General features: G+C 42.9%; 93 protein-coding genes, 4 tRNA genes, 1 other RNA gene and 1 pseudogene (1 of these 99 running past the window's edge). 62 read left to right on the top strand and 37 right to left on the bottom strand.

What is annotated here, in order from left to right; genetic code table 11:
• The 6 genes from pheA to DVG78_RS08710 form a co-directional block, all read left to right on the top strand.
• Positions 1–786, top strand: partial view of a prephenate dehydratase gene (gene pheA, locus DVG78_RS08735; protein WP_114460718.1) — the 3' portion only. The gene continues 288 nt to the left of window position 1, outside the view; only the last 786 of its 1,074 coding nucleotides appear in the window; the start codon falls outside the window, past its left edge; it ends in the stop codon at positions 784–786.
• Between the two features lie 41 nt (positions 787–827).
• Entirely contained in the window at positions 828–1,163 is a 336-nt protein-coding gene (locus tag DVG78_RS08730; protein ID WP_114460717.1) for a tRNA-binding protein, read from the top strand.
• A gap of 51 nt (positions 1,164–1,214) precedes the next feature.
• On the top strand, positions 1,215–2,870 hold the full coding sequence (locus DVG78_RS08725) for a beta-N-acetylhexosaminidase (RefSeq protein ID WP_114460716.1): 1,656 nt from the start codon (positions 1,215–1,217) through the stop codon (positions 2,868–2,870).
• 261 nt (positions 2,871–3,131) lie between these two features.
• On the top strand, positions 3,132–4,439 hold the full coding sequence (locus tag DVG78_RS08720) for a DUF4403 family protein (protein WP_229598169.1): 1,308 nt from the start codon (positions 3,132–3,134) through the stop codon (positions 4,437–4,439).
• A gap of 98 nt (positions 4,440–4,537) precedes the next feature.
• Positions 4,538–4,942: RNase P RNA component class A (gene rnpB, locus DVG78_RS08715), an RNA gene on the top strand.
• A gap of 59 nt (positions 4,943–5,001) precedes the next feature.
• Entirely contained in the window at positions 5,002–6,567 is a 1,566-nt protein-coding gene (locus DVG78_RS08710; RefSeq protein ID WP_114460714.1) for an OmpA family protein, read from the top strand.
• A 127-nt stretch (positions 6,568–6,694) separates the two neighbouring features.
• Here DVG78_RS08710 and DVG78_RS08705 read toward each other — a convergent pair whose 3' ends face one another.
• Both DVG78_RS08705 and DVG78_RS08700 read right to left on the bottom strand, forming a co-directional pair.
• Positions 6,695–7,987, bottom strand: coding sequence for an alpha/beta hydrolase family protein (locus DVG78_RS08705; protein ID WP_114460713.1), 1,293 nt, complete (start codon positions 7,985–7,987; stop codon positions 6,695–6,697).
• Positions 7,988–8,121: 134 nt separating this feature from the next.
• Positions 8,122–8,844: a LytR/AlgR family response regulator transcription factor gene (locus DVG78_RS08700; RefSeq protein WP_114460712.1), complete on the bottom strand. Its 723-nt coding sequence runs from the start codon at positions 8,842–8,844 to the stop codon at positions 8,122–8,124.
• 891 nt (positions 8,845–9,735) lie between these two features.
• Here DVG78_RS08700 and DVG78_RS08695 point away from each other — a divergent pair.
• Positions 9,736–11,046 carry a sensor histidine kinase gene (locus DVG78_RS08695; RefSeq protein WP_114460711.1) on the top strand — a complete coding sequence of 437 codons (1,311 nt, stop codon included), beginning with the start codon at positions 9,736–9,738 and terminating at the stop codon, positions 11,044–11,046.
• Here DVG78_RS08695 and DVG78_RS08690 read toward each other — a convergent pair.
• A complete protein-coding gene (locus tag DVG78_RS08690) occupies positions 11,043–11,762 on the bottom strand; it encodes a LytR/AlgR family response regulator transcription factor (protein WP_114460828.1) in 720 nt (239 codons plus the stop codon). The two genes, DVG78_RS08695 and DVG78_RS08690, sit on opposite strands and share 4 nt — an antisense overlap.
• Positions 11,763–12,372: 610 nt before the next feature.
• Between DVG78_RS08690 and DVG78_RS08685 the strand changes: the two genes are divergently transcribed.
• The 3 genes from DVG78_RS08685 (at position 12,373) to DVG78_RS08675 (ending at position 16,807) form a co-directional block, all read left to right on the top strand.
• Positions 12,373–12,732 (top strand): BlaI/MecI/CopY family transcriptional regulator, encoded by a 360-nt coding sequence (locus DVG78_RS08685; protein WP_114460710.1) that lies wholly within the window; start codon positions 12,373–12,375, stop codon positions 12,730–12,732.
• 139 nt (positions 12,733–12,871) lie between these two features.
• A complete protein-coding gene (locus DVG78_RS08680; RefSeq protein ID WP_158549993.1) occupies positions 12,872–15,049 on the top strand; it encodes a M56 family metallopeptidase in 2,178 nt (725 codons plus the stop codon).
• 81 nt (positions 15,050–15,130) lie between these two features.
• A complete protein-coding gene (locus DVG78_RS08675; RefSeq protein ID WP_114460708.1) occupies positions 15,131–16,807 on the top strand; it encodes an amidohydrolase in 1,677 nt (558 codons plus the stop codon).
• A 51-nt stretch (positions 16,808–16,858) separates the two neighbouring features.
• Here DVG78_RS08675 and DVG78_RS08670 read toward each other — a convergent pair whose 3' ends face one another.
• Together DVG78_RS08670 and DVG78_RS08665 are read right to left on the bottom strand one after the other, a co-directional pair.
• Positions 16,859–17,668, bottom strand: coding sequence for a mechanosensitive ion channel family protein (locus tag DVG78_RS08670; RefSeq protein WP_114460707.1), 810 nt, complete (start codon positions 17,666–17,668; stop codon positions 16,859–16,861).
• A 119-nt stretch (positions 17,669–17,787) separates the two neighbouring features.
• Entirely contained in the window at positions 17,788–18,279 is a 492-nt protein-coding gene (locus tag DVG78_RS08665) for a RidA family protein (RefSeq protein WP_114460706.1), read from the bottom strand.
• Positions 18,280–18,457: 178 nt separating this feature from the next.
• Here DVG78_RS08665 and DVG78_RS08660 point away from each other — a divergent pair, with 178 nt between their 5' ends.
• Complete coding sequence (locus tag DVG78_RS08660) at positions 18,458–19,606, top strand: FAD-dependent oxidoreductase (RefSeq protein WP_114460705.1); 1,149 nt, start codon at positions 18,458–18,460, stop codon at positions 19,604–19,606.
• A gap of 183 nt (positions 19,607–19,789) precedes the next feature.
• Here the strand turns inward: DVG78_RS08660 and DVG78_RS08655 are convergent, their stop codons facing one another.
• The 4 genes from DVG78_RS08655 to DVG78_RS08640 form a co-directional block, all read right to left on the bottom strand.
• Positions 19,790–20,632, bottom strand: coding sequence for a CvfB family protein (locus DVG78_RS08655; RefSeq protein ID WP_114460704.1), 843 nt, complete (start codon positions 20,630–20,632; stop codon positions 19,790–19,792).
• Positions 20,633–20,741: 109 nt separating this feature from the next.
• Entirely contained in the window at positions 20,742–21,428 is a 687-nt protein-coding gene (locus DVG78_RS08650) for a peptidoglycan DD-metalloendopeptidase family protein (RefSeq protein WP_114460703.1), read from the bottom strand.
• A 19-nt stretch (positions 21,429–21,447) separates the two neighbouring features.
• Entirely contained in the window at positions 21,448–22,992 is a 1,545-nt protein-coding gene (locus DVG78_RS08645; RefSeq protein ID WP_114460702.1) for a serine/threonine-protein kinase, read from the bottom strand.
• A gap of 63 nt (positions 22,993–23,055) precedes the next feature.
• A complete protein-coding gene (locus tag DVG78_RS08640; protein ID WP_114460701.1) occupies positions 23,056–24,363 on the bottom strand; it encodes a formylglycine-generating enzyme family protein in 1,308 nt (435 codons plus the stop codon).
• Between the two features lie 155 nt (positions 24,364–24,518).
• On the opposite strand from DVG78_RS08640, the gene DVG78_RS08635 reads away from it, so the two are divergent.
• The 33 genes from DVG78_RS08635 (at position 24,519) to DVG78_RS08475 (ending at position 58,649) form a co-directional block, all read left to right on the top strand.
• On the top strand, positions 24,519–25,178 hold the full coding sequence (locus DVG78_RS08635; protein WP_114065164.1) for an FHA domain-containing protein: 660 nt from the start codon (positions 24,519–24,521) through the stop codon (positions 25,176–25,178).
• Positions 25,179–25,199: 21 nt separating this feature from the next.
• Complete coding sequence (locus DVG78_RS08630) at positions 25,200–26,573, top strand: hypothetical protein (RefSeq protein ID WP_114460700.1); 1,374 nt, start codon at positions 25,200–25,202, stop codon at positions 26,571–26,573.
• A 13-nt stretch (positions 26,574–26,586) separates the two neighbouring features.
• On the top strand, positions 26,587–27,333 hold the full coding sequence (locus tag DVG78_RS08625; RefSeq protein WP_114460699.1) for a hypothetical protein: 747 nt from the start codon (positions 26,587–26,589) through the stop codon (positions 27,331–27,333).
• A 151-nt stretch (positions 27,334–27,484) separates the two neighbouring features.
• Positions 27,485–28,117, top strand: a complete 633-nt coding sequence (locus tag DVG78_RS08620; protein WP_158549992.1) for an FHA domain-containing protein — start codon at positions 27,485–27,487, stop codon at positions 28,115–28,117.
• A gap of 48 nt (positions 28,118–28,165) precedes the next feature.
• On the top strand, positions 28,166–29,416 hold the full coding sequence (locus tag DVG78_RS08615) for a PP2C family protein-serine/threonine phosphatase (protein WP_114460697.1): 1,251 nt from the start codon (positions 28,166–28,168) through the stop codon (positions 29,414–29,416).
• 73 nt (positions 29,417–29,489) lie between these two features.
• A complete protein-coding gene (locus DVG78_RS08610) occupies positions 29,490–32,588 on the top strand; it encodes a T9SS type A sorting domain-containing protein (RefSeq protein ID WP_114460696.1) in 3,099 nt (1,032 codons plus the stop codon).
• A gap of 8 nt (positions 32,589–32,596) precedes the next feature.
• Positions 32,597–33,067 carry a hypothetical protein gene (locus DVG78_RS08605; protein ID WP_147277029.1) on the top strand — a complete coding sequence of 157 codons (471 nt, stop codon included), beginning with the start codon at positions 32,597–32,599 and terminating at the stop codon, positions 33,065–33,067.
• Between the two features lie 33 nt (positions 33,068–33,100).
• On the top strand, positions 33,101–34,450 hold the full coding sequence (locus tag DVG78_RS08600; RefSeq protein WP_147277028.1) for an OmpP1/FadL family transporter: 1,350 nt from the start codon (positions 33,101–33,103) through the stop codon (positions 34,448–34,450).
• 1 nt (position 34,451) lies between these two features.
• The gene (locus tag DVG78_RS08595; protein ID WP_114460693.1) at positions 34,452–36,860 is read left to right on the top strand and encodes a tetratricopeptide repeat protein; all 2,409 of its coding nucleotides are present in this window, start codon (positions 34,452–34,454) and stop codon (positions 36,858–36,860) included.
• A 6-nt stretch (positions 36,861–36,866) separates the two neighbouring features.
• The gene (locus DVG78_RS08590) at positions 36,867–37,526 is read left to right on the top strand and encodes a hypothetical protein (protein ID WP_147277027.1); all 660 of its coding nucleotides are present in this window, start codon (positions 36,867–36,869) and stop codon (positions 37,524–37,526) included.
• A gap of 64 nt (positions 37,527–37,590) precedes the next feature.
• Positions 37,591–38,403, top strand: a complete 813-nt coding sequence (locus tag DVG78_RS08585) for a hypothetical protein (protein ID WP_114460691.1) — start codon at positions 37,591–37,593, stop codon at positions 38,401–38,403.
• Between the two features lie 144 nt (positions 38,404–38,547).
• Positions 38,548–39,357 carry a hypothetical protein gene (locus DVG78_RS08580; RefSeq protein WP_147277026.1) on the top strand — a complete coding sequence of 270 codons (810 nt, stop codon included), beginning with the start codon at positions 38,548–38,550 and terminating at the stop codon, positions 39,355–39,357.
• Positions 39,358–39,464: 107 nt separating this feature from the next.
• A complete protein-coding gene (locus DVG78_RS08575) occupies positions 39,465–41,972 on the top strand; it encodes an ATP-dependent Clp protease ATP-binding subunit (protein ID WP_114460827.1) in 2,508 nt (835 codons plus the stop codon).
• A gap of 26 nt (positions 41,973–41,998) precedes the next feature.
• Positions 41,999–42,751, top strand: a complete 753-nt coding sequence (locus tag DVG78_RS08570) for a hypothetical protein (RefSeq protein ID WP_114460689.1) — start codon at positions 41,999–42,001, stop codon at positions 42,749–42,751.
• A gap of 96 nt (positions 42,752–42,847) precedes the next feature.
• Positions 42,848–43,333: a papain-like cysteine protease family protein gene (locus DVG78_RS08565; RefSeq protein ID WP_114460688.1), complete on the top strand. Its 486-nt coding sequence runs from the start codon at positions 42,848–42,850 to the stop codon at positions 43,331–43,333.
• A 152-nt stretch (positions 43,334–43,485) separates the two neighbouring features.
• The gene (locus tag DVG78_RS08560; protein WP_147277025.1) at positions 43,486–43,926 is read left to right on the top strand and encodes a hypothetical protein; all 441 of its coding nucleotides are present in this window, start codon (positions 43,486–43,488) and stop codon (positions 43,924–43,926) included.
• 122 nt (positions 43,927–44,048) lie between these two features.
• Entirely contained in the window at positions 44,049–44,504 is a 456-nt protein-coding gene (locus DVG78_RS08555) for a hypothetical protein (protein WP_114460686.1), read from the top strand.
• A gap of 82 nt (positions 44,505–44,586) precedes the next feature.
• Positions 44,587–45,945, top strand: a complete 1,359-nt coding sequence (locus tag DVG78_RS08550; protein WP_114460685.1) for a phage tail sheath C-terminal domain-containing protein — start codon at positions 44,587–44,589, stop codon at positions 45,943–45,945.
• Between the two features lie 55 nt (positions 45,946–46,000).
• Complete coding sequence (locus tag DVG78_RS30540; protein ID WP_114460684.1) at positions 46,001–46,762, top strand: PAAR domain-containing contractile injection system baseplate protein; 762 nt, start codon at positions 46,001–46,003, stop codon at positions 46,760–46,762.
• Positions 46,763–46,784: 22 nt separating this feature from the next.
• The gene (locus DVG78_RS08540; RefSeq protein WP_147277024.1) at positions 46,785–47,168 is read left to right on the top strand and encodes a YrhB domain-containing protein; all 384 of its coding nucleotides are present in this window, start codon (positions 46,785–46,787) and stop codon (positions 47,166–47,168) included.
• 88 nt (positions 47,169–47,256) lie between these two features.
• Positions 47,257–47,649: a type VI secretion system tube protein TssD gene (gene tssD, locus DVG78_RS08535; protein ID WP_114065184.1), complete on the top strand. Its 393-nt coding sequence runs from the start codon at positions 47,257–47,259 to the stop codon at positions 47,647–47,649.
• Between the two features lie 113 nt (positions 47,650–47,762).
• Complete coding sequence (locus DVG78_RS08530; RefSeq protein WP_114460682.1) at positions 47,763–49,604, top strand: type VI secretion system Vgr family protein; 1,842 nt, start codon at positions 47,763–47,765, stop codon at positions 49,602–49,604.
• A 2-nt stretch (positions 49,605–49,606) separates the two neighbouring features.
• Positions 49,607–50,029: a GPW/gp25 family protein gene (locus DVG78_RS08525; protein ID WP_114460681.1), complete on the top strand. Its 423-nt coding sequence runs from the start codon at positions 49,607–49,609 to the stop codon at positions 50,027–50,029.
• 29 nt (positions 50,030–50,058) lie between these two features.
• On the top strand, positions 50,059–51,894 hold the full coding sequence (locus DVG78_RS08520) for a type VI secretion system baseplate subunit TssF (protein ID WP_114460680.1): 1,836 nt from the start codon (positions 50,059–50,061) through the stop codon (positions 51,892–51,894).
• 81 nt (positions 51,895–51,975) lie between these two features.
• Positions 51,976–52,920, top strand: coding sequence for a type VI secretion system baseplate subunit TssG (locus DVG78_RS08515; protein WP_114460679.1), 945 nt, complete (start codon positions 51,976–51,978; stop codon positions 52,918–52,920).
• Positions 52,921–52,978: 58 nt separating this feature from the next.
• A complete protein-coding gene (locus tag DVG78_RS08510) occupies positions 52,979–53,821 on the top strand; it encodes a TssN family type VI secretion system protein (RefSeq protein WP_114460678.1) in 843 nt (280 codons plus the stop codon).
• An 8-nt stretch (positions 53,822–53,829) separates the two neighbouring features.
• On the top strand, positions 53,830–54,936 hold the full coding sequence (locus DVG78_RS08505) for a hypothetical protein (protein WP_147277023.1): 1,107 nt from the start codon (positions 53,830–53,832) through the stop codon (positions 54,934–54,936).
• A gap of 92 nt (positions 54,937–55,028) precedes the next feature.
• Positions 55,029–55,520 carry a hypothetical protein gene (locus DVG78_RS08500; protein WP_114460676.1) on the top strand — a complete coding sequence of 164 codons (492 nt, stop codon included), beginning with the start codon at positions 55,029–55,031 and terminating at the stop codon, positions 55,518–55,520.
• Positions 55,521–55,580: 60 nt separating this feature from the next.
• On the top strand, positions 55,581–56,051 hold the full coding sequence (locus tag DVG78_RS08495; RefSeq protein ID WP_114460675.1) for a hypothetical protein: 471 nt from the start codon (positions 55,581–55,583) through the stop codon (positions 56,049–56,051).
• 43 nt (positions 56,052–56,094) lie between these two features.
• Positions 56,095–57,066 (top strand): formylglycine-generating enzyme family protein, encoded by a 972-nt coding sequence (locus tag DVG78_RS08490; protein ID WP_114460674.1) that lies wholly within the window; start codon positions 56,095–56,097, stop codon positions 57,064–57,066.
• A 26-nt stretch (positions 57,067–57,092) separates the two neighbouring features.
• On the top strand, positions 57,093–57,488 hold the full coding sequence (locus DVG78_RS08485) for a thiol-disulfide oxidoreductase DCC family protein (protein ID WP_114460673.1): 396 nt from the start codon (positions 57,093–57,095) through the stop codon (positions 57,486–57,488).
• A 62-nt stretch (positions 57,489–57,550) separates the two neighbouring features.
• Positions 57,551–58,426: an ACP S-malonyltransferase gene (gene fabD, locus DVG78_RS08480; protein WP_114460672.1), complete on the top strand. Its 876-nt coding sequence runs from the start codon at positions 57,551–57,553 to the stop codon at positions 58,424–58,426.
• Positions 58,427–58,578: 152 nt separating this feature from the next.
• Positions 58,579–58,649: transfer RNA gene (locus DVG78_RS08475), tRNA-Gln, on the top strand.
• 84 nt (positions 58,650–58,733) lie between these two features.
• On the opposite strand, the gene DVG78_RS08470 is transcribed toward DVG78_RS08475, so the two are convergent.
• The 3 genes from DVG78_RS08470 to DVG78_RS08460 form a co-directional block, all read right to left on the bottom strand.
• Positions 58,734–60,050 (bottom strand): gluconate:H+ symporter, encoded by a 1,317-nt coding sequence (locus tag DVG78_RS08470; protein ID WP_114065196.1) that lies wholly within the window; start codon positions 60,048–60,050, stop codon positions 58,734–58,736.
• A gap of 111 nt (positions 60,051–60,161) precedes the next feature.
• The gene (locus DVG78_RS08465; RefSeq protein ID WP_114460671.1) at positions 60,162–60,950 is read right to left on the bottom strand and encodes an ABC transporter substrate-binding protein; all 789 of its coding nucleotides are present in this window, start codon (positions 60,948–60,950) and stop codon (positions 60,162–60,164) included.
• A gap of 12 nt (positions 60,951–60,962) precedes the next feature.
• On the bottom strand, positions 60,963–62,282 hold the full coding sequence (locus DVG78_RS08460; protein ID WP_158549990.1) for a capsule assembly Wzi family protein: 1,320 nt from the start codon (positions 62,280–62,282) through the stop codon (positions 60,963–60,965).
• Between the two features lie 312 nt (positions 62,283–62,594).
• Here DVG78_RS08460 and DVG78_RS08455 point away from each other — a divergent pair, with 312 nt between their 5' ends.
• A complete protein-coding gene (locus DVG78_RS08455; protein ID WP_114460669.1) occupies positions 62,595–63,737 on the top strand; it encodes a nucleotidyltransferase family protein in 1,143 nt (380 codons plus the stop codon).
• 31 nt (positions 63,738–63,768) lie between these two features.
• Here the strand turns inward: DVG78_RS08455 and DVG78_RS08450 are convergent, their stop codons facing one another.
• From DVG78_RS08450 to DVG78_RS08440, 3 genes are all read right to left on the bottom strand, one after another.
• Positions 63,769–65,145: a sugar transferase gene (locus tag DVG78_RS08450; RefSeq protein ID WP_114460668.1), complete on the bottom strand. Its 1,377-nt coding sequence runs from the start codon at positions 65,143–65,145 to the stop codon at positions 63,769–63,771.
• Between the two features lie 122 nt (positions 65,146–65,267).
• Entirely contained in the window at positions 65,268–66,353 is a 1,086-nt protein-coding gene (locus DVG78_RS08445) for a T9SS type A sorting domain-containing protein (RefSeq protein ID WP_114460667.1), read from the bottom strand.
• 190 nt (positions 66,354–66,543) lie between these two features.
• Entirely contained in the window at positions 66,544–67,950 is a 1,407-nt protein-coding gene (locus tag DVG78_RS08440) for a T9SS type B sorting domain-containing protein (protein WP_114460666.1), read from the bottom strand.
• 174 nt (positions 67,951–68,124) lie between these two features.
• On the opposite strand from DVG78_RS08440, the gene DVG78_RS08435 reads away from it, so the two are divergent.
• A complete protein-coding gene (locus DVG78_RS08435; RefSeq protein WP_114460665.1) occupies positions 68,125–69,477 on the top strand; it encodes a phage tail-like protein in 1,353 nt (450 codons plus the stop codon).
• Between the two features lie 47 nt (positions 69,478–69,524).
• Here the strand turns inward: DVG78_RS08435 and DVG78_RS08430 are convergent, their stop codons facing one another.
• From DVG78_RS08430 to DVG78_RS08390, 9 genes are all read right to left on the bottom strand, one after another.
• A complete protein-coding gene (locus DVG78_RS08430) occupies positions 69,525–70,613 on the bottom strand; it encodes a glycosyltransferase (RefSeq protein ID WP_114460664.1) in 1,089 nt (362 codons plus the stop codon).
• On the bottom strand, positions 70,579–71,904 hold the full coding sequence (locus tag DVG78_RS08425) for a hypothetical protein (RefSeq protein WP_114460663.1): 1,326 nt from the start codon (positions 71,902–71,904) through the stop codon (positions 70,579–70,581). Before DVG78_RS08425 ends, DVG78_RS08430 begins: the two co-directional genes overlap by 35 nt.
• A gap of 2 nt (positions 71,905–71,906) precedes the next feature.
• The gene (locus DVG78_RS08420; RefSeq protein WP_114460662.1) at positions 71,907–72,815 is read right to left on the bottom strand and encodes a class I SAM-dependent methyltransferase; all 909 of its coding nucleotides are present in this window, start codon (positions 72,813–72,815) and stop codon (positions 71,907–71,909) included.
• Positions 72,808–73,902 (bottom strand): glycosyltransferase family protein, encoded by a 1,095-nt coding sequence (locus tag DVG78_RS08415; protein ID WP_114460661.1) that lies wholly within the window; start codon positions 73,900–73,902, stop codon positions 72,808–72,810. Before DVG78_RS08415 ends, DVG78_RS08420 begins: the two co-directional genes overlap by 8 nt.
• Entirely contained in the window at positions 73,892–75,028 is a 1,137-nt protein-coding gene (gene wecB, locus DVG78_RS08410) for a non-hydrolyzing UDP-N-acetylglucosamine 2-epimerase (RefSeq protein ID WP_114460660.1), read from the bottom strand. The genes DVG78_RS08415 and wecB overlap by 11 nt, the downstream gene beginning before the upstream one ends.
• 16 nt (positions 75,029–75,044) lie before the next feature.
• A complete protein-coding gene (locus tag DVG78_RS08405) occupies positions 75,045–75,902 on the bottom strand; it encodes an FkbM family methyltransferase (protein WP_114460659.1) in 858 nt (285 codons plus the stop codon).
• A 1-nt stretch (position 75,903) separates the two neighbouring features.
• A complete protein-coding gene (locus DVG78_RS08400; protein ID WP_114460658.1) occupies positions 75,904–77,085 on the bottom strand; it encodes an MATE family efflux transporter in 1,182 nt (393 codons plus the stop codon).
• Positions 77,086–77,320: 235 nt separating this feature from the next.
• On the bottom strand, positions 77,321–78,418 hold the full coding sequence (locus DVG78_RS08395) for a GumC domain-containing protein (protein WP_229598168.1): 1,098 nt from the start codon (positions 78,416–78,418) through the stop codon (positions 77,321–77,323).
• Between the two features lie 50 nt (positions 78,419–78,468).
• Positions 78,469–80,748 (bottom strand): SLBB domain-containing protein, encoded by a 2,280-nt coding sequence (locus DVG78_RS08390; protein WP_229598167.1) that lies wholly within the window; start codon positions 80,746–80,748, stop codon positions 78,469–78,471.
• Between the two features lie 255 nt (positions 80,749–81,003).
• On the opposite strand from DVG78_RS08390, the gene DVG78_RS08385 reads away from it, so the two are divergent.
• The 3 genes from DVG78_RS08385 to DVG78_RS08375 all read left to right on the top strand — a co-directional run bounded on the left by DVG78_RS08385 (position 81,004) and on the right by DVG78_RS08375 (position 83,988).
• A complete protein-coding gene (locus DVG78_RS08385; protein ID WP_114460656.1) occupies positions 81,004–82,485 on the top strand; it encodes an APC family permease in 1,482 nt (493 codons plus the stop codon).
• 43 nt (positions 82,486–82,528) lie between these two features.
• On the top strand, positions 82,529–83,836 hold the full coding sequence (locus DVG78_RS08380; protein WP_114460655.1) for an MFS transporter: 1,308 nt from the start codon (positions 82,529–82,531) through the stop codon (positions 83,834–83,836).
• 77 nt (positions 83,837–83,913) lie between these two features.
• Positions 83,914–83,988: transfer RNA gene (locus tag DVG78_RS08375), tRNA-Val, on the top strand.
• Positions 83,989–84,140: 152 nt separating this feature from the next.
• On the opposite strand, the gene DVG78_RS08370 is transcribed toward DVG78_RS08375, so the two are convergent.
• The 11 genes from DVG78_RS08370 to DVG78_RS08320 form a co-directional block, all read right to left on the bottom strand.
• Entirely contained in the window at positions 84,141–85,139 is a 999-nt protein-coding gene (locus DVG78_RS08370; RefSeq protein ID WP_114460654.1) for an alginate O-acetyltransferase AlgX-related protein, read from the bottom strand.
• 30 nt (positions 85,140–85,169) lie between these two features.
• Positions 85,170–87,896, bottom strand: coding sequence for a hypothetical protein (locus tag DVG78_RS08365; RefSeq protein WP_114460653.1), 2,727 nt, complete (start codon positions 87,894–87,896; stop codon positions 85,170–85,172).
• Between the two features lie 71 nt (positions 87,897–87,967).
• Positions 87,968–88,714 (bottom strand): glycosyltransferase family 2 protein, encoded by a 747-nt coding sequence (locus DVG78_RS08360; protein ID WP_114065221.1) that lies wholly within the window; start codon positions 88,712–88,714, stop codon positions 87,968–87,970.
• A 141-nt stretch (positions 88,715–88,855) separates the two neighbouring features.
• Positions 88,856–89,980, bottom strand: a complete 1,125-nt coding sequence (locus tag DVG78_RS08355; RefSeq protein ID WP_114460652.1) for an acyltransferase family protein — start codon at positions 89,978–89,980, stop codon at positions 88,856–88,858.
• A gap of 58 nt (positions 89,981–90,038) precedes the next feature.
• Complete coding sequence (locus DVG78_RS08350; protein ID WP_114460651.1) at positions 90,039–91,655, bottom strand: DUF2029 domain-containing protein; 1,617 nt, start codon at positions 91,653–91,655, stop codon at positions 90,039–90,041.
• Positions 91,655–92,599 (bottom strand): transketolase family protein, encoded by a 945-nt coding sequence (locus DVG78_RS08345; protein ID WP_114460650.1) that lies wholly within the window; start codon positions 92,597–92,599, stop codon positions 91,655–91,657. The genes DVG78_RS08350 and DVG78_RS08345 overlap by 1 nt, the downstream gene beginning before the upstream one ends.
• Before the next feature lie 111 nt (positions 92,600–92,710).
• A complete protein-coding gene (locus DVG78_RS08340; protein WP_147277022.1) occupies positions 92,711–94,318 on the bottom strand; it encodes a hypothetical protein in 1,608 nt (535 codons plus the stop codon).
• A 400-nt stretch (positions 94,319–94,718) separates the two neighbouring features.
• Positions 94,719–96,698, bottom strand: coding sequence for an NAD-dependent epimerase/dehydratase family protein (locus DVG78_RS08335; RefSeq protein WP_229598166.1), 1,980 nt, complete (start codon positions 96,696–96,698; stop codon positions 94,719–94,721).
• 45 nt (positions 96,699–96,743) lie between these two features.
• Positions 96,744–97,181 (bottom strand): coiled-coil domain-containing protein, encoded by a 438-nt coding sequence (locus tag DVG78_RS08330; RefSeq protein ID WP_114460648.1) that lies wholly within the window; start codon positions 97,179–97,181, stop codon positions 96,744–96,746.
• Positions 97,182–97,219: 38 nt separating this feature from the next.
• The gene (locus tag DVG78_RS08325) at positions 97,220–98,035 is read right to left on the bottom strand and encodes a transketolase (RefSeq protein ID WP_114460647.1); all 816 of its coding nucleotides are present in this window, start codon (positions 98,033–98,035) and stop codon (positions 97,220–97,222) included.
• Entirely contained in the window at positions 98,035–99,801 is a 1,767-nt protein-coding gene (locus DVG78_RS08320; protein WP_114460646.1) for a glycosyltransferase family 39 protein, read from the bottom strand. Before DVG78_RS08320 ends, DVG78_RS08325 begins: the two co-directional genes overlap by 1 nt.
• A gap of 105 nt (positions 99,802–99,906) precedes the next feature.
• On the opposite strand from DVG78_RS08320, the gene DVG78_RS08315 reads away from it, so the two are divergent.
• From DVG78_RS08315 to DVG78_RS08300, 4 genes are all read left to right on the top strand, one after another.
• A complete protein-coding gene (locus tag DVG78_RS08315; protein ID WP_114460645.1) occupies positions 99,907–101,334 on the top strand; it encodes a DUF4153 domain-containing protein in 1,428 nt (475 codons plus the stop codon).
• Positions 101,335–101,439: 105 nt separating this feature from the next.
• Positions 101,440–103,179: a GMC family oxidoreductase gene (locus DVG78_RS08310; RefSeq protein ID WP_114460644.1), complete on the top strand. Its 1,740-nt coding sequence runs from the start codon at positions 101,440–101,442 to the stop codon at positions 103,177–103,179.
• 87 nt (positions 103,180–103,266) lie between these two features.
• Positions 103,267–103,893 (top strand): gluconate 2-dehydrogenase subunit 3 family protein, encoded by a 627-nt coding sequence (locus DVG78_RS08305; protein WP_114460643.1) that lies wholly within the window; start codon positions 103,267–103,269, stop codon positions 103,891–103,893.
• Between the two features lie 86 nt (positions 103,894–103,979).
• The gene (locus DVG78_RS08300; protein ID WP_114460642.1) at positions 103,980–105,452 is read left to right on the top strand and encodes a T9SS type B sorting domain-containing protein; all 1,473 of its coding nucleotides are present in this window, start codon (positions 103,980–103,982) and stop codon (positions 105,450–105,452) included.
• Here the strand turns inward: DVG78_RS08300 and lpxK are convergent.
• Positions 105,421–106,476: a tetraacyldisaccharide 4'-kinase gene (gene lpxK, locus DVG78_RS08295; protein WP_114460641.1), complete on the bottom strand. Its 1,056-nt coding sequence runs from the start codon at positions 106,474–106,476 to the stop codon at positions 105,421–105,423. The genes DVG78_RS08300 and lpxK overlap by 32 nt on opposite strands.
• Positions 106,477–106,554: 78 nt before the next feature.
• On the opposite strand from lpxK, the gene DVG78_RS08290 reads away from it, so the two are divergent.
• The 9 genes and pseudogenes from DVG78_RS08290 to DVG78_RS08250 all read left to right on the top strand — a co-directional run.
• A complete protein-coding gene (locus tag DVG78_RS08290) occupies positions 106,555–107,664 on the top strand; it encodes an o-succinylbenzoate synthase (protein ID WP_114460640.1) in 1,110 nt (369 codons plus the stop codon).
• A 105-nt stretch (positions 107,665–107,769) separates the two neighbouring features.
• Positions 107,770–108,462, top strand: coding sequence for a sulfite oxidase-like oxidoreductase (locus tag DVG78_RS08285; RefSeq protein ID WP_114460639.1), 693 nt, complete (start codon positions 107,770–107,772; stop codon positions 108,460–108,462).
• Between the two features lie 30 nt (positions 108,463–108,492).
• Positions 108,493–109,944, top strand: coding sequence for a leucyl aminopeptidase (locus DVG78_RS08280; protein ID WP_114460638.1), 1,452 nt, complete (start codon positions 108,493–108,495; stop codon positions 109,942–109,944).
• A gap of 112 nt (positions 109,945–110,056) precedes the next feature.
• Positions 110,057–111,874 (top strand): type IX secretion system protein PorG, encoded by a 1,818-nt coding sequence (porG, locus tag DVG78_RS08275; RefSeq protein WP_114460637.1) that lies wholly within the window; start codon positions 110,057–110,059, stop codon positions 111,872–111,874.
• A gap of 95 nt (positions 111,875–111,969) precedes the next feature.
• On the top strand, positions 111,970–112,719 hold the full coding sequence (gene porG, locus DVG78_RS08270) for a type IX secretion system protein PorG (RefSeq protein WP_114460636.1): 750 nt from the start codon (positions 111,970–111,972) through the stop codon (positions 112,717–112,719).
• 31 nt (positions 112,720–112,750) lie between these two features.
• The gene (locus DVG78_RS08265) at positions 112,751–113,599 is read left to right on the top strand and encodes a UbiA family prenyltransferase (RefSeq protein WP_114460635.1); all 849 of its coding nucleotides are present in this window, start codon (positions 112,751–112,753) and stop codon (positions 113,597–113,599) included.
• Positions 113,600–113,741: 142 nt separating this feature from the next.
• Positions 113,742–113,817, top strand: a tRNA-Gly gene (locus tag DVG78_RS08260).
• A gap of 49 nt (positions 113,818–113,866) precedes the next feature.
• Positions 113,867–113,952 (top strand) — tRNA-Leu (locus DVG78_RS08255).
• Between the two features lie 91 nt (positions 113,953–114,043).
• Positions 114,044–114,487 (top strand): annotated as a pseudogene (locus DVG78_RS08250) (transposase); the annotation flags it as partial.
• 272 nt (positions 114,488–114,759) lie between these two features.
• On the opposite strand, the gene DVG78_RS29885 reads toward DVG78_RS08250, so the two are convergent.
• A complete protein-coding gene (locus tag DVG78_RS29885; RefSeq protein ID WP_147277021.1) occupies positions 114,760–114,993 on the bottom strand; it encodes a hypothetical protein in 234 nt (77 codons plus the stop codon).
• Between the last annotated feature and the right edge of the window lie 350 nt (positions 114,994–115,343).

Genomic DNA, 115,343 nt, shown 5'->3' with positions numbered 1-115,343 from the left:
TTTACGCACCAAGCCGCCGAAAGCCGTTTTGGGGCCATGAGTGAATACATGACTCTACCAACCATCAAATCTGTGTTTGAAGCAGTAGATACCGGACGGGCAAAATTTGGCGTGATTCCGATTGAAAATAATCAAGAAGGCATTGTGTATGAGACCGTTGACTTACTCAACGAAACCAGTGTCAATATTGCGGCTGAGCTGAAAATCCCGGTCCATTTTGCGTTGGCAACGGAGTGCGAAAATCCCTCTAAAATCAAGCGTATTTACTCCAAAGACATTGCTTTTCGGCAATGCCGGGGATTCTTGAATAAATATTTTGAGCAAACCCAACCCGAAGAAATTCAGGTAGAGTCCACGTCTAAAGCGGCCAAATTAGCAGCTGAAGACCCCGAAAGTGCGGCTATTTGCTCGGTCATTGCCGCCCGTTTGTTTAGTTTGCCCGTCTTGTTTGATAACATTGAAGACAACGGTAACAACCGCACCAGGTTTTTTATTTTGGCCAAAGATTTTGTCAATCAACCCAGCGAAAACGATAAAACCACCATCATCGCTCGTTTGCCAGATACCGACAAGCCGGGGATATTGGCTGGTTTTTTGCAGGACTTCAAACGGTTGAATATCAACCTTACCAAAATCGAAAGCCGCCCGTACAAAGGCAGCGAAGATTTTAACTTCTGGTTTTTCATTGAGTTGGAGGGGTATTTTAAGGACGAAAATGTCCAGAAAGTATTCAAAAAACACCGCAATTATATCAAGTGGCTGGGTAGCTACGTCAAGAATGCGTAGCTACTCGGTGCTGTTTTATTCACTTTCTTTTTGAGTAGAAAATGAGCATCAATTGGCAGGATTTTGAAAAGGTAGAGTTGCGGGCAGGAACGATTGTTCAGGTAGAAGATTTTCCAAAAGCCCGAAAGCCTGCCTTTAAGTTGTGGGTGGATTTGGGCGACGAGATTGGTATAAAACGCAGTTCTGCCCAGCTAACCAAACTCTACTCTAAAGAGCAACTCATTCATCGTCAGGTGATTTGTGTTACTAATTTTCCCGTTAAACAAGTCGCTGATTTCCTATCTGAAGTGCTGGTTACGGGGTTTGTGTTGCCCGATGGTGAAGTGGTTTTGTCTGCTCCTGAGCGCAATGTGCCCAACGGAACCCGTCTAGCCTAAAATTTGATGGTAAATCACTACTTTATCGTGCCCCATAGTTATCCCATATTTATGAAAAAGAGCGTGTTGCTTTCCGTTTTGCTGTCATTTTGGGTACTATACCCCGTTTTGGCACAAACATCCTACCCAATTCTTCCGAAGCCGTTACAGTTAGTGCCGAAAGAAGGAACGTTTATTCTCCCTCAGAATCCTGTGATTGCCGTAGCAAGTACCGACCCCGTACTGCGCCGTTTGGCCGAAGCGCTGGCAAATAAGATTGGGAGTGTCACAGGGAAAGATACGAAGGTATTTGCGGGTAATTTTCGGGTCAAGGATGGTATCAATTTTGTCACCTCAAAAGATGATAAGCTCGGCGACGAAGGCTATTTTTTGGAAATAACGCCCAAGCGGATTATCATTACGGCCGAGCAACCCAAAGGTTTTTTTTACGGAATTCAGTCATTGTTGCAATTGATGCCTGCTGAAATTTATGGTGTGGAGAGGGCTGAGACTATAAAATGGAGTATTCCTTGCTGCCTGATTGAAGACCGACCACGCTACGCCTATCGAGGATTGATGCTTGATGCTGCGCGTTATTTTTATCCCGTCTCGTTCATCAAAAAATACATTGATTTGATTGCGTTGCACAAAATGAACACCTTTCATTGGCACCTGACGGATGACCAAGGCTGGCGGATTGAAATCAAAAAATATCCCAAATTGACCCAAATCGGTGCGCAACGCCGACAAACCATGTTGGGTCATTACAGCGACCAAAAATACGATGGTAAGCCCTATGGCGGTTTTTATACCCAAGATGAAATAAGGGAGGTAGTGAAGTACGCACAAGAGCGTTTTGTGACCGTTATTCCTGAAATTGAAATGCCCGGACACGCATTGGCGGCGCTGGCGGCCTATCCAGAATATGGCAATAACCCCGATAAAATTTACCAAGTAGGCACTAAATGGGGAGTGCATGAAGATGTTTTTGCCCCGAGAGAAGAGACATTTCGCTTTCTGGAAGGCATTCTGACCGAAGTGCTTGACTTGTTTCCCAGCCAGTACATTCACATTGGCGGGGATGAGTGCCCCAAAAAACAGTGGGCAGAAAGTCGCTTTTGTCAGGAGTTGATTAAAAAGGAAGGTTTGAAAGATGAACATGAGCTACAGAGTTATTTTATCCGCCGTATCGATAAATTCATTACCTCCAAAGGGCGTAAAATGATTGGCTGGGATGAGATTTTGGAGGGAGGAATTTCGCCAAATGCTACCGTAATGAGCTGGCAGGGAATTGAGGGAGGAGTGGCGGCGGCCAAACAGCGCCACGATGCCATTATGACGCCAGGGAATTTTTGCTATTTAGACCATTATCAGGCAGATGCCAAAACCCAGCCCATTGCCATCGGAGGGTTTACGCCCTTGGAAGAGTCGTATTTGTACGAACCTACCCCTTCCAACCTAACCCCCGATGAAGCTAAACACATTATTGGCGTTCAGGGAAATGTCTGGACCGAATATATGCCCACCTCTGAGTACGTCGAATATATGACTTTTCCGCGAGCGTGTGCATTGGCAGAAGTAGGTTGGACGGCAAAAAACGGCAAGAATATCGACGATTTTAAAAAACGCCTCGATGTTCATAAGAAGCGCCTTGACCATTTAAACGTTAATTATTTTGAAGCGCCAACCAATCATAAATTTACCTATCGGTGGCCGTTGAAAAAATAGAAATTGGGTATTTTAAAGATTGATAAGAGGACTTGTAAGGTTGTTTTGATAACTTTGTGAGTCCTTCATTTACTTTGATTTATTCCCATGTTTTTAGATAAAATTGGTGTTAAACCTTTAGTTTTGCGATACACTTTTTCCCGCCCCTTCTCTTCGTTAATTTACCTTTCGGTTTTTGTTCTTTCTGTATGGGTCATGGGCTGTAAACCGCCAACCACTACCCAGCCAAAAGCACCTGCGGAGGCATATCAACACACGAACATGGAAATTCAAAGCGAAAAACATAAATCGGTTGTTCATGTACCCATCGAGCTATCGATTGCTGAGGTAACAAAACACCTGAATGTACAGGTGCAGGGCTTGATTTATGAAGACAATAGCTTCAGCGACGATAATCAAGATAATTTTAAGATTAAAGTCTGGAAAAGAGCACCAATCGTTGCGGAGGCCAGAGATTCGTTGCTTTATTATACCGTACCACTAAAAATATGGGCTGAGAAGGCCTATAAAATAGCGCCATTGGGCATTGAAATTTCGGGTAGTCAAAGCACCGAATTTCAGTTAAATCTGAAATTTATGACCCGCGTCGGTATTGACCCCGACTGGAAAGTAAGTACCAATACCGTTTCGGCGGGCTTTGATTGGGTGACTAAACCAAGTATTAAAGTAGCGGGAATAGATATACCCATTACGGGATTGGTAAGTCGTAAGATTTCCGAAAATCTAGGCACGATTTCAAAATCCATCGATGATAACGTACGGAAAAATTTTATCATAAAACCTTACGTCATCCAAGCTTGGAATTTAATTCGTGAACCGCGACTGCTCTCCGAAGAGTACAGGTCGTGGCTTATAGTAACTCCGACCGACATTTTGGCTTCTCCTTTCGAAATTAAAAATGGAAAAATCAGTGCAACCATCGGAATTAGAGGGTTTACCCAAACCGTGATTGGGGCCAAACCAGTCATGAAGCCCGTCGTTGATGTACCCAATCTGATTATAACCAATGACATACCTCAAGGCTTTCAAATCGGATTGATTGGGGTGGTGCCTTATGAAGAGGCCTCTCGATTGGCGGCGGCTCAGTTTATCGGGAAAACATTTGATTTTAAAGACGGAAAATACAAAATTGAAGTGACGGAGATTGATATTTATGGTCAAAACGATAAACTTGTCATTAAAGCAGGATTGAAGGGAAGCATCAACGGAGTCATATACCTCAAAGGTGTTCCTTATTATGATGCCGCTACGCGCTTACTTTCTTTGAAGAATGTGGATTATGATTTGAGTACCCGAAACGTACTTGTTCAAACGGCAAATTGGCTGTTGCAGGGACGTTTTGCCAAACAAATAGAACAACAATTTGTGTTTCCAATAGGCATCCAAATTGACGAAGCCCAAAAAGCTATTCGTCAACAACTTACTAATCGTAAAGTAGCCAAAGGGGTAGATTTAGGAGGGCGTTTAGACACCTTGGTTCCTGATCAGGTATACCTAACCCCGACCTCTTTGGTAGCGTTAGTTGTTGCAAAAGGGCGCATCGAAGTTAAAATTGATGGGCTCCTATAAGTCAAAAAATTGAACGACTGTTTATGGTTATTACGATTTTTTTCTGTTTATTTGATTTTTAAAGAGCACAACTCTTCATAGATTTGTGCCCAATAGTGAATCAGGTCCGTCTTATCGTTCCAAATTAATTTTGGGAAGGAAAGTCCGGACAGCGCAGAGTACCGTACTTCCTAACAGGAAGGCAGGTCGTTGGTGACGGCGACTTGACAGCAAGTGCAACAGAAAGCAAACCGCCGAGTTTCGAACTCGTTCGAAATTGGGTAAGGGCGAAAGGGTGGGGTAAGAGCCCACCGCTCGGTTGGTGACAAGCGAGGCATGGTAAACCTTACGGGCTGAAAGACCAAATAAGTGCCGATTTTGGAGTTACTCGCTCCAATCCCCCTCAAAGGGGTATCGGCATGGGTAGGTTGATAGATTCGGACGGCAACGTCAGAACCAGATAAATGATAAGAGTCCCGACGAAAGTCGGGAAACAGAATCCGGCTTATAAGACTTGATACACTATTATTTAAGAAAATGTTAGTATTACCTTTTTGTAGTAAATAACAATCATTCATTGCCCATGAAAAAAGTCAACTTTCTGTCCACTCTATTAATTGTATCGTTTGCATTGACGAAAATTAATGCTCAGGCCCCCGCACCCAAACGCGCAGGCTATGAAGGTCCTAATAAATTGAATACATGGGCACTTACCATCACCCCCGCCCTGACTCAATTTTACGGTGATTTACGTCAGCACGACTTTAAACTGGGGCCAGAAGAACATCTAACGGGTGGTTTAGGCCTGGGATTGCACAAACAGCTATCTCCTATTTTCGGCGCAAGTCTTAACTTTTGGACTGGAAATCTGAATGGCTCCAAACAGCGACTCTACAATGCTCATTTTGAGTCAAAAGGGTTTCTGCAAACTTCAATCAACGCTCATGCCAACCTCAAGCCTATTTTGTTTGGGTATGATAAACTCAAACGTTGGAAATGGGATGTCTACGTAGGTTATGGGTACATGTGGTTCAATTCTAAAGTGTACCGTTTGGGCACCAACAATGGTACACTCTTGATTAGCAGTAATACAAATCGAAGCTCGAAAACAGCGGGTGAATGGGAAAGAGATGGATCTACCTACACACGCGAAATTGTTGTTCCTATTGGGTCGGCGATTCACTTTGAAGTTTCTCCACGTATTGATATTGGTTTAGACTTTACCTTAAACCACGTAAATTCCGAAAAATTGGATGTTACGTATGGTGGTGGTGGTGGTGAGCAATACCCAAGACAAGATATTTGGTTGTTTAGAAAAGGAGATTCAAAACAAGATAAGTGGGGGAGTGTCGGATTGGCAATTACCTACAAAATGGGCAAGAGTGCCGTAATGGCCAAGAAAGATGCCAAAGGAAATTGGGTGCATGATCCAGCCAAAGGCCGTTATCATTTGCGTTACACCAACCCTTTGTCATTGATTCCGCCACCGTATAATCCTACGATGAAAGAGGCTGACTCAATTGCCAAAGCCAATATGCCAAAGCCCGTTGATCCACGTTTGTTTACAGATTCAGATGGAGATGGCGTTGCAGACCTTTTCGACAAAGAACCAAGTACTCCGGCCAACAGCATTGTATCAGGTGGTGGGGTAGCAATGGACCTTGATAAGTACATCAAAGATATTATTGCCCGTAATTTGCCGAAGGAAGAGTGTGAAGCAATGTTTGGTAACATCGAGTTTGATACTGATAAAGCGATTGTAAAAGATCCTTCGCAGCAGATTCTTCGTCAGGTAATTGACCTACTCAATCTTCGTCCAAATTGTCGGGCGATTATCGTAGGCCATACCGACGCTCGTGCTTCTGATAACTATAACGTGCAACTTTCAAAACGCCGCGTTGAAGCCGCTAAACGTTATCTGATACGTAATGGCTTGCAGGATCCAAGCCGTATCACGCTTGAATATTACGGAGAGCTTCGTCCGCTTGCCGATAACAAATCAGTGGATGGAATGAGCCGTAACCGTCGCGTAGAAATCAGAATTTTACCGATGAATGACTTGCGGTCAACTTATCCTGCAGGTTTCCGCACGGGTAAAAAGAAAGAGCAAGAGGCAACAAAGCCAGCCCGCGAAAAGCGTCAGAGATAAAAACTCGAAATATACTTAACACAAAAAGGGTCATTTTGCTCAGCAAAATGACCCTTTTTGTGTCTTAATAACTTTGTTTCTGCCGTAAAGTGAAATAAAGCTTCGTATTTTTTAGCAGTCGAGTAGCTCAAGGCTTGGCGTGTCTCAATTCAAGCCCCACTGATGTACGAGGTTTAAATCCCGTCCATGTTGCTTCGTTAGAATTCTCTTTTAACTCTAAATACTTTTTATAGTCTAAGCCTTTGAGTTGTACGCCTAAAAATGCCGTCACAAAATGCTGATTGATATTATTTATACGACGTTCATTCCAAGCAGGTTCAGCATATCGTAGATATTCATCAAGGGGAAGCCCGGGTGTGATAGATTCGGTTGGGGGAGGGTTGGGAGCTACATTGTGACGAGCATTGATGTAGGTTAACATATAACGGTCGGTGTTGATTGCCCCATCGTATATGGCCTTGATTCCTTTTTCATATCCTGAAATATCATCTTGACTACCCGCTACAAAAAATGTAGGGACGGTAAGGCCTTTTAATCCTTCAACATCCCAAACGCCCCGCTCCATTCCCCAAGGAGCAAAAGCGACAACTGCCTTGATTCTCGGGTCAAGGGAAGCCGAAAAGGCGGCATTCCCTGCCATCCTTTTTTCTAAGGCCTTGCTGCCGCCTGTCATTTGGCCAAAAAACTTTACGGCTTGTGCACTGTAACCTGCACCAGCGGCATTGAGTGCCCCATAACCACCCATTGAGTAGCCTATCAAAGCCGTATTGTTAGCATTTACCAACCCTGACAAAAAGGTTTTACTTTCTTTATTACCCAATCGGGCCATTTCATTAAGAACAAACAAATCATCGAGCGAGCGGTTGAGTAATGTGCTGGCAAAATTTGCCGCATCGTTAAAGGTAGATTCAGTATGGTCAATGGCCACGACAATATAGCCTTTGGAAGCTAAATTTTCGGTCAGATAGGTGAGTAAATACCGAGAGCCTAAGTATCCGTGAGATACAATTAAGAGAGGGTAGGGGCCGTCGGTCTTGTCGGCTTGGGCGTTGCGTAAAGCCCGCCCCATGAATTTAAAAGGGATTAATGGCCTTTTGGGGTCATTGCTTGAGCCAAGTACTTGGTCGTATTCTACGAGTTGTTGCTTATCTGACGGAATGAGGGCAGGATACCAAATTTCTACGGTTAAAGGGCGATTGTAGAGAGTGTCCTTGCCGTTTTTTGAATGGAGTATATCCAACTGATTATTGTTGACCAACTTTAAGGTTTGAACCCCAATGTTATACTTTCCCCTCGCTGAGAGTTCGGGGGCATCAGGAAGCAAATCACCATTTATAAAGTTTGTTTGGGCGTTGGCGCTACCAATCAGAAAACACTGGGCAACGACCAATAGAGAGAGTAAAAAGGTGTTTTTTTTCATAAAAGGTGATTAGAATAAGGAAAATATAAATAAAGGGATAATCGGAACGAAGAACAGAATCCCGATGAATGACGGGGTTAATGGATAGTCAGAAACAAGGGTTAGTAGTGAAAATCAAACTAAATAGTGAGTTCTTATTCATTGAGTAATCCACTGCTTTTTAGTTTTTGCGTTACTTTATCTTTGTAAGACATTCCGATGGGAAGAAAGTAGGTGCTGACTCTCAGCTCATTGGAAGAAATACGATTAATATGATTCATGTTTACGATAAACGAGCGATGGATTCGTAAAAATGGCTCCTGAGGCAATACCTCTTCAATGTTTGACAACATCTGGTTTACCACTACCGTACCCTCCGGGGTGATAATTTTAACGTATACTCCATAGGCTTCAATGTACAGGATGTCGGTATGATTAAATCGAACCGTTGAACGGCCTGTTGGAAGGAAAACGTAGTTTTTAACGGGCGTTTTTTCCGCAATAACTTGTTGACTTGGTATTTTTTTTGTGGCGCGTTGGATAGATTTTAGGAGACGAGTGTACGAAAAAGGTTTTGTAAGAAAGTCAATCACATCAAAGTCAAAGCAATCCACTGCTAATTCTACGTGCGAAGAAGTAACGACAACTGGCGCATGGGCTGGAAATAGTTTCAATAACTCTAGTCCAGACAGATCAGGAAGTTCAATGTCTAAAAAAATTAGATCTGCCGTTTTTCTATTGAGATATTCAAATGCTTCAGTAACTGTTCCACACACAACAGCGTCTTCAAACATATTGGTTTTAGTGAGGAGATATACTAAGCTTTTTTGGGCAAGGGGATCATCTTCTACAATTAAAGGGATAAGTTTATGTTCCATATCGTTGAATAAATGTGTATATTATTGATAGTATGCTGGAAAAATAATCAGGGAATAATACGCCGCAAAAGATTGGATGCGTTAATATAGCAAAGCTTTTTAACTTTAAGTTGGCTTATTTTACTCATTTATATATTTAATTGTAGGTTTTATATAAAAAAAGGTCTCGTTCATTAATATTTTGTGAATTGTAAAAATACCCAATGTATTTTTGTACCAGCACTTTACCCTGCATATTCTTCCTCGTATTACTACTAGACTTCTCACCAAATTCATACCAAAATTTGTTTGGCAAATTTTGGTATTATTTAATGAATCTAAGATTTATTTTGGTTTTTTGAATAATTATCCTTAATTAGAGACTGAATTTTATTCAAAAAGACATACGAGCGTAGTATCCTATTCAGAAATTGCTGTTAAAAGGCATATTCAGAAATTGCTGTTAAAAGGCATATTCAGAAAAATTCTTAGATAGGATTAATAAATGGTTATTCTTAAAAAAAATTATAATATATCTTTAGTTACATTCATATAATGAAACTTTTTGAACAATTAGTTCGTGTTTTAGTGGGATGCCTGTTGGTGATTTGTTTAATCATCGTTTCTCCTCTTCTTTTTCCCTATTTGGTTGTTAATCAGCCTTTTTCTCTGCCAAAGTTTAATTAAATTCGTGAACTATACTTTGGGTATATCCATTTTCTAAAAATGAATATACCAATAACAGCCCAACACGAATCTTGGGATGGTTGTTTGTGTTTTTATTAATGTGTTTAAGTCTTCGATTCTTCTTCAATCGTTTTGAAGAAAGCATAAAGCCTCGACTAGAATATTTACGGACGTATACACCCCTGTGGGTTATATTTGACGTTGCAGGGGAAATAGAGTATAGTTATGGAAAATTTGTCTTGGGAAAAAATATTTACTACAGGAATACACCAAAATCTATCTCCATTAGATGAACAGCGTATTAGGCTATGTAATGTGCTGAATATCTGCTGTTTAGTGCTGCAGATGATTTTGTCTTTGATGGATTTTTTTTGGGGAGACGGTGCCATTATGGTTATTTTAATGGTTGTTCTTGCCATTATAAATTTACCACTTTATTTAATGCTTAAAGCCTACCAGTACAGAGTTGGTTTTATTTACATATTTGTGGTAACCCACTTCATTTTAATGGCAGTTGCCGTTTTTAATCAAGCTTTGGGCAAAATAGATGACTTGCAAATCGTTGTTGTGGGTCTATCTGCCATGGGCATGGTGCTTTTTGATAGGTATCTTCAAGCAGCGGCAATCGTATTTAATGTAGCGGTTTATTGGATTATTGTCTTGGTTATCAAAGATGTATCTCGGGATTGGACCTACGGTAATTACTATTCAGTAATTGTGAATTTTACGGTTTGTTATTTTTTTATATGTGTTTGCGTATATTTCAATAAGTCAATTTTAAGGCAATTTCAGGCGTTGTTAATCAAAAGAAATGAGCAACTGTCTCAGCAAACGCTTGATTTACAGGGAATAAATCAGTATAAAGACCAGTTATTTGCCGTAATCAGTCATGATCTTCGCTCTCCTCTGTATCATTTGCAGTCTACCATAAGACGGCTCAATGAAGGTAACCTCTCGTTGGACCAATCTAAGCAGATTATTAATGAAATAGATTTTAAAACAAAAGATGTAAGCCTGTTGCTGAGTAATTTATTGAATTGGGCTAATTTACAACTGAGCGGATATAAAAGTGTGATTGTTGAGATACCCATCCGGGAAGTAGTGGAAGAAGCAGTTCTTTTTCAAAAGGAAGAAATAAATGCAAAACAAATTCAGGTGCTAAATAATGTGCCTGTCCGAACCCTAGGATGGGGAGATGAAAGTCATTTGCAGTTAATTTTAAGAAATTTATTGAACAATGCAGTTAAGTTTTCCTTTCCTGAGGGCAGGATTATCATTGAAGCCGAAGAAAAGACCGATAAAACAGTCATTTCTATTCAGGATACAGGCATGGGAATTGGACCAGAAGAGTTAGAAATGGCCTTAACGGGCGCTTCACGTTTAAGTACACTCGGTACAAATGGCGAAAAAGGGAATGGAATGGGTCTTTGGATAAGCCGGGAGTTTATTCGTAAAAATGGGGGAGAATTGTGGGCAACTAGCTGCGTAGGAGAAGGTAGTAGGTTTTATTTTACGGTGCCTAACCGACAATTTTAATCAATTATCCCATTATTTTTTAGCGTTTGTCGTACCTTATCTTTGTGAGACAAACCAACCGGAATTTGAAAACTGCCAACCCATAAGTCATTGGGCTCTATCCGATTAAGATGTTCAAGGTTGATTAAGAAAGAGCGGTGAATTCTCAAAAAAGAAGTTGCGGGTAGATCTTTTTCTATACTTGACAACATTTGGTTAACGACCACCACCCCTGATTTCGTGATTACTTTTACATAAATGCCGTAGGCTTCGATGTATAAAATATCATTTAACTCAAACCGCTCCGAGGCACGCCCCGTTTGTAGAAAGATATGTTTTTTTGATGACATATCTTCCGCCGATGTTTGAATAGAAGGTAGTTTTTGGATTGCGCGATGAATACCCCGCAACAATCTGGTATAAGTGTAAGGTTTACTTAAGAAATCAGCTACGTCAAACTCAAAACAATCAATGGCTAGTTGGACATGAGAAGATGTAATGATAACGGGTGGGTGGTTTTCAAGGAGTCTTAACAGTTCTAAACCTGAAAAATCGCGTAGTTCAAGGTCTAAAAAAAGAATATCTACCGTTTGACCGATGAGATGGCTGTAGGATTCCATTACTGTGGTATAAACAGTAGGCTTTTCAAACATATTTGTTCTACCTAAAAAGAGGTCCAATTCTGCCGCTGCAACAGGGTCATCCTCAACGATAAGTGCAGCGAATTTATTCTTCATTAGATAGGTTAATTTTCTAAGTAAAAAAGGCATTCATCAAAAATAAACAGCTTTTGTTGATTTTCAGCATCCATTTAGATTTTCATAGCTTTCGTATAAAAAAAAACACGATTCATTATATACAAATAGATTAATATGAGTTTTAACATATATTTGTAAAAAAAGAACGGTTGATTAAAACAGATTCGTAAAATAATTGTTAATACATATATATTGGTATTTTTACTTTATTAGGAACACAATAATATAAGTAGTTATAGACGCCGAAATGGAGAGGTAAATGATATGTTGAAGCGATAATGGGTGTTACTTATTTATGAATAAATGACGATTCTTTCCGAAGTAGTACCGAACAAGATTCCTGATGCGTCCATAGCATAGAGTCATTTTCGGATATAAAAATTTTTCATAACGTTGAGTATAGTAGTACAGGCACAGTGAAATCCACTGTGCTTTGTCTTTTTATAGCCTTCTTCGTTTCTTCCCAAGCCCAACTCCTCATCAATCAATTTTTTTGGTAAATTCTTCATTTTAAAATTAAAACTGAAAAATAAGTTGTATAACTGAAAAATAAGTTGTATAACTGAAAAATACGTTATATGTTTGGTGTATGGAAGAACTAACACGCACCGAAGAGCGCATCATGCAAATCATTTGGGATTTGGGAAGATGCTTTGTTAAAGATGTCATTGACCGCATGGACGATGACCCCAAGCCTCCTTACAACACCATTTCGTCGGTGGTGCGGATTTTGGAGAAAAAAGGCTACGTAGGATTTAAAGCCTATGGAAAAACCTACGAGTATTTTCCGATAGTGGCAAAAGAAGATTATGGAAAGCAAACCTTTCGCAAGGTATTGGCCAATTATTTTGATAATTCGCCCGCGAGTTTGTTGTCATTTATGGTCAATGACAAGACGTTAGACGCTACTGAAATCGAACGACTTCGCCAACTTATCAACAATCAATGACATGCTGCTGATTGCGTATTTGCTCAAAGTATCGACCTGTTTGGGCTTGTTTTACGGGCTGTACTATTTTTTGTTCCGACAATTTACGTTTCACCGCCTCAACCGCATTTACCTGCTGTTGGCTTTGCTGTTGAGTTTTATGATTCCCTTTGTAGAATTAGAGCAAAAGCGAATCGTAGAGGTAGCACCCACCGTTGCAGAGCCAATAGTTATGCCGCAAAATGAGGTTTTTGAAGGGGAGATTAATGCAAAATCGACTGAAAATGAGGGTATTATCAATGGGTCAGGCCAAGAGGTTTTCGATTCTGAAATTAAGTCTTGGCTGTTGACTTTGACTTGGGACGAATGGAGTATAGTGATTTACGGTATGGGTCTTTTAGTAGCTCTGATAGTGCTTATACGAAGGCTTTGGGAAATAGTACTGTTGAGCAGACAACAGCAAAATGACGCCAACAAAGACTGGATAGAAATATCGGGTTCCTTTACGGCTGCTTCGTTTTTGGGATTCATTTTTCTGAATTCAAAGGCATTGACTGAAGAAGAGACTCAGCAGGTACTGTTGCATGAGCGCACGCACGCCCAACTGTTTCACTCAGCAGATGTGCTTTTTGTAGAGCTTTGCAAAGTGATTTTATGGTTTAATCCCATTGTGTATCTCTGTAAAAAATCGCTGGTCGAAATACATGAATATGAGGTTGATGAGCACTTGGCAACGCAGTTGGACGCCAAAACCTACGCCCATTTGATTTTGAAACTGGCAATACATTCTTCGCACTCCCTGATTCATCCATTTGGAAAGCATCCTGTTACGAATCGAATTCATTTCTTATTTCAGAAACCAACTACTGCCATGAAAAAATTATTGTATGCCTTTGTACTGCCGCTGATACTGGCGGGCGTTTTGGCCTTTGCGCCGCGTAAAGAAGTGATTGTTTATAAAGAGAGTGTTGCCAAAATGAGCGTTGCGAAAGTTGAAACTGCTAAAGATGTGCCAGTGAAGGTGTATCCTTTGAGAGTACATAACAAACATGTGTGGTGGTATTTTAAACAACAGAAAATGGAAGCACTAAATTATTTTAGTGAAAGTAATCTGACATTGAATGATCTTTGCATGTTAGAATCGGGAGGTGTATATTACCTTGTCAATCCTAATTCTCTGAATATCAAAGATATTGCCGAAGTTAATCGTTTGACTGCCAAGCGATGGAAAGTGGAAATCGCAATTATAGAACATTCTTTAGATGCAGAGGGAAAACTGGCTAAAATTAGTTTAGCAATTAAAAACCTCAAAACGAATCAACTCTCTGCTCCTGAAATCATTGATATGGCAGAAGCACGAGAATTAGGAAAACAGGGGGCGTATTTGTATTTGGAAATGAGAAATCCTTATTGGAAGCCACAAATTACATTAGAGTATGGCGATAAAAGTCTAACCGTCAGCAAATGTTCTAAAATGGGAAAAGAGCATCAAATGTCTGCAGGCTTAAAACTCAGTAAGGACCAGATTGAATACGCCGTTTATCCTGATAAAGCCAACCTGCCAACTTTTCAGAAAGTAAGCGCATACTTCAAGAAAGAAGGATTTAACTTGATGATTTCGAATGAAAAATACGATACTAATCAGCAACTTTCATCCTTCGATCTAGCGGTTACAAATGATAAAAATGAAATAGTGAACCGTAGGATTGTATTGAACAACTTACGATACTATGTTCATTTGGTCACAAGACCTGAGAGTAGGAACCGATATGATGAGCCGCTCATTATTCGGGCTAATAAATTCAGCAGAAAAATACAAATTGAAACAACGACCGAGCGGAGTGAATATTTCAAGAAAAAAGGCCTTTTAAAGCCTTTTATCCCTGAAAAAGCCGAAGTTAAGCCCCCAAAAACGGTCCAAAATGAAGCGATTACTGAGGAAAATTCGGAGGAATTCAGTAAGGTTGTGAAGGATATGTACTCAAAAGATATCTTCTTTAAACGGGTTCAGATAAAGGCTAAAATTGATGGAGTAAAAGATGTGCTAATTTTTGCCCGGAGTGGCGAAGGTGTAACAGCAACAGGCTTAGCGGTAGCCGCAGGGAAATTTCCGGTTTATTATTTGGATGGCGTGAAGGTGGAAGAGGAGATTGTCAAGTCATTACGTCCTTCTCACATAAAAAAAGTAGATATACTTGAACCAGCATACAATAGATACTCAGCGTTTGTAAAAGAACACAAGCTTGATGTGAAAAATGAAAAATTTGTGTGGATGGTGAGAAGGGCGTTTGATTTCAAAAAACTGCCTTCTCCAAATCTATCTTATTCAACAAGGTAAATTTACTTTTCGGGAGGTAAACCGACTTTTAGCGTTTTTTGCTATTTTTGGATTGATTCCTTTCACTTATCAACCTAAACTATGCAAAAAACATTCTACACCGCGCTACTAGCAGTGGCTATTAGTACAATGGGCTGGACTCAGTCTAAAAAAGCCCCCAAACTCTCCCCTGAGCAAGTCCGTCTCGAAAAACTTAAACAAGAAGCGGTCGCAGGCGTTGAAAAACGTGCTGTGATGGGACAGCAAATCAACGATATGTTGTTCAGTTTTTCAGAATTGGGCTTCCAAGAGGTTGAAACCCATCGGTATTTAACCGAATTGTTAGAAAAAAATGGATTTACCATTGAGCGTGGCATCTCCAATATGCCTACGGCTTGGTTGGCCAAATGGGGGAGTGGAAAGCCCGTCATCGCCATCGGCTCAGACGTTGATTGTATTCCGAAGGCTTCCCAAAAGCCAGGAGTAGCCTATCAGGACCCCATTGTAGTGGGAGCGCCAGGGCATGGTGAAGGCCATAACTCAGGGCAAGCGTTGAACATCATTTCGGCATTGGCGGTAAAAGAAATCATGGAACGTGAGAAAATCCCCGGTACATTGGTGCTTTGGCCGGGTGTAGCTGAGGAGTTGGTAGGGGCCAAGGCATTTTATGTTCGAGATGGCTATTTCAAAGATGTGGATGCTTGTATTTTTACGCACGTAGCCAACAATCTGGGCGTTTCGTACGGCGATGCGGGCAATAATGGCTTGGTGTCGGTACGATTTAATTTTGAAGGAGCCGCCGCCCACGCAGCAGGAGCACCGTGGCGGGGTCGGAGTGCATTGGATGCGGTAGAATTGATGAATGTAGGTTGGAACTTTCGCCGTGAGCATTTGGAACTGACACAACGCTCGCATTATGTGATTCCTGACGGTGGAGACCAGCCCAACGTCGTTCCTTCCAAAGCGGCCGTTTGGTATTATTTCCGCGAACGCTCCTATCCCAAAATCAAAAAGCTGTTTGACATTGGCGTCAAAATTGCCGAAGGTGCAGCTTTGATGACGGATACAAAGTTTAGCTACGAAATTTTGGGGTCTGCGTGGCCCGGACACTTCAGTAAGCCCATTGCCGAAGCGATGTACGAAAATATCAAAAAAGTAGGTTTACCGACGTGGTCAGAAGAGGACCAAATGCTTGCAATGGCTTCCCAAAAAGAACTTCAAGCACCTAAAATTACAGGTTTAGCCACAAAAGTAGATACAATAGGCCTACCCGCCGATTCTCCTACGCGTATGATGGGCGGGCAAGGAATGTCAATGGGTGGCGGCTCTGACGATATTGCCGATATTTCTTGGTCATTGCCCACCATCGTTTTACGCTATCCATCCAACATTCCTGGGTTGCCCGGACACCACTGGTCAAACGCGATTTCAATGGCGACCCCCATTGCGCACAAAGGCGTGGTTTATGGGGCAAAAGCGGAAGCCATGACCTTGATTGACATGCTGTTGAAACCCGAAATCATCAAAGAGGCTTGGGATTACTATAAAAACGAGCAGACGAAAGAGATGAAATACGAGCCTTTGATTTCGCCCAAAGAAGTTCCCGCCGTATATCTGAACCATACCATTATGGAGAAATTCAAGCCCGAACTTTCAAAATATTACTACGACCCCACGAAATACAAGACTTATTTGGAGCAGTTGGGAATCAAATATCCAACGCTTCGTGACGACCAGAAAGAAGACCTCAAGAAAATTAAAATAGAAGGAGGGAAGTAAACAATCATTAAACAAAGAGAGCCACCTTAATAGTGGCTCTCTTCGTTTAATTTAGGCTTGGTTAACGGTGTATTGTTGAATCGGAGCGGCTACTTTGTCGAGGCCAAACTGTTTACTGATATGTTCATGGACAAAATAATACGTTTCCCAATAGGTAGTGGCTTTTGTCCATACCCTTACGTCGAAAAAGATGGCATTTTCGGTGAGCTTAGTCACCAATACATCGTGGGTTGTCGCGTTGGCATACGGGCAGGCCGCAATTACTTTTTCAATGCTGGCGCGGATTTTATCAACTCCGTTTTGACTACCGGCGGCAAATACCATATCGACCCTGATGTCTCCCTTCGTGGAAATATTGGTAATCGGTCCCGTTGATAATGGGCCGTTGGGAAGCGTAACCGTTTTATTATCAACCGTTACTAGCACCGTATCAAAGATGCGAATCGCTTCTACATTACCCGTAAAGCCCTGTGCGTTTATCAAATCACCAACTCGAAATGGTTTAAAGAGTAGGAGCAAAACACCACCCGCAAAATTGGCCAGACTGCCTTGCAGGGCCAGACCAACGGCCAAACCTGCCGCTCCCAAAACCGCTACGAATGAAGTCGTTTGTACACCCAAAATTCCCGCACAGCTTATGAGGAGCATAACGGTTAGTGCCACTCCCACCAGTGATTTGAGAAATGGTTGTACATCGCGGTCAATGTGACTGCTATTCATCCGTTGACCGATGAAGCTCATGACACGCCCAATAATGAAGCGACCAATGATAAAAACTACAATCGCCAACAAAATTTTTCCACCGTACTGTGTAATGGCCAAAATGAGCTGGTCTTTGATTGAGTCGAGTTTAATATCCATCTTGAGGTTTAGGTTTTAATTGATTTAGCTATTTTTACATACCTTGATTGAAAATTAAGACTGAAATAAAATAGTTAGGTCACATTATGAAAGATGATGAATTGGTGGTCTGTAAGCACCTAATAGACCGCAACCAATTCAATCTCAATGAATTTGTCTGGCTGAACCAGCGTTGCAATACCAATGGTAGAGCGGCAGGGTTTTACTGGATTCTCCTTGGTTCCGAAGTACTGCGCGTAGGCATCAAACCAGCCTTGAAAATCAAATTTGTTGTTTTGAAACATATCGGGGGCAACGTACACTCGTAGGTACAATACGTCTTTAAAAGATAATTTTTGCTTCGCCAACGCCGCTTGTAATTTTTTCAAAATACTCAAAGCCTGGGTTTTGGTGTTGCCAAAACGTGCATACGTGCCCACTTGGGCACTGCTATCGGCTACATCTGCGACAATGCCGCTGGACCAAAACATTTTTTTTCCTTCTGGTATAACCGCCCCCGACGATATTGCCGAAGAAGGTGTACCAAAAAACTCAACGGCTTGGGCGTGGGTGAGTGTTGAGACAAAAAATGAAAAAACAACAAGCCCAATGAAAGTGAATAGTTTTTGCATAATTTAAAGGTTTTGTGTTGTTGAATAGTGAAATGTAAAAATATAGTATTTTGAAATGTAAAATAGCCAAAATTATATTTTGTTGTATGCCTTTTTAAAAGTAGATTTGATATAAGTTTTAATATTGCCGAAGGCCGCACGGCAATAACGATTTCATTCAACACTCTAATCCTTCTTTATGAATCGTCGTGGATTTATCCAACAGGCCGCTATTGCGGGCAGTTGGGCGGCTGTGGGTAGTACGGTTGCTTCTTGCGCTACTACCGCAAAAGGATATGCCGATAAGCATTTCCAAATCAACATGGGACAGTATCGTATCCCTAAATTGCGCCTTTCAATGGACCGTATCGTTCGGGAAACCGTGGGGCTTCGGCCTTTCCGAACCATTGGTCCAAGGCTCGAATCGGAGCAGTTAGGTAGCAAAACCCTCGTTCATAATTATGGTCATGGGGGGAGCGGTTGGTCGTTGTCGTGGGGTTCGGGCATGTTGGCGCGCGAAGAAGTTCTGAAAACGGGCGTTAAACAGGTCGCCGTGATTGGAGCGGGCACCATCGGTCTCACCACCGCGCGACTGTTGCAAGAAAAAGGCATTGAAGTAACCATCTACGCCAAAGACCTGGCCCCCAACGTCACCAGTAGCTTGGCTACCGGAACATGGTCGCCGTCGTCGAGGGTGTGCGACCCGCAAAAAGCAACTCCTGAATTTAAGGCGTGGTGGGAAAAAGCCACCCGTTTATCTTTCAGGGCGTTTCAGTTTCAGTTGGGCCTAAACGATATTATCTCGTGGGTGGATGAGTACAACGTATTCAACGAGCCACCCGCAGAGCGCCCCAACTCCGAAATATTTGCCGATTTGTCGGGATTGGTGCCTGAACGAATTATGTTGGGCAAAAAAGAACATCCGTTTAAGGCCGATTATGTATCAAGGCGCTCCAATGTCATGATTAATATTCCGACCTATCTGCACAAACACATGACCGACTTTTTGTTGTTTGGTGGAAAGGTTAAAATCCAAGAAATCAAGAAAATAGAAGATATTGACGCTCTCCCCGAAAAATGCGTGGTCAATTGTATGGGTTTAGGGGCCAAAGCGATTTTTAACGATGAGCATCTGACACCCGTTTCGGGGCAGCTTTCGTGCCTGATTCCGCAGCCCGAGGTGACTTATAAACTCAATACCAAAGGTGCGAGCATTATTTCCAGAAAAGACGGTATTTATTTAGGAGGTAACGGAATTGTTGGGAATTGGGACACGACACCGAGCCGCGAGCAGACCGAAAAAGTGGTGGCAGTTTTACAGAAATTGATGGAAGATATGCGGGCCTGAAAAATATTTTTTACAGGCTTTCCAACCTTTTTAGCTCCAAAGGAGTCTTTGTCTGTAGTACTGCCTATTAACAACAGACATTTCTCACCAGAATAAAGATATCTATTGGGGTAAACAATAGACCTTAGTGCAGAAAAAGCGCGATTTTTGATCGCGCTTTTTTTATGGAGTAAATTCAAGAAATCAAACTTTGTGAATACCGTCTTCTTCCAACTTGATTTTGCCTTCTTTTAACAGCCCCCCGATGGCTTTTTTGAAGTCTTTTTTGGACATACCAAACGTTTTATGAATCAGCGTTGGGTCAGACTTATCGGTAAATGGCAGAAAATGTCCTTCGGAGGCTTCCAATTTTTCGAAAAGAACGGTTTTACTGTCGGCAATGCGGTTGTAGGATTGCTCAACAAGCGCCACATCTATCTTTTGGTCTTCTCTGATTTTTTTGATGTAGCCTTTCGTGGGTTTTCCCAAGTCAATGTCTTTAAACACTTCGCCGTGGTACAAAACGCCCAAATGCCGCTGGTTGATAAGGGCTTTGATGCCCAAATCAGTGTATTCAAAAGGCAGAAGTTCTACTGCCATTCCTTCTTTCAGTTCTGAAATATCTTCATCCAAAAAACGGTCAATTTTGGCCGATGCTACAATGCGGTCGGTTTGGGTGTCTAAATGAATAAACACCAGAAACGACTTACCTACGAGCATGTTGTCGCGTTGTTGTTTGAACGGAATAAACAAATCTTTTGGCAACCCCCAGTCCATAAATACCCCCGCCGCCGTCACGGCATTGACCGTCAGGTAGGCAAATTCACCTACGGTTCCGTAGGGTTCAAGGGTAGTGGCAATGACGCGGTCTTCTGAATCGCGGTACACAAAAACGTCGAGATAGTCACCGATTTCAACGCCTTCGGGGACGTATCGGGTCGGAACCAAAATTTCGTCTTCGTATCCGTCCAAATAAATTCCAAATTCTAGGCGTTTCACGACTTGAAGTCGATTGTATTGACCCATTCGCAAACGGCGAGTTCCCATATTATACTTACTTTTTATTGATTATGCTGATTCGATACGGTAATTCAACAGCCCAAAGGTGTTGAATTACGGCAAAGGTAACTCTTTTGCTGGCAAGGGCTAAATGTTACTACTGAAAAAGGCCCGGTATGCCCAAAATCAGGTTGGGGTCAGGGCAAAGTTGTAGAAAATGCGCTCGTTCTCGTAAGGTGCACACGCCGGGAAAGTCCCCTTTTAGGCCAAGTAGGTCGGTCATGAGTTGAAAATGCAGGTGCGGCGGCCAGTCGCCGTTGATGGGGAATTGGCCAAATGTTGCAATGAGTTGCCCTTTTTCGATGGGCTTGCCTTCGTACAATCCTTCCAACGATTCTGCGCTTAAATGCCCGTAGAGGGAATAAAAAAGCTGATTTTCGAGTCTGTGTTCCAGAATAATGGTTGGGCCATAATCACCAAAATTGGCATTGTTGGCAAAACTGTGGACGCGTCCAGCCAACGGTGAAAAAACAGGCGTGCCAGCCCCCGCCCAAATATCAACGCCGAGGTGAATACAGCGCGGCTCTTCTGTTTGTTGAAAATGCGCACTGCGACGATAAATGGTTCGGTGTTCGTTGTAGCCGCCTACACCAACCGAAGCATGGGCGGCGAGTAGTTTTCCAAAAACATAGTCTGAAAAAAGCTGGCTATTTTGTAATTCAACCTGTTCTAATTCAGTATTTTGTTGGGTAAAATCTAGGTGCAAAAAGTCGTTTTTGGCCCAGTCGAACGGGACAACGGACGCAAACGAAGCTTGGTGTTTTTTGAGTAATTCAGTTATCAAAATTGAAACAAGAAAAGGGTTAATACTTAGCGATTTTTTCCAAACGGCTCAACGCTTTAGGCTCTTTGGGGTCAATGAGCAGGATTGCCTTGCAGACAGAACTCATATAGTCGCGGTCTTCGGCGTATTCCAACCCAAATTTGTCCGCTTCCAGTGCTTTGTTAAGCAACTTGGTAAGGGCGCGTTGCTTCAGAATGGAGTCTTGGAGTGAGATTTGCGCATATTTCTGATAATCAGGAATATTGAAGAGTGAATCCATCTGTAGGGCCAGCGCTGCCGTATCTACCACCGCTTTGGGCGCGGCGGTTGTCGTTGAATCCGTGGGTTGAAGTGCAACGTCATCTTTTTTATCCCCGCCAAAATAAATCACCGAAGCGGTAATGAGCACCAATGCGGCCACCCCGACTAAGATAATCAAGGGCGTATTGTTGGAAGTTTTCTTTGGTTTTGGGGTTGAACGAACGTACCCATCGCTTTCTTTTGAGTCCTTTTGTGGCGGGGTAGAGGTTTCTTTCAACGGTTGTACATCGGCCGACGAATCAAAAGAATCAGTGGCTTTTCCCAAGCCCGCAAATGGGCTGTCTTCAAAAATCTCGGTTTGGTCTGCCTTTTCTTGTGCTATTGGCGCAACGGATGGAATCGGGGGCAGTGGTGGGGAGACAGGTGGAGTCGGTGTCTGGCGAATTGCCAAGAGAATTTCTTCGGCGGCTCGGTAGCGTTGGTTGGGATTGACCATCAAACACTTTTTGATGATGGAGGCATAAGGTTCTCTGACGTTTTTAAACGACTCGGGCAACGATTGACTGTTCATGCGTTCGTACACTTGCCGAAGCGTACTTTCCGAACTGTCATCAATTTTATAGGGCACTTCGCCCGTCATGATTTCGTGCAGAATGACCCCAAATGACCATAAATCGGTATTTCGACGAATCTGCTCGCCTTTGATTTGCTCAGGTGAAGCATAATTGAGCGTTCCGCCTTTGAAGCTCTGCGAAATCACGCTGTTGGAAATCGAGTCTGAAAACTTACTCAGACCAAAATCGGTGATTTTGGGAACGTATTTGCCGCGCCATTTTTGAATCAAGACGTTTCGCGGTTTAAGGTCGCGGTGAACCACTCCTTGCGCCCCCGTTGTGTGTAGATGACGAAGCCCTTCCAAAATTCCGACGGCTAAATCGTGCTTTTCGGTATCGGTAAGGGAGTGGTTTTTGATGATTTTGTCCAAACTCCCTAATGGATAATATTCCAAAACGGCAAAATCATGTAAGCCCGCCCACTCCACCGAAAAACGATAACATTCATCATACATGGCAATATTGAGGTGCGGGTCTACCTTGCCGACGGTCTCAAACTCATGCTTGAGCGAATGACTTTCGTTCGACATATTGACGGGGGCCACTTTGATGGCCACGGTAGAGCCATTTTCGGTGTCTACGGCGCGAAAAACCTTGCCGAAAGCCCCCTCGCCAAGAATATCATTGGCGGGGTCGTAGCGATAACGTTGTTTAAATTGCTCGTAAGTCATAAGGCGCAAAACATCCGAATTTCGATTTTGAATAGCCAAAATACACCGATTTTGACTGAAAAGCCTAACTATTTTTATCCAACGGTGAGAAATAAGTTAGTCTCAGTTGCGTACTAACCGAAAACCCACGTAACCATTATCGCTTGCAGGTTTGTACCCGTCGCGGGTGGTGAGCGTGGTAGCATCGACCCCCGAATCTAGCGAGCCGCCCCGAATAACCTTGTATTTTTCTTCCGCCACGTTTACTGGATTATTGACGGGGCTTTTGGCGTAAAAATTGGGGTCGTACCAATCCTGACACCATTCCCAGACGTTTCCTTGCATATCGTAAAGCCCCAGTTCATTCGGCAATTTCTGCCCAACGGGGTGCGTTTTTTTTCCACTGTTTGAACGGTACCAGCCCGCATCTTTCAATTCCACTGTATTATTGCTTTTTTGCGCCCCGCCCCGCGCGGCGTATTCCCATTCGGCTTCGGTTGGCAGTCGGAAGTTTTGGCCAGTGCGTAGATTTAGTTTTTTGATGAATTCCTGCACATCATTCCAGGATACCTGTTCAATCGGACAATCATTGCAGCCGTTATTGGTCAATTTCTTGGGCAACGTTCCCATGATGTTGCGCCATTGTCGCTGGGTAACTTCGTATTTACTGATGTAAAAATCGTTCAGAACAACGGTATGGATTGGTTTTTCATCCTTGCTTCCCATTTGAAATGTCCCCCCTTTTACCGCGACCATCAAGCGACTCAATTCTTCCGAAAATGCATCGGTTTTGGGTGTTGGGGTATAGTTTTTAGGTGGATTTTCATCTTTTTTAGGCGTTGTATTTACGAGAGCGTTGGTGGGGGGCTGTAACACACTAGGCTTGGATTGTTTTTCGGCGGCTCGCCGTTCTTCTAATAAGTTGATTTTCAAAAGCTGATTCCCCGACTCCCGAACGGTGACGGTTTTTTCAAACCCATCGGAGCCACCATCGGTTGGTTTAATTACGACAAGATTGGCGCCAGCGTCCAAGGGTAGTTTTTTGGCAATATCGTTGGGCGAAACGAATTGGCGCGTACCGCCATTGATGTATACATGGACGGGTAAATCAGTTGTTACCAGCAAAAAAGCACGGATTGCGGGAGTTGCTGCCGTTGAGGGTTTCGGATTGTTAACAACTGGTTTTAGTGGTTTAGGTTTTGGTGGTTTGGGTTTTTTCAGGGCTTGGGTCGCTTTGGTCAATCCTTCAGTACAGTGGGCGTCATTTTCTCTGATTCGGAGTGCCCGTTCGTAGTTTTGTACGGCACAGGCATAGTCTTCCCGCTCAAGGCAGGCGTCGGCCCGGCGTCGGTATTCATCAAACGTAATTTGCTGAGCGGGTGCCAAAAAAGGAATAAGAAGGATAACCCATAGCCAAAAAATGGTCCTCATAAGTACAGATAGCTTTTTTTGTTAAAGATAACAGAGTAGGGCCAAAGAATCTTTTACCGTTCGATAAAAAGGATTAGGGCGCATATTCATTTGTTTCGTAAATTAGCCCTCAGTAAGCAAGATGCTGAAATCCAACGAATAACGAAACAACTCCAATGCAGGTAATCCTAATCGGACGAGGACAACAACCGCTGCCGGGGCAGGTGGTACTCAACTCAAGGGGAGTATCGGGCCAGCACGCCCGGGCCGTGATTAACCCTGCTCAAAATACGGTTGTTCTCGAAGATTTAGGCTCTACCAACGGTACGTTTGTCAACGGTTTCCGCATCAAACGTAAAAGTATCAACCACAATGACATTATTTTGGTGGCCGACCAGCGCCTGAGTCTTCAACAAATACTCGACGCTGCCCGCACCACCCGCGACGACCCCAATGATTACTCTCTGGAATTTGGCAAGTTGCAGGATGTCTGGGATAGGTACCAATTATTGCTTCAACAGGCCCGGGGCAATAACAACATGGATACATTTATTACGGCTTGTGTCATCATTGCGCCTGCTCTGTTGGGGACTCTTTTTGTGCCCGTACCCGGCGTGGGTACCGCAGTGGGCAGTGCAGTAGGCTTGGCCGCTCGGGAATTAATGTCTAAAAACAAATCGGCCAAAACGCAGAATTTAGTCACCGATATCGAAAATGACTTTAAGATTCAGTACGTGTGCCCCAAATGTAGCCGCTCGTTGTACGGCTTTCCTTACGAATATCACAAAAAGCAACGCCTGTGTGTACAGTGCAAAGCGATTTGGGTAAAATCTTGAACCTTTAAACGCTGAAAATAGATGAGCCTTAATGAACACACCCAGTTTTTTGGTGGGCCTAATGAGCCTGCCCAAAAAACGCCGCCGCTCTCGCCCCCTAATTTGCCTCCTCAAGCGTCTACACCGCCGCCTGCTGCAATGCCACCCGCCCCAGCGGCAAAGCCAAAAGTTCCCAAAGATTATTCTAAAGTGGCGGGAGCGTTGGCGATTGGTGCGGTAGCGGTAGGGAGTATAGGATTTATTTCATGGACCGTTTTTGAAGGAGACGATACGCCAGTGCCAGTGAAACCCACCGTGCAGCCTCCCATTGATTCGATTGTGCCCGAGTTACCCAAAGAAGAATTTATAGAACCTCCAGTTGCGGTGGTTGAGCCACCATCGCTTCCGCCTCCTCCTCCGCCCCCCGCTCCCAAACCATCGGGAGGCGCGCCCAAGCCTAAACCAGCTCCCCAACCAGAGCCTGAACCACAGCCTCTGCCAGTAGTGCCAGATGAGATTAAAATTGCCGAAATAAGTGATGATTCCGCATTTAAGGATGCATTTATTGAGGCGCGTGATCAGGTAGGACCGGGGGGGCTTTTTGAATACAAAGGCCAATGGTACAGCACGTACTCCATCGAAGAATGGAATGCCATGCCTCAAGAATTGCAGGCGGATTTTACAACGCGTATTGAGCCGATTATCAACCCTGTTGAGGTAGAAAACGAAGCGCCGGTGGTAGAATTGCAGCCAGATATTGTTAAATTGGATACCGACAACGACGGTATTGAGGAAACTACCATGGCGGATCATAACCACGACGGGCTGGCTGATGTTGTCATCAAAGACGAGCCGGGAGAAGGTATCTCGGGCTTTATGTACGTGGATAAAAACAACGATGGAAAACTCGAAACCGCCATCCCCGTATCTGACGAAGGACAGGTCTTGGAAGATAAAGCTGAAACCTTGGAAAATCCGTGGCAAGTGCCCATGCACCCAGCCGCTGGTACGCCCGCTTCGACCGTAGCCAACTCATTGTCAAGTCTTAATGAAGCGTCGGAAGTGGTAGATTTGGACACCGATGGGGATGGATACGCCGAAACCGCATTGGTCAATAAAGATACCGATATACAGGCAGAGATTGCCCTCGTTGATACTGATAAAAATGGAAAACCTGATTTGGCTTTGCTGGATACTGATGGCAATAATACGCTCGAAACCGCCGTACCGATTGGCCTAGACGGTCAGCCCATCATGGCCCAAAGTGAAGCCTACGAAAAGGCCCCGATTATTGATATTCCGGGCCATGAGGATGCGGTAGAAACACACCTAAATTATACATCAGGGTACGGTGCACACGACACGCCTGTGGTGCCAGATACCGATGTGTCAACGGACGATTTATTCACAGTTTAATAAAATTACAGTTATGTTGGATGAAACTGGAATGTTGGGTTTTCACAAGAAAGAAGAGGCCCAACCGCAACAACCCAAGCCGCAACCACAACCTCAGGCGGGGGCTTCGCCAGCACGTGAGTTACCCAGAATATTCAGCCCCGATAAAATGACACCGACCGAAATGGCGGGGGCGGGCATTGTCATGGTGGGCAATATTGCCTTTGTGTCATGGTGGGCAATGAATCAAGAACCTTCTGAAGTAGCCGAGGTGATGGATACATCGAGTGGAATTACGACGGAGATTATCAATGCAGCGGTAACTGAAAAAACATCTGAAACGGCGTATGTCGTGCCGCCTCTTACCCCACCTGCTGCGGAGCCGACGGGACAGGCTGCGCCCATACTGGAGGTAGCAGAAGTAAAGCAGGATGTGCCTTTTAAAGAAGCATTTGATACGGCCAGGGCTCAAGTGGGGCCAGGAGGGATTTTTGAATGGCATGGGCAGTGGTATAACACCTATACTGCGGAAGAATGGACGGGCATGACGCCCGAAAATAAAGAGGATTATGTATCTTTGGTAAAACCCTACGTAGAAAGTGAACTGCCCGAAGATACATTTTTGGGGCATGAAGGTCATGTGGAGGTGGCAAATCTGGAACATCCTCCATTGCCGCACCACGACCATTCTGCGGGGCATCTAGAACCCGCCGCTGGGTTGTTGAACCCTCCCGATAGTTATCACTTAGATTCGCTGGATGATTTATTTACGAACACCTAGAAGTGGGTCCCTCCTTTGGGAAAATTAGGTTTTATCTATTGATAGGTTCCTTATGTTTGAGTACGTTTTTCGTTGCAAGGAGTGTCAGCACACCAAAAAAGGACAATCGCCAGTCAAGCTCTTGCCCGGTAGCCCGGCCAAGCTTAACTGTGTGCAACAAAGACCCGAAAAGTGCATTTTTGTCGTGACGCAAGAAGCGGGAATGCCTCCCGCGCCACCAACCAACGAATTTATGCCGCCGCTGTCGCCTCCAACGGGTTTCCAGCACGTTACAAAGTCGGCGGGAGGGAGCAATCCTTTGTTTGCCCAACCCTCTGCCGACGACAACAAAGCGCAAAATGATATTTTTCAACAAACGGGTACCGTCGGATTTTTGGTGGTTCATGACGAAAACGCCGCTGCTCAAACGCATCCTTTACGCATTGGTCCCAACGTTGTTGGGCGCAAAAGCTCATTGCCAACGGCAGACATACTGATTGAAACAAACGACGTCATGATGAGTCGGCGGCACGCGGTCATTGAAGTGACCCGTGATAAATTCGGTCAGTTTCAGTACCTGATTGCCGAAGCAGGAAGTCGAAACGGAACGTTTGTGATGGGAGCCAAAGACCCGATGCGTAAGATAAAATTGGAACCCGAAGATTTGATTTATCTGGAAGACAACGATACCATTCAAATGGGAAGAACCAAAGTGGTTTTGCAGACGACCAAGGCGGCAAGCAATGCAAGAGATGCCGCCCGAAACGTGCAGGGAACGGACTATTCCCAAACCATCATTTGGTGATAATTAGGCGCTTAATCTATTGATTTTACTTATTTAGCCGGTTATACGATGCCGTATAGTATCTACCCGCCTTTGGGCTTTACATTTCAAGGACAGCGCGAAAACAACGAGGATTCGGTGTATCCTGAAGTTGGAATGGCCACGCCTCAAAACCGCTTTTTTATTGTTTGTGATGGGGTAGGAGGTGCCCAAAAGGGAGAATTGGCCAGTCACATTGCCGTGTCAGGTTTTTCAGATTATCTCAATGCCCATACGGCTTCCGATTTTTCGGAAGAGGTTATCGGTGAAGCACTTGGGCATGTTCAACAAAAGTTTGATGAGATGTTGGCCGTTCAGCACCTACTCAAAGGAATGGCGACGACCTTTACGCTGGTCGCTTTCGGGGAAGATGCTGTACACGTCGGACACATTGGCGACAGCCGTATTTATCAAATCAGAAACGGGACGATTATTTATAAAAGTGAGGACCATTCCAAAGTCAATTTCCTACTAAAATCAGGATTGATTTCTGCCGAGCAAGCCCAAAATCACCCCGAGCGGAATGTAATCATGCGGGCTATTCAGGGGTCACACCGAGACACCAAAATCGAAATCCATTCGTTGACCGATGTCCTGCCGGGAGATTACTTTTTTCAGTGTACTGACGGGGTACTAGAAAATGTAAACGATGACGCACTTTCTCAAATTTTGGGAAGTGAGGAAACCAATCCCCGCAAACTTCAACTGATTCTTAATCTTTGCGATGGCAACACGCGGGATAATTATTCTGGGTATTTAATTCAGGTAGCCAACAACGAACTTGCTGATGCCGCAAAAGAGTGGATTGAGCCCATGCAGGCAATGGCCCAGAATGCCGATAATACCATGAAATTCAAGCCAGTAGCGCCCGATACCGCTGCCCCAGTTTCGCCGCCCGAAACGCCCAAAAGCAACCGAGGACTTTGGTATTTAGGGGCCTTGGTTTTGATAAGTATTGTTTCATTCAGCATCTTTTTTCTTAATAAAAATAAACCAAAATTAACGGTCTCGGAAGCTGTTTTGCCCGTAGTTACACAAGAAATCGATACGCTTAGTTCCGTGGATACGTCTATTGCGAGTGAATCCCAATCGGCACCTTTGACCGCTTTTCCAGTGGTAAAAGTGCCACCCCATTTATCCGCCAAGATAAAAGCCCTTAAAAAGGCAGCGGCGTTAGATTCAGCGGCGGTGCCGTTTGGGGGTGTTACTCCGAACGAAACGGCCTTTGGGAAGAGTAAAAAAGATACGGCAGCCAGCGCAAAAAAAACACCAGGAAGATAATCTAGAAAGTAGAAAAAATCGTGATTTTGGGTTTTGAAAAAACAGAAGCAGATGAGTTATTGATGCAAAAAATATGATAAAGATAATCAGAGGATGGCTTTTGCTTTTTTTGATGGGAATCGCAATTAGTGGTTGGGCACAGTGGAATAGCAATCTGAGCCAAAACACCCGCGTAAGCGCGGGGGCCATGCACACATTTGCGTACGGTGCAGTGGTGGGAGATGATGGCAGTGTGTTAGTGACGTGGGCCGAAAGCATTGGCAATGCGTCCATCATGTTTGCGCAACGCTACCGGGCGGATGGCACCGTTGCGTTTGCCAAAAAAGAATTGTTTCGCTATACGTTTGCTGATTGTACGAAAGAAGGTTTTTCGGGGATGAAATTGCTGAAAGCCACTGGCTCAGACGACGTTTTTGCGATTTATAATCTCAATACTACCCTCGTAATTCAAGGAGGATTAACCACGTATTTGCAGTATCAAATCATTTCCTTTAACGACGGCACCACCAAAATCCCTAATAATAGCAATGAAAATCGGGGATTAAATCTAGGATATAATTATGGTACGACGGCGCCGGGTGTTTCGTTTGATGCCCATTTTATCCGAGATGGAGGAAGCAAAGTAGCGATAACATGGGCGCAAAAAAACAACCCCGCCGACCTAAATCGGGGCGGAGGGGGGAGTCTCGTTACCTTAACAGATTTGCGAATTGCCATTTTGGATGCCTCCAACCGAATCGCTCCCACGGCGTATTTTATTGAAGGCGACGGTGGTGACCAAAACAGCCCACGGGTTTATGCGCAGGGGGAACGTATTTTCGTATCGTTTATTGATAGAAATTCAACCGTGGCGGTAAGGAAATATAAGTACGCCCTAAATGGTACCACCATTTCTAAAGAATGGGGCGGAAATGCGCAGTACCTTGGCAGTTTGCCTGACCCCCAAAATATGGGTGTTCAGCCAAGTTTTGATGATAGCAACCCCATTTGTGTCTATTCAGTGTCTGGCTCAGGGGTGGGGAAAGTGATTAAAGCACACCGTTTTAACCCAGCGTCGGGCGCTGCATTAGGAACCACCGACATCGGTGTTGGTGATCAAATTGGAGGGTCGAAAATGGTCGGGAATAGCGGGCAATTTAGTTTAAACGTAGCGTTTATCAATACCCGAAATAATCGCCAAATCGTGCGTCGTTATATGGGAAACACCGCAACCAGCGCTGAAACCCCCATTACCTTACGAAATCACGGCGGCGACCCCACTTTTGAAGGAATTAAAATTGCCGACAGTCCTGAGAAATACTTATTTGTGGGCGAAAACCGAGATAACGGAGAACTTTACGGACAAGTAATCAGGTTTGATAACAACTCAAGTGAAGGCGTTCGGGAGTGGGGCGACAACGGCAAAATCGTAAGCAACGCCTCTGGAAACAAATCGGGTGGCCGTCTTTCGGTGCTGAACAGCAATGCGCTGTTTTTTTTATGGCGAGATGAACGAAACAGAAATAGTACTTGTACGGCTGATATTTACGCTCAGGTGTTGGACGCCAACGGCAATCCACCCCTGTCAGTAACCATTTCAAAACCGAGCTTAAATCGTGGCTCTTTGTGCGTAAAAGATACATTGCGGATAAGTTTTACCACAACGGGTACTTTTACCGCGGGCAATGTATTTACCGCCGATATTCTTAACGAGGCGGGTAACTCCGTGGTATTGACCAACTTTCCTGGAGTTACTGCCAGTCCCATTTCCATTGTTTTACCTACGGGGCTACCCAATGGGCGCTATCGAATTCGGGTAAAAAGCAGTATGCCAGTAGCCAACAGTCTAGAGAATAGTGATGTATTTACAGTCACTTCCACGCCAGTTATTACTGCTACCGCCAACGGCCTCAAATCTTTGTCTGTTTGCAGCGGCGCACCCGTAACCCTTACTTCGTCTAATGGATTTACGATGTACAGTTGGAAAGGCCCCGCTGGTTATACAAATTCCTCCCAGTCTCCGATGTTGACTTCCACGATTCCGGGGTATTACATCGTCACGGGTACGAGCTCCTGCGGAACCGCCAAAGACAGTATTCAACTCTCAATCAATCAAATCCCCAACGCTGTTGATGCGACCAATCGTACCAGCTACGTATCGGGGGAAACCATCCAATTGAAAGCGCCTTCCGGAACGGGATATACCTATGCGTGGACGGGCCCTAATGGATTTATGTCTACCCTGCAAAATCCAACCATCGCCAACGCGGCCGTCGGTATGAGCGGAAACTACGTTGTTACGGTAAAGGCCAATGGTTGTGAGGCAAAAAATGAGTTAATGATTACGGTTTCTAATCAACCCGTAACGGGCATAACAACTGTATCCGCAAACCCTGGAGTTGTGTGTCCCAGTGCAAACGTCAGCGTGAGTTTTGTAAAACAACCCAGTAATGGCGTAGCCACTTTCAACGTTTTTCTGACCAATAGCACTGGACAAAAAATCGGTGGCAGTTTAGGCAGCGGAGCCGCGAGTCCTTTGTCGGTACGAATACCTGATGCTACTCCTGCGGGGGCTGATTATCGATTACAGGTAGAAGTATCGGATGCCGTAAAGGCACAAAGTGGCGCGCTAACGGTGTTGCAACGGGCTTCTGCTCAGATGCTTAGTCCGCGTGGCGATACTTCGGTGGTGTTCAGAAAAGCGGGCGATAACCTTAACGTGCGGGTTCGGGTGCAGGGAAGTGGCCCTTTCACACTTAATTTCAGCGGCGGAAGCCGAACAGTCCGCAATGCTGGCGATACGACCCTGAGTTTTCGGATTGAAAATGAAACGACCTTCACTTTTCAGGGAGTAACGGGTGCTTGCGGGGTGGGTACGTTGAGCGGTGTGCGAAGCGCCCGCATAGCCCTCAAACGTGTAGTTGCCATAGAAGAAGACAGTCTTGGTCGCCCAGCAGTGACGGTTTTCCCCAACCCAGTGGCCCACAAACTGACGATTCAGCTTCGGGATAATTTGCCCACAAATGTGACAACGGAGGTGCGAATGTTTGACTTGAAAGGAAGTGTGGTAAAAAAGGTTACTTTCCGTAACTTACAACACGATTGGGATATAAGTAGCCTTCCTTCGGGATTTTATGTAGTGGAAGTGATTCGGACCGAAACTCGGCACACCTTTAAAATCAGGAAAGAATGATGCAAACCATGAAGATACAAGGATTGATTTTTGCGCTAATGATTGGCGTTTTGGGGTGCAAAAAAAAGGATGTTAGCACCCAAATGGACCGCGCCTGGATTATGAAGCAAGCGGTTCATATTCCGCAGGGTGGTGGCGGACGAACCAAAGTTTACGAGCGAGGACAAGCTGGCAATCTGTTTAATTACGACGGATTTTTGCTGGATTTGAGTAATCAAAATGCCTTACAGTTTACCGACATCGGGCAGGGAGGCGACCGTTTTGATTTTACGGGAAAATGGCGCGTTGACCAAAATGTCCGTCTCGTACTGTTTGAACTGAGTCCTGAGCCTACTTGTAGCGAAGGCGTGGATTGTGCCAAAGAAGGTATTCAGTTTTTTATTGATAAAATATCAGACACTGAGCTGAAAATCAATCGATTGTATGTCAGTGACAAAACGGGAAATACCGTGAATGAATATACCTTAATCCCCAAGTAATTGATTGAATACAACGCTACTCTGTACAAAAAAATGGTCTTTACAGTAATACGACGCATCGGTAAAAAACAACTCTGTTCAGGGCTGTTGTTGTTTTTGTCGTATGTGGGTATGGCCCAAAATCTGAATCTAAACGCTACTGGACCAGGAAGTCGGGCAATGGCGATGGGAGGGGCCTTCATCGGGGTAGCTGACGATGCTACCGCGATGTATTGGAATCCAGCGGGCATTGCCATGCTTAATTATGATGACGAATTGGCCGAAGGCATTGGTCCGCATCTGTTGTGTTCGGGCAGGAATACCACGCTTCAAGTACCCATTGATGCAACCCGATTTTCTACCACGTCCAATTTTGGCCCGACCTTCATCGGGGCCGTAATGCCGTTTTCCGCGTCCCGGCTAAAGGGAGAAAGGCATTATCGGATTGGCGATTTGGACCGTAATATTGTACTCGGGGTGGCTTACCAAAGTGTGACTGATGCCAATAAATATACCATTGACCGCACGGTGGCTTCGGCTACCGAAAGCATCAAAAACAACCTGACCATCAGCAACGCGTCGCTAAGCGCGGCTTATCAACTTAGCCGTTATGTTGGAATCGGCGTGACTGCCAACTACTGGTTTGGGATGGGGAATAAACTGAATTATACCTCAGGAGAGCGTACCTTGAATGTAAATCGAACGGGAGAAGGGACGTATGACATCAGCGGGGTGAATTTTGTGACGGGGTTTTTGGCCGATTTTTATGAAGCAAACGTTCCGCTGCGCGTAGGCCTCCGCGTAACGACTCCTTTCAATCTCCGCAATAATTTTACTTACAGCGGTACCGTCACCGATGCGTCGCTGGATGCGACCGAGTTGCGCAGTTACGAACAAAAATATAAAATGCCTTTTACGGTTGGGATGGGTCTTTCGTACCGCGTTCCCTTTTTTCCATTGCTGATGCTTGCCGCCGATGCCGAATGGCTGCCCTATAAAAATCAAGCCATTTCCCAGACTTTTTATGAGTACAATCAATACAATAGCCTGGACCCGAATCGGGGGTTGCCGTTGGTCATTCAGACGCCGCGCCCGCCCGTGATTAGCAACGAAAACCATTATCAATTACGCAGTGGCTTAGAGTTTTTGCTCGTTAATGCCGAAAAAGTAGAATTTCGAGTAATGGGTGGCTACCGCATCCAAACCCAGCTAAACGAAGACGGGTCGAGCAGTAAGGCCAAGGGATTCAGCGCGGGAGCGACGCTCTTTTTTGATCGTTTCAAAATTCACGCGGGCTTTCAACAAATGAAATATCCGCAAACCACGGCAGGAGTGACCAATCAAACGACCCAAAGCGCTTTTTCGGTGGATTTGGTAGTCCATCTGGTAGAAGATATTTTTTGACATGAAATTACGGAAACTTCTTTTTGGATTGCTGCTGATTTTTGCCGTTTCTGAGGCAAAAGGGCAAAGCTTCGTGACGTATTACAAAAAAGGAGAAAGCCTGAGCCAATCCAAAAATTGGCCCGAAGCCATCGAATATTTAAAGGCGGCGTTGCAAGGTTCTGGAATTGATAAAAAAAGCATTGCCACGCGCAACGGCGTTGCGGCTTACTTTCCTAATCGGGAGTTGGGTATTATTTATTTTATGCAGGGAAAAAAAGAAGAAGCCAAGCAACTTTTGGAAAAATCGTACCGTGATGAGCCTACCGACCGAGCATTGGAGTTTCTTCAAAAATTGGACCCCGCATGGATGTCAAACCACCAAATGGCGACCATTCCGCAACCAAAACCATTGTTTGAGAAAGAAAAACTTGAGAAAAACGCTGAATCGGTAGAAGGTGGCGGAAGTTTGACCTTCAAAATCCCCGTTCGGAATGAAGGAGAAGGACGATTTGATAACGGAAAGATAAGAATTGCGGCCGCAACACCCGTCAAAGGCGTTGAATTTGAGCCCTTGGTGGCGGTGGGAGATGTACGGGGAGGCGGCAGTCGATTGGTGCAAATAACGATTAGAACCAATCAATTGCTGACCGACGGCAAAGTAGCCCTGACTTTGACTTTAGAAAGCGAATCGGGTACGGTGTGGGATGAACTACCCGTTAGTTTCGGTACGCTCAGTCCGCCAGCGCCGCTGATGAAACTGGTCGGGTTGGTTGCGGCCAATGATGCTAAATTGGTGCTGGAAAAAGGCCGCAGGTTAAAGGCCGTCAAACTTATGCTCAAAAATGAAGGCCGAGGAACGTTGACAAAACCGCGTATTACGCTCACTTTAAATGAACAGCCTATAACGACTAGCACCAACGGATTAACCACGATTCTGGCGGGAGAAACCGCGACAATTCCTTGTGAGTTTTTTATCCCATCTAGTTTTGTCGCCGCCACTGCTACCGTGGGTGTAACCGTACAAGAAGGAAGTGGCACGTATACTTTTAGCGAAAAAATAGCCGTGCCGGTCCAAGAACCCGTGACTCCATTGGTTCATTTCGACAAAACAATGACCCAATGGGAAGGCATCCGTGAAGGGTTTATTACTCGGCTTTCGCAACCGACGCTGAAATATGCCGTCGTGAATGAGTCGGATGAGCCTTCCAAGGATTTGATTGTGAAGGTAGTTCAAGCGCCAACCAACGTAGGTTTATTGGTGCCCGCCTCCAAGAAAGTTGCTCCGTTAGAATCCAATAAAACGGTGGGAGATGAGGCCAAGCTGAGCGTTTCACCCAAATTGTTGAAGGGAAATTTAGCTAAGTTTACCCTACGTTTGGAAAACCCCCAAGGCAAATTGTTGGATAAAATGGACGTAGAAGTGCCCGTTTTGGTGCCAACAAAGTCCAAGGTCTCCATACCGAGCGCGGAGGAATCTCATAACCTGACCGTTAAGATTGGGGAGTTTTTAGAAAACAATTTTTACTTTAACCTCCGTTCGATGGGTTCAGCCGACGAAGACATTGAGACCAAAAGTAATTTCCAAAAAGAGTTAGTTAGGCTTTGCTTCAAAAAAGGTGATAAAGTAAGCATCGGCAATGACATTGTTCCGAGTGAGCTAATTCTGGCGGGTAAATTTCCTGAGGCTTACGAAGCGGAGAGTTACCTTAATAATTTATTTTTGTGGTATGATAGTTATCAGGTTGATTTTCAGTCGGATGATGCACGATTTTCTCCCATTTTGTTTTCAGACAAAGGCGTTCCTTACGTTGATGTTTACGTCTCAAAAACCTTTACTGGAAAATCCAAAAGCAAGGATTTTTTTGGGGTTACGGTAACGCAGGAAAATCTACTTCAAATTAAAATTGTCTTTGACCGCTACCGACAGTCAAACGGCAAATGGGACAGTCGACAATTGTCGGTGAAAGGCGTAGAAAAGGTGAAAATACCCACAACTATCGCCGTTTTTCCGACGGCTGATGAATGGGAGAAAAAAGAGGCGAATGAGAAAAACGAGCTGATGTCACTATCATCTACCTTGAATGGATTGGTTGAAAATCTAAAAAGCAAACTGCCGCCCACCACCAAGCGCTTGGTGGCAGAGCATTTTATGAAAAAGGATGGTAAAAGTGAAGAAATATACACTTATAAGATAGAAAACGAGTTGACGACATCGTTGGCACTCAAAAAAATAAAATGGATTAATGCTGAAGACTGGGACCCGCTAAAGGCGGTTCCCAACGAAGAGTTTTTGATGGAAGGCACCTATGAATTGGGAACAGCAGGCCTGAAACTCAAAATCAATGTGCGGAATTTTAGAACCTACGAATCAGTAGGCGAGGCGGAAGCAATCATCAATCCCGAGTTGTTGGGCATTGCAACTAAATGATAACCAATGAAATGTAAATATTTTATTAGGATGCTAGTGGGGTGGCTGTTGGTCGGTGGGTTGGCCCGTGCCCAGCAACCTCTGCCCAATCGAAATGTGAACAATGGGTCAGTTCCTGCCTATGAGGGCGAAATCAAAGAGCCGACCCGGGAAGAATTGGACGGGGAGTTTAAGAAACGTACCGAACAGCAAATTCTGCGTTTGCAGGAGTACATCCAAATCATTTCGGATAAAAAACAGTCGGATGAGAACCGGGACAAAGCCATCAAAGAGGCCATAAAATTGTTTCAACCCGGCTCGGTGGTGCAGGTGTCGTCGGGCAAAAAGGGCTCATCGGTGATTTCGCGCAGCGTCGGAGATTATTTCAGGCGATTGAAGGCCCTGCAATATCCACAGGTAGAGATTACTTTTTATGATGCGACCTACGTGGGCGATTACCGTAAGGGTGCTGACGGGGGCTATTACACCACGGCCACTTTTTCGCAGGAATTTAAGGGGAAAGACGAAAAAGGGAACATCATGTATCAGGACAAAACCACCAAAGATGTGGATGTGTCGCTGCAAAATCTGATGGATGAGGATTTTTATAAGCAAAATCGCTGGATTATAAAATTCGGGAATATCAAAGTGACCGAAACCAAAACGCCCGGAAAGCCCATCAATTAAAGGAGGGATTTTGCTGGCATGGTTATAAAAAGTAAGGGAGTTTGTACTTTATACGTTACTGCCCATGCGTTGTTTTTTTGTCTTTATTTTACTGGCAGCAACCGCGTGTTTGACGTGGGCGCAAACGGCTGTAAAACGGATAAAAACCCCCGAATCTACCGTTCAAGAAGTAAAGCAATTGGATGATTTTTTTGACCGATTCAACGCAGCACGCCTTCCAAACGGTCAAAAAGCTCCCGACTCCCTCAAGACTGCGCGCATTCGAGTGGCTTATTTGGAACAACTTGTAAATTCTGAAGATACCAAGTGGCAAAAAGGGCCCGACCGTGAAAAACTCATTCGGTTTCTTCAATTGGTTTGTGATGAGCGTAATTCGCTGTTTTTGAATAAGTTTGACGAGCAAATCTATTGCATTACTTCGTGCAATGTAGACTATTTCGGGACCCAGAGCCTCGCCGATTTATTGTTTCGTCGTAAGGTCTTCAACGACCGGCATCAATGGGTGTTGCAGGGCGCGTCAGATCCTTTTTTAGAGCAATTGGAGCAGAAAATTGAAGGGCGCGGAATTGTTCCCAATGCCCACGAAACCAATTTTCTGAGTTTGTCGAATGAACTGCACGCGGGTATCCCGTTGCGGAGTTACACCGATTCTACCTTTCGATTCGACGCGCTGAGCGCTTTTATTTTTGCCGTCGATAGTCGTCTTATTAAATTTAATGAATGCGAACGGGTCACCGTTTTTTTGACTGGAATTAAAGGTTGGGTGATGAAATTAGAGGATTTTACGCGTGAAAAAGGCAATACTGGCTGGCTCATCAGCGACTTAATGGAAGTAAAAGAGGAGCCGTCAAGTAAATTGATGTTTCAGAATCGGTAATTCTTTACCATTAAGTAAGTTTCGGATTGTAGACTACAACGCTATTCAAAAAGCAACAAAGCCGATTGAAATTTGACATCATCACTATGAGACTTCTTGGCTTAGACAGCGAAGCAACCAGTGAAATAAAAAAGAGGTTGAACTATGATTGAATACACGACTGAACCTGTTGAAATAGATGTTAGGGTAGGTGCAGGATATGGCCACGAAAGAGCCGCGTTGAGAGATTTGCTTGTAGGGCCAGACGGAACAAGCTCATGGGAAAGTGTACGCATTGGAAGACGTGACTTTCCTGTTCAAAGAATGCCCTATATGCTTCAAGATGGGATAATTACCGTCCATGAAGGCATAAGAATTAACGTATATCGTGGTACTACTCACCATTTTAGGCTATTAGAGGCAACTTTGGAAGAGATTCCTCCTTCTCATTTAGAATTGTTTGTACAACGAAAACCTTTGGGAATCATTCTCAATGATTATGCTGGTCTAAACAGTAGTATGCGTTTTACAGGAGGGGTAAATCCTAGTAGAGATTATGCCGACACTGCCGCTTTGGATGAATCCAGAGGAATCATTATTACGTATGGTGCTTTGTGGAGTTTTCATGATAATGGATTTTCTCCCACCCTTATTCATGAAATTGGGCACGTAATGACCCACCATGGAGAAATTAACTATCGCCGTTTTGAAACGAGTGTCAGAGATGGGTTGATTCAAGAAAGTACTTCTGGAGGCCACTCTCGTAGCGGAGGTCGCGATGAAGGTTTGTGCGATGTGTATATGTACATGATTTGTTACGGCGCTGTCAACCCAAATTTGGTCAGCTATTGGAGCTCCAAAACCACTGAATTAGCAGCTTCTGCGGAAGCCTTAGAAGGGATTCGAAACACACCAGCATTTAGCAGGATGCTAACCGCTGGATGGCGAACTCGATACCAAACAAGACGACGATAGCGTAAAAATCCCTACTCTCTCATTACCCTTTACCGTTTACTCAATACTTCTTGCTATTCATGGGCTCTTTGCCTAAGTTTGATTATAGCATTTCCAATCTCTACTCTATGCTCTCGACACTAACTTTCAGTAATGACCTCAAGCAAGCCGTTCAGATTGCCCAGTCGGTAGCGAAAGAAAACCAGCACGCTACGTTTTCGCCTGGACATTTGCTGAAAGGGCTATTGCACAACGATGTAGGTTTATCCAGCGTCTTAGCCATCTGGGATGTAGATATTCATTATCTGCGTGATTGGGCTGATATTCGAATCGAAAAATATCCTAAGTCGGCGCGGCTGGGTGATTCTATCCGTGGAGACGCGCAGGTGCAAGCGGTGTTTGAAGTTTCGGATGTTATCCGGATGAAATTGGGGGAGGAGGAGGTGACGCCTTTGGCCGTTTTGGCCGCGATTGCGCGCCCTGGAGTGGGCTTTCAAAAAGACCAACTGAAATCCTTTCCGCTCACAGAAACCGAGCTTTTGGAAAAATTCATGGCTTCGGCGGGTGTTCAAAGTGCGGTTAACCCACAAAACGGCTCATCTCCTGCCAAAGGCACCCCTACCTCGGTGGGCGGCAACGCCACCGCGCAGGCCTTGTTGAAATACTGTGTTGACAAAACGGCCATTGCCCGCGAGGGCAAACTCGACCCCATCATCGGTCGCGACAAAGAAACCCGCATGATGGTCGAAATCCTAGGCCGACGTACCAAGCCCAATGTTATCATTGTGGGTGAGCCGGGCGTGGGCAAAACCGCCTTGGTCGAAGGATTGGCCCAGTTGATTGTGGCGGAGCAAGTGCCAGGGCATCTCCAAAAAGCCGCACTCTTTCAGCTCGATATGGGCGCGCTCATTGCAGGCGCTTCTTACAAAGGAGAAATCGAAGACCGTCTCAAAAATATCATTGCCGAAGTCAAACAGCACGAACGGGCCTTGCTCTTTATTGACGAAATCCACGTACTGATGGACCCCCAAAGCGGGGCCATGGGACTGGTCAATTTGCTCAAACCCGAACTGGCGCGCGGAGAATTGACCGTCATTGGCGCCACAACGCTCGACGAGTTTCGTAAATTCATGGAACCCGACGAAGCCTTCAGCCGTCGCTTCGAACTCGTCAAAGTCGAAGAACCCGACGAAACCACCGCGGGCCGCATGGTGGGCAAAGTCGTTTCGCTTTTTGAAGACCATCACCAAATCAAAGTCGGCGAAGGAACCATCACCGAAACCGTTCGGCTGGCCCGGCGCTACATCAAAGACCGTCGCCTGCCCGATGCCGCCATTGACCTCATCGACCGCACGATGGCGGCCATGAAACTTATGTCCGAGACCACGCAGCGCGAGATAGATTTTTTGCGTACCGAGCTTTCCAGTCTGCGCGAGTCGCATGGGAGCGGCGACCCGATATTATATACCCAAGAACTGCGCTGGTTTGAACGCCAGTTGCAGCACCGACTCAGTCCGATTTTGTTGGGGCAGTTGGAAGAAGAAACGGAACTTGCCCAAATGGAATTGCCGGAAGCCGTGGCGGATTACCTGACGGAGTTGTTGATAAAACTAGAAACTTTGGGTGGTCAGAAAAAAGAGACGGTGGAAAAACACGATGTGGCGGCCGTAGTGGCGCACAAAACGGGAATTCCGCTGGGTAAACTTCAGTCCAAAGAGCGAGAAAAACTGCTGCAATTGGACGAACACCTCAAAAAACGGGTGGTGGGACAAGACCACGCCATCAAAGTGATTTCGGATGCCATTCTGGAAAACCGCTCGGGGCTGAGCCGTCCGGGGCAGCCGATTGGTTCATTTTTCTTCTCAGGCCCCACGGGTACAGGTAAAACGGAGCTGGCCAAAACGATGGCAGATTTTCTGTTCAACGACGAAAAAGCCCTGATTCGTTTCGATATGTCGGAGTTTAAGGAAGAGCATTCGGCGGCGGTGCTGTACGGTGCGCCTCCGGGCTACGTGGGCTACGAAGAGGGCGGATTGTTGGTGACCAAAATCAAACAACAGCCTTTTGCGATTGTGTTGTTTGACGAAATCGAAAAAGCGCACCCGTCGGTTTTTGACCTGTTTTTGCAGATTCTGGACGAAGGTACGCTGCACGACCGTCTGGGGCGGGAGGGGGATTTCAGCAATGCCATTATTCTGTTTACATCCAACATTGGTGCGGATTGGATAGTGGAGCAGTTTGGGAAGGGTAAAATTCCTGCTTCTAACGACGTGTTGGACTTGATGACCAAGCACTTCCGTCCCGAGTTTTTGGGGCGATTGACGGAAATCATTCCTTTCAGTCCGATTACGGAGAATGCAGTAATCAACATCTTTAATATCCAGCTCAAGCCGTTGGTGGTATTGCTGGAAAAACAGGGTATTACGCTGGAGATTGATGACGAAGCGCGTAAGGCGTTGGCGTTGGAGGGCTTTACGCCCAAATACGGAGCGCGTCCGATTCGGGGGGTGATTCGTAACCGCATTCGTCGACCGCTGTCGCGGATGATTGTTTCGGGAGAAATCAGCAAGGGAAGCTCAGTAACGCTGAAGTTGAGCGAAAATGGTGAGTTTGAGTGGGTGAAAGAAGCTGAATAAAGGTCGGTAACTAATTTTAATAGCCCATGAACGAAGAAGAAAGAGCGCAGATTGTGAGCGAAATTAAAACGATGATGCGCATAAGCCCGATTAATATTGATCTTGAACAATTTGGTATTAAAGTTAAACCCAATTCAGAGTATAAAATAGGTACGCATATCGGTTTTAAGTTCCAGTGCAAAAACCCAGATGGGCTTACAAATGCTTTATTGGGAAGTCAGGAGTTTAATTTAGACAGTACCAGCACGGTTTTAGGTTGGTTTATGCAGCTCGCTACGCATGGAGTGGGCTTTCGACAAATAGGAAGGGCAAGGTCGATACACATTGAGATTGACGAGCAGGATTGTGATATACATATTGATACGCACGGCATTGTAGCAGGGCTGGGAGTGTACTATTTCAAAGGAATGGAAGGCCACTTGAATTGGGATTTGATACCGAGTTATTTCCCAACGCTGCACCTTGGACGGAATTCATTTCTGGGCCTGTACGTAGGCCTTACGGATTCTTTGGATGAAGAAAGCATTTTGGAAGGTTTAGCAACGCACGGCCCAGTGCTTCCAAAACTCAGTAAGGCTACCTTGAATTTGCTTTCAAGGGCGGAGGTGGGCGTACAGCTTTATATCGGTGAAGCAACTGGACTTCGGGCAACTGTATCTGGTTTGGGAGACGAAGCTAAAATATGGGGCTCGTTTGAAACGAGGATTGGACGGGATGCAAACCTTAGGTTTTCAGCCACCTCAAATGAAGCGAAATTAACGCTCGGAGGTACGTGGTGACGACTGGCTTGGAATCGCAGTTTATCGCTGAATGATAGACGATTATACGATGAAGAAAATAACGACTAAGACCATTCATTAATCCTGATTAATACCATGGCTTATACTGTCCCAAATATGAAATTAATACCGCAGGACAAAGGAATGTCTTGTTGGTATGCCAGTGCTCAAATGCTGATTAACTGGCGGAGAGAAATGTACCAAATGTCTGAAATGGGAATTCTTGACCCAAGCGAAGATGCGGGAAGTAAATCTATCTACGCATTGGATAGTGGGATTCAGAATCCGCAGATTATTTCGATGGCCAAGCGACTGGGCTTGGTGGCTGTTCCGCCATTGTCGCCTACCGAAGATGCGATTGAAAACTGGTTGTTTCAATACGGGCCGTTGTGGGTCAATGGCATAAGCCATATTGTGGTTATTGCGGGCATTAAAGCAGGAAACGTATTAATCTACGACCCTTCTCCGGTCAATAAAGGCAGTATTGGCTGGAGAAGTTTGGATACATGGTATGTTGGCAATGCGGTAGATTCGAGAGATACCGCCAATAGTGTGCAAACCGTGTTTTTGCATTGCCCGTAAAAAGAACGTTGGACAAAAATGCTTAACTACTCGGCAACGCGTAGGAATACGCAATTTTTAAAACAGGTGTTTTCACTATAAAATCCTTGAGAGTGAACCGGTAACTTTGTTCAGTATTAAAATAAATAAAAAAAACGCTAAACGACACAGTCATGCCGGTCAATCAAACAATCGTTGCTTGGATAACAACTCGGGTGGGAACACAAATTGGGAACGGGGAATGTTGGACTATGGTCGAAACAACATTGCGGGAGTCGGGAGCGCGCACATCCAACAGTATCATGGGAGCAAGCGGTGTCACTGCCAATGCCGATTACGTGTGGGGAACGCCCACGACCCTAGCCAATCTGGCCCCGGGAGATATTATTCAGATGCGAAACTATCGCTATTCGGAGTCTGACGGGGCTTATCAAACGCGCCCGCACCATTCGGCAATTGTAGAAGCAGTTTGGGCCGACGGCGTGATTGATGTCTTTGAGTGCAATGTCAACGGGTCGCGCCGGGTTCAACAAAATACATTGTATTTTCAGAGCGGCGACGGAATCTCGGTAAGTGGCAGATGGTGGTTTTATCGCCCCATACCAAGAACGTAGAAACGGTGTATTACGTAGAACTACCCGATTTTAAAATCACGTAGTTTCACGATAAAATCCTTGAAAATCAATATTTACCTTTGTAACGTTACTAAAGCATAACCTACTAATAAACCTTAACCATGGCAATCGAAAAACCCCAGTTGGGCGGCGTCGTAATCGACGAAGGTACCAGCGAAGCAATCAAACTCCTCCACGACAACAAAACGGCCATTATCAGCAAGTTTACGGCTGATTCTATGAGTCAAGCTCCCGTAGAAGGTATCCAAAAATTGCAAGATGCGTTCGACCATTTTCAGCCTCAGGTCGAAGTAAGTCATACAACTGAAGAGGGAGCGGAAGTGAATGAAACCCTTAGTTTTACGAGTGTGAGCGCCTTTACGGTAAAGGGAATGATTGAGCAAAGCGGCTTCTTGCAAGAACTGAAGGGCAAGGAAGACGACTACCAAACGCTCATCAAACGCCTGATGACCAACAAAGTGTTCCAAAAATTGTTGGCTGACCCAGCTGGCAAAGCTGCATTTTTAGAAGCCCTCACCGCCATGATTGCCGAATTAGACGCAATTGACGAGGATTAAAAAACACTTTAACTATGTGACCTATGTTTCTCTGTGGTTACACCCCTAACTGAATGACGAACTTTTGCAACTGAAACCCGCTATGGCACAAGAAGAACAACTACCTCAATCAAAAGAACTTTTCAAAGAGAAGGCTGCGCCCCGTCCGTTGACTCAAATAGTCCCTCAATTGTCAAAATATGGTGGTTTTGAGTTTATTAAAACCATCGTGGACGGCACAGAAAATATGGACCCAACCAAAAAGGCGCGTAAAGCGATGTTTTTGGAGGAAGAAGACAACAAAGCTGATCGCAAAAAACTCAAAAAACGCCTTCAGGCCGTGGCTGATTTGCTGTCAGCACACGATAATGTAGCGGATATGATTGCCGATGCCGAACAAAAAGCGTCCTCGGCCAGCGAAACCCTTAAGGCTAACCTACTCAATTGCCTCAGCCAGACGGAGGAACTGGAGCGCTCTTATCGTTCGTTGGCGTTGTTTTTTGAAAATACCGCCGAAGAAAAGGTTAAAAATTTGGTGCTTTTTGATGCAGGCAACGACATGACCACTGATGTAGATGGTTTTAGTAATCCAACAGGAATTTTTGAGCAACTAGCCAAAGAATTGCGTGACAACTACGACCGTTTTGATTTAACAAATAATTATTCCTTGGTGGTGATACCGGGCTGGTTGAAGAAAAATATCATCGTGGACAAATGGGCTGAACTTGCCCACCAAAACAAAACGATGATGATTACCGATTATCGCCACTTAGACAGTGCTGAAGATGTGGAAGCTGCCTTCGACAAAGATAAATTGACTGGCTCGGATGCGTACAAATCGCATGTAATGATGCCTTGCAACTGGGTGGTGGGCCGCGAAGCCAATACTGACATCGGCGAAGAAGATCACCTTTTTGTACCTCCTTCGATGGCCTTGGCTGGCTTACTTTGGGGCGGAAATATTGCCCAGCCATCGGCGGGATTGGCCAACGGTAAACTCAAAATGGCCAGCGGAACGCGCTTCACGATGCGTAAAAACGAAGTGGCACAATTGGAAAACAGAGGCTTGATTCCGCTGATTTATGAGTGGGGACGCGTGGTGCCGCAGTCGGCCAAAACCCTCTTTGACGGCGACAACGTCGGCTTACAAACGTACAGTGTGGTACGTGTGTTTGACTGGATTGGCAAAATCATGCAAGATTTCCTGAACCGTCGCACGTTTGAGAACATCGATAATAAGATGTTGGAAGACATCAAAAAGCAGATTTCGAAGTTCTTGGCCGAAATTCGCGGACCGGGCAAAATCATCGAAGACTACCGCAATCTGGAAGTAAAGCGCCATCCACAGAAGCCTACCCACGTGATTGTGAACATGGATTTGAAGCCCTTCTTTCCCGCCAAAGTATTTGCTATCAACATGACCGGCACCAAAGGCGATTGGGATTCGGAATTGAAACCGTAAAACTTCAGAAGGTGTCACTCCGTAAAAAGAGTGACACCCATTAAAAGACACAAAGATGGGAAAGCCCGCTGCTGCTGTAGGTGATATGCATATTTGTCCGATGGTAACGCCTGGTACACCGCCTGTTCCTCACGTAGGAGGACCAATTTTACCTCCTGGCGCGCCGACGGTTTTGATTGGGGGAAAGTTTGCAGCTACTTTTGGAAATATGTGTGTATGTACTGGGCCACCTGACAGTATTGTGTTAGGCTCTTTGGGGGTGTTCATTGGTGGCAATCCCTCGGCCAGAATAGGTGACACTACGGCCCACGGCGGAAGTGTAGTGTTAGGTAATTTTACAGTACTGGTAGGCGATTTAGATGTTTCTACTTTAACTCCTGCTAATATTGGTTTTATCTTGGGCTTTATTAACAACTCCAATTCCGTCGTCAATTGTGGGCATATCATCGACCAAGTTATTAGTATGATACGTACTGGTACGGGGGGCGCCGCCCCTGCGGGAGGAGATGGATCGTTCTCAGAAATTAATAGTCGTTTAGGGGTTAATATTAACTTTAACAACCCCACCAACCTGAACACTGTCTTCAACCAAGTACAAGCTGGCGGACCAGGTACAATGCAAGTTGTTGGCATTGATTATGGAAATGGAAATTCACACATAGTAGTTGTAGCAAACGTTAACGGCCAGACGGGAGTGATGGAAGGACAAAATTGGGGCCCAGGGCAAGACCGAGGTTTTATTACCGACCCAGCCGTAGCCAATGCCCGATACAATCCCAACGGAACTACTACTTATGCCGCGAGTCCAGTGCCATAACTCAACTAAATGGAACCTTAGGATGAAACGATATTGGTTGTATCTGATGCTCATTGCAGTTTGTCAAACGTATTGTGTTGGGCAAAAAAAACAACAAAAATTATCCAAAAATAAAATGGTTGACTACTATCAAGCACGGACGATTGCACTCGAAAAAATGGCTACATTTTCTCCCGCAAAAGATATAGTACTGTGGGAAGAAAAAACCATCACAAAACCCTACGGATGGATCTTTATTTTCACTACTGAAAAATACATTGAAACCCGTAATCCAAATGATACTCGGCCTGGCACGCCCGCTATTATTGTAGAATACCAAACAGGACTAGCCACCGAAACACCTTCCTCCGTGCCTCTGGAAACCTTTTTGAGAGAATTTGAGAAGAAGTTTCAGCCAAAGTATTAAGGAGATTCAACAACATTAACCAATCAAGTAGGAATTCAATCATTTATTTTTCACTCATAAACATTTTAACCTCAAAACGCTTACAACCATGGCACACAAGGCAACCATCAAAATCGACGGCACTGAATTCGAAGTACTACATTGTTCATACTCGTTTCACCAACACGTAAATCCTCATACCAACGAAACTACTTCAGAAGTATTTGGCGGCAACATCGACGTAACCATCGAAACGCGAAACGCAAACGCGAAAATCATTGAATTGATGACCCTCCAACACAAAGACGACATCGACGGCGAAATTAAATTTGTGAACCAAAAAGGCGAAGAACTACGCACGATCAAGTTTAATGATGCCTCGGTGGTCAACTTCAGCGAAACCTTTAACTTGGCAGGAGCGGGCACAGGAACCCAAACTTTTACCATCTGCTCACGGGACTTGGACGTCAATGGGCAAAAATTGAAATTGAAAAGAGAGTAGCCTCTAAGCCTTTGGTTGTGCCGCATTTTGCGAAATAAACCCTCGCTAATGTGGCACAACTGCGTTTTTGATAGATTGACACTTTTTATTTTTAGCAAGTTACACGTTACATCATGGCTCTCACCAACACTTTTACTGCCAGCACTGAAATCACCATCAACGGTGAAACCATTCGGCGCGTCAATCACCTGCGGATTGGTCAACGGTTTGAAAGTCACCACGATTTCGAAATCAGCGTATCGCCAGATATGCTCGCCAATCGATTTATAAAATTGAAAGAACTGGCAGAAAAATTTGTGGGAAAAACGGCGGCCATCACCCTGCGTCAGGGTCGGTTAGGTGTAACTGAACAAACGCAGATTTTTTCGGGAATCGTCACGTCGATTCGGTTGGTTAAGGGGCAAAGCCAATCGAGTACTTATCTGATTTCGGGGTTAAGCCCCACCATCCAATTAGCGGCGGGTGTGACAACGCGCAGTTTTACTGATAAATCGCTGATGGATATTGTTACACAGGTACTTTCTCCTTTTCCCTTCGCCTCAAGTATGGCTCCAGCCAACAGTACGCCTATTCCTTACGTGACGCAGTATGAAGAAGATAACTTCCATTTTTTGCAACGCTTGGCTGAAGAGTTTGGCGAATGGATGTTTTATGACGGACGATCGTTGATTTTTGGTAAAAATATCCGAGAAACCTCCCCCACGGTAGCCTTGACCCACGGCACCAATCTGTTTGATATGGAATACGGATTGCGGGTAACACCCCTCAATTTTAAGGCTTCCTATTTTAATTATGAGGCGTTTGATTTATTTAAAGCAGATTCGACAAGTGAACAGGTAGAAGGGCTCAGCTCTTTTTCCCAAATGACATTTGACCGCTCCAAAGAAGTTTTTGCCGACGATTTGATGAATATCAACTTCACTGACCATGTCAGTGAAAGTAGTCTTAAAACGGCGGTGAAACTCAAGAGAAGTGAGCAGGCCAATAAATTGGCCGTGTTTACGGGACGCAGTCCCGAAATGGAGATGAAAATAGGTGGCTTGGTGAACATCACTGAGCCAGTGTTTATAGATGGAATACGTACAGATACCATTGATTACGGCACGTTTGTGGTGACCCGATTGAATCATTTTGTCGATGCCCGTGGCGTATATCAGGCTAATTTTGAGGCGGTTCCGCAGGATAGTACTTTTCCGCCCGTTGATTATCGAATTGTGACACCGGTAGCTCGGCCACACATCGCGCAGGTGAGGGATACGAATGATCCGTTGAAATTGGGACGGATAAAAGTCCAGTTTGGATGGCAACCGCAGGGTGAAACAACGCCGTTTCTTCGAGTAGCGAGCATGATGACTGGTCGTTCAAAAGGATATTTCATCCCCGAGGTTAGCGATATGGTAATGGTGGACTTTGAGTTTGGCAATCCTGACCTCCCTTATGTAAGCGGAAGTTTGTACGCCAACGATGGAGGCACTCGAATGCCCGGTGATGAATTATTTAAAGCAGATAATCACATCAAGGGAATCATTACCCGGGGGGGTAATCACATTATTATTGACGATAGCGACGGGAAGGAAAACATTAAAATTTTTAACAAAGAAAATAAAAATGAGATTGAACTATCACTCGATGGCGGATCTCACATAAATATCAAAAGTAAAGGTTCGGTGAATATTAGTGCGGGTAGTATCAATCTCAATGCTTCAAAAATTAATATCAAAGCGTCGGAAGATTTGGTGTTACACGGAGAAGACAATATCAAGGGTACGTCAAAAGACAAGATTGATATCCAAGCCAAGAGCTATAAACTAAAATCTGACACGGATGTGGATATTGAAGGAATGAACGTAAATATCAAGGCAACAGCCAATGCCAAAGTAGAAGCTGGAGCACAATTGGAGCTTAAAGGTGGCCCCATGGCGACCATGAAAGCAGGCATTATTCAAATCAATTGATTATGGCCGACGAATATTATCCCGTTCCACCCTCGTTTGGGGCACTGATGAAGCGCCAATTCACCGAAAAAATTTCGGTGGAAGATTCCATTGCCCAAAATATATCGCTTTACTTGGCTTCCAAACCCAAGGAGTTTCATTTTGACCATAATTACGGATGCATCATTCATGGCTATGATTTTCGGCAATTGAGAGATACGCCCAGCAAAGACCAAATCAAACGGTCGGTGGAAGAATACCTCAAAAAATTTGAACCGCGAATTACAATTGTTAAAGTTGATATAGAAATTACGGATGTAGAAGAAAAAGTAGAAGGTGGCAGCCCCCGTATTTGTCGCTATATTCAGATTGTGATTTCAAGTACGTTGGTGCAGACGCAGGAACGCTTGAAAGACATGAAGTTTCGTTTGGTAAGATACTCTTGAGGTAAGCTGCTCACCAATAACCCCTAACTATGTACAACGAACCTCAACGATACAAAACCCGCGAACAAATCCGAAGCGAAATGATTCGGGAAATTGCGCGTTTGTGGCATTATGACGAAAGCGATTTAGCCATTGAGAGCTTTGATCCGCTCGTCGGGATGCTGTTGGGTGCTTTTGCGACGGGCCTTGAAAATGTTCATCATGAGTTAGACAATTCGCGGAGCCGGGTGGTACAGCGCTTGGCACATTTGCTTACGCCAGAGGTCCTGACGGGGCCGCAGCCCGCCCATGCCATGATGAAAGCGGGTATCATTGACCCTACTTTTGACGTATTACCAGAACATACGTTTAACTGTGCGTTGGCGGGGAAAGAGTTTTTTTTCTCATCGGTGGGGCAGTATACCCTGCATAATCTCCGATTGAATACCGTCATCATGCAAAGCCGTATCCGAGAGATGGGTACGGGAGGCGCACCGCGTGAGTTCTTTATGGACCAGGCGTTGCCGTTGGATGAAGTCTGGATTGGTCTGTCTTTAAACGAAGAATTGGAGGCCCTTGATGACCTTGCGCTCTTTTTTGATTGGCGCAATGACCCCTCCCGTGCAGTCCATTTGAGCCGTTTATTGGACGTTCGGATGTTTACCGACACCGAAGAACTTCAAGTAGTGCAGGGGTTGGTCAACAAAAAATCTTTTGACGGTCTGGCCAATGAACTGGGCGCTTCGGCTCGGATTGAGCGAACGGTACAACGCCAATACGATGGGCAGGTACTTAGCGTCAGCAGTCGCAATCGACAAACTGGGGAGGAAATTCCGATTCAAAGCCAAAAGAAAAAATATCCCGAAGCCATCACTTCTTTCCTGCGCCCTGATGAGCTTCAGCGGTATTTTGTGCAAGAATTGTTTTGGGTAAAAATCAAATTTCCGGGTGCGTTATCACCAGAAATTTTGTCACGTATGTACCTCGATGTAAACGCTTTTCCCGTGGTCAACCGCCGGGCGGTTACTAATTTTCAGGAATTGCGTGCGTTGTTTAATGTATTTCCCATTCGTACCGACGAAACCGACTTTTTTCTGGATATGATTGAAGTTGAGACGCCTGCGGGGGTCAAACTCGCCAATGTGCAGCAGTTCAATCGAGAAACGGGTAATCAATATTTGCTCCGACAGGGTGGCGTGGCGCGTTTTGATGAGCGCGATGCTTCCGAAATTTTGTCGTATTTGGTGGATTTACTGCGGGACGAAGGTGCCATGTTTATGGCCTTGGGGCGTGGTGAAATCGAAAACGATGTGGAAGAAATTCGGAAGCGGCTGGAACGTATCAGCAACATTATTAAAAAAGATAATTTTCAAAACTGGTTTATCAGCGCCAAAACCACCGAAAAAACGGGGAGACTCAGTGTGCGTTATTGGACCACGAAAGCCGATGCCGCCAACAACCTCGCGTTTGGGACAAAACTCATGCGAGACCGCGCAAATATTGCTTTTACGGACGAGACAACGATGCTCCTCACAACCACCAAAGGCGGGCAGCGCCCGTTGCAGGGAGACGATAATTTGCCCGTTTTCAAAAAAGCAATCCTTACCCGAGGGCGCGCCGTGACGATGGAAGATTACAAAGCGGTGTGTTTTGCCGAACTGGGCGATAAACTAAAACGGGTGGAAATCAGTAAGGGTTTCAGCATGGGAGCGTCTCAGTATCAGGGGCTACAGCGAACTTTGGACATCAATCTTACGCCTAATCCTGCTAAACCACTTCCGCCCGAGCAATGGTCGGAGTATAGTTTACGCATCAAACATTTGTTGGAAGAACAGTCGTCGGGCGTTTTGCCCATCCGGATGCTGGTCAACGGGACAGTCACGTAAGTGCAGGTCGATTTCTGACTTCATACTTCCGATTTCTTACTTCTGCCTTCCTTTTAATCAACCAAGCCACTAAAATCACACATGTCACCCGAAGAACTCAAATCAGCGTTGGATCAATTGCCCGTCAGGCGGCTTCGGGTAGAGGCCGTGGTGGACGAGTTGATTGCGAGCGGGTTTTGTCGGAAAGAAGAAATTGTCATTTATCCCGAACGCTCCTCGGCGTATTTTTACGAAAGGGATGTTTCAGAAATCGAGGAAGTATTCAACGAACTCACTGGAACGTCGTGGTATCGGGTCAATACCCCCCGCGATGGCCTGTACGACACCTTGCCTGAGCGCCTTTTTCACCGCCCCACTGGCCGCAATAAAACGGATGAGCAATGGGAGGAGATTCGGAATGAAGAAGAACGCCAAGAAGACGATGCGCGGCAGTTTTTTCTGCCGTTTGATAACGCCATTACCCACCAACGGGTGCGCATTGAGCAGTTTGAAAAACAAGCCTTGGCGGGGCAGGATAAAGGTTTTTTGAAAGAATTTTTAGCCGTTTTCTGGCCGGAAAGTGCCCATCTATCTTTGACAGATAATCAGCAGGCTTCCTTGTTTCAAATCACGACCATTGCCCACAAAGCGGCGGGGAATTTGGTGTGGATGCGCGATTGTTTTGAGCAATTGTTGGGTGATTCGGTGGAACTGGACTACGAGTCGATTGTTCAGTCATTACCAGTTGAAGCCCCTTTTATGCCACTGGGAGAGGCCGCATTGGGCGTGGATACGGTCATTGCTACCCCTTCGTTGACAGACCAATTCCTTTGTTTGAAAATCTCCATCGGTCCACTCTCAGCCCACCAAATGGAAGGGTATGTTCCCAATGGCAGACAACGAAAAATGGTCGATTTTCTGGCTGGATTGTTAGTGCCGATTGAATTGGATTGGCGGTTGGAATTGTTGCCCCAAAAATCCGATGATGGATTTCAGTTAAATAATGGAAGTCAGGCGGCATTATTAGGTTTTACGACGGTTTTATGAGTATTTTTAGTGAAGAATGGAGACTAATTTCAAATTCAGTAATTAATCAATTGTAGGAATGTCGTCAACAATACTTACGCTTTTAATCGGAAATATTGCCTTTGGAATAGCCAATTTAGGGATTGTTGCCTATTTAAAATCATCTGCGATTTTCTCCAAGAAATTGTTGATGCACGTGCTCATCGTCTTTGCTCTATTTGCGGCGTTGGGAGGGATGGTTAGTCAAATAACGTCGCTGTCGTTGAGTTTTATTGTGTTCGAAACGGGCGCTTTGATTTTAGGGGTTATCTTTTTAATAACGGTCTACAAAACCTTTTCTACGTGGCTGGAACGTAAAGAGTTTGCCACTGGATTTTGGTTATGCGTCTCACTCATGTTTTTTGGGATGGCGGGCTTTATCCTTTCGTATTCCCTTATTTCCAAACAAACCGGGATGTTTATTCCGTATCTTTCGCTTGGGGCTTTGCGGTATTTGTTGCCTTATGTGTTCATCAAATCGTATGATTTCTGGACGGCTATTCCGCCGAGTGTTTATCGAAAATGGTATTATCCCGTCACGACGCGTGTGCCAGGGATTGAATTGCGAAATACGATGCGGGTCAAGGTCAGAATCAGCAAGAAACCCAATGACCCCACGTGGGAAGGCCACGAATTTGAAGCGCCCCAAGATCGTACTTTGGGCGAATGGCTGCATTATATGATGAATTTGTACAATACCAAAGTGGACCCCAATAACCCTATCTTGTTTGAAGATATTCAAACGGGCCGGGCCGTGGGGTGGGTTTTTTATACCTCCTCGTTTTGGGGGTTATTTAAAACGTACCTTGACCCTGAAAAAAACTTTATACAAAATAACATAACCACGAGCACACCGATTATTGCGCGTAGTTATACCGATTAAACCTGCGTATGGCAACTCCAACTTCAAAGCATTTACCGATCAACTGGGTGGACGGGATGAAAATCACCAAAGACCACCTGTTGGGCAGTGATTTGGCCGCAATCGACGCAATGTGCGATGTGGCCCGTACGCACTTAAACGCCCATACTTACGGCCTTCTGCCTTCCAACGACGGAAAAGTGTGTCAACTGAGCCAAAACGGCAATGAACTGACGCTGCCGTTTTGTCGGGCTGTTACGCCGGGCGGCGTTCGCATTGAATTCCCCGCTTATGCCAGTCAACCCTCGCTGACCTGCTCGCTGTCAAGTATTCAAAACGAATTGCTCAATGAGCGGAGCACGGAGTTTTATGTGTTGCTCATTGTTGACCCGACCAATGTCGTGCCGTTTGGCGAACCCGACCCCAAGGAATCGCCGCTGCGTTTGCCTTATTGGATGCCGTCGCTCCGATTGGCCGTCGCTACCGCCGAGCATATCAAGCACAATACCTCTGGTATTCATCATTTGGTGGTGGGAAAACTCAAAAAAGTAAATCAGCAATTCAACTTGCTCTCGGAGTGGGAATACGTGCCGCCGTGCATGAATATCAGCGCCCATCCAACGCTGATGTGGTATTATGACCATTTTGACGCCTTGATTGGACAGATTGACAAAAACGCTGAGACCACCGTGCAAAATGTATATTTGAAAGCGCAGGACGACTGGTCAAAAAATGTGGGGATATTGGCCCAAAAAGTAATCCTGCACATAGCCGACTCGTATGACCACTATCGCTTGATTCTCAACGAATCGTCGCCTGCGTATTTTGTGGAATATTTCGCGCGATTTGCCCGGGTTTTTATGGGCACCCTACGTTGTTTGCCCCAACGTAACAAAGAATACATGTACAATTATTTTGGACAACGTTTTGGCGTAACGCAGGCTTCGTTTGAGGCAAAACTCAATTTGTTGGTAAAAATTCAGTACAATCACAACGACGTCGTTCCTGCTTTTGCGCTCATCAAAGATTTTCTGGACAATCTCAACGCCATTTTTAATGAATTAAGCGGCCTCGAATACGTCTACAAAGGCGATAGCGACGGCGGGTATCGCGGAAGGGAGCAATACCGGTCGTAAAAGGGGAAAAGTTACAAAAGTGTATGCGTGTAACGAAATGGCGTGGGCCTTCATTAAGTGGTAATTATAAGGGTTAAATCGGTCACCGAAACATGAGTCCTTTTCTAAAATATATTTTGGTCAGCTTGCTTTTTTTTGGATTGCTGACGGCCATAAGTTACCGTTTTCTGAACCCGCGCTCGGCGGGCAAAGCGGCGCTTTCTTCCCAAACGGAAGCGCGGTTTTTGACGGATGTACAGTTACTAGATACCCTTTATCGTTCGTTCAGGATGGCCATCAAAGGCACTGATTTGAGCGCTTTGGCGCAAACAAAAAGCAATCTTCAGGAACAACTTGACGCAATGCAAAAACGCCCCGCAGAGGCTACGGTATTAGACACTGTTTTCAGACGCGTAGTTCGCAATTATAAATTTCTGATACTGGTCAATGAAGAAGCCGTAGCCAATCAAAAAGAGATAGTCGCAAAAAAACAGGCGTATAAAGACCAAATTGAGCGTTTGACGCAGGATAATCAATTTTTGAAACTCCAGATTGCAACCATGCAGTCTCAGCCGCCACCGCCGCCCGTTGCGCGCATTAAATGAATGCAAAAATGGCATCAGGAGCGTATTTAATTTTGTCTCCCAGATTCGAATTCCTAAGATATGAAAGCCCTTAACACTGAAATACGCCGTTCTCGCATTATGTACTTCTGGGCCTGTTATGCAGGCGTTGTGGTCTTGTTGGGTATTTCAATCTATCTAAACCTCCGTAAAATCCCTGAATTAGCCCTTCAACGGAATCAATCGACCGAAACAGAAATAAAAAGCTTTTTGGTCGAAACAGACCGCTTGGATGATTATATCGAAGTGTTGACCAAGACAAAGCCGTTTTCTGCCAAGCAGTTACAGACTGTTTTCGGGTTTATCACTAAACTTCAGCAACGATATGATAAACCGCTTTTTAGGTCTGTCCTGAAAAGTTACGAGGCTTATTTGACGGATTTGGGTAATGCGAGGTTAATACAAGACGATGAATGGAAACAACTCACGGATAAGTACGGTCAGTTGGTTCAGGAAAAGCAAAGCCTTGAACTGCGGCTCCAACAACTTGAACAACAACGCACTCAACCCTAAAATGCCTGTTTAGCGTTAAATTTACCTCTGTTATTGTCACGATATGATTCGCCTACTGTTTGTTTTTGGTTGTATCCTTTTTTCGGTCGCATCGGTTGCCCAAAAAGTAACTTTTGATGACTACAAAAAACGAGCGGATGCGTGTTTTAAAAAACAGGATTATCAATGCGCTAAAGAAAATTATGAACGTGCGTTGCGCATTCGAAACGAAGAACCTTACTGTAAAAGCCAACTCCAGAAAGCCATCAAAGCGTTGGCTCAGAAAACTAACGCTTCCGTTACGCCCAATCCCACGTCGTTTCCCCGAAAAAATACAAATTCCAACCCTGTAACCGAAAAAAACGTAAGCCGCGCTGAATTACCCGATTTTGTACTCGTTAAAGGCGGCACATTTTCAATGGGGGACGACAAAGGAGCCATTGATGAGCGCCCAGTACATTCTGTGACGCTCGCTGATTTTTTTGTGGCAAAGCATGAGGTGACGGTTGTTCAATACCGAACATTCACTAAAGCTACTGGAAAGGTAATGCCCGCACCGCCCAATTGGGGTTGGCAGGATGAGCATCCTATAGTTGGGGTGTCGTGGGACGATGCCGTGGCGTATTGCGAATGGCTTTCGGGTCAGCTAAAAAAAAGAGTTCGTCTTTTGACGGAAGCCGAATGGGAATACGCAGCCTGCGGTGGTGCGGCTAAAAATGCGGTTGCGACCGAAGAGTTGGGTTGGTATGCTGGAAATACCGACGGCGCGGGCACGAAACCCGTCAATACCAAAAAAGCGAACAAGCTAGGACTATTTGACATGGGTGGCAATGCCGCCGAATGGTGCGCCGATTGGTACGATAAAAATTATTATGCCAACAGTCCAAGTACCGCTCCTGCGGGCCCGCCGCAGGGAAGCGGTCGAGTGGTGAGAGGGCGCTCGTTTGGTGACGAACCCAAACCGCTTACGTTTCGTTATGGATTAGCACCCGCATCAAAAAAAAATACGGTAGGCTTTCGGGTGTGTTATGAGTAATTAATGTAGGCCAAAACAGTCTCAATATGTCGGATGTAATTCTTTTTGACGGTGTCTGTAATTTCTGCAACGCGAGTATCAACTTCGTTATCGACCGTGATGCCGCGCGAAGGTTTCGGTTTGCCTCGCTACAATCTGATTTCGGCCAGCGACTCTTAGCCGAGAATAATCGCCAATTGACCGATTTTGACACCGTGCTTTTGCTGAGAGAGGGGAAGCTATACGAAAAATCGGATGCGGCACTGGAGATAGCGCGTTATCTGAAAGGCTGGTCTTGGCTGTATCTGTTTCGCTTCGTGCCTCGTTTCATCCGTGATTTCTTCTACGACATCATTGCCAAAAATCGGTACCGACTGTTTGGTAAGAGCGAGTCCTGCCGTATCCCCACGCCCGAAGAGAAAAAATTGTTTGTGATAGAGTGAGTTAGGGAGGGAGTGATTAAGTTTGCAGTCATTAATTCATAATTCACTCAATAATAACCTTAATGAAAGCATACGTTTTCCCCGGCCAAGGCTCTCAGTTCAGCGGAATGGGCAAAGATTTGTACGAAAATAATGCCCAAGCCCGTGCGATGTTTGATAAAGCAAACGAAATTTTAGGTTTTGAGATTACAAAAGTAATGTTTGAAGGAACCGACGAGGAACTCAAACAAACCGATGTGACGCAGCCTGCCATATTTTTACATTCTGTTATTCTGGCTTCTACCATTGAAGATTTCAAGCCCGACATGGTGGCGGGCCATTCATTGGGAGAATTTTCGGCGTTAGTAGCGGCGGGAGCCTTATCTTTTGAAGATGCATTGAGATTGGTCGCCAAACGAGCCGATGCCATGCAGCGTGCCTGTGTCATCAGTCCGTCAACGATGGCGGCCGTGTTGGGTTTGGATGATGCTAAAATTGAAGAAATTTGTGCCTCGGTTGAAGGAGAAGTAGTGGTAGCGGCCAATTTTAACTGCCCTGGTCAAGTGGTGATTTCGGGGACGCACGAAGGTGTGCGCCTCGCGGGTGAAAAATTGAAAGAAGCAGGTGCTAAGCGCGTATTGCCGCTTCCGGTGGGAGGGGCATTCCACTCGCCGTTGATGGAGCCAGCCCGCGAAGAATTGGCGGCGGCCATTGAAGCAACGGCCTTTTCAGCCCCGCGTTGCCCCATTTATCAAAACGTAAACGCGCAGGCGGCTATGGAGGTAGAAACCATCAAAGAAAATCTGATTTCACAACTCACCGCGCCCGTACGCTGGACCCAATCGGTGCGGGCCATGGTGGCCGACGGTGCCGTTGAGTTCATAGAGTGCGGCCCTGGAAAAGTCTTGCAGGGCTTGGTTAAGAAGATAGCGGCGGACGTAACAACGGCAGGAGTTTAAAATGAGGATAAAAAAGTTTGTATTTTTATTTTTTATAAACTCCCTGATTATCAATTCTAAAGGCGCAGGATTGTTTTTTTTATCAGTTTTTTTTCAAAAACGACTTGACACGTAACCGATAAAGGGCTACTTTTGCACCACCAAAACGGAATTGGTGGATGGTGTAATGGTAACACAGAAGATTTTGGTTCTTTTATTCAGGGTTCGAGTCCTTGTCCGCCAACTGAAAAGCCTCGCAATTGCGAGGCTTTTTTTATTTGGGGTATTTCAACTTCGAAAAACACTAGAACCAACGACGATTTTATCGTTACACAAACTGATCCAGCACTAAAACGCCCAGTAAACCTACGATTGACACGATGGTTTCCATAACCGTCCAGGTTTGGAGCGTTTCTTTGATGGAAAGGTTGAAGTATTCTTTAAACAGCCAAAAACCGCCGTCGTTGAGGTGGGAGCAAATTAAACTGCCCGAGCCAATGGCCAATACCATCAATTCGGGTTTTACCCCTTGACTCTGGACCAATGGTGCAATAATACCTACTGCCGTAAGCCCTGCCACGGTGGCGGAGCCTACACAAATGCGAATCACTCCCGCAATGGCCCATCCTAAAATAAGCGGAGAGATTTCTACCCCTGCCAACAGCTCTCCAATGTACTTACTCACGCCTCCATCGGTCAGGATTTGTTTGAAGCCGCCAGCACCGGCAACAATCAATAAAATAATAGAAACGCTCTTAAAAGCTTCTTCGAGCGATTTCATGACGTTTTTGGTCGTTCTGCCGCGTTTAATCCCGAGAAAGTAAATGGCAACCAGCACAGAAATCAACATCGAGATTGAAGGGTCGCCCAAAAAAGCAAACACGGTGTAAAGAATGCTTTCTTCTGCAAAATTACCTTTCAACCAAGGCATAAGCGTTAGGAGCAATAAAGGCAACAACGCCACGATTAAGCTGATGCTCAGACTAGGCATTTCCGACTCGCTGAAATGCTTGGTGTTAAATAAAGAAGCGTCGGGTTTTGGGTCGTATTTTTTGAGGGTTTTGGCAAAAATAGGCCCTGCCAGAATAATGGCGGGGATAGCGACGATTAAGCCGTAAAAAAGCGTTTGACCTACATCCGCTTTAAATTGTGCGGCAATGGCCGTAGGAGAGGGGTGAGGGGGTAAATAACCATGCGCCACCGACAATGCCGACAACATCGGAACTGCCACGTACAGCATGGGCAGTTTGGTGGATGCGGCTATGGTAAAAATGAGCGGGATGACGATAACAAACCCAGCATTGTAGAACAACGGTAGGCCAATGATAAAACCCGCCAACGCCAACCCCCAAGGCAAATATTTTAAGCCAAAAATATTCATTAGGGTAGTGGTAATCCGCTGGGCTGCGCCGCTGTCAGCCACGAGTTTTCCGAGCATGGAGCCGAAACCGATAATAATGACCAAAGAACCTAGTGTACCTCCAATGCCTTTTTCGAGCGATTGACTAATCGACGTCACACTCATGCCACACGCCAGGCCAAGCCCAATACTGACCAAAACAAACGAAATAAAGGTATCTAAATGAAAATAAGCAACTAAGATAATAAGTGCTAAAATGCCCAGCAGGACGTACAATAAGAGCATAAAGGGTAGGAGTTAAGAAGTTAGGATTAGTAACTGACTTGGTACAGTTAATTTGTGCAATAATACTAACTTAATGGGTTTAAGTTGTACAAAATCGTGAGTCGAATAATTTTAACCTAACTGTCCAAGTTTTGAAAAGTAAGCAGCAGACGCTTGTAATCTACTCCCGTACCAGCTGAAGAGTTCTCCATCTACCACCAAAATGGCCGCATCTGGACAAATATTCTGAAATTCCTGAAGATGTTTTTCTTTAAAAGGATAAGGCTCGGAAGATAAAAAGATATAGTCTGGTTGGGCCTGTCTAAGTTGCTCAGCGGATATTTCGGGATAGCGGCTCAATGAGCCAAAAACATTCTGAAATCCTGCGCGATTGAGCATATCGTCGATAAACGTATCGGAAGCCGCTACCATGTATGGCTTACGCCAAATGAAGTACGCCGCTGTTTTTGGGGGGAGCTTCGTCGTTGGAAGTGCTGAAAATCCTGTCTGAATGTTTAAAACGATAGATTTCGCCTCTGATTCTTTTCCTACCAATGCTCCAACCCGTAAAATCATATCGACGGCATCTTCAAGGTTAAAGATATCCGACATCCACACGGGGAAGAATTTTTTGAGGGTGTTTATCCCAATTGCCTCGTTTTCTTCTTTATTACCGATAATTAAATCTGGATTTAGCCTTTTGATGGCCTCAACATCAAAGTTTTTGGTGCCTCCAACTTTTGTTTTTTGCGTTACCTCCTCGGCGGGGTGAATACAGTAGTTGGTTACTCCCACGATTTCTTCGCGTAACCCTAGGGCAAAGAGTAACTCAGTTTGTGAAGGTACAAGCGAAACAATCCGTTTTGGTACCACAGGTAGCGTAACTTCCTGATTCATTTGGTCTTTTACGGTCTTAGTCATGGCAAAAAAGGGTTATTTTTTACCAGACCAAGTTTTACGAATACCAATTTTTCCGCCAAACGTATTGGTATAAAGTTGTCCCTGATCAAGGGCGATGGCGGCGTTCCATTCAAGGCCTTCCCAAAGGCCAATTTGGCCATCCACTTGAAACAAACCCGAAAATTGCTTGGGTACAGATTCATAAGGGAAACCGTAGGTTCCGTAATTCAGGCTGTAGGAAAGTTTACTCAAAAAATGCAGTTTTGCGCCATAGTAGCCTTCAAAGCCAAAATGATAGACAACCACGCGGTTATTGTTAGCGATTTCATTGCTGTTATAATCATCAGAGTTGTTCGTATCTCGGTAATTGGTAATGAAAGGAGTGCCTATGATGCGTTGTTTGTATGACCAACCATCAAAGTACTGTTGGTGATTGAAGTAATTGTCACGGCCAAAAATGCCACCCTCAAAATCAAAGGTTGAACCTCCTTGGCTTTTGGTATATAAAAGTTCAAAAAGGGCTTTTTTTAGACTAAATTGCCCTTTCTTTCGTTCTGGATAAAGAAAAGTAAGAACGATTCCCTGTAGGCCATCTGCGACGTTGTTGGCCTCTTTTCGGGCTAATGAACCATCATCAAATAGACTCTGTCGGTAAACGGAAAGGCTCATGCGGCGAAATTCAAACTCTGCGCCGACATCAATGGTTCCTAAATGATTCCCAATACGATTAGTTGAGTCGAAATAAGAATTTCCTTTATTCCTGAATCCAGTAACTACAGAAATATAATCCCTGAAACTTCCAGGCAACGTTCGATTATTAACGGTCCCAATGTCACCGTAGGTTTTACCTCCCCATTGTACCTGATGGTTGAAGCCGCCGTATAACTTTAATTGGGAGGAAGGTTTTCCTATGCGGGCATAAAATGATTTCTGGTGAAGGAAGTAGCCGTAAGCGAAATCACCTGAGCCAAACCAACCATGAGCGTACGAGCCTTTGAAAGAAATCAGGTTTTTGGTGAAAGTAAGTGGAAGAAAGTCTACAATGGCCAGTTGGATTTTTGGAATGGGAAGGGCATTCCCCGACCAAATATAAGAACCGCTGCCAAGGAGTGTATCACACAAACCTACTGTTTCGCGTTTTCTACCAATATAAAACTCCCATTTCTTAAACTGTACTTTTCCGTACAATTCTGGTAAAATTACCTGACTGTTGGCTGACATATTTGCCACTAGGTCGATGCCGTACCCCGCTTTCAAATGAGGTGTTTGAGCAATGGGAAACAGGTTTTTTGAACCTCCACGAATCATTAGACCCGATGTCACAGGAACCGTAGCATATTGATTGGTTCGCATCCAAAATGGTGTATTAGCAGTTGAGCCATATCCTGTTAGCGATACATATTGTTGATTGTGATTGCTTTGTGTCGAATCTTGGGAAAATACGTTATAGGAAACGAAAAAGAGCCCTTGAAAGAATAAGTGTAATACAATGATTTTTTTTTTCACACAATTATAGCTCTTTGAATGGATTGTAGGGGTATCGTTTATTTTAAATGAAAACTGCTTTCGGACAAACATTTAAAACTGGATTAGTTGACAAATAAAATCAAAAAAACACGCCCCTCAAAAAGTATCTTCTTTATATTGCTTGCTAAAACAAGAGTAATGAACCTCGAAGAAGTAAAAAAACTCATTGGCATCCAAGAAGACCAAATTTGGTTACTAAAAGCGGCCCTTTTTGCCCCTGAGGAAGCGATTACCTATTGGGAGCTTTGGAAAAAACATAAAAATCTCAATCATATAACGAAAGATAACGCAAACTATTCCATTTTCGCTGGGGTTGATACTGAATCTTTAAGAGTGCTCCCCTTAATTTATCGAAATTTAGAACATTCTGGCGATTCCCTTTTGCCTGCATTACGGGATGCTTATCGTACCACTTGGATGTCTAACCAAAAGTTGTTGTATAGGGCACAAGAGATAGTTCGAGCCTGTAATGATGCAGGTATTCCTAACATGCTGCTTAAAGGTATTCCGATGTCTTTGCATTATTATAAAGATATGGGGGTACGACCGATGGGGGATGTTGATTTATTAGTTCCTTTAGAATATTTAGAAGCAACCATTTCTCTATTAGCTGCCTACGGGAATATTCCCGATGCTGTTGAGTACAAATATCGACATCTCATCCATGCCATGCACTGTTTTGATGAAGGGGGAATTGATGTGGATTTGCACTGGCAAGCTTTTTTCTTTCAGGAGTATCAACAGAGCAATTGGTTATTTGAAAAAAAATATTCAAAAAGTCTACAGATTGATCCCGAAAACGCTACATGGATTTTAAATGATTCATATCAACTTTTTCATACCATTATTCATGGAACATTGGAAGGACAACCAACCATTCGGTGGATTTTGGATGCTGTTACAATTTGCCACAGTCCTTCTTTTTATGGAGATATTACTCAAATAACGGAGTTTGCCGCCGCAAATCATCTCGATTATGCTTTGAAAATATGCCTTTTTTATCTTAAAAATGAGTTTCAATTATCAGGTTTTTCGGTAAATATTGATAGTAATAGCATGAAAGAAATTAATTTACAAAAAAAATTCTTTCTTTTATCGGGCCAATACACCGATAATAGCATGAAACGTACAATACGAATGTTTGTGAGACAAGGTATCGCCTATGATTTATTTTATAAAGGCTTAACTAAAAAATCAAAATTTGTATGGTTATTTGAGCGCTTTAAGTTTAGATTACAGCATGAAAAAAAACGTTTAATCAATCCAATAGCTTCAATCTAAAGTAAGCATTTCAAAAGATAAGGTACATATTTTACTTCCCTTTGGCTTTAAGCATTACAACCACTGTTTCCCAAATAATCAACATATCAACAAACAGCGAAACTTTTGTTAAGTACTGTAAATCAAATTCTAAACGCTGAATCATTTCTTCGACATTTTGTGCATATCCAAACTTTACTTGGCCAATTGAAGTGATGCCTGGCTTGACCGTCAATAATTTACTGAAATCAGGTGCAATGGGCGTTATTTGGTCAATAAAGAATTGGCGCTCAGGGCGTGGACCTACCACTGACATGTCGCCTTTTAGAACATTGTAAAATTGTGGGATTTCATCCAAGCGCATTTTACGCATGAATTGGCCCCAAGGGGTTATTCTGGGGTCTTCATTACCAAATGATAATGCCGGTCCTTCCTGTTCCGCGTTTACGTACATGCTTCGAAATTTATAAATGTGGAAAGGTTTGCCAGATTTACCAATTCTTTCCTGAGAATAAAATATAGGGCCTTTGGATGACAGCTTTGTAATTAAACCTAAGATAACCCAAATCGGCATACCCAGAAACAGAATAAATGAGGAAAAGGCAATATCGAAGATACGTTTTAGGATTTGTACTTTTATGTCCTCCCAAAAGCGGTTTGAAATATCAATAATCGGCAGCATGTCATGGTATTCAACCGTCGATTGCCTACTGAGAATGGAAGAGAAATCGATGACCAACTTTACTTGAAAATTTTCTTGCTCTGATTGTGTGATAATGTTGCCTAATACTTCATTGTTGATGTAAGGGGTACAGCAGTACACGCAATCAATGGTATTTTGTTTAATAAATGTTGTTAAACGATCATAATTTCCCCGCATAATAGACTTGTTATTTTCGTCTATGTCGCCAAAAAAACCGTAAAATTCGTAACCAAACTCGGGATAATTTTCGTAAAACTCCTTCAAAGTCGTGGCTAATTTACCGTGGCCAACAATGATGTATCGTCGTATATTATGACCCGATGCGCGGTAAAATTTAATGAAGACTACGGCAAAGACCCGCCATGTGATTCCTAGCGCCATAAATACCATAAGCATGAACAACATGTGTAGACGGGATAAATTTAAATCCCTCAAAATAATCCAAGCAAACGCCATACAGGCGGCAAACAAACCAGAAAGTGATAGGTATTGATATAAAATATTGAAAACATGAAACTTGATTCGTGAGTAATTGTAGGGCTTCACGATGACGATTAAGCCCAACCATATCAAGTTACAAACGAGTAAAAACCATTGGTACGAAGAATTTAATTCAGAAGCAAAGCCAAACTTAATGAAGTAAGCAATCCAAAAAGACAGATTGAGAAGTATCCAATCAAGAATAAGTTGAAATGGTAAGAAAAGAAATGAGTAACGATGTTTCATATTTTTCAATGATGAAGTGATTATTCTAAAATAATACAGCTTCAGTAGAACCTAAAACCATTAAATAAATATGCCCAAGATACTTCTATCTTGGGCACACTTACACAAAGAACAATTCAATATTACTTAGTAATAAGTAAATTTTGTACAAAACTTTGGTTTTTTTCGGTACGAAGGACTCGTAAGAAATAGCTACCGTTGGAAACTTTGTCACCTATTGAATATTTTGTTGCAAAATCTTTAACTTTTCCTTCCTGCTTAACCAACGAACGTCCACTCAAATCAGTAATATCAAGCGAAATTATTTCGTTGGGCGTAAACCCTTTCAAGCGAACGTCAAACGAACCATTGCTTGGATTGGGATAAACACTAACCTCCGCTTTTTCTGATGCTTCCGCAATTTGTGTGCCAATCGTAAAGTACGAAGCCCCATGCAATACAGTTTGGGCCGAGACTACGTTGTTTTCGACACTGCCCGCTGCCAGATTCCATTGATTGTCGCGCAATTGCAGGATTTGGTTGTTGGCCTGCTCCGACGCAACACTCACTTGAATGTTTTGGTTTTTGATACCCTGAACTGCCCAATAGTTGTTGCCAGTCACTTCAGCAACGGCATCAGCTAGTTTATTAGACAGACGGGTTGGGCTTTGCGTCACAAATCCAACCGAAATTTTATCGTCACTCGCAGGTTTAGAGATGGCAAACGTATGCAGTTCGAGTCCATCGCCCACGGGAAAATCAAATGCATCATCGCCCGACTTTTGAACATAACCTTTCACGTGTGAGCGGTTGGAGGCTCCCGTAATTTGAGCGTTATCGGCTATTTCAAGGGGGAATAACGCCGTATTTTCAATAATTCCTTTGCCAAACTTTAGCTCGTTCTGTACAATCAACGGGGCTTGCAGATTCACTTTCCCGACTTGCGAAAGAAAAAGTGAGCCTACGTTGATAGAATTGTCACTTTTAATCAGTTGTGTTCCTTCACCGTCCAATATTACTTGACCGTTCAAGGTCATTTGACCTTGATTAGTAATTCCTTTACGGAGATGAAGCGTACCTTCTGACTTCAAGTCACCTTGATTAATTATTTCATTGTTTAAGGTAACTACAGCACCCGAACCAATATATACTTCCGTAGAAGAAAAAAACTGGGCATGGGCAGCAGGAATACAGAGAAAACCCAGAAAGACGAGTAGTGGCTTTTTCATATTATAGAAAACATTTATGTCTATTTTGAAAATTCAATGAGTAAAGCTAAGTTTTTTTTGGATTATCCACAACAAGATAGGCTATAAGTTATCTAACGGTATCTTTGAGCCATCAGATTGAGATTTGACATAATAAAGTGAAGCAACAAGCATATTGTTCAAAAATAAATATTGGCGATTAATTCTACGGTTACCTCATTAAATTGACGGTGCCAAGTTTAGAATAAACCCGTTCCTTTGTATCAGAGTATTCTATTTTATAGGTATAAAACCCCGGGCTTAGCTCTCTTCCGTTTACGTCGGTTCCGTCCCATCCTTTAGTTAAATCTTTTGTGTTATAAAGCACATTGCCCCAGCGATCATAGACCGTTATTTCTAGCTTATTGATTAATTGTCCTTTTATATCAAATGTATCATTGAGCCCATCATTGTTGGGGGAGAAAGTATCTGGCACAAACAATTTGACCGTTCGACCGTAGCTTATTGCATTTGACAGGCTTGTTTGCCCATTGACGCTCGTAGCACGAACGCGATAAACTACTTCTACGTCATTATCACTGATGTCCATTGGCCACTCCGTAGTATTGCCAGCGGGATAAGTAGCTACGACCTGGCCATTTTCATTGAGCTTTTCAATGGTGTAGGTGTTGACTGCCGTGGAAAAAGGCGATTCAGGGGACCATTTTAGGGTTTCCTTTTCTGCTTGCAGGTAAATGGTGCAAACCGTGGGCATTGTCGCAGGTTTACGGTCGCAGGCATCAGCGTAGGCTACTTGGTAGCAAGCGCCGCTTTGTGAGGCATTTAGGGTGGAGTCAACATAAGGGCTGTTGACTCGGAGAGTTTCAACGCCATTTTTAGTAAACGAATAATTTTTTACTTTAACCGTGTTGGGAACCGTTACGCTTATCTGACCGTACAAGTTGTTTACTACGGTAGCCGTAGCACTTGTTATAGGGGCGGGATCATTTAGCACTTCAAAAGTTTGCGGGTCGCTATCCGCATTACATCCATTCAATGCTAGGGTTCCTTCCCCCCTTACTTTAATTTGATAAGCACCTGAATTTGCGTAGGTATAACTAAGGTCAGGCTGGCCGGGTGTATAAATCTGGGTTGGTTTTCCGTCCCCCCAATCTACCAAATATCGACCAAAAGCAAGACCTGTGGTATTTATCGTTAATTTAGTAGTGTTCCCGCATTCAGATGTCAGTGAAAAACTGGGTTTGGAAGTTCCATATACTTGAATCGAATTGCACCATACAGAAGGTTTTCCATTGACTGTGCCTAATTGAACAATAGAATAATAGCCAGGTTGTATATATGAAAAAGATGTTGTAGGTTTTGCTTGTGAAGTATCACCAATGTTTTTGTAATCAAAAATATAACGAGCATTAACCACTGATGAAGGGGTGGTTACCGTAACTGATCGACCAGTACACTGAGTTCCAACCTCGGTACCAGCAATTCCAAAACTCCCGTCCACCCACTGGGGACCAAACTGCGCTGGAACGGGGCACTGCGCCAAAGTAACCTGTGTGAATACCAATCCGCACAGGCACATTATATAAGGTAGAATATACCGATAGTTGAAGCAAGCCATTGTGAATAAAAATTGTATTTGCGAAATTAGAAAGAATAAGCAATATTTAAACGTACTTAAGGGCACAAAATGCTACCGTTAGATAATTTTAGGGCAAAGCATTTTTTCATTCTGTTTTTATCCCTTATTTTCGGAAAGTGAAATAGAAACGAAAACAAAAAACATACTAGACACATGAAAAAAATTCTTACTCTAGCGTTGGCCCTTAGTTGTGGGGCTGCCTTGGCCCAGAAAGCCGATAACGTCGGGATTGGAACGACAAAGCCCGACCCTTCGGCTATTTTGGACCTTAATTCTAACACGAAAGGGTTGCTACTACCCCGAATGAATCAAGCCCAGCGTGATGCAATCAAAAATCCAGCGGCGGGTTTGGTTATCTTTCAAACAGATCAAGTAGTAGGTACTTATACTTTTGATGGTACGACATGGCAACCTTCAAACGCTCGTACATCGGCTGTTAGCTCAGTAGGTGCATGGGATAAGCAAGGGAATGTGATTGATGATACTGATTTTATAGGAAGTACTAATGATAAGGCTTTAAGGTTTAAGGTTAACAATCAGTTTGCTGGGAAAATTGACTTAATTAACAATCTATATATGGGGCTATTTAGTGGTATTGCTTCCACTACTGGAGCTTCAAATGTTGGTTTAGGATATGGGGCATTGTCATCAAATACTACGGGTGCTTATAACATTGGTATAGGCCATTATGCAGTAGCAAGTAATGTTTCTGGAGGTAATAATATTGGTATTGGAACAAGTGCATTATTTAAAACAACAGGGATTTGGAATGTTGGTATTGGGAGTAATGCGTTGGCATCAAATACAACGGGGAATTACAATTTTGGCCTAGGAGGAAATGCTCTAAGTAGCAGTGTTTCTGGCGGGGATAACGTAGCAGTAGGTATTGGGGCTTTACAATATTTAATTTCAGGGAGCAATAACATGGCTCTGGGTACGTACGCTGGCGTTAATGCCACAGGCTCTAGTAATGTTTTTATCGGGTATTCTTCAGGTGCTAATGAAACAGGTAACTCAAAACTTTACATAGCTAATACAGCAACAAGTAATCCCTTAATTAAAGGTGACTTTGCATCAAGTTGGTTACGGGTAAATTCAAAAACAACAGGTTATATGGTAATTGGAGATTTTGATACGGCTCCTAGTGCTACTCCTGGAACTGGTGGTGTACCATTGCCTGCAAATGTTGGTCAAGTGAATGGGTATCGCTTAGTAGTTCAAGATGGTATTTTGTGCGAGAAATTGAAAGTTGCATTGAGAAGTACAGGAGGGGATTGGGCAGATTATGTTTTTGAACCTAGCTATAAATTAATGCCTTTAGAAGAAGTTGAAAAGTTTACAAAAGAGAATAGACATTTACCTAATGTTCCATCAGCAGATGAAATAGTAAAGGATGGTTTGGACGTATCTAAAACTAGTAAAATGTTTATGGAAAAAATTGAAGAATTGACGCTTCATGTTATTGAATTAAACAAAAGGATTAAAGAGCTGGAAGCAAAGAAGTAAAGGAATGGATTTTCATAGTAGTGCAACATAGAAAGCAAATTTGCTTTCTATGTTGCACTACTAGAATCTTTATATTGTAAATAAAGTAGTCTATAACTTTTAATCATATTATCACTATTAAATTTATTTTTCAATAATTTAAATGACTCTTCTCCAAAATTTTCCCTTAATATTTGATTATCAATTAATAGAAATAAATTGTGAATAGCTTCCGATTGTTCTTCAAAGAAAAATCCATTCTTGCCTTCTTGTAATAAGTCGATATTCCCAACACACTTGTTGAGTACTAAAGGTAATTGATGTTCCATTGCCTCCAAGACGGCAAGAGGCAACCCCTCCCACAAGGAAGTGGATATGTATATATGAGCATTTTTAAGTTCGTTACTCAAGTCTGATTTAGATAACCATCCCGTAATTCGAATATTTTCAGAATATAATTTATTAATAGACTCACCATCTCCAACCCATATAAATTTTATTCTTGGATTGTTATTGAAGAATAACGCTATTTGGTTAAACATTGTTGGATTTTTTTGATTTGATATTCTACCTACAGTTATTATGTTGATTTGATTTTCGTTTTTTGGATATAATTTTGGTTCTCGTATATAAATACCGTTATTTATAAAATCGGCTTTTATTCCGATTTTATTATAGAGTTCTGATTCTGAATGAGAAACACATATAACTTCCCCACTTAGCTTAGAAGCAATATATTCAATAGATTCAAAAAACAATCTTCTTAAAAAAGAGATGTCTTTACGTGCAAAGGGAGCACCATGTGGGGAATAGAATATAGGCACTGATTTATTAAAAAGTCCCCACACTCTACCTATAATTCCTGCTTTTGACGAGTGGAGGTGAATAATATCAAAACTATTATTTCGTAGAAATCTGGAAAAATAGAGATAACTTTTTAAATCTTTATAAATAGAAATCTTACGTTTTGCAAATTCCCACTCAATAAATTTAATATTGTCCTTAAACTTGGGTTTGATTTCGCTAATTTTAAGTTCTCTTTCTGAATATAAAATTGTATATTCAAATTCTTCAAGCGAAGTTAAGATGGATAAAAAATCAACAATGCCACTTCCAAAAGCTTCAACTACGTGCAGTATTTTTATTTTTTGATCCATAAATTATTAAAAAAGAATATAAAAAAGGGACCATTGGGGCCTTGTACCTTAATAAAGCACCAAAATTTGAATTACTAATTGACACAAAAAAACTAAAAGGTAATACAAAAAGTAAAAAAATTAAAACAATTGCTTTTTCATCTTGTTTATGAAAATTTCGAGTGCGTAAAAACAAAAAAAGAAGAAATAGGTTTTCTAATGATACAAATAAAAAAAGAACGTTTTTTGCCTCCCAAAAAAAAGGTCTAAAAAAAGATAAAAATAAGCCTGAAAATACTGTATAAGCTAAATTATTTACTGAGGAAAAATCTATATTTATAGGTTCATAATTTCCCTTACCATCGACAATTTCAGAAGCAATTGCAGTAAATTCTTGAACTAGTTCAGCAGATTGAACTAAGTTTTCAAACATAAATCGAGAGTCAAGTATACCTATAATTTGAATAATACCTAATATTAATAAAATTATAAAAATAAAAATAATTAATTTGGAAATAATGCTAATTTTTTTAAAATATGGATAGAAAACCCATATTGTTAAGGTTGGAATAAATAATACAAATATGTATGGCTTAGTAAAAAAACATATGGGAAAAAGTAAAAATAATAACACAATTAAGGACTTATTTGTTTTTTTACAAATAAATGATTTGTAAAAAAAAGTAAAAATAATCCCCATTCCTAATATTGCAATACCTTCCTTTACAATACCACAAGTATAAAAGCAAGTTGTAGGTACATAAAAAATACCCCAAGATATTTCTTTTGATAAGTTAGGATATAAAGATGCTAAATTTGCATATATTAAAAGAAATCCGATAAATCCAATAAAAGTTCCATAAACATTTATTGCTAAAAAACTGTTAAAAGAAAAAGGTAAAACAAGTAATTCAGTTTTAAACACAGAAAAAAAACCTTTACTATTTAAAAAAGAAGCAGTAACGTCATTTAAAGCAGGTAGGAAGGTGTTGTTATTGTCAGTGTTAGTAAATATTTCAAAAATAACAGATGGATTGTCAGAGATATAAGATAGCATCGTCTGCAAATGGAAATAAAATGACATTTGATCATTCCTATTTGCATAGATGGTAAATAGAATAATAAAAAAAATAAACATAAAAAAAAGCTTAAATAGAAAAGCATTTTTTACAATGTTTAAATAATATGGATTTCCATTGAAAATTTTTTTTGCCAGATATAATACAAATATATAGGAAATAAAAATGCTTAATGGAAGTATAAAAATATCAGAAAAAGTTATTAATTCGTAGCCTTGATAACTTGTTTCCATTTTTATTTATTATCTGCACCTTTGTAATAATTGGGAAGTTCAAAAATATTCATTGTTGAGCCAGTAACCTTTTGTCCTAGAAAATAAAAGCTATCAGCCATGTCAATATTGTACTTGGTATCAATCAATAAATCAATATATTGCAACCAAAAGAAAGTTAATTTTGCTACTTTTCCTATAAATTTAGAGCGAAATAAGCCTCTTATAAGATACTCAATGGTCCACATAAGATGTGTTCCTACACCGCAGATTACCCCCGATTTTATTTCAGTGAAATTTTTAAAAAGATATCTGTGTCCACTATGAGTAAATCTAGTGAAATCATATGCTGCTTCATGAACTTGTTCTAGAAAAGGTGTTTCGGAATAAATAAATCCACCGGGTTTAAGTACTCGTTCTATTTCACTTACAACGATATTTGGACTAACAACATGCTCTAAAACATATTGAATTATCACCGCATCAAACGATTCATCTTTTAAGGGAATATTGTGTGCATCTGCTATAAATGTTATATTCTCTGAATAATAAACATCAAATGAAATTATATCTATTTTGTTGCTTTTATAAATTGGAGAGGTTCCTCTACCAATTGTGCCGCCCCCGATAATTAATAATTTAGATACATGTGAACTTAATTCTAATTTTTCTTGCAATAAAGCTATATTCTTAATTGTAGATCTAGGAGTTGGTGAAACTAAAGTTTTGAAAATATTCAAAATGATATTTTTTGAATATTTTGGCCTATCAACTTTACTTTCAATATTATTAGCTTCATAAGATGTTTTAGAACAAATTGAGTCTCCAAAATCAATGAGAATTGGAATGCTTGCGAGGTTATTATTTGATGTTATTGTGAATTTAGAATCACTCTTTATTAATTCTAATATCTCGTGATATTTTTTAAGCATATTCCATTACTTTTAGATAGAAAACATTTTTATTATTTTTTGAAATAATATTTTCGATAATTTTTTTGTTTCTTGTTTCTTTTTTTGGAGATATATTACTAATGTTAAAATATTCCTTATGGAGATAATTGTAATTTAAAGTATTAAAGTCTCCAATTTCAATTAAGTCAACTATTGGTGTAATAGAATATGATAAATATTCCATTAATTTAGTAGGGCATGCAACTCGGTTAAGTATATGGTCATCTCTTAATACAAACCCATAATGTGCAAGTTGATAAAAATATATTAATTCGGAAGGGTGAAGTGATAAGGTTACTACATTTTTTATATTATTTTTGGCGATAATTTTTTTAGTTTCTAATATGTTGTTTGTTAATATGAAATACTTTATGTTACTATAATTGTTTTTAGAAATAATATTGAATGTTTCATCTATTTTTTGCCATTTGTGAATGCCACCACTGTAAATTACGACTATATCATTACTTGTAATAGAGTATTTGTCTTTAATTGAAATAATTTTGTTGTGTTGTATTTCATATTGGTTTAATATTGTACTTGGTAATATTGTATAACATATCATTTCTTTTTTATATGAAGGATATTTGTTCTTATAAAAAGACGCCATCGCATTAGTAACAGAAACTAATAAATCAATTTTTTTAAAAGCAATTTTTTCTATTAAAGCAAGACAAATAAACATTACATAGTTTTGGTTATAAAGTGATTGTTCGGGGTCAGTACCATGTATATCTAGTATTAGCTTGTATCTTTTTCTTAAAAAAAGTAGAGGGAAAATAATCCTTGCAACCCTTCCAAGTGTGTGACAATAAATTATTGTACTACTGGCACATAGTTTTATGATTGATAGACAATGAATGAAGAAATTTAAATAATAAATTGTAACTGTATCTTGTTTTAAAATTTTCTTTTTTAAATTTTTTGTAAATGAAATGTCTAAGTATAATCTATGATTTTCCTGAAAAATTTTATCTATAGCTGCAACCCTACTTACTAGACCATCTTTGATATTTTGATTTGTTGGGAATGGTGCAACAAATGTTATGCTGTTATTAATTTTCATTGTTATTTTTTTTTATTAAAAAATCAACAATCCTTTGTGATGCCTTTCCATCTCCATAGGGATTGTTTTTTTTTGAAAAAGAATTGTAATAAGTATGATTTCTTAAAAGTTCATTTGAGACTGAGGTAATTTTTTCACTATTAGTTCCAACTAGAATAACTGTGCCAGCAGTAACAGCTTCTGGACGTTCAGTGTTATCCCGCATTACAAGTACAGGTTTGCCTAGACTAGGGGCTTCTTCTTGAATACCACCACTATCAGTAATTATAAAATAACATTTATCCATTAACCAAACAAAAGATGGATAGCTTAATGGTGTAATTAATGAAATATTGACTATATCATTTAATTGAGTATTTACAACCTCTTTTATATTAGGATTTAAATGTACAGGAAATATTATTTGAACGTCAGGATTGTCAATTGCTATGCCTTTTAATGCTTGACAGATTTGTAAAATGCCTTCACCAAAGTTTTCTCTTCTATGACTTGTTACTAATATTATTTTTTTGGTAACAATTATTTCTGTAAGATATTTAATTTCTTTGTTATTAAAATTTTCTTGATTCACAATTTTAATACTCTCTTTGAGAGCATCAATTACTGTATTACCTGTTATAATGATATTAGTTTTTTTTATTTTCTCAGAAATTAAGTTCTTCTGTGATAATTGTGTAGGTGCAAAATGATAATCAGTTAATTTAGATACTAATTGGCGGTTGATTTCTTCAGGAAATGGGGAGTATTTGTTATATGTTCTTAATCCAGCTTCTACATGGCAAATTTTGATTTTTTGTAAAAATGCTGCATATGATGCGCCTAAGCAAGTAATTGTGTCACCATGTACAAAAATATAATCTGGTTTAAAATCAAAGTAAACTTTTGAACATTCAGTAATAATTTTGGCAAAAATTTCTTCTAAAGTTTGATTAGGAGACATTAAATTTAAATCATAGTCTGGCTTAATATTAAAAAAGTCCAGAACATTATCAAGCATTTCTCTGTGTTGAGCAGTAATACATATTTTTGTTCTAAATTGATTATGATAATTGTTTAAACATTTAAATACAGGTGCCATTTTTATGGCTTCGGGTCGAGTACCAATTACTATTAATACTTTTTTCATTTTATTTTAAGAAGCTTTAATAAGTTGCATGTATATCACACCACATCGTTTTAATTCCATGTTTTAGCATCGTATTTCCGTAGCTCATTATTAAATCTTTTGTTATTTCAAAATCTAACCATTCACCTTCAAGATATTCGCCAAATGGACCCGAGCAATCTTTAAAATAACCTAAATTAAAAGATTTTTTTAAACTTAAACATTCTTTAATACGGAGAGCCTTTTTGTTGATCTTTGAATAGATATTTTTTTTTAATAAAAAATCATTTTTAATATAAGTACTGTTACTTATATTTTGTAAACTTGATTGATCAATTACTTTGAATTTAGTATATCCTATTTGTTTTAATAAAGTTAAAATAGATAACCAAATGTCATATAGTTCCTTTTTACTACTTATATTTTCGGCGGTATGACCTTCATTTGAAATATTGTTAATTTCAGCAGATATGAATTTGGGAAGTAAACTAGGAAAGCCTTGTAAAGATTTTAATGCTATATAGTCATATCCTTCAATATCAATCTTACAGTAATATGGTACTCCATACTTCTGAAATAGAGTTGATAACTTTGTCGTATTTACTTCGATTTTTAGGACAGTGCTTCCTCTTTCAGCCATATTTTTTTCTAATGAGCTTTGGATGCTTTTGTTAATACTTATATAAAAAGGAACTACTCCAGAGTCTATTTCAGAAATGGCAAAATTCAATATCTGTAACCTATTATTTTCTATTGGCTTACTCATTTTTTTTTTTGCTTTTCCCACTAGGAATGTATTTGCTTCAACAGCTATTACATTGTAGCCTTTGTCTAAATACATTTGAGTGTCATATCCTAAATGCATACCAATGTCGTATATTAAATTATTTTTCACTTTAATTTGAATTTTTCGTTTGGATAATTAAATTATATAAATTTCCAATTTGGAATAGATTTAGAAACTTTTCATCTAAAAGTTTAAAGACTTGTCTAAAAGTACTTATTATCATTAGAATATCGATAATTAATAATCCACATGCAATTGCAGTTAGGGTGAACTTTTCAATGAATAAAATAATTACAATGTACCCAAGTATTGATGCTAAAAAAAAATGGACTGCTAATTTTATGTGTTTATTTCCTCCAACGAGAACTGCCGAACTTGAATGCCATGTACATTGAATTAATAATGAAAATAATGAAATTTCAAAAAATGGAGAAATGATTTCTATTTTCTTATTATACAAAAGTAGCCCAATTAATTGATTTGCAGTTGTATAAGTTATCACTATTGAAATGAAAGCTATAATAAATGTTGATAATATTGCCGACTTATGCAGTGTTTTTGCTGTTTGAATTTCATTAAATTGCAATAAACGTGCATACTCTGGATATAGAGGTAGATTAATCAATAACGGTAGTTGTTTAACTACTTTAAGTATAGTGCTCAATGCAAAAAATCTAGCTACATATGTACTTCCTAAAAAACTTCCTATTAGTATAATTGGCCCATTGTAATACATTAAATAACCAATATTTAAAAACATATTACCTAAAGCTGGCTTTAAAAGTTCTTTTATACTTGATTTTTTTATTAATAGTAAATTAGGGTTAATCCATTTGTAGTTATAGGCTAGATCGTACAGAATATATGCTAAAATTATAAATCTGCAAAAAAGCATACCAGCTGATACCTGAATAACTTTCCCATTTAAAGTTAGTATTGTTATAATGAAAACAAATTCCAAAATTTTTGCTAAGCTATCAATATTTTTTTGTTTTGTGAATTTTAGGCTTGCTGTATATATGCCACTTAACAAATTAGTCTGTAATAATATCAATACATATAATAAAATTAAAAAGAGCGAAACTAAAAGTTCATTACTTAATATTATTTTAAATTTACTTTTTTGAAAAAAAATAAAAAATAGAAATAATGAACAAAATATAATCCCTGAAAATATTGTTAGAATAATCCAGCAATTTATTAACCATCTATTTGCTTCTTTAAAATTTTTTGTCTCTAAAAAAAAAGTTATTTTGTTGCTTAGTGTTGTACTTATACCTAAGTCTCCCATTGTTAGGTACTGACTAATTGTATAAATTATTAACCATTCTCCGTAATAATTCTCTCCCCAAAAAAATACAAAAAAAAATATACAACTAAATTGGATTACGAAATTTAATAATTGATTTATCAAATTCGCTCCAATTCCACGGGAAATACGCCTTATTATTGATTGATTTTTCAAAAAAATAAATTATTCTTATTTGTTTACTAAGATTTTTTTACACAAGAAAAAAAATAAATTTTTATTGATGTAATTTATAATAATTTTGAAACGAAGGTATAAATTTAGCTACTATTACTAATATTACTCCAAATATTGAGAATAGAAATATTAGCATTATCCTTTTGGGCTCACTCTTTTTCAATGGTATCTTCGCGGGCTCTAACATCTTAAAAACGGGCGTTTCTTCTTCCACTCTTATCCTTGCCTGTTCGTACTGCTGAACCAATCCGTTGTAGACATTTTGGGCGAGCATAAACTCTGATTGCAGGCGTTGTTCAGTTATTTTGGCTGAATTCATCACCAAGAAGCTATTGCGGTCACGATAACCTGCCAGCGCGGCTTCGCTACTTTGATATCTTGCTTTTGCTTCATTAACTTGTTTTTGTAAGAATGTCAGTTGTTTACGTGCTTTATCTGTTCGGTAATTGGTCACGTATTCTTTAAGGTATTCCACGGATAATCGAGCTACGGTTGCTGCTACGACTGGGTCGGGCATTTTGGTATTAATGGTAATTATCCCCGTTTTGCGATCAAAGGCCGTTACAACCCGTTGTTGGATCTGCTTTACCAAGGCTTCTTGTTTTTGAGTAAGTTCTACCGCCTGACTCGATTGCGTGGGGTCTAGTTTAGGTTTTTCTTCCTCTTTAGAATCAAATAATTTACTAAGCCAACTTTCATTCAAGGATTCAAAATAGTTTTTCAGGCTAAGCGTTTTTTGAGTCGACGAGACAAAAACTTTTTGATCAAGTAAATATAAGGCAAAAGGAAGACTTTGGGTAACACTTGGATAAAGATCGGGACGGATGGCTTCGGTACTGTTCATTTGAGAGAGGTCTATTCCAGCCAATCCTGCTAAGGCACCCAATCCCCCTATTTTACCCAACGAACTACTGGATGCAATTTCGGGTAATACCACTGCTTTTGATTCAAATTCTTTTTGGGCAGTAAAGGCATAAATGGCCCCTAACACACCAAAACCTGCTCCCCAAAGCACCATACTGCGTAAATTACTTTTAAAAAAATGAACGATATCAGTAACGCTAATCTCAATTTCATTGGAAGGGACAGAGTGGGTATGTGATGTTGAATCTTGCATAAATTGATTTTGAAGAATCAATTGGGTTAAATTGATGACGTGGCTTTTTATAAAAAGTCACGAATGAGTAATTATAATCTTGAAATAAGTGTAACCGCGGCCAAGATTAAGGTACTGGTAAACGACAGAATGACGGGGCCTGTAAGGTCAGAGCGCCGTTCATCTTTTGGTTTATAAGGAACTGAGATAACACTTCCAGGTTGGATTTTTGGACGAATGTTAAAGAACAGAAATTTACGCGTACGCTCGGTATAGCCGTTGGCGTAGGTCACATATACACGACTTTTCATGGCACGGTCTCCGTATCCTCCCGCCTGTGATAAATAATTTTCGTAGCTAAATCCTTTTGAATAATTTACGACAGAAGGATTGAGTACTGCACCGTCAATTCTTACTAATTCGGAACGCTCGGGAACGAAGATGGTATCACCTTCTTCTAAGATAATATTGCTTTCAAGGGCGGGGTTATCGACAATCCTTTGTATGTCAAGCGCAATTCGCCCGCCGTCTCTTCTGAATACCGCATTGGGAAGATAACCATTTAATTTGGGACCACCAGCGCGTTCTAATAATTGCGTCACCCGTTCGCTGTTGTTTTGGATGGCGTAGGTACCCGGATAATTTACTTCTCCCAATATTACTACGCTTCGTTGTTTGTCATAGCGTGTTGATTTTCTGATGTATACAATGTCAAACGGTTGAAGTTTAAATTCTTTATCAGCGGGTAGCAAAGATAAATCGCGGTTTATTTTTAAGGTAATAATTTGGATGGTTACGTTTTCGGCAACGTCGGGTAGATTGTTGTCTTTGATGCGTCGCGCAATCTCAATCCGACTGTCAATCGCACCGTCGGTAAGACCGCCTGCTTGGGTAATTAAATCCGAAACGGTCATTGCTTCCGCAAAAGGAAAGTCGGAGGGATTGTTAATTTCTCCCACGATGGTAACAAAGTATTCCTCTCGTAGATTTTTTATGGATGATATAACCACACTGTCTTGGTTCTTTAGCTCAATATCGGGCAGTTCATTGGACAGTACTTTACCTAAAGCGACGGCAATTACCTCAGGTTCGCGGTTGGGTTTTTCGCGGTGAATCAAGGCTCGGTTCAAAAAAGCATCTTCTCGCACGCCTTCCGATTGGTTGATAAGGTCTTTAAGCGTCTTGAGGTTATCGCCAAGGGCGTATTCTCCTGGACGTGAAATGGCCCCTTCAATAACCACTTTGTTGTCAAATCGCTCCAATACCTTGCCCACCATGATGGCATCGCCGCTTTGGGGAAGGAAAGTTGCGTACTCATTTTTAATAACCGTCACTACTTTACGCGCCTTGTCGGTGTTGCGACGCATGGTTATGGATGCCTGATAGGCGTGTTCATTAAAACCACCCGCCAAATCGACCAACTGTTGTAGGGTTTCACCCTTTTTTAGTTCATAAATAGCAGGGCGTTTTACTTCCCCGTCCAGTTCTACGCGGGTGAGGTAAAACGGTACTTGAATGATGTCTTGATCTTGTAAAATAATGTTATCGGCCTGACTGGCCCGGAGCAGAAAGTCATAAATATCAATCGTACGAACAACTTTGTTATTTCGTATGACGTTTATGGCGCGAAAAGAACCATTTTTATTGGGCCCTCCGCACAGATAAAGGGCGTTGAAAGCGGTGGCCAAAGAGGACACTGTATAGACTCCAGGTTTTACCACCTCACCCGTCACCATTACTTTGATGCTTCGAATGTTACCCAAATTGATGGAGGCGAAAGAACCACTGGAGTTTAGACCCGCGTAGGATTGTCGTAACCGACCGACAATTTTGTCCCGTGCTTCTTCAATCGTAAGGCCACTCACGTAAATCGGGGCTAGATTCAACACTTTAACCGTTCCTTCGGGGCTGACTTTCAGGCGATAAGAGCCTTTGGCGTCACCGTAAATTTCAACGAGCAATTCGTCATCGGGACCTAATTGGTAGTTTTTGGGAGTAGCAATGCGCAGGCTTGGCTCAAAAGTGAGTCCTTCGGTATTAAATAACTCACTACCATATACTTTAAGTGGCTCTTTTTTAGGAATTTTTAGGGTATCCTTTTGAATATCGCGCTTGCTCAATTTACCGATTTGTTGCCGGCTAAGTTTCAGCGAATCAGTGTCTGTAAGGTCTTCTTTGTTTTCTTTGTCTTGTACTTCAGCGAGCCGCTTACGCATGAGAGAGATGTCAGAGAGCGTAAATCCCTGTGCTAAAGCCGCTTGTTCGATTTGCATTTCAGACATTCCGCTTGCTTTGGCTTTTTCATAGAAGGCTTTCACTTGGGAATCACTCAATTGCTCTACTTTAGATGGAGTTTGTGCATTAATTCCCAATGTTAAAGTTAAACAAAAAAAACTGAAGAAGAAAAATCGAATTTGTGGAGTCACAGGTTCCTTGGTCTAGTTTGTAAAGTAGGTGTTGATGCCGAAATAATACCGCAGAATTGCCCAATTATTTCTAAAAATCTTGAATTAAGATAAATTCTGCTCAAAAATAGGGAACAAATTCATACTATCGAAAAAATATTACTTTATTTTACTTAGCGGTTCATTTATCTTTGTCAATAAACCTAACTCTTTTCTCGCTTTATGCCCAATTCTACAACTAAACAATTTAAACAATCCTTAGGTCTGCTCGATGCCACGATGCTCGTTTCTGGAGCAATGATTGGTTCGGGCATTTTTATTGTAAGTGCCGACATGGCACGTATGCTTGGCTCAACGGGCTGGCTTTTGGTCGCTTGGGTGTTGACGGGCGTAGTGACTGTGGCGGCAGCACTAAGTTATGGCGAATTAGCAGGTATGATGCCCAAAGCGGGAGGGCAGTATATCTATATTCAACGCGCTTTCGGGCCTTTGACAAGTTTTGTCTACGGTTGGACCGTTTTTATGGTGATTCAAACGGGCACTATTGCCGCCGTTGCCGTGGCATTTACCAAATATTCGGCGGTGTTTTTTCCAAAACTGAATTTTCAGAATGCCGAAAATGTGTTATTCAGCCTTGGACCGATAGACGTTTATGCGGGTACTTTTTATGCCATTGCGTGTATTGTGCTCCTTACTTATATAAATACGCAAGGGGTAAATGCGGGCAAGTTGATTCAAAATATTTTTACTTCCACTAAGCTGGTCGCTTTGTTTGGACTGATATTGATTGGTATAGGTTACGGCCTTCAAAGCGGAGTACTGGAACAAAACTTTGAAAATGCGTGGGATGCGAGTCGCGTGTCGAAAGAAACCGGAGAAGTGACGATGATTTCGGGGATGGCCTTGATTGTGGCACTAGGAGTGGCAATGATTGGGTCGCTTTTTTCTTCGGATGCTTGGAACAATGTCACGTTTATTGCGGCTGAAATCAAAAACCCCAAGAAGAACATTCCGTTGAGCCTTTTGTTGGGGACGCTGATTGTTACGGTATTGTACGTATTAGCCAACATTGCTTATCTGTGTATTTTACCCCTAAAAGGTTCAAGTACGGGGGCGGATGTGATGGCGCAAGGAATTCAATTTGCCGAATATCCCACCGACCGGGTCGCGACCGCTGCCATGTCGGTCATCTTTGGAAGCTCGTCGGCGGGTATTATGGCCGTTTTGATTATGATTTCTACGTTTGGCTGTATCAACGGGTTGATTCTGGCGGGTGCTCGTTTGTATTATGCCATGGCGCAGGATGGCCTATTTTTGAAACAGGCGTCCAAATTGAACGAAAAATCGGTACCCGGTAAGGCGCTGTGGGTGCAGTGTATTTGGGCTTCATTGCTGTGCTTGTCGGGGAGTTATAATCAACTGCTGAATTATTGTACGTTTGGTTCTTTGATTTTCTACATGGTTACCATTACGGGAATTTTTGTGCTTCGCCGCCGTGAGCCTACTACTGAGCGTCCCTACAAAGCGGTGGGTTATCCTTTTGTGCCTATTTTTTACCTTGTGGTTACGATGGGAATTTGTTTGATTTTATTGAGCGATTCCAATACCCGTTTTGATACTGGGATGGGGTTGTTGATTGCGGCTGTGGGTATTCCGGTTTATTACATCACCAGAAAATCGGGAGGCGGCAAAAAAGCAATTTAAAATCCTTATTCAACGCAAGCAGGTAAAGCAAAAATTCAGCAGTATGGAAAAGAACAAACCCTCCATTCTTAACGCTTGGTGTATGTACGATTGGGCCAATTCGGTACATTCACTGGTCATTGTTTCGGCCATTTTTCCGATTTACTTCAGCAACACGGCAGTCAATGCGCAGGGGGGACCCGACGTGGAATTTCTCGGAATGACCGTTAATAATTCCGCGCTTTTTTCGTTTGCGGTGTCGTTTGCCTTTTTGTTTATTGCTTTGGTAAACCCCATTTTGGGAGCCATTGCTGATTTTAGCGGCAGCAAAAAGCGTTTTATGCAGTTTTTTGTGTATTTGGGGGCATTTTCGTGTTTACTTCTTTATTTTTTTAATCGTGAAAACCTGGAACTTGGCGTCGTAGCGTTTGCCATTTCTCTGATTGGTTGGTCGGGTAGTATCGTCTTTTATAACGCGTACTTGCCCGAAATCGCGACCGAAAACCGCTATGATAAGCTCTCGGCCCGGGGCTTTACGATGGGCTACATCGGAAGTGTACTTTTGTTGATTTTCAACCTTACGATGCTCATCAAACCCGAATGGTACGGCGGGATTGACTCGGGTACTGCTTGTCGGATTTCATTTGTAACGGTGGCAGTTTGGTGGGTGGGTTTTGCCCAGATTCCTTTTTACTATTTGCCAAACGGCACTCCGTCGGGGTTGAAGCGGGAAGGGGGATGGATTTGGAATGGCTTTAGAGGACTCAAAAAAGTATTGGGTGAATTGAGTCATTTGCCCATTACCAAACGTTTCTTGGTGGCCTTTTTCTTCTATAATATGGGTGTGCAGACCGTTATGTACATCGGCACAATCTTTGGAAGCAATGAATTGCATTTGCCCGACAATGCCCTGATTGTAACCATTTTATTGCTTCAACTTTTGGCCATTGTGGGGGCGTATTGTGCAGCAGTGCTGTCGGGGAAATGGGGAAATACAAGTACGATTTCGGGGATTTTAGTGATATGGATTGGTGTGTGTATAACGGCTTACTTTGTCACAACCGAAGTGCAATTTTATGGATTAGCCGCTGGAATTGGGTTTGTCATGGGCGGGGTTCAGTCGCTTTCCCGTTCTACTTACGCCAAGCTTTTACCCGACAACACGCCCGACACGGCATCTTATTTTAGTTTTTATGATGCCTGCGATAAGTTCTCCACTTTTTTGGGGACGACCATTTTTGGCATCATCACCCAAGTATCAGGGATGCGAAATAGTCTTTTGTTTTTGGCGTTGATTTTTGTGATTGGGTTGCTGATTTTACGTCGAATTCCCTCACAAAAAATTTACCGAAGCCCTTTGAGTACTTCCTAAAGTTAGTATCTTTGCGCTCCAAACGAGGAATAATGCAGGCAATTACGCTATCGTTATTTCTCCTTTGATATAAAAATAGGATCTTAGCTCAGTTGGTTCAGAGCGCTGCCTTGACAGGGCAGAGGTCATCGGTTCGAGCCCGTTAGGTCCTACATTTAGCCGTAACTTTCTAGTTTTTAGCGAGTTGCGGCTTTTTTGGTTTTGGGTAGATTTCTGATGCCTGCTTACATTTGCTCACCACTATCCCATAAGCGGCAATTGTTTTCGGATAAAATACCAAAACTTTGGCTTGAGTACTCACAAGTCATTTCACTACTTCATTGACTTTTTGTAGCCATATTCCCTGCCCGTAGCAGCTCCAATGCGTATCGCTGAGGGCGTATACTTCGGTAGAATGTTGATTGAAAAGTCCCCATACATCTATGATGGGCGTACGGAGTGCTGGGTGGTTTTGCACCCGCTCCACCAAATGATTGTAATTACCCATTTCTGGCGCTACGATGCTGGTTTTGTTGGGAATGATGGCCAGATAAACTTCATCAAAGCCCAGCGAACGATAATATTCCTTCGTCGCATTTACGCCTTTGATTAGCTTGTTAAGTTCTGTATCTGGAAAAGGATAGAAAGAAGAGGTGATACGGGTAGAGTCGGTATCCCAACAAAACAAAATGTTTTTGCCGTCGGGCGAAATCGCTACTTGGTCGTTGTGGCGACCAAACCAAGCCAAATTCAGCGCCGCTTTCCACTCTTTTATTTTCAAGAAAAAATCACTTGAAAACACAAAACTAGCCAATGCTTCTTCGCTTTCATGAAGGATGGCGTCCCAACTTTTGGGTTGGGGGGCTTCGTTGGTAGTCGGGCTTTTGACGAATGCTTGGCTGATTTTTAGGGTTCGAACGGGCACCGCAAAATGTTCTCTGAAATGCCGTTCTACGGTTTCTAAGATTAGGATATTTCGTTGTTCGGGGTTCAATTGTACCTCCAGCGAGTCATTCCAGTGGGTCCGCAGGTAAGTTTTAACGTTAAAATCACGTTGGTCGATGCGCTGTTTTTCGGTAAAACTATCTCCGATGATGTAGAGCGCGATGTTGTTTTTGGACGGAGTATTGACGAATTTTTTCGGACAAGCTTCCGTCCGTTCTTTGAACTGGGGCAAATTGGAAAGTCGGTATAGATCACCGTAGCGGTACGAATCTTCGGTGAGCCCCAATTCCAGCGCTCCACGGCTCAGGATTGGGTGGCAACCTATGACCCAAAGCAGTGAAAAAAAAGCAAGACAGATGTATTGAAGGACTTTTTTCATCGTGCTGTAATATTGAAATTGCGCGTCTCGCTACCGAATCTTCAAAGACCAGGTTTGTAATTTTTTATTGGCGTAGCTGTGAATCAACAGCTTATTGTAGCCTTCGACGAGATTGACACGTATCGGGATTTCACTCGGAATGGGCTTATCGCCGATTTGAGTACCGTTTAGGTTGTATAGCGTTGTAAAATTACCCGATTTTACGCTTAAAAACTTTACTTCCGAACCCAAAAAATGATATTGTACATCGTTGCGGAACGGAATAAGCCCTTGAGCCGAAAACAGTTCTTTGCCTTGCTTGTCAAGTACCGCAAACTGGGTTTCAGATTCGCGGAACAAAATCCAGTCACGGTTGTTGATGGCGGCCCGGGCCCGGAAGAAGGAGGTAGGATCGGAACGGAATAACTGCACCTTTCGCTTGACTTGCCCACCGAGCGTTATTTCAAAAAGTTCGCCGTATTTACTGATGCCAATGAGGGTGGTGGTGCCGTTTTCAGGGGTAAATACCCCAAAAAATGGCCCCGAAAAATTGGTATTCAATTCCAGTTTATAAGGGGAAGGAATCACGCCAGATTCGCTGATTAAGCCCACCTGACCTGAGCCCTGTGTAAACAAAAAGTGACGTTTTCCCATGTATTCTACTTCGTTGATGGGCAGCAGCAAGTCAACAAAGGGGCGGGAGCGATTCAGTACAACAGGCGCTTGATTGGGGCTGTTCCAGAGGTATAAAAAGCCTTCTGTATCAATTACTAAGAATCTAAAACTGCCTTCAATGCCACTTTCTAGGCGCTGAAAACTCCGAATCGTGCGCCCAGCTGGGAGCGTAATGGGGGGCAGCGATAGATAGCGTTGGCGGTCGTCTTCATCAATGACATTCAGGCTTTTTTGCGTTGCAAATACGTATTGTAGTCGGCCTATACTCAGAAAATCGACCGAATATATATCTCCCACGATTGGGGCGTCTAACTGCGTAATTTTACGCTTATTTTCTTCTAATAATGGATTCTGTAATTCGCGTGATGGCGTGACTACAATGGTTTTTTCGAGACTACTCGGATAGTTGCGAACGAGGTAAATTCCACCCGCAGGAGGCGTTTCAAAAGGTTTCTCCTGTTGTAAAAATACTTTATTGAGGGTTTTGGCACTCGTAGCTTTGTTTAATCGGCCAAATGTGAGCGAGGAATAGGCTTTCCCGTTCTTATAAGCGGATTGGAAAACCAACTGGTCAAAGGGGAGTTTTTCGGTAATATCATAGTTGAGATTCGTGAATAAATAATTCATAAACCCTGTACCCATGTACTCTTTGCTTTTGCGCGGGTTGACAATAAAGGTAAGATTGGAAGCGCCGAGAGTCGTTTTTAAAAAGTTGTTATAAAGCGATGAATTGGCCCATGTTCGCTGGTATTCCAAGTCAATGAGATAATCTTTAAGTACTTGTGAATCATTGGCGTAGACCACAAAGTTTTTGTGAAACGCCACATAACATTTGGGAAATCCTTTGAAAAGCCCGCCAAAAAGAACCGCGGGTAACTCATGCCAATTGATATTGTAAACGTATCCTCCTTGAAAAGGCTCGAAGGGCGTGCCGGTGTTTTTGTTGAAAAGTACGGATAAACGCTTGAAAAAGGGTTCGAGTCCATTTTTGGGTTGAACCTGTTGTAAGATAATCTGTCCTTTGGTGAGGGAGTTGTTGGGTTCCAACTGGCACAGAATGAGTTCTTTATTAAAACTTCGATAAAATGTATCCAATCGAGCATTTCCGATGAGGTTCAGCAGTTGTTTGCGCGAACGATTGACGGAATCAGTGGATAAGGCTTCCAGTTGTGGGCGTAGTTTTCGGACAAAATTGTCTGAATTTTCAAACCCCAAACGGTACATCACCGCCGTAGTATTTGGGATAAAAAAAGTATGGTTAAGCGGACTGGCTTTCTGGTCATTTAGGGCTTCAACGTAGCCTTCCAGTCTTACTTTTTTTCCTTGTGAGGTAAGGGTGGAATTTTTGGTTGAGAAAAATTTATCCAAGTGCAAGCCTTCGGTACCTGGAAGAAACGACAAAAAATAAAGCAAGCCTGCGTCGGGACTGGTAGCGGCTTCGCGTCGAATGGCTTCCGATAGTACAACGTTGTCAAGGTAAATGCTCAACTCACTGCTTTCTTGTTTGATACTTTCAAAGCGACTGGTATTAGTGGTTCTCAGGGGGCTTTGGGCAAACCGTACCCAATCTTCAAGCACATCACCCGAAACGCACGAAACCAAAAAGTTATTAAAGAAAGTATACGCAAAAATAGGCTCTGAGAGAGGATTGGTGACGTCGTAAATTTTTTGTCCGCTGTGAATGTGCGACGTTACCCGCACGTTTTTGGAGGCGGGTGCTTCCAGCCACGCATAACTTTGGAAAGCCTCCATGGGCAAAAAAACAAGGTAGGCAAACCGCCCACCAGCGGTTTTTTGCAAAACGTACGTAATTGACTGCCCTTTTAGAAGGTTTTCGGCGCGGGCTTTGTCATCGCTCAACTGACGAAACATATCCACTTGTCGAGCAGCAAGGTTTAGAAGTGGTACCTCACGCATTTCGATGCCTCCTCGCTGAACCTTGTACGTGGTATCTTGCAGGTGTCGGCTCTGAATCAGAAAGAAAGCGTTTTCGGGCAACAATTTCCAGACGGATGCCGAATACATTTGCCAACGCTGAAAGCCCCACCATCCTGACAGCAACACCACCAGCGCAATAACAACAATTAGCCCTCTTCTTTTCATAGGTTAGGTCATAGTTTGTAATTCATAGTTTGAAAATTAGATAAACTATTGACTATGAACCATAAACGTCTTTATTTCGCCTTGATTGCTTTCACTTTTCCGTTGAGATCAAGACGGAAACGAAGCAATTCTTTAAAACTTTGAATACACACTTTTAAGAGCTTCCAACGTAAAATAGAAACCGTGCCTGTTAAACGTTCTTTGTGGGTAATGGGTATATCAAATGTATTTTCGCCCGCTTTTTTAGCCATTACTGCCAGAAAGATATTCGGAGCAAAAGGCTCAGGATTAGGCAATTGTGCCAATAGTTTCTTAAGAAAACTTCCTTTGATAAGGCGGAACGGAATGTTGGCATCATTGATGAACGTGCCGTACGCGAAGAAAATAGTGTATTTCAAAATGCGCGTAATGACCAATCGGGCAGGGGCATCATAGCGTATTTGACGATAGCCCATAACAAAGCTAGAATCATTCCGTTTTTCCCATAATTTGAGCACATCTTCGGTGACGAACTGGTCATCACTATCGGTTTGAAAAACCCACTCAGAGTTAAGTTCAGCCGCTTTTTTATATCCGTTAACAACGGCATTTCCATGACCGCCGTTGGGTTGGTGTACCACTAACAAATTATCAATTTTTGGAGCCAGGCCATCTAACAGAACTTTGGTGCCATCTTTGGAGCCATCGTTGATAACAATAAGTTTGGTTTCTTTGCCGGGGAACGTATTTTTAAGAAAGGAGGTCCACATAGTAACTACCTGCTCAATACATTCTTCTTCATTATAGGCAGGCATGACAATCGAAAAATATAAACTCATTATCGGGATTGTTAATTGTTATCAGTTTAAGGAAAGTTGGATTCTTTTTGTTAAAAACTCGGCAAAACTACTCAAAAAATGACTCTTAGCCTACTGTACACGGTTAAGCTTTTATTTAATGGACTTGATAGTAACATTATTTCAGGGTGCATATTTGTCTTTCAATGCATTAATGGGCTTCTCAATCAGGTACCAAGAAGCGGATGCTACAACGACGGTGAGCGCAAATAGAATTAAAACGCGAAGCTGGTGCATATCCTGAAAACCTTCAATGTTTCGACCTAGCTTATTGAAAAGCCGAACCACTGGGTGGTTGGCAGGCGAATGGTAATGATTATAAACGAAGTTATGGTAAACATAAAGACCGTAACTGATTTTGCCTAAATAATTGCTGACGGGGTTCTCCAAAAACCACTTGAACCATCCTTTGTAGCCAATAATAGCGCCTCCAATCAAAAACATAAAGAAAATAGAGGCTACAAAACGTTCCCAAACGTTGACGTAAACATTATTGTCTTGCGTAATTCCTGCTTGGGTGGCTTGAATGGATAGGACAAAAACAATGCCCAAAGCCGCCAAACTCAACCACAAATAAAGACGATTGGTGAAGAGTTTTTGAAAAACGGCAGGTTTGTAAAGCTGGGCGTAAGCCATCAATGCCCCAAAGCCAAAAGCATCTAAGGCGGCGGGCATGGTGACGTACGAAACATACCAAGGCTGCCCCGTCCATAAAAAATAGGCGCGTAGCAATACACTCAGCCCGATAAGTACCGTAAAAAAGGGAATGACAAAGCGGCGAGGAATAAAGAAAATCAGGACTGGGAAAAAAATGTAAAATTGCTCTTCAACGGCCAACGACCAAAAATGGTCCGTAACGCCCAGCCACGTTTTTTTGAGCACAATGTAAATGTTGGAGGCGTACAAAAACTGCCATCCTTCTTTGCCCCGCACGGATGAGTCATTTAATAACCACAGAATGATTAAAGAAAGGTAATAAATAGGGAAAATACGGATCGTACGCCGGATGTAGAATTTCTTCAAATATTGCCCCAAACCTCCCGACTTCGTATAGTTTTTGTCTTTACTACTGAGCAGAATGCGTGTAATTAAAAAGCCGCTCAGAACGAAAAATAAATTCACGCCTAATTTGCCAAAAGGCAATTGATGGGGTTCGGGCATCCAGTGGTCCCAAAGTACTAAAGCTACGGCTATAAATCGTAACCCATCCAGTTGAATCAAATAATTATCCTGCGTTTTTGCCGACATAATTTAGCTTGTTATCGGCGAAAGATGCACCCCTTTGGCCAATCATTTTTTTTAGGTATTACCAATTTGTTTTTATAACTGCTTTTTTCACGTCCTTGAATGTCATGACCTCACAATCTGCGTTTTCCAAATACAGTTTGCCTTTTCGGTCATAATGCAACCAGCGTACCCGGTAGGTTCCGGGAATAACTTCGGCGGCCTCAATACGCGCGGTTGAACCTTTGATGAAAAATCGGTTGTAATTGACAAAATTCCGCAGTGAATGCTTACGCGCCTGTTGGGTTGGGAAGATGTATTGGTGCTTTTCATTCGACAAAAGCACATACAAGCCCCCATCGCGGAGGTCATAAAGGCGGTAATTGGGTTGTTTCAGTTCCAATAAAGAGTCATTGGCAGAACACGCCTTTCCACCAGCCACAATACTATCTTTGGGAAGGCTTATTTTCTCCAAAAACAATTTTGGCGCTTGATATATCTTATTCGTGGCGGGGGCCTCATTGCGCCAGTTAAAACTAGTGCTTATTAGATATTTGCGTAGCTGAATGGCGTCGTACAAATGATAATGCTGATTGCAGGCGTATAAAAACCCCGCACTTACCACAAAGGTAACCGTCAAAACCTCCCGAAAGCGTGAACTTACAAGGCGGGTCAGATAGGCGATATTAAAGCTTACCAATAAAGCTGAGTAGAGTTTATAGCGACTCATCAGCATGATATCGGAACCTAAACCAGTACGTGAATAAGTGACAATCAGTGCAGTAGCCAACGCAAAAGCAACTCCTCCTAAATAAAAATAGTCAAATTCGTTTAATACAAAGTGGCGCTTCCAATAGCTTCTCAGGATGTAAAGCAGCATACTTAGGCTTACAAATAATGACAAAGCCCCAAACCAAAGTGGCATTTGAAAAGGAAAATTTCCAAAGGGAAGTCCCTCGAAGATCGAGCCACAAAAAAGCAAAAAACCCCGGATAAAAGACTGAAAACTGCCCGATGCGCTCAAATCAGTGGGCGGGCTTTGATAATCCCAAAAATAAAGGACAATGCTCAAAATGCTGAATACCGTCCAGATAGCGGCAATTTTCCAACGCTTTTGGAGCAATAAAACGCCCAATGCAAGGGGGAAAATCAAGATGCCATTGCCACTGGTGAATACGCCCATAAATGCCATCGGTAGGGCCCACCACCAGTACTTGTCGCCTCGACTTAGCCGCCAGAAGGTTAGCACAGCCCATGCCACCACCCATAAGTTTTGAACGGCGGCCATGCCCCAAAAGGTATTTTCCCAAAAAGCCAGTGAAAACCAAAGCGTTGCAATGGGCAAGGCGTACCAAACGGCTCCGGGCAAGGGTTTAAAAAAACGGGTAAGCAACCACCAAATCACCAACAGGGCTAAATTCCCGAAAAACATCAAATGCTCGTAATTGAGATGGCCGAAGATTTTATAGTCAATCACGGCAATTAATCGGGTCAGGGCTACCCGGTGCTCGTTGTGCTGACGGTAAATTTCGTATACTTTTCCGCTAAAACTCTCGGCTTTATCAAAATTGAGTAAGGTAGCTTTAAAGGCGTGGTCATCCCATTTTGGGATATTAATGGCATAACGATTCCAAAGCTGATAATACACAAATATCAGGGCAAACGTAACCAGTAAGGATGCCAATGATCTTTTGTTCATCAACTATGGGGGTGATTAGTGTGCAGCAGCCGTGATTCGGCAAATGACCGTAAGACGTTCACGATGTTTTTAACATCCAGCCCCGATTGGGTTTGGTGGTACTGTTGACTTCCGTAAAGCCCGTTGGGGTATCCTTGGGCCGACAATGACTGAAAACGCTGCGGATGAATCCCCGCTTCGAGCAGTTTTACCGAGAGTTGTTGGCCTAAACCGCCGATACTTACGTGCTCTTCTACCACCAGTATATTTTCTGCCTGTCGCAGCTCTCGGAGGGTAGCGTCAGTGAGTTGAAGCGGGAGGCTAAGTGCGGTATAAACGCTACAACTGGCCTGTAATTCAGGCTCTTGAAGTGCTTTTAATACATTGGCCGCAATGGGTCCTAAAGCAATAATGGCGGTTTGGGCATTGGGCGCGTGCACTACTTTTTTCAACGACCCCGACAACACCGCTCCTTCGGGAGTGAGTGGACCCACGCCGAGGCGCAAGTAGGCGGGGTGTTTTTCGTGAACTATCTGCGTTAAAACAGGCTCAACCTCGTCGCTAAAAGCTGGAATCCATGTTTTTACATTTTGTAAACTGCTCAGGCAAGCCAAATCTTCGATGGCATGGTGCGTACTGCCCATGATGCCGTAGCCGTACCCACCACCGTTGCCGACAAGAAACACGGGCAGATTGTGAAGGCAGGCATCGTTGCGGAATTGTTCGAGGCAACGATACACCACAAAGGGAGCAATACTGTAACAAAAAACTTTGTAGCCTTTGTAAGCCATTCCTGCGGCTACGCCTACCATATTTTGCTCGGCTACACCAGCATTGATGAAGCGTTTTCCCAATTTTTCCTGTAAATTTTCTAGGGCATTATATCCTAAATCACCAGTAATGAATACGATAGATTCATCGGCGAGTGCTAATTTTTCAATGGCGGCTGAAAATTCTTTGCGCATAACTAACGGTATGTTGCTCCAAGAGAGCTTACTTCAGCGTGAAGTGGCTGTCTATAGAATGAAATAGCTGCAAATTAAGCAAAATTCAAAAGGCTACCCAAATTCAGCAGGCTAGTAAACGAGATTACTCTCCTGAACGGCCTCAAAAGTAAAGGGCTGCCATTTGAGTTCTAAAGTATTATTTCTACAGTACGCAACCCCGATTTGGTAAGTTCCCGTTGGGAAATGCCGATAGGTCAATTCCCTGTGGAATTGAGGATAATAGTAATTCTCTCCCATGAGCACCAGCCGTATACTTCGGCGGTCATACGTGGCTGATACTAAATACGTGGTTGATGTTGTAAGGTTTTTAAACGCTACAAAATAATCCTCAGAGGCACCAAATGGGCGCAATTTGGACGCAGAGCCCATAATTTTGAGCATTTTTTGGCTTTTATTGTGCTCAATCTTAAAATCAGGAACTATTTCGTTTTTGACAATTACTTGGGAAAAGGGAGAATCGGTAATGCGAAAATTAATACTTTTAGCCGCCTTGTTCATGATTAGTTTAGAGGATTCTTCCCAGTAAGATGTATCTCGATAGATAAACCACTGATTGCTCGTGACCCAGTTGTATTGGGCCGTAATGTATTCTCGTTTATACTGAGCGAAAATACTATAAAAATGAAAATACGAAAGCATAAAAATGCCCAGAATACTCCCCAAAGTCAGCGCAAAAAGAAGGGATTTTGATTGTAAATAACGCAGGGCCATGCAATAGGTGAGGACCAAGCCAACTACTGAATGAATACGGTAGCGGTTGATATGCGCAAAAATCTGGTCTTTATCCACGCGTGAAATGCAAAGTAAAAAGCCTGTCAAGATAAAGAAAGTGAGGCTTCCGAAAAGAAACTCTTTAAATCGACGCTCACTTTTGTTAACCTTCTGAGGGGGGAGGTTTGGCTGAATCCAAGCCTTGATTGTCAGAAAAAATAAATAGAGGAAAGTGGCTAACACCAATCCGCCTGCCAGTACCGAAGCGGAGTCATTTAGATTGAGAGGTCTAAGCCATTGTTCATCCCAATTGAGAGCGGAGCCCAGAAAAACCAGTAAGTTGAGAAAAATATATTGAGGATGATTGATAAGATTGTGGATTGGATTATTTCGGTTTTCGTATTGTTGATAGTCTGAAAAATATACAAGTAAGATTGAAATGGTGAATATGCTCCAAATCAGAAGCTCTTTCCAACGCTTTTGTATCATCAACAACCCTGCACCTGCCACCAAGACTAAGACTCCGTTACCAAACGTATACGTACAAAGGGCGGCCGCACCTAAGGCCAACCAGAAATGAAGGTTATGACGGCTTGAAAGCCAATGAATTGTCAAAAGAGCAAAAAAAGAAACAGAATTGTAGGCGAGGGTAGCCGCAGGCCACAGCACCCCATCGTATGAGTAACAGGGTTGAAATAATAAAAGAGATATTGGAATAAGATAATAAATGGAATGGCCAGCAAGCTTTAATTGTTGCCAACTAATAATGAAAATACCGACTAAAGATAAGTTGCCTAAAATGGTAATGATGTAAAAAGAGACCTCTCCCGATAGAAGATACTGGCTTAATACAATGAGTCTTGTATAAAAAAGGCGGTGTTCCACAAACTGTGCGCTCAGGAGTTTCCACTTTTCAACAAATCCATCTTTTGCGGAAACATATTCAGATAGAAAGTTGAGAATCAAATCAAAATCATCTCCTTGTGGAAGATTAGTAGTAAAAAATATTAAAAAAATACAAAAAAATACAAAGGGAAGAATTGCAAAAATGAAGGAAAGTGAGGAAGTAGTAAATTTTTGTTTCATCAAATACGCAAAGTAAGGTGGGTAGGGGATTTGCCACCGCTGACTTTATTGGTTAACTGCTTGGCGTGCGAATTGCAGGATGCAACAAAAATATACTAATAAGATTTATGTCCAAAATATTTTGGTGCATATTGGGATAAAAAAGGGTAAGGTTTAATGGTAAACGCTCATAAAATCAACCATTTTCAAAACAACTTACTTTAAAAAACTGAAGAAGCCGCCAACAGAACCCAATAGTTACTTGGTTCTGTTGGCGGCTTCCTCTTTTGGTATAATTTGGTTATTTCTTCCGCTGTTTTACCAAGGTCATGATTTCATCCGAAGTACGAAATGTTTTTTCGCCTTTTTGAATTTTTGTACGAATAAACTTGGGTCTTTTTTTCGTCTCCTCAAAAATCTTGCTGATATATTCTCCTAAAAATGAGATGCCTAGCATGGTTAGTCCTCCAAAAAGAGTAATCAGGATAATAACCGTCGTGAAGCCTTGAGGGGTATCAGGGGCGAAAAAGTATTTCGCCAATATTTGGTAGAAAATACCCAGAATAGAACAGGCAGTAAGACTAAAGCCCGCGTAACTCATGAGTTCTAAAGGTGCAAAGCTGAACGAGAAAATGGCTTTCTTGGCCCACCAAATATTTTTTCGCCAGTTGTTGGTCGATACGCCAAACATTCGCTCGGGACGCACGTAGTCAACGCCCGTTTGCTTAAAACCTACCCACGCCCGCAGGCCGCGCAAAAACTGCTCGGTTTCGGGCAGGGCTACCAACTCCTTAACCACTTTGCGGTCAATCATGGAGAAATCGCCCGCGTCGCGAGGAATGGGGATATAGCTGAGGTTTTGGAAAACTTTGTAAAAAGCTTTGTAAAAAAAGTGAATATGGGGCTTCATTTCGCGTTGAACGCGCACGCCATACACCACATCGAAGCCATTTGACCACTTTTCATAAAAATGAGGAATCACTTCTGGCGGGTCTTGTAGGTCGCCGTCCATCAACACAACGGCGTCGCCCGTTGAAATTTCCATACCGCTCAAAAAGGCCGATTGGGAACCGAAATTCCGCGAGTGCGTGATGCCAATAACGTTGGAATCACGTTGACAAATGGCGTTGATTACTTCGTCCTGATTGTCGGGCGAAGCATCATTGACAAAAATGATTTCGTAACGTACTTTAAGTTCATTGAAGGTTTTGACCAAACGCTCATACATAAACGGAATCGCCTGAGCATCTTTGTAGCAGGCAATGATGGCCGTAATCACAGGATTAAGCTTTGGATTGGCAAAAGCGGGCAGAATCCGTTCTTCGTATTGGTTTGCTTCCTGCCATTCTTTGTTCAATCGCAGCCCGTCGCTGAGCGAGGTGCGGGCTTTCCAGCCCAAGTCTTTTTGGGCTTCGGTGGGGTCGCCGTACCAATCTGATAAATCCCAACCACGATTGGGCATACTTCCCCAGACCGGTACATCCGTCTGACCAAAGGTCTGACGGGAAGTTTCGACCAGTTCGCGCATGGTGGTTTTTTCACCCGTTGCGATGTTATACGATTTGCCCGAAATGGTTGTATTTACCTTTAATGCCGCGTCCAAAAATGCTTCTACGCAATCATCGGCGTACACAAAATCGCGGCTTATATCGGGAGAAACCAGCGGAGGATAACCACCTTTGCGGGCTTCTTCAATCAAGCGGGGAATCAACCTGTCGGGCTCTTCCCAAGCGCCGTAAATGGAATAAAGGCGTAGATTAAGGGCTTTTCGTTGATGAACTTTGGCGTAAAACTCAATCAAATACGCCGCCGAGACCTTCGAAACGGCATAGTGACTGTTGGGTTTAACGGGATCGGTTTCTTTGGGAGCCGCACAGTTGAACCCGTATTCAGAACTGCTGCCAGCGTGAATGTAAACCGTTTCGTCGGTACAGTTTTCTAAAATATTGACCGTTCCGATGACGTTGGTCTCGTAGGTCAGATTGATGTTTTTTTGCTTGCTGTACGCTCCGTAAGCGGCCAAATTGAAAATGGTTCTGGGCTTGTACTGCGCAAAAGTCTGCTCAACAGAGTTGTTTGATAGAATATCGCAGTGAACAATATTTTCAAAAGGAATATCCAACAATTTTAAGCGCCAAGCTTTGGTGGCGTCGTGCGTGAGGGCGTAGACATCCTTACGAACTTTGAAAATGTCTTTGAAAAGATTGGCTCCGATAAAACCACTGGCTCCAAATACAAATATGGGCCCTTTAAGCTGAAGTATTTTTTCCTGATAAATCAAAACGAATGTGATTTTGGATGTTTGTAAAATAAACACCCAAGGTTGCTAATTTCTATTTTGAAGAATGTTGATTATTACATCTAATTTGGTCTCGACATTCTCCATGCGTTGCTCAAGCTTGTCCATGCGTTGTTCAAGCTTGTCCATGCGTTGTTCAAGCTTGTCCATGCGTTGTTCAAGCTTGTCCATGCGTTGTTCAATCTTGTCTATGCGCAGGCCCAAGCCATCTATTTTGGAATTGAGTTCATTCAGTTTTTCTTCAAACTCGGTTTGTTTTTTGAGCAAAAACTGAATATCATCACTATTTTGTTGGATACCTTTCAAGCAAATCTTTACTGCTTCTTCCAAACGCTTGATTTGCAAAGATATACGTTCTATTTTGGCGGAGTGCTCTTCCAAAATAGCCGTATGCTCATCTTGCTTGATTGCAAATTCAGCGATTAAAAGCTCTAATTGCTCGATTCGTTGTCGGTCTGTCATCATATTAATAAAACCAGAGTTTGGCCAAAATTAAGCAAAACCTAAGAAAAGTAAGCATTTATTACATCTGCTTTTGCCGTTTCGTACTGGGTGTCGCTCATGGGTAGATAGTGCCACTCCATGCGATTTTCCATGTACGAAACGCCTTTGCCTTTTACGGTATGGGCAATGATTATCTTGGGCAATCCGTTTTTGCGCAATCTGACTGTTTCAATGGTTTCAATCAGTGCTTCAGGATTGTGGCCATCGGCCTCAAAAACATCAAAACCAATGGCCTTCCATTTGGCCACTGTGGCGGTTTCTCCCAGTACATCTATTGTGTTACCAAAGCCCTGTAAGCCGTTTTTGTCCACCAGCACCACTAGGTTATCGAGTTGATTTTGAATGGCATAGTGGGCCGCTTCCCAGGTGGTACCTTCATTGGTTTCGCCATCTGACATTAGCACGAATGAGATTGCATCTTCTTCCGAAAGTTTGCTGGCGTGCGCCATGCCCGTTGCAATCGGTAAGCCATGCCCCAATGAGCCCGTAGCAAACGGAATGCTGGCGTGTTTGTTTGGCGCAGGGTGGGCGGGAAGGGTGGTTCCATCCTGATAAAAAGTATCCAGCACTTCGTCAGAAATATCTCCTAAATGATTGAGTGCCACGTACAAAGCCGCTGCAGCATGGCCTTTTGAAAGTAGAAAAGAATCCTGCGGGCGTTTTTGCTGGATAAGAGCAGCAATCAATAAATCAATGCAGCTTAAAGAACACCCAATGTGCCCCGCGTTGGCTTTTTTGTAAAGGCCCAGTACCCTGAGGCGGAGTTCGCCGCTGAGCCGTTTGTAGTCAGTGATGATCGTTTGTGTTTCAACCATTAGTATCGTTTTCCTTTCAAGTCTGTTAATTCAATTAACTGCCCGGAGGCTTTTTTAAGGGAAATTTTATCCACATTTACCGTGTCTAACTGTTGCACAAAGATACCGTCTTTTGGTAAATACAAGTTAAAATATTGCGCATCGGTTACGGAATGACGCATAAAAGTACGGTCCATGGGGTTGTCAAACACGTTAATTGGGGAAGCAATGAGGATTGTATCGCCCTTTTGATACAATTCACGGGCTTTTTGAGCAGCAGCGTAGTGTGGGTTGGGCAAACGAGGCTCACTGCGATAATTGTATTTAGGCGAAACATCGCCATAGAAACTTTGAAGTGTACGTCCAATAAACATCGCCTGAATGACTAACACCACTATTATTAAGTACTTAAACCAATTTTTGCTTTCCAGCAGGTGCCATAAAGCAACGCTTGCCAAAATAATGACGTACGGGAACGAAAATCCTGAGTAGCGTTGGGTCAAACCATACGTGTGTCCGCTGCGAGCGGCATTGAAAATCAAGAAAGCCGAGGGAATGATGGCGATAATGATGAGAAACCAAATCAGATTTTTGTTTTTGAATGTTGTCTGATAAAATGCCAAAAAAAGCATTAGAATGGCGACTGAAGCGACCGAAAATCCCAGCTTATGGTTGCTGTAAAATAAGGCACTGCCTCCCAAAACAACGGCAGCTCCTAAGCTGATAATTGTAGATTTTTCTGGGTTCTTTTGAGAATACCGAAAAGCCACAATAAGTCCAAGACCCATCAAAATGGCCACAATCGCATTTTTTTTGCCTTCCAGTGTGCCTACCAGACTATTTGAATAGATCCATAAATCGGTAAACATCGGCAGGCTCTTATCGAACAGATTTTTGAACGTAGCGGGCAAAATAATGCCGTAAGGATTGTTATAGGGCCGATTGAGTGCACATTCTAAATACAATGCCGATTGATGATTGAGTGATCTCAGGGTCCAATCTCCGCCTCCCCAAATAATCCAAGCCGCCAAACCCGAAACGGCCAATACGCCAGCTCCAACCAAAGCTACCCAAGTGCGCAGCCGCCGAACCGTGATAAGGGCATACATTCCGTGGGCCAAACAAACCGTTGCGGCCAGAAAATGAGAAAGAAAACTCAATCCAGCCACCAAGCCATAAAAGAAAAACCAACGCGCAGAAGGTTTACGTTTGTCATCGGCTTCGAGCGCGCGTAGGAAGCAATAAGTGGCTAATAGTGTCAGAAAGAAAGTAAGCGAATAATTGCGCGCCTGTTGTGAATAAGTAATAAAAAAAGGCTCAATCGCCGCCAAGGCCGCCGCCGTAAGCGCTAATCTTGGCGATTTTAAAAAATGATTGGTAAAGATAAAAATCAGCCACACCGTCAGAATGCTAAAAAGTACGGAAAGCAGGCGAGAGGTAAAATCTGAAACACCCGTAAGGTTGAGCCAATTGTGGAGCAAAAGGTAATAAAATGGACTGTTGCCGATGTCGCTACGGCGCATCGCCTCCAAATATTCGTCGAAGGTCTGTGGCTGCCAAAATTCCTGATTAGTGAAAATATACTTCGTAGGGTTAAAGACATCGTGTTGGTTACCACCGTTTTGAACCATGCCCTGGCTTACCATCATCGATGCTTTTTCGTCAAAAAAGATTCCGTGGGCATCCAATTTGTAGAGACGAAGACCCGCCGCTAGTATCAAAACGGCAACCAGCCCATAAGAGACGTACTTGGTTTGGAAAAGAGTGGAAGTTTGTGGCAAAGACATATTTCGATATTGTTGCCGCAAATTTATTGAAAAAATAGTAGGATAATGTGTTTATGATTTATTTACTTTGTAACACAAAGTACTTTTAAATTAAAAATAACTAACATGAATAAAAACAACTTGTTTTGGCTGACTGCGGTTGCGGTCCACACGTATTTGTTTTACAATCAGGTGCAGGGTTACAATGCGCCCGTATTCTCTTTGGTGCTTATCGTATTGGTGGGAGCGGCGCATCGAGCGTTACTTTCTATTCGTTATTGGTGGATGGGTGCCGCCATGCAATTGATTGCTGCCATTGCGGTGGCTTGGCATGTAAGTAGTTGGTTACAAACAATATATGTGTGTACGTTGTTTGTTTTTGTAGGCTTAACGTACGCGCCCCGAAGCAGTTTGCATTTGGCTTGGCTCAATGGCCTTGTGGGGGCATTTTTGGGAGGGTTTGCCACGCATATTCCCGTTTTAAGAAAAGAATTTAGTGCCCAAACAGGCAACACTTTTCAAGGATTATTTCGTTTTAAGCCCTCATTTTTGGTCTTTCCATTTTCGGTTACAACGGCCTTTTACTTTCTTTATAATTGGGCAAATCCAGCTTTTTCGGTCGATTTTTCTTTTTTCACAACCCACATAAACTTTTTATTTATCGGTGCTATTTTGATTGGGATGGTGTGGTTATGTCCTCTTTTTTTTCCGTGGGGCATTGAGTCAGCCGTAGAAGAAGATTCTAAAAGAAAGGATGAATTGGTGCGTGTCAGGAAGGTGAAAAAGGGAATTTTACCTTTAATGCTGCGGTATCAAAATCAGCAGGGAGTGTTGCTTTTCGGAATGTTGAATGCGCTTATTTCCTGTTTTATCCTTTTTAATGTACTTCAAATGTTGATTCCAGACTTGCAGCAAACTCCCAAAGGATTTTCTGAACAAGTACACGAAGGATTTAATGCGTTGATTATCAGTGTTTTGGTGGCAATCTGGCTGATTATGTATTATTTTAAAGCAAATCAAAATTTCTATCCAAAACGCAAACGATTGGTGCAACTTGCCCTGCTTTGGATTGTTCTGAATGGACTTTTAACGGTATTTACATTCTATAAAAATGCGCTTTACATCGACGTTTTTGGGTTGACATTTAAGCGAATTTGGGTGTACATGGCGCTGGGATTGACGTTTGGAGGGCTGTTGTTTACTTTTATTAAAATTATATATTTGAAATCAAATTGGTACCTGATTCGTCGTACCTCTTGGTTGGTTTATAGCGTCCTTATTTGTTACGGTTTGGTGGATTGGGATAGGTTGATTACTTGGTATAATATTAAGGAAGCAAAAAACTTGGATATGGACTATATTACCGAGCTAGGACCGACAAAGTTGCCTTATTTACAGGAATTAATCCAACAAAAAGACGCACGGATTGTTGGTCTTGAAAAGAAAATTAAAACCCAAATAAAAAACTGGAAATATAATCATCGGGAGCAGGAAGCTTGGCAGTCGCGAACGGTAGATGAGGATTGGTTGAGAAAAATAATGATAGAACAATAGTAAAGGCTGCCAGATATACAGTAATTGTAAGTCAAACGTTTCTTTATACCATTAAGCAAAAATTTTAAAAACCATTCTTGGTTACCTTTTTCAATAGACATACTTATGAGTTTTCAAATCAAAGAACAACCTATTGTTTATGATGTTTGCATCGTAGGCTCGGGTGCGGGAGGCGGGATGGCTGCCAAGGTTTTGGCAGAAGCAGGCGCTAAAGTCGCACTCATTGAGGCGGGACCTTGGTACGATCCTGCTGACCCTAAGTACATTACCCAGCTCAAGAATCCTTGGGAGTCGCCCCGCCGGGGTGCGGGAAATCACCGTCCTTTTGGTGATTTCGACGCCGCTTGGGGAGGTTGGGAAATTGACGGGGAGCCCTATACCCGCAAGAGCGGTACGCAGTTTGACTGGTTCCGTTCGCGGATGCTAGGCGGCCGTACCAACCACTGGGGGCGGATTTCGCTGCGTTTTGGTCCATTGGATTTTAAGCGTAAAGATGTTGACGGACTTGGCGACAACTGGCCCATCGGCTACGAAGATGTGAAGCCGTACTACGACAAAGTAGACCGGTTGGTGGGTGTTTTTGGAAGTATTGAAAACATTGAGAATGAACCCGATGGTCTCTTTTTGCCTCCGCCAAAACCGCGTTTGCACGAGTTGATGTTGAAGCAAGCGGGTAAAAAAACAGGAATACCAGTGATTCCTTCGCGCCTTTCTATCCTTACAAAACCCATCAATAAAGACCGTGGTGCCTGTTTTTATTGCTCGCAGTGTAGCCGTGGATGTCAGGCTTATGCCGATTTTTCTTCCTCTTCAGTATTGGTAAAACCTGCCGTAAAAACGGGCAACGTCAAAGTATTTACCAATGCAATGGCGCGTGAAGTAATTACAAACCAGGAGGGGAAAGCAACGGGGGTTTCATACGTTGACAAAAATAATTTACAGGAATATACGGTTAAAGCGAAGATTGTAGTGCTGGCGGCAAGTGCCTGCGAATCAGCTCGTTTGTTAATGAACTCTAAGTCGTCGCGCCATACCAAAGGTCTGGGTAACTCAAGCGGTGTACTTGGTAAATACTTGCACGATTCGACGGGTGCTAGTCGCAGTGCCTTTCTGCCCCACTTGGTAGATCGTAAGCGCTACAACGAAGATGGAGTAGGAGGTATGCACGTGTACACGCCTTGGTGGTTGAACGGCAAAAAACTTGATTTCCCTCGTGGGTATCACATCGAATACGGTGGCGGTATGGGGATGCCAGGCTACGGCTTTGGTTTTGGAATGGAGAATGTCAATGGAAAATATCCTAACAAAGAAGGAAAGATTAAACCAGCAGGAGGATACGGACTTTCGTTGAAAGAAGATTATCGTCATTTTTACGGAGCCAACTTCGGAATGTCGGGTCGTGGGGAGGCCATTGCGCGGGAGGATAACTTCTGCGAAATTGACCCCAACGTGGTAGATAAGTACGGAATTCCAGTGTTGCGCTTCCAATACACTTGGTCTGAGCACGAGATTAAGCAGGCCAAACACATGCAGGATACGTTTGAAGAAATCATCACTGCAATGGGTGGTATCGCAAATGGTACTAAACCGGGCCCTGAATCAAACTACGGATTGGCCGCTCCTGGGCGGATTATTCACGAAGTAGGAACAACGCGGATGGGAGACGATCCTTCCAAATCAGTAACCAATCGTAACAGTCAGTTGCACGATGCGGACAACGTGTTTGTGGTGGATGCTGGAACGTTTGTATCGCAGGCCGACAAAAACCCGACTTGGACCATTTTGGCCCTTTCGATGCGTGCCTCTGAGTACATTATTGACCAACGTAAAAAAGCGAATTTATAATAAAGTGGTTTGTGATTGGAGATTTATAAATCGTTGATTATCAATGTTTATTTTTCTTCAATCACCCACTGTCAACCACTCAAAAAGATGAAACGCAGAGATACATTAAAAGCCCTGTCGTTGGGAACCCTGACCGCCACGATTGCGGGTACAGAAGCCCACGCTGATGTTCCCAAGAAGGCAGTACCGCCTTCTTTGTCAGATTTTAAGAATGGAAAAAGTGCGGCAGAATTGGCGCGGGATGCCAAAATTGCGGCCGAGAAGTTTTTTACGCTGCACGAATTGCAGACGATTCGTGTGTTGGCCGATTTTATCATCCCTGCCGATGGTCAATTTGGTGGCGCAACGGAAGCGAAAGTGGCGGAGTTTATTGAGTTTATCGTAAAAGACATGCCCCAACACCAAACGCCGATGCGCGGAGGTTTGCTATGGTTGGATACGGCCTGTGTTAAACAATTTGGCAAAAAATTTGTAGCCTGCCCAAAAGCGCAGCAAATCCAAATGCTAGACCAAATTGCATATCCTGGGCAAGCGAAGCCTGAAATGAGCCAAGGGGTAGCATTTTTTAACCTGATGCGCAATCTGACGGCTACGGGCTACTTTACTACAGAGGTAGGATTCAAGTACTTAGGCTACGTAGGCAACCGCCCCAATGCATGGGATGGCGTGCCTGAAGAGGTGTTGAAGCAGTACGGATTAAGTTATGATTCATAATTAATTCAATCCTTTAGTTATAATTTTAAATAGCGGGCACAATTTTTGTCCCGCTATTTTGTTATGTATACCAAAAGGCTCAAAAAATGCAATTTTTGGGAAAATTATATCCAATAATCACCTTTACTTTTTTCAGACTCCTGCTTATTCAATCCCAAAAGCAGTGTTTACTGTTTTTGACCTTGGGGCTTACTACTTCATTAGCTTTGGGGCAACAAATAGTAGATAATCAGTGTAATATTATTCCTGCGGGATGGGCAACGGGTGAGTTTAATATCCTCAATGAGGTAGGTTGTGCGCCTTTGCAGGTAAGAATCTCCAATAAACAGATTGTCTCTAATAAAAATCGCTACATATTTGATTATAAAGGAGGGAGTCCTGATACGTACAAAACCACTACCGATTCGACCTTCCCTTACACTAAACCGGGGCTATATTATGTAATGAAGCTTTCGGAAACAACCACTGGTGTGCCCCAACGAGCGTGCCGAGTAGTGACTGTGCAGAATCCAACACCCCCCACATTTAGGGTTTTAGTGTGTTCTAACGGAACGGCTAATTTAAGTATAACCAATCATGCTGCGACTGAATATGAGGAGTATGATGTTGATTGGGGAGACGGCAATGCCTCAATTTTCAACAAATTAAACCTATTTGCAACCCATAAGTATATTGACAAAACATCTAAGCTCATCACAGTATACGGTCGGCACCGCATCAGTAATTGTGGAGGGAAAAGCAGTCAAACCATTACGTTAGATTCGGAAGCAAAGCCCGCGATTCTCTCAAAACTTGAAATGCTGGATGCCACCACTGGAGAGTTAACAGTAACCAATCCGAACCAACTTGAGCTGGAAATCTTTCGGCAGGAAGGGGGAGGTGGTTTCAGAACACTCGGAACGGTGGTGAAGAATGTAGAGGAAAAAGTAAAAGTTCTGGTCGATACAAATAAGATATTTTGCTATAAACTTAAGGCACGGGATAGCTGTGTTGCGTCGCTGGAATCAAACGTTTTGTGCAGCAATTTTATCAAAATAACCAAAGAAACGGATGCAAACGTGGTTAGTATCGGGCCTTATTTATATCCTTCGGATGTAAAAGGGATGACAGTAACGCGTAACGACGAAAATTGGTGGAATCCGACGTTTTCACAATGGTTTAAACCTGATAATCAAGGTGATTGCGGAACTGAAACTTGCTATCGTCTTGAAATTAATACCAAAGACGCAATCATCCTTTCCAATAGGCTGTGTACTGGCGCGCCAGCCTCTCTTTGTAATCCGTTCGGCAGGCTTTTTGTTCCAGATGCTTTTACTCCGAATGGGGATGGAGCCAATGATTTTTTTGAAGTAAAAGGTGAAATAGAAGGTGAACCGCAAGTGATGATTTATGATCGTTGGGGTTCTGTTGTATTCCGAAACAGCGCGAATGTACGTTTTTGGAACGGGATGATTAATGGTAGCCCTGCCCCGGCAGGTGCCTATTTATACCGTATCAATGTCACTGATAAAATTGGACGAACGTTTGTTAAACGCGGGACTGTTTCGCTGCTTCGTTGATAATATACTGGTCAAATGTAGGTGAATCAAAGCCAACCTGGATGGGCCAGTAATAAAACCGTGCTTCTTGTAATCCCATTTTTTCAAGTAAGGGAAAAAGCTTCACCCAATCTTTCTCAGTGGTTAAAATAGGTGATTTATGCGCCATTTTTGCAAACGTCCTGACGTCTTCTTCGCTATAATTGTGGTGGTCGCCGAGAGCAGTATGCCCTATTATTTTATAAATACCCGAGGCAGCTTCTTCAAATAATACTGGTTGTGCAATTCCAGAAATTAGGATTATTGGTTGATTATCAACTAATAAAGGCAAGTGTTTGAAGTAAGGAACGGGAGTTTCGTACCTAAAGGACGAGAAAAATATTGGGGTAGATGGCAAGGTAAATTTCTGAATTTGACGAACGATTTCATTTTTGTCCGTGTCAGATAGGTGCTGAGGGCATTTGGTGACGATAACGGCGTTGGCGCGCTTGGCTCCCAGCCTGAATTCTCGCAATAAGCCCATCGGGAGTACATAATCTTGGTAAAATAGCCGTCGGTAGTCGGTCAATAAGAGGTTAAGATGGGGGCGTACGGCGCGGTGCTGAAAGGCATCATCCAGCAGAATGATTTGGGTATTCGGTTTTTCTTTTTCAATTCGCTGAATTCCACCAACTCGTTTTTCACAAACAAAGACAGGTGTTTGATGACCGAATTTGTGGTAAAATTGTAACGGCTCATCACCCACTTCAAGAGCGGTGGATTGGTCCGTCACTTCTCGATAACCCGTCGTTTTTCTTCCGTAGCCTCTGCTCAAAATGGCTATTTTCCAATCAGGGCCCAAAAGCCGCTGTAAGTACTCAATATGAGGCGTTTTGCCCGTACCGCCGACTGTCAAATTTCCGATATTAATGGTGTATAATTCTGATTGGTATATTTTTTTTAATTCGTTGTTATACAAATAATTACGGATATAGGTAACGATGCCATACAGGGCGCTAAGCGGCCACAGTATCCATCTTAATACGTTTGATAACTTTCTTAACATTTTCTTAAAATGACTTTGGCAAAGTAAGGGATTTTTCTCTATTTTGTGAACCTGCTTACCCCAAACATTGTCTTTCGAATGCCCTTACAAGTTCACTATCAGCCTTATAAACTGAATTTTCGGTTTGCCGCCGGTACTTCCAGGGGTATCTTGACAGAAAAAACGTCCTGGTTAATCAAAATATATGATGACGACATTCCTTCCGTTATTGGTATCGGGGAGTGCGGGCCGTTGAGTGGACTTAGTATTGACGATCGACCTGATTTTGAGGATATGTTGCAAAGCATTTGTCAAGAATTTAATAAATTAGATCTTGAAATTTACAGTTGGAATATCCCCATAATTCTCGAACAATTAATCGGTAGTCAGTGGCCTTCCCTTCGTTTTGGGTTTGAGTCAGCCATGCTTGATTATCTCAATGGAGGGAAAAGAGTGCTGTTTGATAATGCTTTTGTCAACCAACAAAAACGAATTCCAATCAATGGCCTTGTGTGGATGGGCAGCCATGAGGCCATGCTCCGGCAAGTGGAAGAGAAAATAGCGGATGGATTCACCACCATCAAACTGAAAATAGGGGCGATTGGCTTTGAAGAAGAATGTGAAATCTTAGCGTACATCCGTCGTCATTTTTCAGCCCAAGAAATTACCCTGAGGGTGGATGCCAATGGCGCGTTTACGGCCGCAACAGTGTATGACAAGCTAAATAAATTGGCTGACTATGAACTGCATTCAATTGAACAGCCCATTCAGCCCAAACAAATAGAGTTGATGGCGGAACTGTGCGAAAAATCACCCGTGCCGATTGCATTGGATGAAGAGCTTATCGGAACCTTCGACTACGCTGAAAAAAGGCGCTTATTGAAGCAGCTAAAACCAAAATATATTGTTCTAAAGCCAACGCTCCTCGGAGGGTTTGAGTTGACTCGTGAATGGATAGAAACCGCCCAACGGCTCGATATTGGGTGGTGGATTACCTCCGCGCTCGAATCAAACATTGGATTGAATGCCATTTCTCAATTTACGGCTGAGTTTGATAATACGCTCCCCCAAGGACTGGGAACGGGGCAGTTATACCATAACAATATTCCAAGTCCGTTACTGATTAATCAGGGTCACCTTCATTATGATGCCCTCCAACCTTGGGACTTCGGAGTGTTGAATTCCAGCCGTATTTCTTCAACGGCCTAGTATTTTACGAACTTTTATTTGTTTAAGTCGTTAAGTAAATGAACAGAAACCTTTCGGAGAATGGGTTCTGTTTCGGCGTTTTCTACTAACAAATGATGTAAAAACATGGAAGAAAGCAGTAAACTTGATAAAATCATTGAAGCTCGAATGAAGCTGAAGGCTCGTTTTGAGGATAAAATGAAAAACACCCCATCTATGGCGGATGAACGTCCACAGGGCCACGGTGAAACCAATCGACACGGTATGCCCCAAGTACCCGTTGGGCAAACCCTGACGACCAAATGGCCCGTGCTGGATTTGGGGTACCAACCCAACGTGACCCTCGACCGCTGGCGATTGTACATTGACGGTGAAGTCGAAAATCCTGTAGTTTTAAAATGGGAAGATTTCATGGCGTTGCCCCAAACCGAAGATACCTCTGATTTTCATTGTGTAACCACTTGGTCAAAACTCGATATGTCGTGGGTGGGGGTTCGTTTATTAGATTTGGCGGCGCTAGTGCAGCCCAAAGAAACGGCGACCCACCTGATGTGTTATGGATATGATACGTATACCACCAACGTGTCGCTAGAAGAGGCGCTCAAACCTGATGTATTATTGGCGCATACGGTGTACGGGGAGCCTTTGCCCAAAGAGCACGGTGGCCCCGTTCGGATGATTACACCGCAGTTGTACGCGTGGAAAGGCTCAAAATGGATTAAAAGAATCGAGTTCTTGGATAAAAATAAACGCGGTTTTTGGGAAGAACGCGGGTATTCCAATACGGCCTATCCTTGGAGAAATGACCGTTACAGCTAGAGATATGAATAATTGATTCAATATTGTTTTATGGAAATTCAAATTGTTGGGGCGCTTCAGCCCGAAACTGAAGCGATTATTTATTTATTTCGTCAAAGTGATGATTTAGGTGACCGACTTAATATCTTTTCGAACGCCATTTTCCTGAAAGAGGATTTTAAAGCGGAAGCCAAACAAGTGGTGACGATTTACGAAAATGGCCGAAAAGTATATTTAGTAGGGTTAGGTAAAACGCCGAAAGAGGCCGATTTTATTAAAACACTACGTTCGTTTTTTTATAGACAAAAAAGGAACCTCCCCAACGTCATTGCGATTGACCTCAAAACTGGTGGGATTGAAAATGAGTGGATAGAAGTGGTTGCAAATGGCTGTATTTTAGGTGATTATGATTTAGGTTTGTACAAAACCAAAAAGAAAGAGGGGCTGACAATCTTTGATAAAGCCGCCAGATTGCAAATCGTTGTTGCCGAGGATGCCATCGAATGGGCTACCCAGCAAGCGCAACGAGGTGAAGCAATTGCGCAGACTCAAATTCGAATCATGGATTTGATGAATGCACCTTCCAATAAAAAATCACCCCAAAGTTTGGCCGAGTGGGCGGTTGAGTCGGGCGAGAAATACGGTTATTCTGTCACCGTTTGGGATGAAAAGCAGTGCGAAGAAGAAGGTTTGCAAGCGCTTCTAGCCGTGAGTTTGGGTAGTAAAAACCCGCCCAGATTTATATTATTGGAGTACAAACACCCGCATGCAACGGAAAAAATTGGCTTAATTGGAAAAGGTGTTACTTTCGATACGGGAGGAATATCGTTGAAGCAATCGACCAATATGCACTACATGAAATCCGACATGGGCGGGGCGGCGGCGGTATTGGGTACGATTGAAGCCGCTGCTAAACTAAAACTGCCCGTTCATTTGATAGGAGCGATTCCCACCACCGAAAATAGCATCGACGGGTTGGCTACAAAGCCCGGTGATGTGGTGGGAAGTTATTCGGGCAAAACCATTGAAATTATAGATACCGATGCCGAAGGCCGGGTTATTTTGGCCGATGCGCTCAGTTATCTTGTGCGCACCGCAAAACCTGATGCCATGATTGATTTGGCTACATTGACGGGGAGTTGTATCGCTACCTTAGGTTATTCGGCGGCGGGATTGTTTACCAACAACGAGCAACTTGCCAAAGATTTGTACGATTCGGGACAACAAACGGGCGAAAAGCTATGGCGTTTGCCATTGTGGGACGATTACAAAGAAGAATTGACTTCTGACGTAGCCGATGTCAAAAACTTTCATGGGAAGCCTTTTGCGGGAGCAATTGTTGCGGCTAAATTTTTAGAAGTATTTACGGAAGAGCATCCGCGTTGGGCACATCTGGATATTGCTGGAACCGCTTTTGCCGATTCTGAATTTGGCACCATGAAATCGGCTACCGCCTACGGTGTTAGATTGTTGTTGCGTTGGCTGCAAGGAAAAGGTGGATGATTTATCTAGTGTACGTTTGGTAATTCAGCCGTGTTCTATTAGCTTTAAGCCTTGATTTTGCCCATTAAAAAGGCCATTAAGCTACATTTTCAATTTAATTTGACGAATTTCTATGAAGCTAACTGTACGATTTGCGCTCATGGCCATGTTATTGGTTGTCGGCCCAGCTTATAGTCAACAGGTTTACAAACGGTGGGAACTGGGCGCTGGAGTGGGCTGGTCTGGGTATCTGGGCGACCTCAATAAATCTGATTTTTTTTCACAGGAGCCTAAAATGAGCGGTGGCTTTTTGGGTCGCTACCATATCAGTCGCAACTGGGCATTGCGGGGCGCTTTGACGTTCGGTACGTTGTCGGGCAACGATGCCAATTTCGAAGACCGGAAAGTCAGAGGCTTCAAAACGCGCTCATCGCTTACCGATTTGTCGGCGATTGTAGAATATGATTTCTTGGGTAAAAATCGTTTTAAATACGATTCTACGGCCTTTCAAGTGCGGTTTAAGCGTAAGTTGTCTCCTTATTTATTTACGGGAGCAGGGGTTGGGTTTACCAATCCTAAACCTGATTTTACGGGTACGGCATCCACTCCCGCTAATTTTCGTCAGGGAGCAATTGCCGATCAGGCTGCCGATTATTCTAAATCAAACTTTGTCATTCCTTTTGGAATTGGGGTTCGCTACGATTTGTCAGAAAAGTGGGTCGTGAGTGCCGAAGCGGGTTTTCGTTTAGCTTTTTCTGATTATTTGGATGGCATAAGCCAAGGTGCGAATCCCAATCGTGACGACCGTTATAAGCTTTCAACCCTTGCCATTACGTACCGTTTTGACCATCAGGATAAAGACCGTGACGGCATTCCTGATGAAAAAGATGCGTGCCCGAATGAGCCGGGTTCGGTTAGAATGAAAGGATGCCCAGATAAAGACAACGACGGCGTTGCTGATAAAGACGATGATTGTCCAGACGTAGCTGGTTTGCAATCCATGAAAGGATGCCCCGATACGGATGGCGATGGCATACGTGATAAAGACGATAGCTGTCCTACCGAAGCAGGTCTTGCGTCCTTGCAGGGCTGTCCTGACAAAGATAAAGATGGTATTGCTGACAAAGACGATGCATGTCCTGACGAAGCAGGTTTGGCAAATCTAAAAGGCTGTCCTGACAAAGATAAAGATGGCATTGCCGACAAAGACGATACTTGCCCAGATGTGGCTGGTTTGGCCCAATTTGGTGGTTGTCCTGATACGGATGGAGATGGTATTCCTGACAAAGATGATGCCTGTCCAAGCGTGGCTGGTAAAGCAGATTTGAAAGGCTGCCCCGATGCAGACAACGACGGCGTGGCCGACAAAGATGATGCTTGTCCGACGGTGGCGGGAGTGGCTCAATTCAACGGTTGCCCCGATACAGATGGCGACGGTGTTGAAGATTCCAAAGATCGTTGTCCAGAGGTAGCTGGTCCGCCTGAGTTTGAAGGTTGCGTTGATGCCAAAGCGTTGCAGGTTGTTATCAAAGCGGCTGAGAAAAAAGCCCGCTTAGAAGCTGAATTGGCTAAAAAACAAAAAGTAGCCATTGACCCTGCAAAACTAGTGGTTGACTTCAAAGTGGAGTCGATTCTCTTTGCGACCAACAGCGCCATGATACAAGATAAATACAAGTCAATCCTCGATGGTTTGGTGGATGTACTTGCTAAGAATCCATCGTACATGCTTCGTTTGTCGGGACACGCCGACAGTAGAGGCTCCAAAGCCTACAACGAAAAGCTGTCTGAAGCGAGAGCAAAGGCTTGTTTGGAGTATTTATTGCTGAAAGGAGTAAGTGCTCCACGTGTGGTGATTCAAGGCTTGGGTGAAAGTGTACCTGCGGCTGAGAATACCAAGGAGGCAGGCCGCAAAATAAATCGCCGGGTGGAAGTAGAAGCATTTCGACAATAACCAAAATTGATAAATCGTTTTCTAAGCCGAGCAGGAGATTCATTTCTTGTTCGGCTTTTTTTGTACCGTTAGAATACAGTAACAAGCATTTGTAAATGCGCTATTTATACGTCTGCTTTTTATGGTTGTTTTTTGTCAACTCGTTTGTTGCTGACGCACAAGACCGATTTGAAGTTGGGGTATTTGGAGGGAGCTCAGGGTATCTGGGTGATTTAAACAAGTCAGATATTCTTTCCAAAGAGCCCAAGCCTTCGTTTGGGGTGATGGGGCGTTATAATTTTTCTGATTATTTTGCGGTAAAGGCTGGTTTAATTAAGGGACGACTTTCGGGCAAAGACAGTCATTATCCCGACCGTGCCTTTCGTAATTTTACAACGACCACGCCATTGACGGAGATTTCGGCCCAATTTGAGTGGCATCCTTGGCCGCTAACCCAACCGCGACTGAGATACAGATTTTCACCGTCGTTTTCTCCCTTTCTCTTTGCAGGCCTTGGATTTGTGAGAACAAAGCCCAAGGCTGATTTAGAAAATATGATTGTTGAAAAGCCCCAATTTGTGCAGGGAGCTGCCATTGACCGCAGCGCCGTGTATAAGTCAATTCACGGGGTTGTTCCTTTCGGGCTAGGGGTTAAGTACCGTTTCCATCCGCAATGGACCCTCGCCGCCGAGGCAGGTTTCCGCATTACTTTTTCTGACTATTTGGACGGAATCAGTTTTGCAGGGAACCCTGCAAAAACGGATAGGTACATCATTTCGGGAATAAGTATTGTTTATCGCTTCAATAAAAGGCCCTTTGGGTTCAAGATTCGTAACCCAACCAAGTGTGATTTTGTGCAGGAATGAGTACTTTTAACTTCTATTTTCACAACTCTGCATGAAAAACATTCTCCTTCATCTTCGCATTCCGTTTTCTTTTTTCTTGTTACCCATTTTTTTGTTTGCGCTTAGTCAGTCGCCGCATCCCGATACCGCTAAAGCCTGGTGGATGTTTTTTATTCTGCATTTTTTGCTCTTTCCTGCAAGCAACGCCTACAATAGCTATTACGATAAAGATGAAGGGAGTATTGGTTTGCTCGAAACGCCTCCACCCGTCACCAAAGAGCTGTATTATGTTGCGTGGGGGTGTGATATTCTGGCGTTGGTATTGGGGTGGTTGTTTGTGGGCGAATCATTTACGGGGTATTTGCTGATTTATGGTTTTATTTCAAAGGCATACAGTCACCCGTTGGTTCGATTAAAAAAGTACCCAATTTTGAGTTGGGTTGTAGTCACCATTTTTCAGGGTGCGCTTACGTACTTGGCCGTGTTTCAATCCATCAATAATCTACAAACCTTTGTGTCGCTTATTCCGCAATTACTACCCGCTTTGGTTTGTACTTCAAATTTGTTGGCTATTTATCCGCTTACGCAAGTGTACCAACACGAAGAAGATGCCAAACGCGGCGATATGACCATGAGCCGACTGCTGGGAATTAAGGGAACATTTATCAATGCTTGTTTTTGGCTACTGCTGTCGGGGGGAGGTTATTTGGGTTATTTTGGGTTTACGTTACCGCTGTTGCTTTTGGTGATTTTGCTCTTTCCGTTGTTGGCCTTTTTTGGATGGTGGACTTGGAAGACGTGGCAAGACGAAAGTAATGCTAATTTTAGAAATACCATGTGGTTAAACGTATTGGCGAGCGTATGTCTCAATATTTTTTTCGGAATTCTCTGTTTTTTATAATGTGCCTAACATTCTGATAATCATGCATACAGGTTAAAATGGGCTATTTATTCAAAAAAAAAGCCCATTTTTTTTGAATAAATACTTGCATCATATACACCAAAAGACTACTTTTGCACCACCAAATCACGGTAAAACATACGCGAAAGTAGCTCAGCTGGTAGAGCGCGACCTTGCCAAGGTCGAGGTCGCGGGTTCGAACCCCGTCTTTCGCTCCAAGCACCGCAGAAAACGGTGCTTTTTTTATCCGTAATTAAATCGCCACCTGCCGGGGTGGTGGAACTGGTAGACACGCAGGACTTAAAATCCTGTGAGCCGAAACGCTCGTACGGGTTCGATTCCCGTCCCCGGTACTTAAAGTGCAAAAAAGAGAAGCCTAAAACGTTGTAAAATAGCGGTTTAGGCTTTTTTTGTTGCTTTTGTTTTCCCTTCTGCTGACAGTTTTTTGGATCAAGACCAAAAGTTGTGGAGTATTTAGGCGGCTACACGCCCAAAGTGGCCATTAGCAACCATCGCATAGAGCAAGTAGATGCAGAAAGCGTTATTTTTTCCTCCAAAGATTACCGTCAAAATGGCCTCAAAAAGTCCCTGACATTGAGCCATTCGGAGTTTACCCGTCGTTTTGCTCAGCATATACTACCCAAACGTTTTGTCAGGATTCGTCATTATGGCTTTTTGAGTAGTACTTGGAAACGTGCCAAATTTAAGCACTTACGGGAGTATTTTAAGCTCAAGCCCAAATCAACAGAGCCCCCAAGAACCTTTCTTAGGCGTTGCCGATGCTGCGGCGAAGGAAATTTAGTAACGATTGAGGTTTTCGGGCCACGAGGCCCGCCCGCCTCATACATGGGCGTTTGCCAAAGTGAAAGCAACGATCCCGTTAGCTAACGGGATGGGTAGGGGAGTTTATGCCCTAACCCCAACAAAACCATAATAATGGTGCATAAACAGCTGTAAAAGCAAAAAGCAGGTCAAAAACCTGCTCTGAAAATAGTTGCCAGCTCGACGATAACTCCATAACAAAAGAAAAGAGTTTGGTGAGCACTCACCGCTAGGCTGGCCGCCCGCCCGAGTTTCGTTCAACAGCGGTTTCATGGCTTGGCCTTCGGCCACCACGAAACCTTAGTTATTGTACGAAGTTGGGGTGGTAGAAAAGTGGCCTAAAACGCCTTCCAAGCCAGAATGATAAAAATATTTTGCAAATCCAAGATTTGTGAAGTGTTTTTATCATGGTTTTCGGCTAACTTCGCCGCGGCTTCTAAGCCTCCTGCTCTCGCCACCGCGAAGTTAGCCGAAAACTGGCTCACCCTGTCTTCCAAACGGCCTTCTGCTGGCCCCACCCCAATTGCGTCGCAACGTTTTGGGGCTTTGCGATGGTGGGGAAATCGAAGCACAAATCTTCAATTTTGCACAAAAGTTGAACCGAAGAACTACCGTTGAACTTTGCAGTTTCGCCCCACTATTGCAAAACCCTTGTTGAACAAAACCTTCGGTAGCTATATTACCTCAAAAGGGTTAATTTTAAGGCCAATTTAAACTTAAAATTGAGCATGACAAAAAAAGAATTCTGATGAGCTGAGGGAGAATACGCTCATCAATCGCGCCAGCAGAGAAGTGCCTGGCTTTGAGGCACTAATTCATCGCTTTGAGCGTAGTATTTCAGTGTTGGGTCGTAGCCCGAGCACATTCAAGAACTACTCGATGCACGTTGCGGCCATCGCACTGCATTATGGAAAAATCCCCA

Source organism: Runella aurantiaca (genome assembly GCF_003339505.1).
GTDB lineage: Bacteria > Bacteroidota > Bacteroidia > Cytophagales > Spirosomataceae > Runella > Runella aurantiaca.
Note: the sequence above shows the minus strand (reverse complement) of the source record. Positions and strands in the feature narration are given on the sequence as shown.

What these genes read in the sequence shown, in the direction of transcription:
- DVG78_RS08400 (WP_114460658.1), bottom strand. Translation starts at nt 77,085, where the DNA reads ATGGGAGACTTAGGTATAAGTACAACACTAAGCAACAAAATAACTTTT.
- DVG78_RS08660 (WP_114460705.1), top strand. Translation starts at nt 18,458, where the DNA reads ATGAATCGTCGTGGATTTATCCAACAGGCCGCTATTGCGGGCAGTTGG.
- DVG78_RS08695 (WP_114460711.1), top strand. Translation starts at nt 9,736, where the DNA reads ATGGAAAATTTGTCTTGGGAAAAAATATTTACTACAGGAATACACCAA.
- DVG78_RS08640 (WP_114460701.1), bottom strand. Translation starts at nt 24,363, where the DNA reads ATGAGGACCATTTTTTGGCTATGGGTTATCCTTCTTATTCCTTTTTTG.
- DVG78_RS08325 (WP_114460647.1), bottom strand. Translation starts at nt 98,035, where the DNA reads ATGGTTGAAACACAAACGATCATCACTGACTACAAACGGCTCAGCGGC.
- DVG78_RS08580 (WP_147277026.1), top strand. Translation starts at nt 38,548, where the DNA reads ATGATTGAATACACGACTGAACCTGTTGAAATAGATGTTAGGGTAGGT.
- porG (WP_114460637.1), top strand. Translation starts at nt 110,057, where the DNA reads ATGAAGCTAACTGTACGATTTGCGCTCATGGCCATGTTATTGGTTGTC.
- DVG78_RS08605 (WP_147277029.1), top strand. Translation starts at nt 32,597, where the DNA reads ATGAAGATACAAGGATTGATTTTTGCGCTAATGATTGGCGTTTTGGGG.
- DVG78_RS08485 (WP_114460673.1), top strand. Translation starts at nt 57,093, where the DNA reads ATGTCGGATGTAATTCTTTTTGACGGTGTCTGTAATTTCTGCAACGCG.
- DVG78_RS08600 (WP_147277028.1), top strand. Translation starts at nt 33,101, where the DNA reads ATGGTCTTTACAGTAATACGACGCATCGGTAAAAAACAACTCTGTTCA.
- DVG78_RS08590 (WP_147277027.1), top strand. Translation starts at nt 36,867, where the DNA reads ATGAAATGTAAATATTTTATTAGGATGCTAGTGGGGTGGCTGTTGGTC.
- DVG78_RS30540 (WP_114460684.1), top strand. Translation starts at nt 46,001, where the DNA reads ATGGGAAAGCCCGCTGCTGCTGTAGGTGATATGCATATTTGTCCGATG.
- porG (WP_114460636.1), top strand. Translation starts at nt 111,970, where the DNA reads ATGCGCTATTTATACGTCTGCTTTTTATGGTTGTTTTTTGTCAACTCG.
- DVG78_RS08330 (WP_114460648.1), bottom strand. Translation starts at nt 97,181, where the DNA reads ATGATGACAGACCGACAACGAATCGAGCAATTAGAGCTTTTAATCGCT.
- wecB (WP_114460660.1), bottom strand. Translation starts at nt 75,028, where the DNA reads ATGAAAAAAGTATTAATAGTAATTGGTACTCGACCCGAAGCCATAAAA.
- DVG78_RS08550 (WP_114460685.1), top strand. Translation starts at nt 44,587, where the DNA reads ATGGCACAAGAAGAACAACTACCTCAATCAAAAGAACTTTTCAAAGAG.
- DVG78_RS08505 (WP_147277023.1), top strand. Translation starts at nt 53,830, where the DNA reads ATGGCAACTCCAACTTCAAAGCATTTACCGATCAACTGGGTGGACGGG.
- DVG78_RS08355 (WP_114460652.1), bottom strand. Translation starts at nt 89,980, where the DNA reads ATGTCGGCAAAAACGCAGGATAATTATTTGATTCAACTGGATGGGTTA.
- DVG78_RS08555 (WP_114460686.1), top strand. Translation starts at nt 44,049, where the DNA reads ATGGCAATCGAAAAACCCCAGTTGGGCGGCGTCGTAATCGACGAAGGT.
- DVG78_RS08560 (WP_147277025.1), top strand. Translation starts at nt 43,486, where the DNA reads ATGCCGGTCAATCAAACAATCGTTGCTTGGATAACAACTCGGGTGGGA.
- DVG78_RS08690 (WP_114460828.1), bottom strand. Translation starts at nt 11,762, where the DNA reads ATGAAGAATAAATTCGCTGCACTTATCGTTGAGGATGACCCTGTTGCA.
- DVG78_RS08665 (WP_114460706.1), bottom strand. Translation starts at nt 18,279, where the DNA reads ATGCAAAAACTATTCACTTTCATTGGGCTTGTTGTTTTTTCATTTTTT.
- DVG78_RS08570 (WP_114460689.1), top strand. Translation starts at nt 41,999, where the DNA reads ATGAACGAAGAAGAAAGAGCGCAGATTGTGAGCGAAATTAAAACGATG.
- DVG78_RS08305 (WP_114460643.1), top strand. Translation starts at nt 103,267, where the DNA reads ATGAAACGCAGAGATACATTAAAAGCCCTGTCGTTGGGAACCCTGACC.
- DVG78_RS08520 (WP_114460680.1), top strand. Translation starts at nt 50,059, where the DNA reads ATGTACAACGAACCTCAACGATACAAAACCCGCGAACAAATCCGAAGC.
- DVG78_RS08350 (WP_114460651.1), bottom strand. Translation starts at nt 91,655, where the DNA reads ATGAACAAAAGATCATTGGCATCCTTACTGGTTACGTTTGCCCTGATA.
- DVG78_RS08530 (WP_114460682.1), top strand. Translation starts at nt 47,763, where the DNA reads ATGGCTCTCACCAACACTTTTACTGCCAGCACTGAAATCACCATCAAC.
- DVG78_RS08310 (WP_114460644.1), top strand. Translation starts at nt 101,440, where the DNA reads ATGAGTTTTCAAATCAAAGAACAACCTATTGTTTATGATGTTTGCATC.
- DVG78_RS08705 (WP_114460713.1), bottom strand. Translation starts at nt 7,987, where the DNA reads ATGAAAAAAAACACCTTTTTACTCTCTCTATTGGTCGTTGCCCAGTGT.
- DVG78_RS08265 (WP_114460635.1), top strand. Translation starts at nt 112,751, where the DNA reads ATGAAAAACATTCTCCTTCATCTTCGCATTCCGTTTTCTTTTTTCTTG.
- DVG78_RS08280 (WP_114460638.1), top strand. Translation starts at nt 108,493, where the DNA reads ATGGAAATTCAAATTGTTGGGGCGCTTCAGCCCGAAACTGAAGCGATT.
- DVG78_RS08710 (WP_114460714.1), top strand. Translation starts at nt 5,002, where the DNA reads ATGAAAAAAGTCAACTTTCTGTCCACTCTATTAATTGTATCGTTTGCA.
- DVG78_RS08470 (WP_114065196.1), bottom strand. Translation starts at nt 60,050, where the DNA reads ATGCTCTTATTGTACGTCCTGCTGGGCATTTTAGCACTTATTATCTTA.
- DVG78_RS08490 (WP_114460674.1), top strand. Translation starts at nt 56,095, where the DNA reads ATGATTCGCCTACTGTTTGTTTTTGGTTGTATCCTTTTTTCGGTCGCA.
- DVG78_RS08440 (WP_114460666.1), bottom strand. Translation starts at nt 67,950, where the DNA reads ATGGCTTGCTTCAACTATCGGTATATTCTACCTTATATAATGTGCCTG.
- DVG78_RS08500 (WP_114460676.1), top strand. Translation starts at nt 55,029, where the DNA reads ATGAGTCCTTTTCTAAAATATATTTTGGTCAGCTTGCTTTTTTTTGGA.
- DVG78_RS08585 (WP_114460691.1), top strand. Translation starts at nt 37,591, where the DNA reads ATGCGTTGTTTTTTTGTCTTTATTTTACTGGCAGCAACCGCGTGTTTG.
- DVG78_RS08675 (WP_114460708.1), top strand. Translation starts at nt 15,131, where the DNA reads ATGCAAAAAACATTCTACACCGCGCTACTAGCAGTGGCTATTAGTACA.
- DVG78_RS08540 (WP_147277024.1), top strand. Translation starts at nt 46,785, where the DNA reads ATGAAACGATATTGGTTGTATCTGATGCTCATTGCAGTTTGTCAAACG.
- DVG78_RS08630 (WP_114460700.1), top strand. Translation starts at nt 25,200, where the DNA reads ATGAGCCTTAATGAACACACCCAGTTTTTTGGTGGGCCTAATGAGCCT.
- DVG78_RS08720 (WP_229598169.1), top strand. Translation starts at nt 3,132, where the DNA reads ATGGAAATTCAAAGCGAAAAACATAAATCGGTTGTTCATGTACCCATC.
- DVG78_RS08635 (WP_114065164.1), top strand. Translation starts at nt 24,519, where the DNA reads ATGCAGGTAATCCTAATCGGACGAGGACAACAACCGCTGCCGGGGCAG.
- DVG78_RS08420 (WP_114460662.1), bottom strand. Translation starts at nt 72,815, where the DNA reads ATGCTTAAAAAATATCACGAGATATTAGAATTAATAAAGAGTGATTCT.
- DVG78_RS08730 (WP_114460717.1), top strand. Translation starts at nt 828, where the DNA reads ATGAGCATCAATTGGCAGGATTTTGAAAAGGTAGAGTTGCGGGCAGGA.
- DVG78_RS08465 (WP_114460671.1), bottom strand. Translation starts at nt 60,950, where the DNA reads ATGACTAAGACCGTAAAAGACCAAATGAATCAGGAAGTTACGCTACCT.
- DVG78_RS08380 (WP_114460655.1), top strand. Translation starts at nt 82,529, where the DNA reads ATGGAAAAGAACAAACCCTCCATTCTTAACGCTTGGTGTATGTACGAT.
- DVG78_RS08415 (WP_114460661.1), bottom strand. Translation starts at nt 73,902, where the DNA reads ATGAAAATTAATAACAGCATAACATTTGTTGCACCATTCCCAACAAAT.
- DVG78_RS08655 (WP_114460704.1), bottom strand. Translation starts at nt 20,632, where the DNA reads ATGGGAACTCGCCGTTTGCGAATGGGTCAATACAATCGACTTCAAGTC.
- DVG78_RS08285 (WP_114460639.1), top strand. Translation starts at nt 107,770, where the DNA reads ATGGAAGAAAGCAGTAAACTTGATAAAATCATTGAAGCTCGAATGAAG.
- DVG78_RS08610 (WP_114460696.1), top strand. Translation starts at nt 29,490, where the DNA reads ATGATAAAGATAATCAGAGGATGGCTTTTGCTTTTTTTGATGGGAATC.
- DVG78_RS08315 (WP_114460645.1), top strand. Translation starts at nt 99,907, where the DNA reads ATGAATAAAAACAACTTGTTTTGGCTGACTGCGGTTGCGGTCCACACG.
- DVG78_RS08455 (WP_114460669.1), top strand. Translation starts at nt 62,595, where the DNA reads ATGAACCTCGAAGAAGTAAAAAAACTCATTGGCATCCAAGAAGACCAA.
- DVG78_RS08525 (WP_114460681.1), top strand. Translation starts at nt 49,607, where the DNA reads ATGGCCGACGAATATTATCCCGTTCCACCCTCGTTTGGGGCACTGATG.
- DVG78_RS08435 (WP_114460665.1), top strand. Translation starts at nt 68,125, where the DNA reads ATGAAAAAAATTCTTACTCTAGCGTTGGCCCTTAGTTGTGGGGCTGCC.
- fabD (WP_114460672.1), top strand. Translation starts at nt 57,551, where the DNA reads ATGAAAGCATACGTTTTCCCCGGCCAAGGCTCTCAGTTCAGCGGAATG.
- DVG78_RS08450 (WP_114460668.1), bottom strand. Translation starts at nt 65,145, where the DNA reads ATGAAACATCGTTACTCATTTCTTTTCTTACCATTTCAACTTATTCTT.
- DVG78_RS08385 (WP_114460656.1), top strand. Translation starts at nt 81,004, where the DNA reads ATGCCCAATTCTACAACTAAACAATTTAAACAATCCTTAGGTCTGCTC.
- DVG78_RS08615 (WP_114460697.1), top strand. Translation starts at nt 28,166, where the DNA reads ATGCCGTATAGTATCTACCCGCCTTTGGGCTTTACATTTCAAGGACAG.
- DVG78_RS08345 (WP_114460650.1), bottom strand. Translation starts at nt 92,599, where the DNA reads ATGCGCAAAGAATTTTCAGCCGCCATTGAAAAATTAGCACTCGCCGAT.
- DVG78_RS08510 (WP_114460678.1), top strand. Translation starts at nt 52,979, where the DNA reads ATGTCGTCAACAATACTTACGCTTTTAATCGGAAATATTGCCTTTGGA.
- DVG78_RS08670 (WP_114460707.1), bottom strand. Translation starts at nt 17,668, where the DNA reads ATGGATATTAAACTCGACTCAATCAAAGACCAGCTCATTTTGGCCATT.
- DVG78_RS08700 (WP_114460712.1), bottom strand. Translation starts at nt 8,844, where the DNA reads ATGGAACATAAACTTATCCCTTTAATTGTAGAAGATGATCCCCTTGCC.
- DVG78_RS08360 (WP_114065221.1), bottom strand. Translation starts at nt 88,714, where the DNA reads ATGAGTTTATATTTTTCGATTGTCATGCCTGCCTATAATGAAGAAGAA.
- DVG78_RS08425 (WP_114460663.1), bottom strand. Translation starts at nt 71,904, where the DNA reads ATGGAAACAAGTTATCAAGGCTACGAATTAATAACTTTTTCTGATATT.
- DVG78_RS08290 (WP_114460640.1), top strand. Translation starts at nt 106,555, where the DNA reads ATGCCCTTACAAGTTCACTATCAGCCTTATAAACTGAATTTTCGGTTT.
- DVG78_RS08595 (WP_114460693.1), top strand. Translation starts at nt 34,452, where the DNA reads ATGAAATTACGGAAACTTCTTTTTGGATTGCTGCTGATTTTTGCCGTT.
- DVG78_RS08725 (WP_114460716.1), top strand. Translation starts at nt 1,215, where the DNA reads ATGAAAAAGAGCGTGTTGCTTTCCGTTTTGCTGTCATTTTGGGTACTA.
- DVG78_RS08565 (WP_114460688.1), top strand. Translation starts at nt 42,848, where the DNA reads ATGGCTTATACTGTCCCAAATATGAAATTAATACCGCAGGACAAAGGA.
- DVG78_RS08515 (WP_114460679.1), top strand. Translation starts at nt 51,976, where the DNA reads ATGTCACCCGAAGAACTCAAATCAGCGTTGGATCAATTGCCCGTCAGG.
- lpxK (WP_114460641.1), bottom strand. Translation starts at nt 106,476, where the DNA reads ATGTTAAGAAAGTTATCAAACGTATTAAGATGGATACTGTGGCCGCTT.
- DVG78_RS08430 (WP_114460664.1), bottom strand. Translation starts at nt 70,613, where the DNA reads ATGGATCAAAAAATAAAAATACTGCACGTAGTTGAAGCTTTTGGAAGT.
- DVG78_RS08365 (WP_114460653.1), bottom strand. Translation starts at nt 87,896, where the DNA reads ATGAAAAGAAGAGGGCTAATTGTTGTTATTGCGCTGGTGGTGTTGCTG.
- DVG78_RS08445 (WP_114460667.1), bottom strand. Translation starts at nt 66,353, where the DNA reads ATGAAAAAGCCACTACTCGTCTTTCTGGGTTTTCTCTGTATTCCTGCT.
- DVG78_RS08370 (WP_114460654.1), bottom strand. Translation starts at nt 85,139, where the DNA reads ATGAAAAAAGTCCTTCAATACATCTGTCTTGCTTTTTTTTCACTGCTT.
- DVG78_RS08625 (WP_114460699.1), top strand. Translation starts at nt 26,587, where the DNA reads ATGTTGGATGAAACTGGAATGTTGGGTTTTCACAAGAAAGAAGAGGCC.
- tssD (WP_114065184.1), top strand. Translation starts at nt 47,257, where the DNA reads ATGGCACACAAGGCAACCATCAAAATCGACGGCACTGAATTCGAAGTA.
- DVG78_RS08680 (WP_158549993.1), top strand. Translation starts at nt 12,872, where the DNA reads ATGATTCCCTTTGTAGAATTAGAGCAAAAGCGAATCGTAGAGGTAGCA.
- DVG78_RS08685 (WP_114460710.1), top strand. Translation starts at nt 12,373, where the DNA reads ATGGAAGAACTAACACGCACCGAAGAGCGCATCATGCAAATCATTTGG.
- DVG78_RS08495 (WP_114460675.1), top strand. Translation starts at nt 55,581, where the DNA reads ATGAAAGCCCTTAACACTGAAATACGCCGTTCTCGCATTATGTACTTC.
- DVG78_RS08575 (WP_114460827.1), top strand. Translation starts at nt 39,465, where the DNA reads ATGCTCTCGACACTAACTTTCAGTAATGACCTCAAGCAAGCCGTTCAG.
- DVG78_RS08300 (WP_114460642.1), top strand. Translation starts at nt 103,980, where the DNA reads ATGCAATTTTTGGGAAAATTATATCCAATAATCACCTTTACTTTTTTC.
- DVG78_RS08320 (WP_114460646.1), bottom strand. Translation starts at nt 99,801, where the DNA reads ATGTCTTTGCCACAAACTTCCACTCTTTTCCAAACCAAGTACGTCTCT.
- DVG78_RS08460 (WP_158549990.1), bottom strand. Translation starts at nt 62,282, where the DNA reads ATGCGAACCAATCAATATGCTACGGTTCCTGTGACATCGGGTCTAATG.